The sequence below is a fragment of the Streptomyces hoynatensis genome, from assembly GCF_003626535.1.
GTDB classification, from domain to species: domain Bacteria; phylum Actinomycetota; class Actinomycetes; order Streptomycetales; family Streptomycetaceae; genus Streptomyces; species Streptomyces hoynatensis.
In genome coordinates, this window is sequence record NZ_RBAL01000002.1 from 112,129 (window position 1) to 226,164 (window position 114,036).

Genomic DNA, 114,036 nt, shown 5'->3' on the forward strand with positions numbered 1-114,036 from the left:
GGACGTGCGGGAACTGCTCGGCGAACTGCACCGCGGCGGGCAGACCATCGTGCTGGTCACGCACGACCTGGCGCTGGCCGAGTCCTGGGCGAGCCGCACGATCCACCTGGTCGACGGCCGCATCGCCGCCGACACCCCCGCGAGGGCCGCCCGGTGAGCCGCCTCGGCACCGGGGCGCTCGCCCGGGTGATCCGCGCCGGGGTGGGCAGGCGGCGGGTGCAGACCCTGGTGGTCGCCGTGGCCACGATGATGGCGGTGGCCGCCGCGGTGGTGGCCGGCTCGCTGATGGTGGCGGCGAGCGCACCCTTCGACCACGCCTTCGCCCACCAGCACGGCGCGCACCTGGCCGCGCAGTTCGACGCGTCCGCGGTGGGGGAGGCGGAGCTGCGGGACACCGGGGAACTGCCCGGCGTCACCGCGAGCGCCGGCCCCTTCCCCTCCGTGGCGCTGCAACCGGTTGGCGCCGACGGCCCGGCCCTCCCCACGCTGACCGTGGTCGGGCGGCCGGGGCCCGAGGCAGGCGTGGACGACCTGGACCTGCGTGCGGGACGCTGGCCCACGAAGCCGGGCGAGATCGTCCTCTCCACCTCGTTCGCCGGCCCGGCGACCCTGCTCGGCACCACCCTGCGGGCCTCGGACGAGCCCGGCAGCCAGACCCTGACGGTGGTCGGCCTCGCCGCCTCCTCGGGCCGGACCGCGGACGCCTGGGCGACCCCGGAACAGGTCAGGGCGCTGGGCTCCGCGGACAACCCGGTCACGCTGCAGATGCTCTACCGCTTCGCCGCCGCGGCGACGGACGGGCAGGTCGCCGCCGGCCGCGGCGAGATCGCCGAGGCCGTCCCCGAGGGCGCGTTGCTCGGCAGCCAGTCCTACCTGGACGCCAAGCGCGCCGCCGAGGGGAACGCCGCCCCGACGATCCCCTTCCTGATGGCCTTCGGGGCGCTCGGCATCGCGATGTCGGTGATCATCGTCGGCAGCGTGGTCAGCGGCGCGGTCGGCACCAACCTGCGGCGGATCGGCATTCTCAAGGCCCTGGGGTTCACCCCGGGCGAGGTCGTGCGGGCCTACGTGGCCCAGGCCCTGATCCCGGCGGCCTTCGGCGTCGCCCTCGGGGTCGGGCTCGGCAACCTGATGGCGGTGCCGCTGCTCGACGACACCGAGGAGGCGTACGGCGACACCTCGCTCTCCGTGGCCTGGTGGGTGGACCTGCTGGTGCCCGCGGCGGCACTGCTCGTGGTCGTGGCCGCCGCGCTCGTCCCCGCGCTGCGGGCCGGGCGGCTGCCCACGGTGGAGGCCATCGCGGTCGGCAGGGCGCCGCGTTCCGGGCGGGGCCGGTGGGCGCACCGGCTCGCCGGCCGGCTCCCGCTGCCGCGGGCGGTGACCTACGGCCTCGCGAGCCCCTTCGCGCACCCGGTGCGCGCGGTGGCGATGCTGCTCGCGGTGGCCTTCGGCACGGTCACGGCGACCTTCGCGGTGGGGCTCACCACCTCGCTGAACGAGGTGGGCCGGGCACAGGACCCCGAGGAGCGCGCCGCGGTCACCGTGCTCGCCGCCGCCCCGCCGGAGGCCCACGGCCCCCGGCCGCCCGCGGAGGCCACCGAAGGCGGCGGGGGCGGGCCGGGGGGCAGCGCCGGCGGGGCGGGGGGCAGCGCCGGCGGGGCCGGCGGGCCGGGAACGGCCGTGGAGCCGGCCCGGGTGCGCGCCGCCATCGAGTCCCAGCAGGGCACCGCCTCCTATTACGGCATGACCCAGGGCGAGGCCACCGTGGCGGGCTCCTCGGGCCGGGTCGAACTCGTCCTGTACGAGGGCGACTCCGAGTCCGGCGCCTACGCGATGATCTCCGGGCACTGGCCCGGCCAGGCCGGGGAGGCCGCGGTGCCCACCCGCTTCCTCGAACGCACCGGCACGCGCCTCGGCGACACGATCGAGGTGGGCTACGAGGGGCCCGAGGGCACGGAGACGCGAACGCTGCGGATCGTCGGCGAACTCTTCGACACCTCGAACGACGGCATGCGCGTCCACGCCGCCCTGGGCGCCTTCACCACGGCGCAGCCCGAGGTCTACCCCGTGGAACTCGACCCGGGCGTCTCGCCGAACGAGTACGCCGAGGCGCTCGCCGCGGTGCTCCGGCCGCTCGGCGGGGACGTGACGGTCAACGCCGACGAGGGACTTGAGGACACCATCCTCATCCTGGACGCGATGGCGGGCCTGCTCACCCTGATGCTGGTCTCCGTGGCGGGCCTCGGCGTGCTCAACTCGGTCGTCCTCGACACCCGCGAACGCGTGCACGACCTCGGCGTCTGCAAGGCGCTCGGCATGACCCCGCGGCAAACGGTGCTCCTCGTCCTCTCCTCGGTGGCCGTCATCGGCGTACTCGGCGGCTTGGCCGGAGTGCCCGCCGGCTTCGCCCTGCACCACTACGTGGTCCCGGTGATGGGGCACGCCGCGGGCACGAACCTGCCCGCGAGCGTCCTCGACGTGTACGGTGCCCTGCCGCTGACCTGTCTCGGGCTCGGCGGGGTCCTGATCGCGCTGCTCGGGGCCACGCTCCCCGCCGGCCGGGCGGCCCGAGCGCGCACCGGAACCGTACTCCGCACCGAATAGCCCCACCCGGGCCCCGGCCGGCCCGGGCCCCGCCCCCTCCCGGCCTGCCCGGCCCGGCCGGAACCGCCGGCCGCCGCGCCCGGGCGGCCTGCCCGTGGCCTCCGGACCGTGGCGCCCCGGGCCGGGCGCCACGGGTCGCCGGGGCGGCCGGGCGGGAGGGCGCGGGCGGCGGCTTTGCCGGGCGGCGGTTTCCGGTGGTGCGGTACTCTGTCAGCCATGCGTGCCGTACGCCTTCTGCTTACGCGGCCACGCTGACGAAGCGGCGAGAGCCGAGTCGGCGTGGCCATCCCCTCCTGCGCGAGGGGTTTTTTCATGGCGTGGCAGAGACGACCCGATGGAGTTGCAGACGATGAGCGAGTCACACAAGTACGACGCAGCCCTGGCCGCACGGATCGAGGCACGCTGGCAGGACTACTGGGACCGCAACGGCACCTATCAGGCCCCCAACCCCTCGGGCGACCTGGCTGACGACCCCGAGCAGGCCGCACGGCCCAAGCTGTTCGTCATGGACATGTTCCCCTATCCCTCGGGTGCGGGGCTGCACGTCGGGCACCCGCTGGGCTACATCGCGACCGACGTCTACTCCCGCTTCCAGCGCATGACCGGGCACAACGTCCTGCACACCCTCGGCTTCGACGCCTTCGGCCTGCCCGCCGAGCAGTACGCGGTGCAGACCGGCACGCATCCGCGCGTCTCCACCGAGGCCAACATGGAGGCGTATCGCGCCCAGCTGCGGCGGCTGGGCATGGGCTACGACCAGCGGCGCTCGTTCGCCACCATCGACCCCGAGTACTACCGCTGGACGCAGTGGATCTTCCTGCAGATCTTCAACTCCTGGTATGACCCCGAGGCCGGGCGGGCCCGCCCGATCGCGGAACTGGTCGCGCAGTTCGCCTCCGGCGAGCGCCCCACCCCCGACGGCCGCCCGTGGGCCGAGCTGAGCGAGGCCGAGCGGGCCGAGATCCTGGGCGAGTACCGGCTGGCCTACGCCTCCGACGCCCCCGTCAACTGGTGCCCCGGCCTCGGCACCGTCCTGGCCAACGAGGAGGTCACCGCGGACGGCCGCTCCGAGCGCGGCAACTTCCCGGTCTTCAAGTCCAAGCTGCGCCAGTGGAACATGCGGATCACCGCATACGCCGACCGCCTGATCGACGACCTGGACACCGTCGACTGGCCGGAGGCGATCAAGCTCCAGCAGCGCAACTGGATCGGCCGCTCCGAGGGGGCCCGCATCGACTTCGCCGTGGGCGAGGAGGACGCGAACGGCACCGTCACGGTCTTCACCACCCGGCAGGACACGCTGTTCGGCGCCACCTACCTGGTGCTGGCGCCCGAGCACCCGCTGGTCGAGTCGGTCACCCCGGACGTCTGGCCGGAGGGAACGCCGGGCGTCTGGACCGGTGGGCACGCCACGCCCGCCGAGGCCGTGTCCGCCTACCGCAAGCAGGCCGGGGCCAAGTCCGACGTGGAACGGCAGGCCGACGCCAGGGAGAAGACCGGCGTCTTCACCGGCGCCTTCGCCGTCAACCCGGTCAACGGCGAGCGCCTGCCCGTCTTCATCGCCGACTATGTGCTGGTCGGCTACGGCACCGGCGCGATCATGGCCGTCCCCGCCCACGACAGCCGCGACTTCGCCTTCGCGCGCGCCTTCGAGCTGCCGATGCGCTGCGTCGTCGAGCCGACCGACGGCCGCGGCACCGACCCGGCCACGTGGGAGGACGCGTTCAACTCCTACGACGCCCGCGTCGTCAACTCCTCCAACGACACGGTGAGCCTGGACGGCCTGAGCGTCACCGAGGCCAAGAAGCGGCTGAACGAATGGCTGGAGTCCGCCGGCCTCGGCTCGGGTACCGTCACCTACCGGCTGCGCGACTGGCTGTTCAGCCGCCAGCGCTACTGGGGCGAACCGTTCCCCATCGTCTATGACGAGGACGGCGTGGCGCACGCCCTGCCGGAGTCGATGCTGCCGCTGGAACTGCCCGACGTGGAGAACTACTCGCCGCGCACCTTCGACCCGAACGACGCCGACACCAGCCCCGAGACCCCCCTGTCCCGCAACGAGGCCTGGGTGAACGTCACCCTCGACCTGGGCGACGGGCGCGGCCCCCGCCCCTTCCGGCGCGAGACCAACACGATGCCCAACTGGGCCGGCTCCTGCTGGTACCACCTGCGCTACCTGGACCCGCGCAACGACCGGCGCCTGGTCGACCCCGAGGTCGAGCGGTACTGGATGGGCCCGCGGGAAGGCGCCTCCACCGGCGGCGTCGACCTGTACGTGGGCGGCGCCGAGCACGCGGTGCTGCACCTGCTGTACGCCAGGTTCTGGCAGAAGGTGCTGTTCGACCTGGGACACGTCTCCTCGGCCGAGCCGTACCACAAGCTGTTCAACCAGGGCATGGTCCAGGCGTACGTCTACCGCGACGAACGCGGCTTCCCCGTCCCCGCCGCCGAGGTGGAGGAGCGCGAGGGGACGTACTTCTACCAGGGCGCGCCGGTCAGCCGCGAGCTGGGCAAGATCGGCAAGTCCCTGAAGAACGTGATCTCGCCCGACGAGGTCTGCACCGACTACGGCGCGGACACGCTGCGCCTGTACGAGATGGCGATGGGCCCGCTGGACGTGTCGCGTCCATGGGAGACCCGCGCCGTCGTCGGCCAGTACCGGCTGCTGCAACGGCTGTGGCGCAACGTGCTGGACGAGGCCACCGGCGAGGTCACCGTCGTGGACGCCGAGCCGGACGACGAGACGCTGCGGATCATGCACAAGGCGATCGACGGCGTCCGGCAGGACATGGCGGGGCTGCGGTTCAACACCGCCATCGCCAAGATCACCGAGCTGAACAACCACGTCACCAAGGCCCGCCGCGTGCCGCGTCAGGTCGCCGAGACGCTGGTGCTGCTGATCGCCCCGCTGGCGCCGCACTTCGCCGAGGAGCTGTGGCACCGCCTCGGGCACCCACAGAGCGTGACCCTGGCCGACTTCCCCGCCGCGGACCCGGCCTACCTCGTGGACGAGACCGTCACCTGCGTCGTGCAGGTCAAGGGCAAGGTCAGGGCCAGGCTCGACGTGCCGCCCGGCATCTCGGAGGCCGATCTCCAGGCCCGGGCGCTGGAGGCGCCCGCGGTCGTGGCGGCGCTCGGCGGCGCGGAGGTCAGGAAGGTGATCGTGCGCGCCCCGAAGCTGGTGAACGTCGTCCCTGCCTGAACCCGGCCACGTGGGCCTACGCTGGAAGGCGGCAGCCGTTCCGGCGGGAGATTCACGGCGCCCTCGTGGCAGATAAGGGGTCGGGTCATGCAGGTCGCCCTCGTGGTGGTGGCGCTGACGTTCCTGGTGTTCCTGACGCTGGTGGTGAGCGGCGTCAGAGCCGTGCGCCGCGGCGTGCGCCGGGCGCGGCGTGACATCCGCCACGCCCTGTCCGAGGCCGCGCTCACCGCGCGGGCGGCTCAGCCAGGCGTGATCGGCGAGGGGGCGCGCATCCGCAAGGAGCTGCGCGCCTCCCTCGACAGCACCCGCGCCACCCTGCGGCAGCGCACCGCCCAGGACCCGGCGCTGACCGAGGCGCTCGGTCTCTTCGAGCAGCTGGAGACGCATGCCGGCGCCCTCGACGAGGAACTGGCCCGGCTGATGGACGGCGAGCCCGACCGCTCCCGGATCGCGGCGCGCCTGCCGGAACTGCGCGGGCGCGCGGACCGGATCAGGCGCTCGGCCGACTCGCTGCGCTTCGCCGCCCAGGACCGCGCCCGCCGCGACGACGCGGACACCCTGGAGGCGCTGCACCAGCAGATCGACCTGGAGGCCAGTGCGCTGCGCCACTGGACGCCGGTGGATCGGGAACGGCCTGCGGCACAAACCCCCGGCGTCGAGGGCGCCGAGGCGCCGGGCGAACGCGGCCGCCTTCCCGGAGGCCTGCGCAAGCGCCGCGCGCAGGGCGCGTGAGCCGACCCGTACCCACGCACGCCACCGGACAGGCCCGCGACGGGCAGCCAGGCAACGGACGACGGCTCGCCCGGGGCGCGCGGACGGCCCCGGACGCCCCCCGCCGCGCGCTCCGCTAGTCTCCGGTCTATGCCCCGCTCTGTCGCCATCGTCACGGATTCCACGGCCTACCTGCCGCCGGGAGCGGTCGAACGGCACGGGATCTCGGTCGTACCGCTGACCGTGGTGCTCGGCGGCCGGCCGTTCGAGGACGGCACCGAGGAGGCGGCGCGGCGGCTGACGCAGGCGCTCGGCCAGCGGCTCCCGGTCACCACCTCCCGCCCGAGCCCGGAGACCTTCGCGGCGGCCTACCGGGCGGCTGCCCGGGAGGGCGCGAGCGGCATCGTCTCGCTTCACCTCTCCTCCGAGATCTCGGGCACCTACGACGCCGCGGTGCTGGCGGCCAAACAGGCCCCGGTGCCGGTGCGCGTCGTGGACAGCGGCATGGTCGCGATGGCCCTCGGCTTCTGCGTGCTGGCCGCGGCCGAGGTGGCGGCGGCGGGCGGCACCCCGGACGAGGCCGTCGCGGGCGCGGTCAAGCGCGAACAGTCCACCCGCGCGTACTTCTACGTCGACACCCTCGAACACCTGCGGCGTGGCGGCCGGATCGGGGCGGCCCAGGCGCTCTTCGGCTCCGCGCTGGCCGTGAAGCCCCTGCTCGAACTCGCCGAGGGCAGGATCGAGCTGCGTGAGAAGGTGCGCACCGCGTCGCGCGCCATCGCCCGGCTCGAGGAACTCGCCGTCGAGCACGCGGGCGCCGGCCCGGTCGATGTGGCGGTGCACCACCTGGCGGCGGAGGACCGAGCCGGGCAGCTGGCCGACCGGCTGCGTCAACGACTGCCGGGACTGGCCGAGTTGCACGTCAGCGAGGTGGGCGCGGTGCTCGGCGCGCACACGGGCCCCGGCCTGCTGGGCGCGGTGGTCTCGCCCAAGTGACCGCCCGCGGGGCGCGTTTCGCGGTGGCCGCGGCGGGAGGGCCGCCGGGGGCGGCGGCGCCCACGGCACCCCGCCGGCCCGCGGCTCACAGGGTGACACGGTCCCTCAACTCGGTCAGTCGGCGGTCGCCGATGCCGGGAACCTGGCCGAGCTCGTCCACGGTGGTGAACCCGCCGTTCGCCGTGCGGTACTCGACGATGTGCCGGGCCAGGACGGGGCCGATGCCGGGCAGCGAGTCCAGTTGCTCGGGCGTGGCGGCGTTCAGGCTCACCTTGCCGGGAGCGGCGGTGGCCTGGGGCTGCCCACCGGGGGCGGTGGCGGCCGGCCGCCCGACGAGGACCTGCTCGCCGTCGGTCAGCACCCTGGCCCGGTTGAGCCCGTCGGTGTCGGCGCCGGGATCGCTGCCGCCCGCGGCCTCGATGGCGTCGGCCACCCGGGCTCCCGGCGGAAGGGTGTAGATCCCGGGCTCGGCCACGTCTCCCGCGACGTCGACCACGACCCTGGCCTGCCCCGCGGGGCCGACCGCCCCCGAGGGGCTGCCGGGCGCCCCATCGCCGGGCGTGGCCTGCGCGGTGGGGAGGGCGGAGGGCGCCGCGACGAGCGTCGGCTCGGCGCCGGCCGAGACGGTGCGGGGGCGTCCGGACCAGAAGTGGTGCACGCCGAGGGCGACCGCCACGACGAGCAGGACGCACAGGGCGGCGAGCGTTTTCGCCTCGACCCCGCATCGCGACCGCAGCCACAGGGGCAATCGCTCCGCCACCGCGAGCCGCAGGCGCCGCCCCAGCGGCAGGGGCTCCTGCCGGGGCGGGACCGCCGCGGCATCCGGCCCGGCGGCGGCTTCGGGCGCCGCGCCGTCCCCGGCGGCGGGGCCCGCCTCGTCCCGGGGCGCCCTCGCGGCGGGCTGCGGACTCGGCACGAGCACCAGGGAGGGACCGGCCGCCGCGGATTGCCTTGCCCTGCGCGCGCGTTCCACCACGCAGGGGGACGGCCCGGGCTTTCCTGAGGCGCCGGGCGCCGGGGCGGTGCCCGGCGCCGGTGCTGCCTCGGGAGGCGTGCCGCGCTGCGCCGCGCCCGGCCTGCGGGGAAGGACGCGCCACTCGGGGGAGGGGATCAACGGGCCAGTGGCCCATGGCATTTCGTTGGGAGCGGCCGGAGCCGGTGGGAAGAGGGAGGCCGCGCGTGCCCTCGTCGCCGCGCGGGTGTAAGCCACGCGGCCCCGTGAGGCCCGCCGTCCCGGTCCGCTGCATCCTGCTCCGCCGGGCCTCAGCCCGGCTCCTGGCCTGCGCACTCGCGTTTCCATGGCTCAAGACGGTAGAGGCAAATCACGCATCGTGACCAGCCGAGCACAAATCCTGTGGATAACTCGGGCGTTGTGGATAACTCTCTCACCCGATCGGGTAACTCACCTGCCCCGCCGATCGCTCGCGTCACACGCGACATCAACCGCACCAGCAAGGCCACACCACGCGCGTGCCGCGTGCCGGGCGTTGACGCGCCGCCGGAAGGCGCGAGGGGGCACCACCGCACCCGCCTGCCCGGCCCCACGCACTCCCGGCGGGGCGCGTGGGGCGCCTCAACGCCTCACCGGGTCGTCCGGTTCCCTGGGCTGCGCGAGCTACCCGATCGGGTGGGGGAGTTATCCACAACGCCCGAGTTGTCCACAGAATTTGCGTCCGACTCGTCACGGACGGTGACGGCTCGCTACGGTCTTGGGCCATGGAAACGCGAGTACGCAGGACGAGGGCCGGGCGGGCGCCCGAGGGCCAGGCGGCCGGGGCCGCCGGCAGGCACCCGGTCCACGCCGCCTCGGGCCGCCGGCTCGGAGCCGCGGCCCCGCAGCAGGAGAGTGCCCCGGCCGACCTGCGGCTGTTGCCCCCCGCGGCGGCGGCCTGGGCGGCGGCCGCAATGGCCCTGGGCGCGCCCGCTCGCGTCACGGCTGCCTGCGTGCTCGGTCTGCTTTTGGTGGCCGGCGTCCTGCCGGCCCTCGGCCGCCGTCCCGCGGCGGCGAGCCCGGCGGGCCCTCGCACGGCGCGGCGGCTGCCGGTGGCGGCTGCCATGACGCTGCTGTGCGCGGCGGCCGCGGCCACCCTCGCGGGACTGCACACGGCGTCCCTGCGCGCGGAGCCCTGGCCTCGGCTGGAAGGCGAGCGGGCCGAGTTCGAGGTCACCCTCACCGCGGACCCGGCGACTGCCGGGCACGAGACGACGCACGGCCCGAACGCGCCGCCACGCGTCCTCCTGCGCGCCACGGCCAGCCGCGTCACCGGCCCTTCCGCAGGAACGCAGGAGGTGCACGGGCCCGTCCTGCTCGTCGTCGAAGCCCAACGGCCGGAGGAATGGCTGCGGTTGCTGCCCTCCACCCAGCTGCGACTGCGGGCCGGGGTCCGGGCGCCGCTGCCGGGACGGGCGGCCGAGTTCGCGGCCGTGCTGCGGGTGCGGGAGGCGGGCAGCCCGCACGTGGTCTCGGGGCCGAACGCCGCGCACCGCCTCGCCGGTTCGCTGCGCGACGGGCTCCGCGAGGCCGCCTCCCACCTGCCGGGCTCCGCCCGTGGCCTGCTGCCCGCGCTCGTGATCGGCGACGGCTCCGGGCTCGGCCCCGAGCTGGCGGAGGCCGTCACCGTCACCGGGCTCACGCACCTGGTGGTCGTCAGTGGCGCCCAGCTCACCCTGGTGCTCGTGGTGCTGACCGGCGCCCAAAGCAGGGCCGGCACCGCCGAACGAGGCGGCCTCGCCGCCAGGTTCGGCCTTCCGTTGCGGGCCACCGCCGCCGTCGGCTGCGCACTCGTCGCGGCCTTCGTGCTGGTCTGCCGCCCCGATCCGAGCGTGCTGCGCGCGGCGGTGTGCGCCGGCATCGCCATGCTCGCGCTCGCCACGGGGCGCCGCCGCTCACTGCTGCCCGCGCTGGCCGCCGCGGTGCTGCTGCTGGTGCTCCACGACCCCACACTCGCCAGGTCGTTCGGGTTCCTGCTCTCCGTGCTCGCGACCGGCTCCCTGCTGACGCTCGCCCCCCGGTGGGGAGCCGCGCTGCGGCGCCGCGGCCTCCCGGGGCCGCCGGCCGAGGCCCTGGCCGCGGCGGCCGCGGCCCACGTGGTGTGCGCGCCGGTCGTCACGGTCTTCTCGGCGAGCACCAGCCTGGTGGCCGTCCCGTGCAACCTGCTGGCGGGGGCGGCGGTCGGGCCGGTCGTCGTGCTCGGCTGGGCGGCGCTGATCACCGCGCCGTTCGCGATGCCGGTGGCCATCGGCTTCGCCTGGCTGGCGAGTTGGCCCACGCGCTGGATCGCGGCCGTCGCCAGGGGCGGTGCCGCCCTCCCCGGCGCCGAACTGGGCTGGCCGGGTGGCTGGGCGGGCGGAGCGCTGCTCGCCGCGGTCACCGTGGCGGCGTGCGTGCTGCTGCGACGCGTCGCCCACCGGCCCTGGCCGGCGCTGTGTTGCGCGCTGCTGCTCGTGTGCGCCGTGTTGCGCCCCCTCCCGCTGCCGCGCCTCCTCACCGGCTGGCCGCCTCCCGGCTGGCGGCTCGTGGTCTGCGACGTGGGGCAGGGCGATGGCCTGGTACTGACCGCGGGAGGGCACAGCGCCCTGGTCGTCGACACCGGGCCCGATCCCGCGCTCATGGACCGGTGCCTGCGGGAACTCGGAGTCAGCCACATCCCGTTGCTGCTGCTCAGCCACTTCCACGCGGATCACGTCGGTGGGCTCTCGGGCGCCCTGCGCGGGCGGCGCGTCGACGCCATCGAATCCACCGGCGTGCGGGACCCGCCGGGGCAGGCGGAGTTCGTCGAACGGGTCGCCGCGGAGGCCGGCGTCCCCCTGGTGGCCGCGATACCGGGGGAGCGACGGCGGATCGGCGAGGAGCTGGACTGGGAGGTGCTGTGGCCCCCGGCCGGGGCCGCCGCCGCGGGGCTCGCGGCGAACGACGCGAGCGTCACCCTGCTGCTGCGCACCGGCGGCCTGACCGTCCTCCTCCCGGGCGATCTCGAACCGGCCGCCCAGCAAAGGCTGTTGGCCACGCGAGCCGACCTGTCCCGGGTGGACGTGCTGAAGGTTCCGCACCACGGTTCTGCGGCACAGGAGCCGAAACTGTTCGAGCGCCTCGCGCCGCGGCTGGCCCTCGTCAGCTGCGGCGAGGACAACGGCTACGGGCACCCGGCGCCGCGCACCCTGGCCGCCTTGGAGGAGGTGGGCGCCACCGTTCTCCGTACCGACACCGACGGCGCGCTCGCGGTCCGGGCGGGCCCCGAAGGCCCCAGAGCCACGGTGCGCGACCGCCCCGGGTAGGCACCGGCGATCGCGGTGGACCGGTGCCACGCGGCACGGCCCCAGGGCGCGGGGCGCCGGCCCCCAGAAGGTGCGGGAAGCAGCCTGTGCCTGTGCCTGTGCCTGTGCCGGGGCCGGGGCTGGGGCCGGGTTCGGGGTCTTGCCGGGCAGCGGGCCCGTCGGGCGATGGGCTCTTCCGAATCGGAAGGAGGGAAAGGGACATGTGAGAAGGCGAGACGAGGAGGGGAGCAGGGCGCGAGCCGCGGCTTCGGCGCCCTCCGGGGCTCAGGCATCCCCCGGGGAGACGCCGTTCTCCGCGGTCTCGGGTTCCTGCTCCAGCCAGCCGTCGTGGGACTCCGCGAGGGAGGCGAGCATGGCAGGGGCGCAGGCCGCCGCCGCCTCGCCTTCGAGAACCACCAGCCATTGGGCGTCCTCCGCGTCATCCTCTCCGGCCAGGGCCTCGCGCAGCGGGCGGGGTTCCTCGGGCAGGGCGAGGCGCTCGGCCAGCTCCGCGGCCACCTCTTCGGCGGCGTCCCGGTCCGGCAGCACCAGTACGTGTCGGGCGTCGGTCACCCGGCCATTCTCGCCGGTGGCCTGGCTGTCGGTGGCCCGTGGGATGCTGGGCGCATGGCTGCCAGATCAGCGCGGAACGACGATCCGCTCGCCCCGGTCACCCTCGCGGTGGGGCAGGAGGACCTGCTCCTGGACCGCGCCGTGCGGCAGGTCGTCGCGGCGGCCAAGGCGGCGGACCCGGACACCGACGTGCGGCAGTTGGAGGCGGTGGACGTGCAGGGCGGCACGCTGGCGGAGCTGACCAGCCCCTCGCTGTTCGCCGAGCGCAAGGTGGTCGTGGTCCGGCAGGCGCAGGATCTGTCGGCCGACGCCGTCAAGGACGTGAAGGCGTACGTCGGTGCGCCGGCCGAGGAGATCACGCTGGTCCTGCTGCACGCGGGCGGCGCCAAGGGCAAGGCGCTGCTGGAGGCCGCGCGCAAGGCCGGGGCCCGGGAGGTGGCCTGCGCGAAGGTGACCAAGCCGGCCGACCGGGTCGCGTTCGTGCGGGGCGAGTTCAGGGCCGCGGGGCGCAGCGCGACCCCGGCCGCCTGCCAGGCGCTGGTCGACGCGCTCGGCAGCGACCTGCGGGAGCTGGCCTCCGCCTGTGCCCAGCTGGCGGCCGACGTGGAGGGAACGATCGACGAGGCGGTCGTCGGGCGTTACTACACGGGCCGTGCGGAGGCGTCCAGCTTCACCGTCGCCGACCGGGCGGTGGAGGGGCGTACGGCGGAGGCGCTGGAAGCGCTGCGCTGGGCGCTCGCCACCGGCGTTGCGCCGGTGCTGGTCACCAGTGCGCTGGCGCAGGGGGTGCGCGCGATCGGCAAGCTGGCCTCCGCCCCGGCCGGGTTGCGCCCGGGGGATCTGGCCCGGGAGCTCGGCATGCCGCCGTGGAAGATCGACCGGGTGCGGCAGCAGATGCGCGGCTGGTCGTCCGACGGGGTGGCCGCGGCGTTGCGCGCGGTCGCGGACGCCGACGCGGCCGTGAAGGGGGGCGGGCTCGACCCGGGGTACGCCCTGGAGAAGGCGGTGGTCACCATCGCCGCCGCCGCCCGCTCCCGTTGAGCGGATTGCGGATTGCACAGAGGGTGCGGCGATGCGCGAGGAGTGAGGCGACTTGACCGGAAAGTGCCAGTTTTGACCCCTTTTGCCCCGTCGTCCGGTGAGGGGGCCCCAGGGCAGAGGAAAACCCCGCCGTCGGGGAAAGACGGCGGGGTGGGAAACCCCAGTGCACCGTGCTCGCGTGGCGAACGTCTGGGTCAGCACGGTGCCGTGCAGGCACCGGCCACGGCGCGAACCGCGCGGAACGGCGGAGAGAGGGGCCGCCGTTCACCGGCCGGTGACGGGCGCCGGGCCGGTTCAGTCCTGGCGCAGTGCGTTGACCTGGAGAGCCAGCGCGGACTTCTTGTTGGCCGCGTTGTTCTTGTGCAGGACGCCCTTGCTGACGGCCTTGTCCAGCTTGCGGGCGGCCACCCGGCGCGCGGCCTCGGCAGCCTCGTAGTCGCCGGCGGCCACGGCCTCGCGGGCCTTGCGGACGGCGGTCTTGACCTCGGACTTGACGGACTGGTTGCGCAGCCGCGCCTTCTCGTTGGTCTTGATCCGCTTGATCTGGGACTTGATGTTCGCCACGAATTGAGCCTTTGCAGGTTCGGTCTTCTTCGGTGTCGTCGTCCTCGCCTGGACCCGGACGGAGCCGTGGCCCGGCCGCGGTCGCCGAGGTACTGCGGGAGGATCACCGAGGTACTGCGGGGGCGCGCGGCGCGGCAAGCACAGAGGGCCAGACTACCAGCGGCGCCCACGGCCTCCGAATCCGGACCAGTGGCGCCCACGTGGGACCATGGGGACGACCCATCGAGACCAGCCACACCCGACAGGACCCCGCGTGCCCGCGATCCCTTCGAACGCGCCGGAGCCAAGCCGTACCGATCCGGCCCTGCTCCGCAACTTCTGCATCATCGCGCACATCGACCACGGCAAGTCGACGCTAGCCGACCGGATGCTCCAGCTGACCGGGGTGGTCGAGCAGCGCCAGATGCGTGCCCAGTATCTCGACCGGATGGACATCGAGCGGGAGCGGGGCATCACGATCAAATCCCAGGCGGTGCGGATGCCGTGGGCCGCCGACGGCGTCACCCACGTCCTGAACATGATCGACACCCCGGGCCACGTCGACTTCACCTACGAGGTCTCCCGCTCCCTCGCCGCGTGCGAGGGCTGCATCCTCCTCGTCGACGCCGCGCAGGGCATCGAGGCCCAGACCCTCGCCAACCTGTACCTGGCGATGGAGAACGACCTGACGATCATCCCCGTGCTCAACAAGATCGATCTGCCGGCCGCCCAGCCCGACAAGTTCGCCGCCGAGCTGGCCCGCCTCATCGGCTGTGAGCCCGAGGACGTCCTGCGCGTCTCGGCCAAGACCGGCGAGGGCGTTCCCGGCCTGCTCGACGAGGTGGTTCGCCAGGTCCCGGCCCCCGTCGGCGAGCCCGACAGCCCCGCCCGCGCCATGATCTTCGACTCGGTCTACGACGCCTACCGCGGCGTCGTCACCTACGTGAAGGTCGTCGACGGCCGGCTCGGCAGGCGCGAGCGCATCCAGATGATGTCCACCGGCGCCACCCACGAGCTGCTGGAGATCGGCGTCAACTCCCCGGAGATGACCCCGGCCGACGGCCTCGCGGTCGGCGAGGTCGGCTACCTGATCACCGGCGTGAAGGACGTCAGGCAGTCCAAGGTCGGCGACACGGTCACCCTGCAGCGCGGCGGCGCGAGCGAGCCGCTCGGCGGCTACAAGGACCCCAAGCCCATGGTGTTCTCGGGGCTCTACCCCATCGACGGCTCCGACTACCCGGCGCTGCGCGACGCCCTGGAGAAGCTGCAGCTCAACGACGCGGCGCTGGTCTACGAGCCGGAGACCTCCGCGGCCCTCGGCTTCGGCTTCCGCGTCGGCTTCCTCGGCCTGCTGCACCTGGAGGTGATCAGGGAGCGCCTGGAGCGGGAGTTCGGCCTCGACCTGATCGCCACCGCCCCCAACGTCGTCTACCAGGTGGGCATGGAGGACGGCGCGCGGCACACGGTGACCAACCCGAGCGAGTTCCCCGGCGGCAAGGTCGCCGAGGTCCGCGAGCCGGTGGTGCGCGCCACGCTGCTCGCGCCGAGCGAGTACATCGGCGCGATCATGGAGCTCTGCCAGAACCGCCGCGGCACCATGCAGGGCATGGACTACCTCTCCGAGGACCGCGTGGAGCTGCGGTACACGCTGCCGCTCGCGGAGATCGTCTTCGACTTCTTCGACGCGCTGAAGTCCAAGACCCGCGGCTACGCCTCGCTGGATTACGAGCCCGTGGGCGAGGTGGCCGCGGACCTGGTCAAGGTCGACATTCTGCTGCACGGCGACAAGGTGGACGCCTTCTCCGCGATCGTGCACAAGGACAAGGCGTACGCGTACGGCGTGAAGATGGCCGCGAAGCTGCGCGAGCTCATCCCCAGGCAGCAGTTCGAGGTGCCGATCCAGGCCGCCATCGGCTCGCGCGTCATCGCCCGCGAGACGGTGCGGGCGATGCGCAAGGACGTGCTCTCCAAGTGCTACGGAGGCGATATCTCCCGTAAGCGCAAGCTGCTTGAGAAGCAGAAGGAGGGGAAAAAGCGCATGAAGATGGTGGGGCGCGTGGAAGTTCCGCAGGAGGCGTTCATCGCCGCGCTGTCCTCCGACTCCGAAGGCGGCGAGGGGAAAAACAAGAAATAGAGCCCCTTACGCGCGGGCGCCGCGGCATCTAGTCTGATCGCCACCCGAAAAGTTACCGGCAAGTCACCCCCGTTGCAGCGCGGCACCCGGAGGAAGTCGTGACCGACAAGCAGCAGCACTCGCTCGACCAGCGCCCGCCCTCCTTGGCGCACCTGTTCCTCGACCGCGTCGCGGCCACCCCGGACCGGGAGGCGTTCCGCTACCCGGTGCCCTCCGCCGGGGAGGGTCCCGACGAGTGGCGTGGCTACACCTGGGCCGAGGCCGCGGAGCGGGTCTACGCGATCGCCGCGGGCCTCATGGACCTCGGGGTGCGGCCGGAGGAGCGGGTGGCGATCGCCTCCAGCACCCGCGTGGACTGGATACTGGCCGACCTCGGGATCATGTGCGCCGGCGCGGCCACGACCACGGTCTACGCGCAGACCAACGCCGACGAGACCGCCTACATCCTCTCCGACTCGGGCAGCCGGGTGCTGATCGCCGAGGACGCCGCCCAGCTGGCGAAGGTGCGCGAGCTGCGGGACCGGCTGCCCGCGCTCGCGCACGTGGTCGTCATCGAGGCCGCCGACGCGCTCCCCGCCGAGGGCGACCCCGAGGGCTGGGTGCTCTCGCTCGCCGCCCTCGCCGAGCGCGGCGCCGCCTACCTGGAGAAGAAGCCGGACTGCGTCAGGGAGACGGTCGCCGCGCTGCGGCCCGGGCAGCTGGCCACCCTCATCTACACCTCGGGCACCACCGGCCGCCCCAAGGGCGTGCGGCTGCGCCAGGACACCTGGTCGTACATGGGCCACGCCATCGAGGCCGTGAGCATGCTGGAGCCCGCCGACCTCCAGTACCTCTGGCTCCCGCTCGCGCACGTCTTCGGCAAGGTGCTGCTCTCCGCCCACATCAAGGTGGGGCACGTGATGGCGGTGGACGGCCGCGTGGACAAGATCGTCGAGAACATGCCGGTGGTGCGCCCCACGATCATGTGCGGCGTGCCGCGGATCTTCGAGCGGGTCTACAACGGGGCCGCCATGCGCGCCAAGGAGGGCGGCGCCCTCCGCTTCCGCATCTTCACCTGGGCGGCCGGGGTGGCCAGGGAGTACGCCCGCGCCGAGCAGGAGAGCTTCCGGCGCACCGGCACCCACGCCGTCCCGATGGGCCTGCGGGCCCGCCACGCCGTCGCCGACCGGCTCGTCTACGCGCGGCTCAGGGAGGCGTTCGGCGGCCGGATCAGGGCCTGCGTCTCCGGCTCCGCCGCGCTCACCCCAGAGATCGGCTACTTCTTCACCGGCGCCGGCATTCCCATCCTCGAGGGCTACGGCCTCACCGAGTCGGCGGCGGCCAGCTTCCTGAACCCGGGTCCCGCGCTGCGCACCGGCACGGTGGGCAAGGCGTTCCCCGGGCTTGAGGTACGCCTCGCGGAGGACGGCGAGGTCCTGCTGCGCGGCCCGGGGATCATGGACGGCTACCACGGGCTGCCCGAGCAGACGGCCGAGGTGCTCGACGGCGAGGGCTGGTTCCACACCGGGGACATCGGCGAACTCTCCGACGACGGCTTCCTGCGGATCACCGACCGCAAGAAGGACCTGTTCAAGACCTCGGGCGGCAAGTACGTGGCGCCGACCGAGATCGAGGGCAGGTTCAAGGCGGTCTGCCCCTACGTGGCGCAGATGCAGGTGATCGGCGCGGGCCGCAAGTACTGCTCGGCACTGATCGCGCTGGAGGAGGCGTCGATCATGAACTGGGCCCGGGAGAACGGCGTCCCTGGCGGCTACGCGGAGGTCGTCGCGCACCCGCGGACCCGGGAGCTGATCGAGGGCTACGTCCAGGAGCTGAACGCGGGGCTCCAGCGCTGGCAGACGCTGAAGAAGTTCCGGCTGCTGCCGCGCGAGCTGGACGTGGAGCACGGGGACATGACGCCGAGCCTGAAGCTGAAGCGGGGCAACGTGGAGGCGAAGTTCCACGAGCTGATCGACGACATGTACGCCGACGCGTAGTCGGCCGGCCGCCCAACCCCGGCCGGCTGCCGGCCCCGGCGGGTCGCCGCAGCCCGCCCGGTCGCCGAAGCCGGGCAGGCGGGGGCCCGTGCCGGCGCCCGCGGAGGTCCGTCCCCGCCGCCCCCTGCGCTCGGCCGCGCAGGGGGAAGAGGGGGGAAGGGAACGGGCGCCGGGGCGGCGCGGCTCAGTCGACCAGGTCGCGGGTGAGCGCGTCGGCGAGGAGCCTGCCGCGCAGCGTCAGCACCGCCCGGCCCCCCGCGAGGGCCGCGGCGTCGAGGAGGCCGTCGGCCGCCGCCCGGCGCGCCGCGGCCCGTCCCCGCTCGCGCAGCAGCCCGGTCTCGCATCCGTCGGCGAGCCGCAGCTCCAGCATGATCCGCTCCACCCGGCGGTCCTCCGCCGACAGCACCTCGCGCCCCGCGCCCGGGGAACGCCCGTGGGAGAGCGCCTGCGCGTACGCGCCCGGATGCTTCACGTTCCACCACCGCACGCCCCCCACGTGGCTGTGCGCCCCCGGACCCGCCCCCCACCAGTCCGCGCCCCGCCAGTACAGCTCGTTGTGCCGGCAGCGGTCCGCGGGCGAGGCCGCCCAGTTCGAGATCTCGTACCAGCCGAAGCCCGCGGCGGTCAGCTCCTCCTCCGCGATCAGGTAGCGGTCGGCGTTGACGTCCTCGTCGGTGTCCGGGATCTCCCCGCGCCGTACCCGCCGCGCCAGCCGCGTGCCCTCCTCGACGATCAGCGAGTAGGCCGAGACGTGGTCGGGGCCCGCGCCGATCGCCGCCGTCAGCGAGGCCCGCCAGTCCGCGTCGCTCTCGCCCGGCGTGCCGTAGATCAGGTCGAGGCTGACGTGCGCGAAACCGGCGGCGCGCGCCTCCGCCACGCAGGCCTCGGGGCGGCCGGGGGTGTGCCTGCGCTCCAGCACGGCCAGCACGTGGGCGCGGGCGCTCTGCATGCCGAAGGAGATCCGGGTGAAACCGGCCTCGCGGAGCGCGGCGAGGGAGGCCGGGCCGACCGACTCGGGATTCGCCTCCGTGGTGATCTCGGCGTCCTCGGCGAGGCCGAACTCCTTGCGGACCGCGTCGAGCATCCGCCCCAGGTCGGCGGGCGGCAGCAGGGTGGGCGTACCGCCGCCGAAGAACACGGTGCTCACCCGCCGCGGGTCGTCCCCGAGGACCTTGCGGGCCAGCCTGACCTCCTCGGCGACGGCCTCCGCGTAGTTCTCCCGCGAGGCGAGCGTGCCGCCGGAGCCGCGCAGCTCGCTCGCCGTGTACGTGTTGAAGTCGCAGTACCCGCAGCGGGTGGCGCAGTACGGGACGTGCAGGTAGAACGCGAGCGGCCGTGCTGCGGCGCCGGCCAGCGCGGCGGGTGGCAGCCCGCCGTCCGCGGGCACCGGCTCGCCGTCGGGGAGGGTCGAGGGCATGTCCCCATTGTCCCCGGCCCGCCGCGGAACGCCCCGGCCCGCCGCGGAACGCCCCGGCTCGCCGCGGAACGCCCCGGCCCCGCCGCCCTCAGCCCCCCGGCCCCGCGGGACCGCCCACCGTCACGTGGTCGATCAGGTGCTCCACCGGGCCGAGCAGGGCGGGTTCGAGGTCGCGGAAGTCACGCACCGAGGAGAGGATGCGCCGCCAGGCCGCGCCGGTGTTCTCCGGCCAGCCGAGGGCGCGGCACACGCCGGTCTTCCAGTCCTGTCCGCGCGGGACGGCCGGCCAGGCCGGGATGCCCACCGCCGCGGGCTTCACCGCCGCCCAGACGTCGACGAAGGGGTGACCGACCACCAGGACGTTCTCGCCGGTCACCGCCTCCGCGATCCGCGACTCCTTGGAGCCGGGCACCAGGTGGTCCACGAGCACCCCGAGCCGCGCCTCGGGCGTCGGGCCGAACTCCCGCACGATCTCCGGGAGGTCGTCGACTCCCGCCAGGTACTCCACGACCACGCCCTCGATCCGCAGGTCGTCGCCCCAGACCTTCTCCACCAGCTCGGCGTCGTGCCGCCCCTCCACGTAGATGCGCCCGGCGCGCGCGACCCGCGCCGGTGCGCCCGGCACGGCGAGCGAGCCGGAGGCCGTGCGCCGGGGCCCCGCGGCGGGCGGCGCCTTTCGCGGCCCGACGAGGGTGACCGGCTTTCCCTCGAGCAGGAAGCCGCGCGGCTCCATCGGGAAGACCCGGTGCGTCCCGAAGCGGTCCTCCAGGGTGACGGTCGGGCCGCCGGCCGTCTTCTCGCAGCGGATCACGGCGCCGCAGAAGCCGCTGGCCGCCTCCTCCACGACGAGGCCGGGCTCGGCTGCCACCTCGGGAACGGGCGTGCGCCGCTGCCAGGGCGGCGTCAGGTCGGGGTCGTACCTGCGGCTGCGCATGGGCGCATTATGTCCGGTGGCCGCGCCGCGGCGCCCCGGAGCCCGCGGCCCCAACCGGCCCTCGCCCGGCCCCCTTTCCGCACCGCAGCCCCGCACGAGCAGAGCCGCCGCCCGCGGCCCCACGCCCGCAGTCCCGTCCCCGCGGACCCGTACCGGCAGACCCAAGCCCGCGTTCCCGCCCCCGCGGACCCGCGCTCGCAGCCCCGCGCCCCCGCCGTCCCGGACCCGGCGGACTCGCGACCACGGACTGCGCGCCCGCACCCCCGTACCCGCGGCCCGTACCCCGCGTCGCGCGTCGCGCACGCCCCCCTTCCGCGCGGACGCGCGCTCCCATGCCCCGCCTCCCGCCGACAACGCGCTCCCGGGGGCGCGACAACGCGCTCCCGGGGCGCCGCGCCGCGCCACCGCGCGCCTACTGCCCACGCGGCCGCCCCCGCGCGTCGGCCGTCACGCGCCCACGTCCGCGCGCCCCTCAGCCCTCCGCTGCGCCCGGTGTGCCGAAGCGGGCGGCCAGGGTGCGGCGCTGCGCCTCGACGAACGCCGCGTCGACGACCGCCCCGTGGCCGGGGACGTACCTGGCCTCCGGCCCGCCGAGCGCAAGCAGCCGGCCGAGCGCGGCGGGCCAGCGCGCGGGTTCTGCGTCGGGGCCTGCCTGGGGCTCGCCCGACTCCTCCACGAGGTCCCCGCAGAACAGCACCGGGGGCGTGCCCGGCACCAGCACCGCCACGTCCCGGGGCGAGTGCGCGGGCCCCAGGTCGTGCAGGAGGACCTCCCCCACGCGCCCGGGCGCGGACCCGGTGCCGAGCCGGAGTTCGCCCGCGACCTCGCGCCACGGGCCGCCGCGCCCCAGGGCCCCGGCCGCCCGCCGCGCCTGCGCGGCGTCGAGCCCGTGGCGCACCGCATCCCCGGCGAGATCCCGCGCGAGGTCCGCCCCGGCCAGGCCCGATGGCCCGAAGCGCTCCGCGTCGGGGAAGGCCCCCGCGCCCAGGGCGTGGTCGAAGTGCGGGTGCGTGACGACGAGGCGGGTGACCGGCAGGCCGAGCAGGTGCGCGGCCTCGCGCCCGGCGCGCGCCCCGGCGGGCAGCGAGGGCCCCGCGTCCACCAGCAGCACCCCGTCCGCCAGGGCGACGGCGCCCACGGTCTCGTCCCAGCCGGGCAGCCGCGTACGCAGCACCCCGGGCCGCAGCTCTTCCCACTTCCGTTCCCATTCCGGCATGCCGCGACCCTAGCCACCGGGGAGCATCCCCCGGCCACACCGGACCGGGCCACTCCGGCCCCCGGGCCCCCGGCCCGGTCACTCCGGCTCTCCGTTCCACCCCGGCCACCAGTGCCACCCGCCGGGCGACCGGCGGCAGTCACCGACAGGCCCGGCAGTCACCGACAGACCCGGCAGCCACCGGCAGCCACCCACAGGCACCCACAGGCACCGAACACTCGCCGAACACTCGCCGAACGGTCACCGGACGGTCACCGAACGCGCGCCGGGTGGCGCGGGCGGACGCGGGCGGGCTGGTGCATCCACCAGTGCCGCAGACTGTGTGCTCGTTCGCGATTCCCTGGCCCTACTGCCCGGCCGTACACTGGAGCAGGGTTGGCACTCCCTGCCGAAGAGTGCCAGGACGGCAGCTGGACCGGTCGGCCGGACGGGAGGTGGAGTGCCGCATGCTGAGTGAACGCAGGCTTGAGGTGCTGCGGGCCATCGTCCAGGACTATGTGGGCACCGAGGAGCCGGTGGGTTCCAAGGCGCTCACGGAGCGGCACAATCTGCAGGTGTCCCCGGCCACGGTGCGCAACGACATGGCAGCGCTTGAGGACGAGGGGTACATCGCGCAGCCGCACACGAGCGCGGGCCGGGTGCCCACGGACAAGGGGTACCGGCTCTTCGTCGACCGGCTTGCCGGGGTGCGGCCCCTGTCGGCCGCCGAGCGCCGCGCGATCCAGAACTTCCTGGACGGCGCCGTCGACCTCGACGACGTCGTCGGCCGCACGGTCCGGCTGCTCGCGCAGCTGACCAGGCAGGTCGCGGTCGTGCAGTACCCCTCCCTCAGCCGCTCCACGGTGCGGCACGTGGAATTGCTCTCGCTGGCTCCCGCCCGGCTGATGCTGGTGCTCATCACCGACACCGGCCGCGTCGAGCAGCGGGTCGTCGACTGCCCGGCGCCGTTCGGCGAGACCTCGCTCGCCGACCTGCGGGCCCGGCTGAACAGCCGGATCGACGGCCAGCGGTTCCCCGAGGTGCCGCCGCTGGTGGCGGACCTGCCGGACTCCTTCGAGCCGGAGGAGCGGGGCACGGTCTCGACCGTGCTCTCCACGCTGCTGGAGACGCTGGTGGAGGAGACGGAGGAGCGGCTGCTGATCGGCGGCACCTCCAACCTGACCCGGTTCGCGCAGGATTTCCCGCTGACGATCCGCCCGGTGCTCGAGGCGCTGGAGGAGCAGGTGGTGCTCCTGAGGCTGCTGGGCGAGGCCACGGACACCGGGGTGACCGTCCGCATCGGACATGAGAATGTTCACGAGGGACTCACGTCCACGTCCGTCGTCTCGGTCGGCTACGGTTCGGGGGACGAGGCGGTCGCGAAGCTCGGCGTGGTCGGACCGACCCGCATGGACTACCCGGGAACGATGGGAGCGGTGCGCGCAGTGGCACGGTACGTCGGACAGATCCTCGCGGAGAACTGAGTGGCGACGGACTACTACGAGATCCTCGGCGTGCAGCGGGACGCCTCGCAGGAGGAGATCAAGAAGGCATTCCGCAGGCTGGCCCGGGAGCTGCACCCGGACGTCAACCCCGACCCGAAGACCCAGGAGCGGTTCAAGGAGATCAACACCGCCTACGAGGTGCTCTCCGATCCGCAGAAGAAGCAGATGTACGACCTCGGCGGCGACCCGATGGGGAGCTCGGCGGGGGCGGGCGGGGGCTTCGGCGCGGCCGGCTTCGGGAACTTCTCCGACATCATGGACGCCTTCTTCGGCACCGCCTCGCAGCGCGGCCCGAAGTCGCGCACCCGGCGCGGCCAGGACGCCATGATCCGCCTGGAGATCGACCTCAACGAGGCGACGTTCGGCACCACCAAGGAGATCCAGGTCGACACGGCCACCGTGTGCTCGACCTGCAACGGCGAGGGCGCGGCCCCCGGCACCTCGGCGCAGACCTGCGACATGTGCCGCGGGCGCGGCGAGGTCTCCCAGGTGACGCGGTCCTTCCTCGGCCAGGTGATGACCTCGCGGCCCTGCCCGCAGTGCCAGGGCTTCGGGACCGTGGTGCCCAACCCCTGCCCCGAGTGCGCGGGCGACGGCCGGGTCCGCACCCGGCGCACCCTGACGGTGAAGATCCCCGCCGGGGTGGACAACGGCACGCGCATCCAGCTCGCCGGAGAGGGCGAGGTCGGGCCCGGCGGCGGGCCGGCCGGCGACCTCTACGTGGAGATCAGGGAGAAGCCGCACGCCGTCTTCCAGCGCCGCGGCGACGACCTGCACTGCACGGTGACCATCCCGATGACGGCGGCGGCGCTCGGCACGAAGGTGCCGCTGGAGACGCTGGACGGCATCGAGGAGGTCGACATCAGGCCCGGCACGCAGTCCGGCCAGTCGATCCCGCTGCACTCCAGGGGCGTCACCCACCTGCGCAGTTCGGGCCGCGGCGACCTGGTGGTGCACGTGGAGGTGCAGACCCCGACCAAGCTGGAGCCCGAGCAGGAGGAGCTGCTGCGGCGGCTGGCGAAGCTGCGGGGCGAGGAGCGGCCGATGGGCCAGTTCCAGCCGGGGCAGCAGGGGCTGTTCTCCCGGCTGAAGGATGCCTTCAACGGCCGCTGACCGTCCGCGCCTTCCCACCGCCGAGCCCGCCGGGGCAGAGGGGCCTCTTCGCACATGAGCACCGCACCGGTCTTCCTCGCGGACCCCGGGAGCATCGCCGGGGCCGCGCCCGGCCGGACGCTGCGGCTCGAGGGCGCCGAGGGGCGGCACGCCGTGGCCGTGCGCCGGCTGCGCGTCGGCGAGGCCGTGGTGCTGAGCGACGGCGCGGGCCGCGGCGCGTTCGGCACGGTGACCGCCGTCGAGGGGCGCGACCGGCTCGACGTGCGGGTGGACGAGGTGCGCGGGGAACCGTCGCCGAGCCCCGCGCTGACCGTGATCCAGGCGCTGCCCAAGGGCGACCGCGGCGAGCTGGCCGTGGAGACCATGACCGAGACCGGGGTCGACACGATCGTGCCCTGGGCGGCCTCCCGCTGCGTCACCCAGTGGAAGGGGGAGCGCGGGCAGAAGGCGCTCGCCAAGTGGCGTGCGACGGCGCGCGAGGCGGCCAAGCAGTCGCGGAGGCTGCGGGTGCCGGAGGTGACGGACCAGGTCACCACCCGCCAGGCCGCGGCGCTGCTCGGGAGGGCGGCCTTCGCCGCGGTGCTCCACGAGGAGGGCGCGGCCCCGCTGGCGACCGCCGAACTCCCCGCCTCGGGCGAGGTGGTGCTCCTGGTCGGTCCCGAGGGCGGGGTCTCGCCCGAGGAACTCGCCGCCTTCGCCGCGGCCGGCGCGGGCGCGTACCGGCTGGGGCCCACCGTGCTGCGGACCTCCACGGCGGGCACCGTCGCCGCCGCCCTGCTCCTGGCCCGCTCGGGACGCTGGCGCTGAGGCCTCCCGCGGCAGGCGGTAGCATCCGGGGCGTGCCCGGGCGGCCCGCGGCACCGCGATCCGCCTGCCCCGAACGCCGGGGCGGGTAGCAGGGTCGGGTGGCGGCGGGTGTGCGCCCGCGCACGCCGGTACGCGCCGGCGCACACCGAGACAGACGGATGCACGGCCGACGCACAGCCGGCCAGGCCGAACGAGGAGGGCACGGGGGCAATGGCGGGCGAACCGCAGGCCGACTGCCTGTTCTGCAAGATCGTGGCGGGGGAGGTCCCGGCGACGATCGTCCGGGAGACGGAGACCACCGTCGCCTTCCGGGACATCAACCCGCAGGCGCCCACCCACGTGCTGGTGATTCCCCGGGCGCACTACCCGACGGCCGCCGCGCTGGCCGCGGGCGCCCCCGAGCTGGCCGCCGACCTGCTGCGCGAGGCGCACGAGGTGGCCGTGGGGGACAAGGTCGACGAGACGGGCTACCGCGTGGTCCTCAACACCGGGACGGGCGCCGGGCAGACCGTCTTCCACGTGCACGCGCACGTGCTCGGCGGCCGCGGCCTGCAGTGGCCGCCCGGCTAGGCGCGGACCCCGCGTGGTGAAGACCCCGCTTTCCGCCCGCGAGCTGGTGGTGCTCGGCACGGCCAGCCAGGTCCCGACCCGGCACCGCAACCACAACGGGTACGCGCTGCGCTGGGACACCGAGACCCTGCTCTTCGACCCGGGCGAGGGCACCCAGCGGCAGATGCTGTTCGCCGGGATCAGCGCCCACCAGCTGACCCGGGTGTGCGTCACGCACTTCCACGGGGACCACTCCCTCGGGCTGGCCGGGGTGATCCAGCGCATCAGCCTGGACCGGGTGCCCCACCCGGTGGTGTTCCACTACCCGGCCAGTGGCCAGGAGTTCTTCGACCGGCTGCGGCTGGCGACGTCCTACCGGCAGACCGCGCACCTTCAGCCGCGGCCGGTGCGCGACGAGGGCGAGCTGGACGCCTCCGTGCCCGAGGACGGGCCGGGTCAGGCGCCCGCCAGGGCGGGCTTCACGCTCAGCGCGCACCGGCTCTCGCACCCCGTGGAGTCCTTCGGCTACCGCCTGGTCGAGCCGGACGGCCGCCGGATGCTGCCGGAACGCCTCGCCGCCCACGGCATCGCCGGGCCCGAGGTGCGCCTGCTGCAACGAGAGGGCGAGCTGCGCGGCGTCCGCCTGGAGGAGGTCAGCGAGCCGAGGCGCGGGCAGCGGTTCGCGTTCGTCATGGACACGCGGCTGTGCCCCGGCGTGTACGCGCTGGCCGAGGGCTGCGACCTGCTGGTGATCGAGTCCACCTTTCTCGACCGGGACGCCGCGCTCGCCGAGGAGTACGGGCACCTGACCGCCGGGCAGGCGGGCGCGGTGGCCGCCGGGAGCGGGGTGCGGCATCTGGTGCTGACCCACTTCTCGCAGCGGTACGGGGATCCGGCCGAGTTCGCCGGGGAGGCCAGGGCGGCCGGATTCCAGGGGGAGTTGACGGTGGCCGAGGACCTGGCGCGGGTGCCGGTGCCGCGCCGGGCCTGACGCCGGGGTTCCCCGCCGCACCGGCGCGCCCGCACCGGCGCGCCCGGCCCGCACGCCCCCGGCGCGCACTGCCCCCGGCGCGTCCACCCGGGGTGCGCCCCGGCCGCCCGCGGCGCCGACGATCCGGCGTGCGCGCGGGCGTGGACTGCGCCCGGTGGGCGCCGGGGCGCTCAGGCGGGCGCGGGCAGGTCCGCCCGCTCCAGGATGCGGGCGGCGACCGCGGGGGAGTCCACCAGCGGATGCAGGCTCAGGGCGCGCAGGGCGGCGCGCCGCGAGCCGGTGACGGCGGCCTCGATGGTGGCCCGCTCCACCGCCTTCACCTGGAGCATCAGCCCCACCTCCGCCATCCCGGGCGAGATGCAGGGCACCGGCCGCGCGCCCTGGGCGTCCACCTCGCAGACCGTCTCCACGATGGCGTGCCCGGGCAGCGCGGGCACGGCGCCGCCGTTGCGGACGTTGAGGATCAGGCGCGCGCGCCGGTCGTTCGCGATCGCCCGCATCAGGTCGAGCGCCACCCGCTCGTAGCCGCCGCCCTCCAGGTCGCAACTGTCGCGTTCCCCGCCGCCCGAGGCGGCGCGCGCCTCGGCGCCGTAGGTCTCCTCGCGCTCCAGGCGCGTGCGCTCCCACAGGGCGAGCGCCTCGGCGGGCGCCCGGCGTGCGGCGCGCTCCGCCTCGGCGAAGAAGGCGCTCTGCTGCCGGTCGAGGAACTCGCCCCGCGTCAGCGCCGCCTCCCGCGTCGCCGCCAGCGTCTCCCGGCCGAAGTAGTAGTAGTGCAGGTACTCGTTGGGCAGGGCGCCGAGCGCGCGCAGCCAGGCGCCGCCGAAGAGCCGCCCCTCCTCGAAGGAGGCCAGCGCCGCGTCGTCGGCGAGCAGCCCGGGCAGCAGGTCGGTGCCCTGGTGGGTCAGCGAGAGCAGCCAGCCCAGGTGGTTGAGGCCCACGTAGCCGAAGCCGACCGCGGCCGGGTCGGCGCCCGCGGCCCGCGCCGCCCGCCGCACCAGGCCGACGGGCGAGTCGCAGATCCCGATCACCCGGTGCCCGAGCACCGCCGACATCGCCTCGGTCACCATGCCCGCCGGATTGGTGAAGTTGATCAGCCACGCCCCGGGCGCGACCGCCCGCGTCCGCTCGGCGATCCGCAGGGCCACCGGCACGGTGCGCAGCCCGTAGAGCACGCCGCCCGCGCCCACCGTCTCCTGGCCGAGGACCCCCTCGGCGAGCGGCACCCGCTCGTCCCGCACCCGGCCGGCCGTGCCGCCCACCCGCACCGCGCAGAACACGAAGTCGGCGCCGCGCAGCGCCTCGTCGAGCCCCTCGGCCACCCGCACCTCGGGCGCCCAGGGGACGTCCGCCCCGAGCGCGGTCAGCACCGAGGCCACGACCCGGGCCCGCGCCAGGTCGGTGTCGTAGAGCGTCACCCGCGTGCACCGCCCGGCCGCCCTGCCCTCCGCCTCCGGCGCCCGTTCTGTCAGTAGCGCCCGGTATACCAGGGGGACGCGGAATCCGCCCCCGCCGACGATCGTGAGCCTCATGGGCCGGAACGTACCGTAGAAGAGACCGCCACATGACCGGGAGCACCTGGTGACCGAGGAGCAGGACGGGCCGGCCGGCTTCCCCGCGCCGCCCGAGGAGCCGCGCGCGTTCGCCGCCTATGGAGGCCGGCGGCAGCCCGGCTGGGACCCGCACGCGCGCACGTCCTTCGACCCGCTGGCCGCGGTGCGCCGGGAGACCGACCCCAGCTGTGATGTGTACCTGACGGGCACGGTGTTCCTCGACATCGTCTTCACCGGCCTGGACGCCGCGCCGGTGCGCGGCACCGAGACCTGGGCCAGGGGCATGGGGTCCAGCCCCGGCGGCGTCGCCAACATGGCGACGGCGCTCGCCAGGCTCGGGCTGCGCACCTCGCTCGCGGCCGCCTTCGGCGACGACAAGTACGGCGAGTACTGCTGGGAGACCCTGGAGCGCGGCGAGGGCATCGACCTGACGCTCTCCCGCCTGGTCCCCGGCTGGCACTCGCCGGTGACGGTCTCGATGGCCTACGAGGGCGAGCGCACCATGGTCACCCACGGGCACGACGCCCCGCTGCCCGAGGGCCCGCCCGGGGGCGCGGAGCTGCCGCCGCCCGCGCGCTCCTGCGTCGCCTCGCTGCGCCCCGGCCAGCCGCAGGCGTGGATCAAGGACGCGGCCCGGGCGGGCAGCCTGGTCTTCGCGGACGTCGGCTGGGACGAGACCGGGGCCTGGGACCTGGCCGCGCTGCCCGATCTGGCCTTCTGCGAGGCCTTCCTGCCGAACGCCGCGGAGGCGGTGCGCTACACCCGCACGGACTCGCCGCAGGCCGCGGCCAGGGCGCTGACCGAGCTGGTGCCCCTGGCGGTGGTCACCATGGGCGCCGAGGGGGCGTACGCCGCCGACGGGCGCACGGGCGAGACCGCGGAGGTGCCCGCGATCGTGGTGCCGGCCCTCGACACCACGGGCGCGGGCGACGTCTTCACCGCGGGCTTCATCACCGGCACCCTCGCGGGCTGGCCGCTCGCGGACCGGCTGGCGCTTGCGGGTCTCACCGCCGCGCTCTCCGTGCAGGAGTTCGGCGGCTCGCTCTCCGCGCCCGGCTGGGGAGAGGTGGCCGCCTGGTGGCAGCGGGTCAGCGAGCCGGGCTCAGGACTGGACCGGGAGCGGCGGCGCTACGCCTTTCTCGACGGCCTGCTGCCCGGCCCGGCGCCCGGCTGGCCGCGCCGCAGGGCGGTGCCCACCCTGGGCTTCCGCGGCTGCTGACCCGGCCGCCTCCGGCTCCCCGAATCGCCCGCACGCCCTTCCGGGAAGGCCCCGGCCCGTCCCCGGAAAGCGGGCCCAACCGCCGTGCCACGCCGGCCCGTTCACGGCCGGGCCCGCACGGCGTGGGCGTCAGGGCTCGGGGCAGAAGGATGCCTCCCTGGCGGCCTTCCAGCCGTCCCCGCGTAGCTCGACGGTGATCGGCCCCGGGGCGGGCACCGGCTCCCCCGCCGCGCGCAAGGCCTCCGCGGCGGCGGCCCGGCCGCGGGGCGTGGGGCCGGTGGCGCGGAAGGCCTCCGCCGCGGTGCACACCAGCTGGCCCTGGGCGGTCTCGTCGAGCGGTCCGGTGCCGGCGGAGAAGGTGAGGACGACGCCGGAGAGGCCGGTGGTCACGGCGGGCGGGCCCGGCAGGCCGGACAGCCGGGTCGCGAGCCGGTCGCTCTCCTCCTCGTCGGGCCCGTCGAGGAGCAGGCCGAGGGCGGTGGACACGTCGGCGGGCCCCTCGGTGCGGCGGGGCGTGGCCACCAGCGAGTCGTCGTAGGGGGACACGAAGTAGAGCAGGGTGTCCGCGGGCAGGCCGGTGGCCGGCGGGCCGGTCTGGATGACGTCGGAGGGCGGCACGCCACAGGCCGCGAGCAGTGCCGCGGCCGGCAGGAGGCCCAGCGCGGCCGGCGGGCGCGGGCCGCCCGGCGTGCGGCCCGGGCGCCTCGGGCGGCGTGGGCCGCTCATGCGCGGCGCACCGGCAGCTCGACGCTGAAGGCGGTGCCGCCGCCCGGCCGGTTCGCGGCGCGGACCCGTCCCCCGTGCAGGTGGACGTTCTCCGCGGCAATGGCCAGCCCGAGGCCGCTGCTCTCGCTGCGGGCCCTGGTGGCGTCGGCCTTGTAGAAGCGCTCGAAGATGTGGGGCAGGGCGGCCTCGGGTATGCCCGGGCCCTCGTCGGTGACCTCGATGATCAGCCACGCTCCTTCCGTGGGGTCCTGCCTGGTGCCGAGCGAGAGCCGCACCGGCGGCGCGCCGTGCCGCAGCGCGTTCCCGACCAGGTTGGCGACGACGACGTCCAGGCGGCGCGGGTCGAGCCTGGCCCGCGCCGCGCCGGGCGGGGGCAGCCGGGTCTCCACCAGGTCGCCCCAGCCGCGGGCGGCGAGGGTGTGCCGGAGGGACTCGGCCACGTCGAACTCGTCCAGGGCGAGCACGGCGGCGCCCGCGTCGAAGCGGGACATCTCCATCAGGTCGTTCACCAGTCGGCTCAGCCGCGCGGTCTCCTCGCTGATCAGCCGCACCGCGTCCCCGGTCCTGCCGTCGAGCCGCGGCGCCTCCTCGTCGAGCACGTCGGTGACCGCCGCCATGGCGGCCAGCGGCGTGCGCAGCTCGTGCGAGACGTCGGCGGCGAAGCGGCGGGCCTGCGCCTCCAGCCGGCGCAGCTCCGCCACCGACTGTTCGAGCGCCGCCGCGGTGTCGTTGAACGAGCGTGACAGGTCGGCGAGTTCGTCGGAGCCGTGCACGGTGAGCCGCACGTCGAGGTGGCCCTCGGCCATCCTTCGGGTCGCCCCGCGCAGCGCGCGCACGGGCCGCAGCACCCCGCGGGCGGCGAGCAGCGCCAGCACGACGGCGCCGCCGAGCGCCGACAGCGTGGCGTGCTCCACGGCGGCGATGATGGCCGTGACGTACGCCTGCTCGGTGTCCTGCGCCACGACCAGGTAGCAGGCGAGCCCGGAGAGGACCGTCCCGCCCCTCCCGCTGCCGTAGACGACGGGGAGCCCGACGACCAGGTAGGGGCGGCCGCCGGCGTCGACCCGCTGGAAGACGGCGGCGGGCCGCTCGGCCACGGCCTCGCGCAGCTCCCGGCTGAGCCGGCCGAAGGTCTCCGCGGAGCCGGAGGCGGCCCGGAGCCCCTCGTAGGTGGCGAGCACCTGCCAGCCCTGCGACTGGTGCGCGCCGGCCACCGCGTCGACCAGGGACTGGAGTTCCCGTTGGGTCGGGGAGGCGCGGACGCCGCGCGTCAGCGCGTCGACGCTGTCGCGGAACTGCTTGATCACCACGTCCTGGCTCTGCTGCAGCACGCCGGTGCGGGCCTCGCGGAAGGCCAGCAGCCCGGTGCCCAGGGCGCTGACCGCGGCGACCAGGGCGAAGCCGACGACGAGGCGGACGCGCAGCCCGCGCAGGGCCCGCAGGGCGCGCCCCCACGGCCCGGTGCGGCCCGGGCGGGGGCCGGCGCGGCCGGCCGGCGCGGCCTGTGCGGGGCGGCTCACGGCGGCACCGGCCTCAGGCGGCGCGGAAGCAGTAGCCGAAGCCGCGCACGGTGTGGACGTACCGCGCGGCCTCGCCCAGCTTGCTGCGCAGCCGCTTCACGCACGCGTCCACCAGCCGGATGTCGCCGTGGTAGCTGTGCTCCCAGACGGCTTCGAGGAGTTGCTGGCGGCTGAGCACCTGCCCGGGCGAGGCGGAGAGCGTCAGCAGCAGGCGCAGTTCCGAGGGGGCGAGCGGGACCTGCCTGCCCTCGTGGGTGACGACGAGGCCGGTGCGGTCGATCGTCAGCGTGCCGTGCGTCTCCGGGCGCGGCCTGACGCCCTCGGCGGCGGAGGGGGCGAGGCGGCGCAGTACCGCGCGTATCCGCGCGTCGAGCACCCGGGCCCGCACCGGCTTGACCACGTAGTCGTCCGCGCCCGCCTCAAGACCGACCACGACGTCCACGTCGTCGCCGCGCGCGGTCACGATGATGATCGGCACCTGGTCGCGCTCCCGGATGTGGCGGCAGACGTCGAGGCCGGAGAGCCCGGGCAGCATCAGGTCGAGGACGACGACGTCGGGCCGGAAGGAGGGGAGCAGCGCGAGGCCCTCCTCGCCGGTGGCGGCCGGGGAGACCTCGTGCCCCTGGTGCCCCAGAGCCAGCTGTACGCCCTTGCGGACGGCAGGGTCGTCTTCGACGAGGAGGACTCGGGGCATGCGGCCAAGTATGCGCACGCCGTGTGCGGCGGTGGGCAGGGGAGGGGGCCGTGCGGGCATCCCGTTACAGAAGGATCACACAGGGCCGGGCGCGCGTCGGCGCCCACGGCGCAGGGTGCGCGGGCGGACACGCGGCGCGAGCGCGGGCGGGGCGGGGGCGCGCGGGGGCGTGCGCCGTTGTCTTCTCGTGACCTTACGAACCCGGATTGATCATCTCCGGCCCGCACGCTCGGCCCCATGCCCTCCGGGAAGAAGCGCAAGAACGCCCCGCCCGCCTCCGCCGCCCGCGGGCGGCGCGGCGGCTCCCGCCGTGCCGTGCCGAGCCGCCGCCGCGGGCGTCCCCGCCGCCGGCGGGGGACCGTGCTGGTCGTGGCCTGCCTGGCCTGCGTGGCCTGCCTGGCCGTCACGGCGTTCGTCCACCTGCGCGGCGGCGGGACGGACGCCGCCGAGGCGCGCCCCGAACCCTCGGCCGGCCCGGGCGGCTCCGCGGCGCCGGAGCCGGAGGACGGGCAACGGGACGCAGAAGGCGGCGGAGCGGGGGACGGAGCGGACGCCGGCGGCGGGGAGCCGGACGAGGCCCTGGAGGCCGGGGACGCCGCCTCCTCGGCGGCGGGTTCCGGATCAGGCGAGACCACGGGCGACCCCGGCCCGACCTCGGGCACCGGCGAGTTCGTCACGGCCGACGCCTCGGGGGAGGCGGTGGGCGGCGGCGCCACCGTCCGCCGCTACATGGTGCAGGTGGAGGTGGGCACCGGGGTGGACCCGGAGGAGGCGGCGGCGGAGATCGAGGGCATCCTGGCCGACCCCCGCGGCTGGACGGCGGACGGCGTGGACGCCTTCCAGCTGGTCTCCGAGGGCAGTTACGACTTCGAGATCAAGATCGCCACCCCCGACACCGTGGACCGCATCTGCGGGGCCGCGGGCCTGCACACCCACGGCGAGGTCAACTGCGACGTCGGCGATCAGGTCGTCGTCAACCTCAGGCGGTGGAACACCGGCTCCCCGCAGTTCCCTGGGCCGCTGCACGAGTACCGCGCGCTCATCGTCAACCACGAGGTCGGCCACCGCATCGGACACGGCCACGAGGGCTGCCCGGGGCCTGGACTGCCCGCCCCGGCGATGATGCAGCAGATCGACGGGCTCGACGGCTGCGTGGCCAACGCCTGGCCCTACGACGCGGACGGGAACTACCTCTCGGGCCCTTCCGTTCCCTGACCGCGCGGGCCGGGGGCCCAGCGCACCCGGCCCGTCGCAGTCCGTTATTTCTTGGGGCTCTGTCGGTTGCGCGGCGTACCCTGGGACCCCGGAGGTCAGGTACCACCGGCAGTGTCCAGTTCAGAGAGGGATGAGCAGGTCCGCACGCGACCGCCCATGACGCAAACACCGACTCACCAGCCAGCGGCTCCCGCGGCTGAGGCGACCGCCCGGTTCACCGTTCCGGCGAAGCACCCCATGGTCACGGTGCTGGGCTCTGGCGACGCGCTGCTGCGCGTCATCGAGCGGGCTTTCCCCGCCACCGACATCCACGTCCGGGGCAATGAGGTGAGCGCCACCGGCGACCCGTCCGAGGTCCGGCTCGTGCAGCGGCTCTTCGACGAGATGATGCTCGTGCTGCGCACCGGACAGCCGCTGAGCGAGGACGCGGTGGAGCGCTCCATCGCGATGCTGCGCGGCGGCCCGGGGGAGACGGAGGGCGCCAGCCCCGCCGAGGTGCTGACGCAGAACATCCTGTCCAACCGGGGCAAGACGATCCGGCCCAAGACGCTCAATCAGAAGCGTTACGTGGACGCGATCGACCGGCACACGATCGTCTTCGGCATCGGCCCCGCCGGCACGGGAAAGACCTACCTGGCCATGGCCAAGGCCGTGCAGGCCCTGCAGTCCAAGCAGGTCACCCGCATCATCCTGACCAGGCCGGCGGTCGAGGCGGGGGAGCGTCTCGGCTTCCTGCCCGGCACGCTCTACGAGAAGATCGACCCCTACCTGCGGCCGCTGTACGACGCGCTGCACGACATGCTCGACCCCGACTCGATCCCGCGGCTGCTGAGCGCGGGCACGATCGAGGTCGCGCCGCTGGCGTACATGCGCGGCCGGACGCTGAACGACGCGTTCATCATCCTGGACGAGGCGCAGAACACGAACCCCGAGCAGATGAAGATGTTCCTCACCCGCCTCGGGTTCGAGTCCAAGATCGTGATCACCGGCGACGTGACCCAGGTCGACCTGCCGGGCGGCACGAAGAGCGGCCTGCGGCAGGTGCAGGAGATCCTCGACGGCGTGGAGGACGTCCACTTCTCCCGGCTCACCAGCCAGGACGTGGTCCGGCACAAGCTGGTCGGCCGTATCGTCGACGCGTACGACCGGTACGACGACCGGACCCGAACCGCCCAGTAAACGGAAAGCAGCCGCCTGAGAACATGGCGATCGAGGTCAACAACGAGTCCGGCCTGGAGATCGACGAACGGGCCATCCTCGACATTGCCCGCTACACCCTGGCCAGGATGCGGATTCACCCGCTCTCGGAGCTGTCGGTGATCGCGGTGGACACCGCGGCCATGGAGCAGCTCCACCTCCAGTGGATGGATCTGCCGGGGCCCACCGACGTGATGTCCTTCCCGATGGACGAGCTGCGCCCGCCCACCAGGGACGAGGAGGAGCCGGCCCAGGGCCTCCTCGGGGACGTCGTCCTGTGCCCCGAGGTGGCCCGCAGCCAGGGTGCCGCGGCTCCCACCGGCCACTCCATGGACGAGGAGCTGCAGTTGCTCACCGTCCATGGCGTGCTCCACCTGCTGGGCTACGACCACGAGGAGCCCGTCGACAAGGCCGAGATGTTCGGCCTGCAGAAGGCCATCGTCGACGGCTGGCGCGCCGAGCAGGGCCTGTCCGGGCCCTCTCCGGCACCCACCACGACATGACCGGCACCCTGCTGACGGCCGTCGTCGCCCTGCTGGCGCTGGCCTGGCTGGCCTCCTGCGCGGAGGCCGGCCTCGCGGTCATCACCAGCTTCCGGGCCGAGGAGGCCCAGCGGTCCGGGCGCCGCGGCGCGGCCCGTCTCGCGGTGGTCGCCGCCGACCCGACGCGCTACCTCAACCTGGCCCTGCTGCTGCGGGTCGCCAGCGAGATGGCCGCGGCGGTGCTGGTCGCCTACGGCAGCCTGAAGTGGTTCGGCTCCGCCTGGCCGGGGCTGACCGTGGCCTTCGGGATCATGGTGCTGCTCTCCTTCGTGGCGGTCGGCGTCTCGCCGCGCACCATCGGCCGCCAGCACCCCCTGGCCACCACGACCCTGGCCGCCTACGTGCTGGTGCCGCTCGGCCGGGTCCTCGGCCCGCTCACCCAGTCGCTGATCCTGCTGGGCAACGCGCTGACCCCGGGCAAGGGCTTCCGCCGCGGCCCCTTCGCCTCGGAGGCCGAGCTGCGGGCCATGGTGGACCTCGCCGAGCGGGAGTCGCTGATCGAGGACGAGGAACGCCGCATGGTGCACTCCGTGTTCGAGCTCGGCGACACCCTGGTGCGCGAGGTGATGGTCCCGCGCACCGACCTGGTCTCCATCGACCGGCGCAAGACCCTCAGGCAGGGCCTGACCCTCGCGCTGCGCTCCGGCTTCTCGCGCATCCCGGTCACCGGCGAGAGCGACGACGACATCGTCGGCATCGCCTACCTGAAGGACCTGGCGAGGAAGGTGCACGTCAGCCGCGAGGCGGAGGGGGAGCTTGTCGAGACGGTGATGCGGCCGGCGACGTTCGTGCCCGACACCAAGAACGCCGGCGACCTGCTCCGGGAGATGCAGCGCGACCACATCCACGTCGCGATCGTCATCGACGAGTACGGGGGCACCGCGGGGCTGGTCACCATCGAGGACATCCTGGAGGAGATCGTCGGGGAGATCACCGACGAGTACGACACCGAACTGCCGCCCGTGGAGCGCCTCGACGAGGGCGCGCACCGGGTCACCGCGCGGCTCGACCTGGGCGCCCTCGGCGAGCTGTACGGGCTGCGCCTGGACGACGAGGACGTGGAGACGGTGGGCGGGCTGCTGGCCAAGGCCCTGGGCCGGGTGCCGATCGCGGGCGCAAGCGCCGTCGTCGACGTGAGCCGGGAGCAGGCGGACAACCGCCGCGCCGGCCCGCCGCTCGCCGGGCTGCGGCTGACCGCGGAGTCGGCGGCCGGGCGGCGCAACCGCATCGACCGGGTGCTGGTCGAGCCGGTCCAGGCCGAGGAGCCGGAGGCGGAGCCCGAGGGCTGAGCGGGCTCGCGCAGGGGGCGCCCGGGCCGCCGGGACCGGCCGCGGCTCACCCGAACGGCGGCACGACGCTGGCCGCCCCGGCGTCCGGGTGGCGCCATGGGAGTCATGTACGCGCATCTACGCATGGCCGCCGTCGGGGGGCTCGCGGTGCTGGGCTTCGCCGTGGCGCCGGGACTGCCGCTCTCCTCGGACACCCTGTCCGACCAGCAGCTGCGCGCCGCACTCCTCGACCCGGTCGACTTCCCCGAGGGCTGGGCCAGCGACAGCGAGCGCTCCGCGCGCCAGCGCGGCTTCGGCGTGCCGAAGCCCACCGAGGACTCCTGCGGGCAGCTGTTCGACAGCGAGGAGGACACCACGGCCAAGGCCGGGTTCGCCAGGACGCGCAGCGGTCCCTTCGTGACCACCGTGCTCGCCTCGCACGAGGACCCGGAGGAGGCGCGTGGGGAGTTCGCCCAGTTCCGCGCGCAGGCGCAGAAGTGCCGGACCATCCACACCAGGGAGGGACCGCGCGGCAGCGCGCGGCCGGTGGCCTACCAGGCGTCGGGCCTGGACGTGAAGAAGCTCGGCGAGGAGAGCACCGCGGTGCGCTTCGAGCGCCGGGGCGAGGCCGGGGCGCACACCGGCGAGGTGGTCGCCGAGGTGGTGATCGCGAGGGTCGGCGCGCACCTGGTGCGGGTCGCGCAGGCGGGGCGTGAGGACGGCGCCACCGAGGACGTGGAGTCGATCGCCGACCGCGCGGTGGACAAGCTGGAGCAGGTATGCGACGGCCACATGCCCACCCCGAGCCCCAATCAGCCCGGCACCACGGACCTGTGAGGCGGGGGCCGCGGGCGAGAGCGGCGGGCGCAGGAGTCCGCATCCCCTGAGGGCGGGCCCGCCCGCCGGCTCCCTCCTTGCCGCTTTGCTGAACGTTCGTTTAGTCTACTGGACATGCGTTCAGTCTCGGAGGACAGGACCGCGCGGGCGATCGTGCGTGACGAGGCGCTCCGGCTCTTCGCGGAGCGGGGGCCCGACGCCGTTTCCGTCCGGCGGATCGCCGCCGCGGCCGGCGTCTCCCCCGCCCTGGTGCTGCACCACTTCGGCTCCAAGGAGGGCCTGCGGGCCGCCGTCGACGCCCACGTCGTCGCCACCTTCGGGGCGCTGCTCGGCGAGCTGACCGGGGAGCAGGGCGGTGAGTTGGCCGACCCGGCGCACGGCGGGCTGCTCGCGGAGGCGATGATGCGGCACCTGCCGCCCGGCTCGCCGCTGGCCGGCTACCTGCGCCGGCTGCTCCTGTCGGAAGGCGAGGCCGCCCGCGCGCTGTTTCGCAGCCTCTTCGCACTCGCCAGGCAGGCCCTCGACGAACTGGCCGCGGCCGGGATGGCGGCCCGGGGGCGGGAGCCCGCCGTGCGCGCCGCGTTCCTGCTGGCCAACGACCTGGCCGTGTTCCTGCTGCGCGATCAGCTCGCCGGGGTCCTCGGCTTCGACCCGCTGTCGGCCGAGGGCATCGCCCGCTGGGGGCCCGAGATGCTCGCCGTGTACGCCGGCGGACTGACGGCCGAGGCCGGGCCGCCCGCGCCGCCCCCTCCCGGCCGCGCGCGGGACCACGGGCCGTCCCGGCCGGCCTCCGGGCCGGAAACGCGGGAGGAGCCTCCGGCGCCGGAAGGGCGCGGAGTACCGCAAGGGCCCGGTGAGGGCGCCGGTCCCGAGGACGAAGGGAGAGGTCCGTGACCGAGGACGGCCCGCACCAGGGGACCGCCGGGGGCGCGCCGCGGGGCGGCGCCGGCGGGGGGACCGGCGGTGCAGCCGGCGGGGCGCGCGGCGGCGCGCACGCGGGCGGCCAGGCCGCGCTGACGGCGCGCCTGCTGCACAAGGCGTACGGCCGCAGGCAGGTGCTGCGCGGCGCCGAACTCACCGTGTACCCCGGGCAGTTGGTCGCGGTGGTCGGGGAGAACGGCGCGGGGAAGTCGACGCTGCTCCGGGCGCTGGCGGGCACGCTCGCGGTGGACCGCGGCGAGGTCCGCGTGCGCGGGCGTCTGGGCTACTGCCCCCAGGAGCCGGTGCTCGACCCCGGCCTGACCGCCCTGCAGCACCTGAGGTACTTCGCCGCCGCCTACCGGCTGCCGAGCCCCGCGCCGGGGCGCGCGCTGGCGCGCGAACTTGACTACGAGCGGTACCTCGGCACGGCCGCCGGCGCGATGTCCGGGGGCACCAGGCAGAAGCTGAACCTCACCCTGGCGCTGCTGCACGACCCCGACGTGCTGCTGCTCGACGAGCCGTACCAGGGCTTCGACTGGGAGACCTACCTGCGCTTCTGGAAGCTGGTCGAGGAGCGGCGCCGACGCGGCAAGGCCGTCGTCGTCATCACCCATCTCGTCTTCGAGCAGGACCGCTTCGACGTCCTGGCGGAACTCTCCGGCGGAGTCCTGCGCCCGCGCCCCGTGGCCGCGCAGCACGTCCCCTCCGGGCACGCCGCCTCGCAGCACTCCGCCCCGCGCCACCCCGCCCCGGGCGACGCCGCCTCGGAGGACCAGGGGAGGCGCTCGTCGTGACGCTCGCCGCGCCCCGGGGCCGCCCCGCGCCCGGCCAGTTCGCCGCCGCCCTGCGCTTCTCCCTCCTCGGGCAGACCCGCAACCGGATGGCGACCCTGCTGCTCGTCCTGTTCGTGCCCCTGTGGTACCTGGTCATGGAGGAGATGGCGGGCCGCGAGCCGCTGGACTACCGGCTCTTCGCGACGGGGCGGGTCCTGACCGTCGACGGGGGCCGGCTGACCCTGCTGTCCGCGGGGCTCAACGCCCTCACCATGATCTGCGGCTTCGCCGTCTTCGACGCCGTCCGCAGGACCCTCGCCTTCGACCGGCGCCTGGTGCACGCCGGTTACCGGCAGAGCGTTCTCATCGGCGCCAAGACCCTCTCCGTCGCCGTGGTGACCTGCGCGGTCGCCTGCTACGCGGCCCTGGTGCTGCTGGCCTTCTGGCGGCCGGGCCCGGCCGGGTGGGCCGCGGTCCTGGCCGGCTTCGCCGTGATGGCCCTCACCTACGGGGCGCTCGGGCTGCTGCTCGGGGTGCTGGTGCGCAACGACCTGGAGGGCTTCTTCCTGGTCATCATGGGCGGCCTGATGGACACCTTCCTGCAGAACCCGCTGGGCAACCCGCTGGCCAACAAGCCGCTGCTGCGGTGGTTCCCCTCCTTCGGCCCCATGCAGTTCGCCACCGGCGGCGCCTTCGGCGGCACCGCGGCCTGGCGTTACCTCGCGCTCGGCCTCGCCTGGGCCGCCGGATTCGCCGCCTGCGGGCTGCTGATCTTCCGCTTCCGCACCCGCCGCCGCGCCCGCTGACCGCGCCCGCGCCCCCGGGCCGGGCCGCGCGCCCCCGGCCGCGCCCGGAGAGAGCCCCGGTCCGCGCCCGGGAAGCGGCCCGGCCTGCCTCCGCCCGCGCAACTCCCGGGCGAGGGGCGGGAGACAGGGGCGCGGCGCCGGGACCTGGGCCCGGGGGGTGCCGCCGTTGTGGGGCGCCGGGCCGGGCCCCGTAGGCTCGGGGCCATGAGCGAGCCGCTTGACCCAGAAGACCGCAAGATCCTCACCCTCGCGCGCAGCGCCAGGGCCCGCAACCGCACCCCGGAGGGCGCCGCGGTCCGGGACGAGACCGGCCGCACCTACGTGGCCACCACCGTGGCCCTGGACTCGCTGCGCCTGAGCGCGCTGCGCACCGCCGTGGCGATGGCCGTGGCGAGTGGGGCCACCTCCCTGGAGGCCGCGGCCGTGGTCACCGAGGCGGAGGCGCCGCCCGCGGAGGACCTGGCGGCCGTGCGCGACCTGGGCGGCGCGGGCACCCCCGTGCTGCTGGCTGGCCCCGACGGCCTGCCCCGTGCGACGATCCCCGCGTCATGAACAGCTCCCAGGACTCCACGGACCACCGCTCCGGCTTCGCCTGCTTCGTCGGGCGCCCCAACGCGGGCAAGTCGACGCTGACCAACGCCCTCGTCGGCACCAAGGTCGCCATCACCTCGGCGCGCCCGCAGACCACCAGGCACACCGTGCGCGGCATCGTGCACCGCCCCGACGCCCAGCTGATCCTGGTCGACACCCCGGGGCTGCACAAGCCGCGGACCCTGCTCGGCCAGCGGCTGAACGACGTGGTGCGCACCACCTGGGCGGAGGTGGACGCCATCGGCTTCTGCCTGCCCGCCGACGAGAAGACGGGGCCCGGCGACCGTTTCATCGCCAGGGAACTCGCCAGGATCAAGGGCACGCCCAAGATCGCGGTCGTCACCAAGACCGACCTGGTCGACAACGAGACCCTCGCCGAGCGGCTGATCGCCGTGGACCGGCTCGGCAAGGAGGTCGGCATCGAGTGGGCGGAGATCGTGCCGGTCTCGGCCGTGGCCGGGGAGCAGGTCGAACTGCTCGCCGACCTGCTGGTGCCGCTGCTGCCCGAGGGGCCGCAGCTCTACCCGGAGGGCGACCTCACCGACGAGCCGGAACAGGTCATGATCGCCGAGCTGATCCGGGAGGCGGCCCTCGAAGGCGTGCGGGACGAACTGCCGCACTCCATCGCCGTGGTCGTCGAGGAGATGCTGCCGCGCGAGGACCGCCCCGCGGACCGGCCGCTGCTCGACATCCACGCCAACCTGTTCATCGAACGCCCCAGCCAGAAGGGCATCGTCATCGGCCCGGGCGGCCGGCGCCTCAAGGAGGTGGGCACCACGGCCCGCCGGCACATCGAGGCGCTGCTCGGCACGCCCGTCTTCCTCGACCTGCACGTCAAGGTCGCCAAGGACTGGCAGCGCGACCCCAAGCAGCTGCGCCGCCTCGGCTTCTGAGGCAGCAGGGCCCCGGCTGACCGGGGCCCGGGGCGGCGCCGTTCGGCACGCTCCGGGACGCCCCGGCGCGTGCGGAACGGCCCCGGCGCGCCGGGGAAGTCCCCGCGCCCCCGGACGGCCGCGCCGCCCCGGTCAGCGCACGGCGTAGCCGGCCAGGGCGGGCTCAAGCAGGCCGAAGACCCGTTCCGCGCCGCGGGCCGCCGCCGCGCCGATCTCCCCGGCGTCGAGCCCCCGCAGGGTCAGGTCCATGACCTGGCGGAACAGGGTGCGGTGGGCGGCCGTCAGCAGGGCGGCCGCGGCCCTGGGCGCGAGGTCGTCCGGGTCCGCTCCGGCCTCGGCGGCCAGCACCTCGGCGAGGGCGTCCTCGCGCTGCTCGTGCAGCTCGCGCAGCCGGGCCGTCAGGGTGGGGCTCCCGGTGATCATCCGCACGAACTCCGGCCCGGAGAAGCCGAGTACGGGGTCGTGCCGCTCCACCGCGGCCAGGTACGCGCGGCGCAGGGCCGCCAGCGCGGATTCGCCCGCGCGCCGCTCGGCGACCGTGTGCGCCAGGCGCGCGGTGAACGCCTCGTGCTGGTCGAGGGCGAGGTCCTCCTTGCGCGGGAAGTAGTTCGTGACCGTCATCTTGGCGACCTGGGCGGCGCTCGCGATCTCGGCGATGGTCACCGCCTCGAAGCCGTCGCGCAGGAACAGCCGCGTCGCGGCGTCCGAGATCGCCTGGCGCGTCTGCCGCTTCTTGCGTTCACGCAGTCCCTCGGGCATGGGCCCATTCTGGCAGGGGCCCCACCCAAAAAACATCTTGACCTATAAATAGCCTCGACCTAAGTTTGTCTGCGTCCTTCCAAGTGAGACGAAAGGAGAGCGCATGAATCTGCGCGTCACGCCCCCCGTTCCCCACCGCCCCCCGGCCCGCCGCCCGGCGTGGCCCGCCCCCACCCCGCCCGGGCCCCGGCGGCCCGGGTCCCCCGTCCCCACCCCCCGGCGCATGCCGAGGAGGAAGGGCCGCTGAACCCGAGCACGACGACATGCGGCGGCCGCCGGCGGCGGACCGGCCGGGAAAGGCAGCGATGGACCTGCGCACCACCCGGGGCGGGCCCCGGCGCCTGATGAGCGTGCACGCCCACCCCGACGACGAGTCGAGCAAGGGCGCGGCCACCCTCGCCAAGTACGCCGCCGAGGGCGCCGAGGTGCTGGTGGTCACCTGCACCGGCGGCGAGCGGGGGGAGGTGCTCAACCCCGCCATGGACCGGCCCGAGGTCCGCGAGAACCTCGCCGCCGTCCGGCGCGCCGAGATGGCGGCGGCCCGCCGCATCCTGGGCGTCGGGCAGCGCTTCCTCGGCTTCGCCGACTCGGGGCTGCCCGCCCCCGGCGAGCCGCTGCCCCCCGGCTGCTTCGCGAACCGGCCGCCGGAGGAGGCCGCCCGGCGCCTGGTGACCCTCGTCCGCGAGTTCCGCCCGCACGTGCTCGTCACCTACGACGAGACCGGCGGCTACCCGCACCCCGACCACATCCGCACGCACGAGGTGACCCTCGCCGCCTTCGAGGCGGCGGGGGACCCCGGCCGGTACCCCGGCACGGGCGAGCCGTGGCAGCCGCTCAAGCTCTACTACCACGGGGCGCTGTCCAGGGCCTGGTTCCAGGCGATGCACGAGGGCATGACGGCGCGCGGCATCGACTCGGGCATGGAGGAGGTGCTGGCGGAGTTCCCCGCCGGGGCCCCCGCGCCCGCGTTCACCACCCGGGTGCCCTGCGCGGAGTACTTCCGGGTCCGGGACCTGGCGCTGCTCGCGCACGCCACGCAGATCGACCCGAACGCCGGGTTCATGCGCCACGACCGCGAGGTCGAGCGGGAGGTCTGGCCCACCGAGGACTATCGCCTCGCCCGCTCGCACGTCGAGGTCGACCTCCCCGAGGAGGACCTGTTCGCCGGCCTGCCCCCCGCCGGGTGAAGACCGGGCCGCGCGATCAGGCCCGGGCGGCGGCCGCGGCGGTGAGGAGGCGTTCCGTGTCGGTGGGCGGCAGCCGCAGCGCCTCCCCGACGGTGCGAAGCAGCGCGCGCTCCGCCGCCCGGTAGGGCCCGTCGGCCAGCGCGACCCGGGCGCCGAGCAGCAGCAGCCGCTCCCGGCCCGGGGACCGCAGGTGCCCGGTCAGCGCGCCGATCGTCTCGCGCAGCTCGTGGTCGAGCGCGGGCGGGCGGTGGCGGGAGAGCGCGGCCTGGAGCGTCAGCAGCCGCTCCTCGGTGCACTCGGGGAATCCCGCGGCCCGCACCGCCTCCACGGCGGCCCTGCGGGCGGCGTTCGGGTCCCCGCCGCCCGCCGCGAGCACCCCGAGGGCGACGGCGTGCACGGCGTCCCGCAGCAGCCCCGCCAGCCGCGTGGTGGTCGGCTCCTCCAGCACGGAAGGCGGGAGGTGGCGGCGGCAGCCGGAGCACTCGACGACGGGCTCGGCCGCACCGCGCGGCAGCACCGGCAGCCCCAGCACGGTCAGCCGTCTGCGGCCCGCCAGGCGCCGGTAGCAGCGGTCGCCGCCGCACTCGGCGCAGAAGAACTCGCCGTCGTCGATCACGTGCCAGGCCGTGCGGACACCCGCCATCCTGGCCACCCGGGAGCGCACCACGCCGTACCTCCGTTACCCGCTGGCAACTTCGCCGTGGGCGTGATGTTAACCACACGCGGGGACCGGCGTCAGTAGTGCATACGCACAAAAGCCAGGGCCGGGCCGTGGCGGCGAGGCCACGGCCCGGCCCGGGGAAGGCGGCGGGCCCGCCCGCGGGGCCCGGGGTCAGCGGGACGCGCGGTTGACCGCGGAGACCACGGCCTTCAGCGAGGCCCGCACGATGTTGGCGTCGATCCCCACGCCCCACAGCACCCGGTCCCCGATCGCGCACTCGATGTACGCCGCGGCCTGCGAGCCGGCGCCCTCGCTCATCGTGTGCTCGACGTAGTCCAGGAGCCGCACCCCCGGGTCCACCACGCCCGCCGTGACCAGCGCGTCGAAGAAGGCGGCGAGCGGCCCGTTGCCCGTGCCCCGCAGCGTGGTGTCCCGGCCGTCGACCACCACGTCCACGGTCAGCGCGTCCTGCCCGTCGCTCGTGGCCGAGGTCTGCGCCTCGCGCAGCGCCACCCGGCCCCAGCGGCCCTCGGCGCCGGGCGCCGGCAGGTACTCGTCGGAGAAGATCGCCCAGATCTCCCCGGGGCTGACCTCGCCGCCCTCGGTGTCCGTCTTCTCCTGGATGATGCGGGAGAACTCCACCTGCATCCGGCGCGGCAGCTCCAGCTTGTGGTCGTTCTTCAGGACGTAGGCCACGCCGCCCTTGCCCGACTGGGAGTTGACCCGGATCACGGCCTCGTAGGAACGCCCCACGTCCTTCGGGTCGATCGGCAGGTAGGGCACGTCCCACGGCTCGCCCGGCTCCCCGGTCATCGCCTCGAAGCCCTTCTTGATGGCGTCCTGATGCGAGCCGGAGAAGGCCGTGTAGACGAGGTCGCCCACGTACGGGTGGCGCGGGGGAACCTCCATCTGGTTGCAGTACTCCCAGGTGCGGCGGACCTCGTCGATCCGCGAGAAGTCGATCTCGGGGTCGACGCCCTGGGAGAAGAGGTTCATGCCCAGCGTCACCAGGTCGACGTTGCCGGTGCGCTCGCCCTGGCCGAACAGGCAGCCCTCCACCCGCTGGGCGCCCGCCATCACCGCCAGCTCGGCGGCGGCCACCGCCGTGCCGCGGTCGTTGTGCGGGTGCGCCGAGAGGCACACGTACGGGCGGTGGGACAGGTTCCGCGACATCCACTCGAAGCGGTCGGCGTAGGTGGAGGGCGTCGAACGCTCCACGGTGGCCGGCAGGTTGAGGATGATCTCCCGGCCGGGGCCAGGCTGCCAGACCTCCATCACGCCCTCGCAGACCTCAAGCGCGAAGTCGAGCTCGGTGTCGGTGAAGATCTCGGGGCTGTACTGGTAGCCGAAGACGGTCCGGTCGTCCAGCAGCTTCTCGGCGCACTTCAGCACCATCCGGGTGCCGTCCACGGCGATGGCCTTGACCTCCTCGCGCCCGCCCCGGAAGACGACGCGGCGGAAGGTGGGGGCGGTCGCGTTGTACAGGTGCACGGTGGCGTGGTGGGCGCCGACCAGGGATTCGACGGTCCGCTCGATCAGCTCCTCGCGGGCCTGGGTCAGCACCGAGATGGTGACGTCCTCGGGGATGGCGTCCTCTTCGATGATCGACCGCACGAAGTCGAAGTCGGTCTGCCCCGAGGAGGGGAAGCCCACCTCGATCTCCTTGTAGCCCATGCGCACCAGCAGGTCGAACATCGCGCGCTTGCGGGCCGGGGACATCGGGTCGATCAGGGCCTGGTTGCCGTCCCGCAGGTCGGTGGACAGCCAGCGGGGGGCCTTGGTGATGCGCTTGCCTGGCCAGGTGCGGTCGGGCAGGTCCACGGCCTCGAAGGGGCGGTACTTGTGGATCGGCATGCCCGAGGGGCGCTGGCGTACGGTCTCGGCGGTCAGGGGGGTGGGGCGGCTGGTGGCACTCATGGGCGCCGGTTCTCCTTGGGCGATCAGTGCGGCGTCCGGACTCCGGGGAACCCGGTGATTCCGGGACGGGGGCCGACGGCAGCACCGAACTCCGCGGGGAGGGGGTCGGCCGACTACAGACCCTCGCCGCGGCGGCTAAGGAGAAGCATCCCGTAACGCATTGCCCGGCCAGCCTACCCCGGCCCGGGTCAGGCGCCCCTTCCGTATCAGCATCCGAGACGCACGCCACACGCCCGCGCGCCCCCCGGTCCCGCCCCTGCACCCCGCCTCCCCGCCCGCCCTCGCTCCCCGCCCGGGCCCCGTACTCCCCGGGGAGTACCGGGCGGGCGGGGCCGCCGCCGGGAGTAGGGGCGAGTTCGCCCGGCGGGGCGACGCGCCGCGGCCCGCCCCCGGCGGAGGCTGTCGGCGGAGCGGCGTGCCGCCCGGGGAGGCCCCCGGGCGCGGGAACGCCACGGGGCACGCCCGGCGCGCGCGCCGCGGGGCGCGCCGCAGGACGGACGCCGAGGGACGGCGGGAGGGGCGCACGTGGAAGGGACCGCGAGGACCGTGACGACCGGGCGGAAGCCGGAGGGGAAGGCGGCGCCGGGAGCCGGCGGGCCCGGGCGGGGTGCGGGGGCGGTGTCCCATGATGGGCCGATGCCCCGGAAGACACCGCCGCCCGCCTCCCCCGAGCAGGCGAGGGACCGGCTGCTGCGGCGGGACGCCTCGCTCGCCGGCGGCGTCGCGGCCCTGTGCTCCCTGCTGGCCCTGACCGTGCACGGCCACGGCTCCTCGCCCGACCCGCTCGGCTGGCTGCTGCTGACCGGCGTGGTCGCCCCGCTGGCCTGGCGCCGCCGCATGCCGCTGGTCACGCTGCTGACCGGCCTCGCGTTCGCCTCCCTCTACCACGCGCTCGGCTACAACCACGCCGCGCCCTTCGCCGCCTCCGCGTTCGCCCTCTACACGGTCTCGGCCATCGGCCCGCGCCGCAGGACCCTGGGCGTCGCCGCCTCGGTGCTCCTGCTGATCGTCGCGGTCTGGTCGATCAGCGGTGCGGACGTGGGGCAGGAGACCCTGCGCACCTCCGGCTGGATTCTGGCCGTCATCGCGCTCGGCGAGACGGTCCGGCTGCACCACAGGTACCTGCTCGCGATGCGGGAGCGGGCCGAACGCGCCGAGCGCACGCGGGAGGAGGAGGCGGCGCGCCGGGTCGCGGAGGAGCGGCTGCGGATCGCCAGGGACCTGCACGACCTGCTGGCCCACAGCATCACGCTGATCGGCGTGCACGCCTCCGTGGCCGCCCACCTGCTGCACGCCGACCCCGGGCGGCTGGACCGGGCGGCGCTCACCGAGGCGCTCGACATCATCTCCGGCACCTGCCGGGACGCCCGCGCCGAACTCCGCACCACGCTCTGGGTGCTGCGCGGCGGCGAACGCGCCGGGGAACCTGCGGGCCGGCCGCTGCCCGGGCTGTCCGGCCTGCCCGACCTGGCGCGCGCCGCGCGGGCCGCGGGCGCCAGGGTGGAACTCGCGGTGCCCGAGGAGGAACCGCCGCTGCCGCCGGTGGCGGGGGCGGCGGCCTACCGGATCGTCCAGGAGGCGCTCACCAACGCGGTGCGGCACGGCGGCCCCGGCGTCGGCATCCGGGTCTCGGTCCGCCGGGACGACGGGGCGCTGCGGGTCGAGGTCACCGACGACGGCGGCCGGCGCGCGGCCGTCCCGGCGGGCGCGGGGCCCGCCCCGCACGGCGCCGGGGGCGCGGAGGGCGCCGTCGGCGGGGGCGGCACGGGCGGTGGCACGGGTGGCGGCGGCGCGTTCGGCGGCACGGGCGGGTTCGGCATCCCGGGCATGCGGGAGCGGGCCCGCAGCATGGGCGGCACCCTGGAGGCCGCGCCCCGCCGCGAGGGCCCCGGCTTCACGGTCACCGCGGTCCTCCCCGTTCCCGCCGTCTCCCCACCGGGGCCGCCGCCGCGGTGACCTCCCGCTCCGCGCCCTCACCGCCTTGCCCGGCCCGTCACCTCAGGTAGCGCCGCGCCACTGCCGCGAAGGCGGCCTTGGGCTCCCACGCCATGTCGGGGTAGGTGTGCCCCCGGCCGCTTTCGAGGAGTTTGACGATGCCGAGGCTCGCCCGGTCCAGGTCTTCCTCGGGATCGCCGTCCGGGCGGTACGGGTAGCCGGGCAGGGCGAACAGGAACACGAAGGCGCTGTCCACGCCCTCGGTCTCGAAGATCTCCAGCAGTTCGTCGAGGTAGGCGGCCTGCCCGGCCTCGTCGCGCTCGTAGGCACCGTTCAGCCGTACCGGGGCCTTGGTCTCCGGGTCGTGCTCGACCACCTCGAGCACCCGCCCACCGCGGTCTCCCGCGCCGCGGTAGGCCGCGGTGCCGAACCCCGTGAGGGCGAGCGGCTTCGGGCCGCGGGCCAGGGTGCGCACCGCCTCCCGGAACCGGTCGGCCACCTCGGCGGAGCGGATCAGCTCGTACGTCACCACGTCGAAGGGGGTCCAGTCGACCTGTTCGAACTGGATCGACGCGTAGGTGAGCGTGCCCTGGTAGCGCTCGCGGATCGTGGCCACGGCGTCGCGGAGGAACGCGTTGATGCGCACGCCGAGCGCGCCTATCGCCTCGGCCCGCCGCTCGGGTCGGCTCATCAGCTGCTCGACCCGCTCCTCGGGGCTCGCGCCGGGCAGGAACCCGCGGTTCATGACGCTCAGCTCGACCCCCGCGACGAACACGACGGCGGCCCCTCGCCGCCGGAGCCGTTCCGCGCGCTCGGCGCAGTCGCGGAAGAGGGTGAGGATCTCCTCGGGTTCCAGCTCCAGCGGATAGGGCGAGAACCAGACTTCCAGGCCGAGTTCGGCGGCGGCGCCGGCGGCCAGCTCCAGCCGGTCCGGGTCGCCGCCGATGATCTGGACCGCGTTGCAGTGCAGGTCGTCGCGGATGATGGCGAGTTCCCGCCGGACCACCGCGGGGTCGAACTGCTCGCGGGATGTCCGGCCGTGCACGACGAATCCGGTGTCGTAGGTCATTCCCCTGGCGCGCATGGTGCGGTCCTCCCTGTCGATTGCGGGCGGATCGAGGCTGACAGAAAATGTGCGTGCGCGCAACTTTGCTCTCACGTGGATTTGCCATCACGCAAGTTTGCGGGCGCGCAGCCCGGTGTGCGACGCTGGGATTGTGACGACACCACCCCCGGGGCTGCGGGAGCGGAAGAAGCGGGCCACGCGTGAGGCGCTGCGCGAGGCGGCCCTGCGCCTGGCCGTGGAGCGCGGACCCGATGGGGTGCGGGTCGAGGACATCGCCGAGGCGGCCGGGGTCTCCCCGCGCACCTACAACAACTACTTCGCCAGCCGCGAGCAGGCGATCGTCTCGGCCGTCACCGCGGACCGGGAGGCGCGGATCGCGGCGGCGCTCGCGGCCGGGCCCGCCGGGGCGCGCCTGGCCGACGCCGTCACCGAGGCGGTGGTCGGGCAGTACGCGAACACCGGCGAGCGCGAACAGAAGGCGCTGCTGCTCATCACCACCCGCGCCGCGCTGCGCGACGCGTACCTCGGCAGCACCGCCGGCATCGAGCCCCCGCTCGCCGAGGTGCTCGCCGCACGCCTGGGCGACGCAGGGGCGCACACGGCCCGTGTCCTCGCGGCGAGCGTGGCCGCGGCGGTGCGTATCGCGCTGGAGGGCTGGCTCCGGCCGGCCGGAGCGGCGGAGGCCGCCGGGGGACTGGTCGTGCCCTCCGGCTCACTGCCCGACCTGCTCCGCGCGGCGCTGGCCCCGCTCGCGCCCGCCTTCGACGCCGCGGAGCGGGGCACCAGGCCGTGACCTCGCGCCGGCCGGGGCGTTTCCCGGCGGCGCGGTGACGCCTTCCCGTTCCACCCGTCCCCGTTCCACCCGCCCGCGGCCTTACGGGGCCGGCCGGCCCTACCCTTGTGAGCCATGACCGCCACGCCCCCAGGGGACGCCGACGGAAGACGTCTCAGAGTCCTCCTCGCCGACGATCAGCGCCTGGTGCGGTCCGCCTTCGCGATGCTCGTGGAGTCCGCGCCCGACATGGCCGTCGTCGGGCAGGCCGGCACCGGACGCGAGGCCGTCGAACTGGCGCGATCCGCCCGCGCCGACCTCGTGGTGATGGACATCAGGATGCCGGACCTCGACGGCATCGAGGCCACGCGCCGCATCGCGGCGGACGAGGGCCTTTCCGGCGTGCGGGTGCTCGTGCTGACGACCTTCGACACCGACGAGCACGTGGTCGAGGCGCTGCGCGCGGGCGCCTCCGGCTTCCTGGTCAAGGACACCAGGCCCGCCGAACTGCTCGACGCCATCCGCACCGTGGCCGCCGGGGAGGCCCTGCTCTCGCCCGGGCCGACGGCCCGTCTCATCGCCCGCGCCCTGCGCGCGCCCCAGGCCCCGGCCGGCCTGGCGGCCCCGGCCGATCTCGGCGGGCTCTCCGAACGCGAGCGGCAGGTGCTCGCGCTGGTGGCGCGCGGGCTGAACAACACGGAGATCGCCGAGACGCTCGGGCTCTCGCCGCTCACCGCGAAGACGCACGTCAGCCGCATCATGGGCAAGCTCGGCGCCCGCGACCGCGCCCAACTGGTCATCGCCGCCTACGAGTCCGGGCTGGTCACCCCGGGCGGCGGATAGCCCGCCCGCGCCCCGCCCGGCCCGGCGGCGTCCGCCCGCCCCGCCGCACGGCCCCTGCCCCGGGCGGGCTGCACGCGCGTGAGCCGGGTCCAGCCGGTCCAGCCGCGCTGCTCCAGCAGCTCGATGAGCCGACGGGCCGGCGGCACGGTGTCGAACGCCAGGGCGTCCATGAGCGTGGCGAGCGGCGGCGCGATGTCGGCGTCGTCGACGTAGCGCTCGCCCTGCTCTTCGGCGATCCGCGAGAGGTAGTCCGCCAGCTTGTCGGCCAGTTCGACCAGCCGCGGGTCGTCGCCGGTCCGGTCGAGCGCCTGGCCCAGGGTGAGGTAGAAGTCGACGAGCCCCGAGCCGGCAAGCTGCTCCTGCTTGCGTGCCACCCACTCCCGGACTCTGCCGGGTGCCTGCGCGGCCAGCGCGACCCAGCCGTCGCGTTCGACCCGGATGATCCGTTCGTCGACCCCGAGTGCCCGGAGGCGGTCGAGAAACCCGGCCACCTCACGGGGCAGCGCCAGGTTGTCGCCGGCGGCGAGGCGGGCGATCCGCCTGCGGTGCCGCTGCCGTTCCCGGATCTCCGCCCGCAGCCGCGTGTCGATCTCGGCGACCGCCGCGGCGAACTCCGCCTCGTCGGCCCGGAGCAGTTCCCGCACCCGCGCCAGCGGGACTCCCGCCTCGGCGAGGGTCCTGATCTTGATCAACTCGATCACGGCGCCGGCGTCGTACCTCCGGTAGCCGGAGTGGTCCCGCTCCGGCTCGGGCAGCAGCCCCTTGGCGTGATAGTGCCGCACGGCGCGTACCGTCACTCCCGCGTACGAGGCGAGCTCGCCGATCGTCAGCATCGGACCAGTCTCCTTCGGGCCGCTCAGGAGGTCGGTTCGCGGGACGGGGGGTGTGCGTTCCGGATGATCCGGGCGATGTCCGCGGCGTGGGTGAAGGGCAGCCGGTGGTCGGCGTCGAGCCAGGAGGCGGAGATGCGCGGCCGGTCGCGGAGGAGCCGCTCGACGCCGGCCCGCCAGAGCCGGTTGTGCCGCGGTGCGCGCCCCTCGGTGCCGTCGCCGGCGATCGAGGTGGACATGATCATCGTGACCGGGCAGTCGATCTTCCGGTAGCGGTCGAGTATGCCGGAACGCACCACATCCATTTCGAGGTTCAGCGCGTGGATGTCCTGGGCGGTGAGTGCCACCCGGTGTGCGGCGCCCGCCGCCGGCCCGGCCCCGTGCCGGGCCGCCAGATCCTGCGCCATGGCGCGGAAGTCCGCCAGGTCGGCCTCGGTGATGAAGGGTTCGGGCAACGGGTTCGCCCCGTCGATGAGGACCAGCCCGGCGACGCTGCCGGGGCGCGCGGAGGCGTGGTGCACGACCAGGTCCGCGCCCAGCGAGTAGCCCACGAGCAGGGGCGCCGAGGGCAGGTCGAGCCCCGCCGGCACGGCGGCGAGATCGCTCAGGAAGGCGTCGAAGCCGTACCGGCCGGCGGCCGAGGCGAGGCCGTGTCCCCTGAGGTCGAAGGTCACCACGTCGTGGTCGCGCCGCAGCAGGCCCGTCAGCTCGTGCAGATCGGCCTGTGTCGAGTTCAGGCCCGGGCACAGGACCAGCGGGCGTCCCCTGCCGCCCCGGGACACCGGGAGGGTGACGCCGTCGTGGTGGATCGTGAAGTGCCGCATCGTCCCGCCGCCTTTCTCGTCCCGCTCGCCTTCCGTTTCCTCTTCCGTTTCCTCTTCCGTTTCCTCGCCGGCCGGTGTGCCGTTGCCCGTCCGGCGGGCGGGTCCCCCGGCCCGGGCGGTCGCCGTGTGGCCTTCGCCCGGGGTGCGCGGTCCGGCGGCCTGGGGCGCAGTGACTCTCGTCGTCATACCGGCCATGGTGCAGGGCTGCCCCTGGGGCAGGGTCAACCGCCGCGGCCACCTGATGGGCCCGCCCTCACCCGGGGCCCGTACCGCCCTTCCGCGCCGGCCGCGGCCGACCGTGCCGCGAACCTGCCGGGTACCGGTGGGACGGGCCGCCTCGCGCCCGCGTGCGCGCAACGGGCGGGCCGCTCCCGTGCGCGGGCGCCCGCGACCCGGCGCCCGCGCATGGGCGAGAATGGGCCGCATGAGCCTGTTCCGCGACGACGGCATCGTGCTGCGCACCCAGAAGCTGGGCGAGGCGGACCGGATCATCACGCTGCTGACCAGGGGAAACGGCCGGGTGCGCGCGGTGGCCAGGGGGGTGCGCAGGACGAAGTCGAAGTTCGGCGCGCGGCTGGAGCCCTTCACCCACGTCGACGTGCAGTTCTTCGCCAGGGGCAGCGCGCTGATCGGGCGCGGGCTGCCGCTGTGCACCCAGACCGAGATCCTCGCGCCCTACGGGCAGCACATCGTCGGCGACTACGCCCGCTACACGGCGGGCACCGCGATGCTGGAGACGGCGGAACGGTTCACCGACCACGAGGGCGAGCCGAACGTCCAGCAGTACCTCCTCCTGGTGGGCGGCCTTCGGACGCTGGCCGCCGGGGCGCACGCGCCGGGGCTCGTGCTCGACGCGTTCCTGCTGCGTTCGCTCGCGGTGGGCGGATACGCCCCCAGCTTCGCCGACTGCGCGCGGTGCGGGCTGCCCGGGCCCAACCGGTTCTTCTCGGTGTCCGCGGGCGGTTCGGTGTGCGGGGACTGCCGGGTGCCTGGCAGCGTGGTGCCCTCGCCCGAGGCGGTGCGGCTGCTCGGCGCCCTGCTGACCGGGGACTGGGAGACGGCGGACGCCGCCGAGCCGCGGCACGTGCGGGAGGGCAGCGGCCTCGTCTCGGCCTATCTGCACTGGCACCTGGAGCGGGGGCTGCGTTCCCTGCGGTTCGTCGAGAAGGGCTGAGCGGGGATACGCTCGGGCGGAGAGCCGTTCGACTACTGGAGTTCCCCTATGGCCCCCCGCGGAATGCTGGCTCCCAGGACCCGGCAGCGGCGCGAGTACCGCGCCCCCGAGCCCCATCCCTCCGGTGCCCGTCCGCCCAAGCTGCCGGGGGAGCTGATCCCGCGGCACGTGGCGATCGTCATGGACGGCAACGGCCGGTGGGCCAAGCAGCGGGGCCTGCCCCGCACCGAGGGCCACAAGGTCGGCGAGTCCGTGGTGCTCGACGTCGTCAAGGGCTGCCTGGAGATCGGCGTCAGGAACCTCTCGCTCTACGCCTTCTCGACGGAGAACTGGAAGCGTTCCCCCGACGAGGTCCGTTTCCTCATGGGCTTCAACCGCGACGTCATCGATCGCAGGACCGACGAGCTGCACGAGCTCGGCGTCCGCATCCGCTGGGCCGGGCGCGAGCCGCGGCTGTGGAAGTCGGTGATCCGCAAGCTCCAGGTCGCCGAGGAACGCACCAGGGACAACGACGCCATGACCCTCTACATGTGCGTCAACTACGGCGGCAGGGCGGAGATCGCCGATGCGGCGGCCCGGCTCGCGGCCGACGTGCGGGCGGGGCGGATAGCGCCGGAGAAGGTGAACGAGAAGACCCTCGGCCAGTACCTGTACTTCCCCGACATGCCGGACGTCGACCTGTTCCTGCGTCCCTCGGGGGAACAGCGCACCTCCAACTACCTGATCTGGCAGAGCGCCTACGCCGAGATGGTGTACCAGGACGTGCTGTGGCCCGACTTCGACCGGCGCAACCTGTGGGACGCCTGCGTCGAGTACGCCTCCCGCGACCGCCGCTTCGGCGGGGCCCTCCCCAACGAGGTGCCGCCGCAGGCCGGTTGAACGCTCCCCCGCCGCCGGTGGGGCGGCGGGGCCGCACGTCCGGCGGGGCCGAGCGCGAGGCCGGCGGGGCGGCGGGTCAGTGGGCGGAACGGGCCTGCCAGCGGCCGTGGTGCCGCTCCACCGCCACCGCGCGCCCGAAGCAGGCGGTCAGGTGGGCGCCGGTCAGCACCTCATCCACCGGGCCGCTCACCAGCATGCGCCCCTCCCGCAGCAGCAGCGCGTGGCTGATGGTGGGCGGCAGTTCCTCCAGGTGGTGGGTGACGGTGATCGTCGTCAGCCCGGGGCGGTTGACGGCCAGCCTGGCCAGCGCGTCCACCAGGTCCTCGCGGGAGGGCAGGTCGAGCGCGTTGAACGGCTCGTCGAGCAACAGCAGGCCCGGGTCGGGCATCAGCGCCCGCGCGATCAGCAGGCGCGCCCGCTGGCCGCCGGAGCAGAACTTGTAGGGACGGTCGGCGAAGTCCTTGCAGTCGAGCTCGGCCAGCAGCTCCCGCGCCCGCTCGCGGGTCGCCTCGTCGTACTTGCGCCACAGCGGCTGCACGGTGCCGGTGGCGCCGGTGAGCACGACGGCCTGCGCGGGCAGGTCCTCGGGGACGCGCTGCGAGGAGGACACGTGCCCGATCATGGCGCGCAACTCGCGGACGTCAACGCGGCCGAGCCGGTGGCCGAGGACCGTCGCGCTGCCCGAGGTGGGGTGCTGCACGGCGCCGACCAGCCGCAGCAGGGAGGTCTTGCCCGCGCCGTTCGCACCGAGCAGCGCCCAGTGCTCGCCGCCGCGCACCGACCAGTCCACCTCGTCGAGGATGACCTGCCCGGTGGTGTAGCGGCGCACGCTGACGCCTTCGAGCTCGACGACCAGGGGCCGTTCCATGGACACACCCTCCCACACCATTGCCTGCGCGCCGCTCCGCGCCCCTCCACGCTAACCCCCGTGGCGCACCGCCCGGATCGGCGTTTCGCCTCGTGAGACGGCCCTCCGGCACCGTGGCCGCACCCGGTCTCAGTCGCGGGCGGGGAACCCGGAGGCCACCGGGTCGCCGCGCCGGGGCGCCTCGCGCAGCGCCGCCTCGGGCAGCACCCGTTCGAGCAGCAGCATGCCCAGCGCGGCCAGGCAGTTCACCGCGCCGAGCACCGCCCAGGGCAGGGCTCGGTGCAGGCCGAACAGCGAGGTGAAGAAGGCGGGGGCCACGATGCCGGCGAGGGTGAAGGAGTACTGGAAGACCGCCAGGTAGCGGCCCCTGGCCGCGAGCGGGGAAAGCGCCGTCACCAGCGCCTGGGACACCGGCGCGTGCATCACCTCGGCCAGCGTGAAAAGCGCCGTCGCGCCGATGAGCGCGGGGATCACCACCCCCGGTGCGCCGGGGCGTAGCAGGGCCCACACCAGGCACCAGCCCGCCCACAGCACGGCGGCGGCCAGCAGGATGCGGCTGCGCCGGTAGGGTGCCAGCCGTTTGACCACCGGGGCGGCGAGCAGCGAGACGGCCACGGTGTTGCCGACCAGGACGGCCGGCGTCACCCAGGAGGGACCTTTCAGCCCGGTGAGCACGAAGGTGGGCAGCGCCAGGGCGAGCATCATGCTCGTCATCGCGAACACCGTGTTGAGCCCGGTCAGGGCGAGGAAGGCGCGGTCCGCGAGCATCGTGCCGTACCCGGCGGACCGCCCGCCGTCCTCGCGCCTGGACCTGGGCGCCCGGACCCACAGCGCGATCGCGGCGCCCGCGGCGGCGAAGCAGCCGGTGGCCGCCCAGGCGACGGCCCGGTAGGCGGCGTCCGACTCCCCCGCGGCGACCAGCCCCGTCGCCAGGCCGCCGACGCCGAGGCCCGCCGTGCGCGCCATGTTGGCCAGGGCGAACCAGGAGTCGGTGCTCATGGCGGAGGCGCTGCCGTCGGCGTAGTCGGCCACCGCCGTGAAGATCGCCGACCAGAAGATCCGCACCCCGAAGGCCACCAGGCTGACGGAGAGGAACACCCCCACCGGGCCGTGCACCGTGCCGTAGCCGAAGTAGCCCGCGGCCTGCAGGCCCTGGGCGGCCACGACCAGGGGCAGCGCGCCGATCCGGTCGGCGAGCGCGCCGGTCACCAGCGGGAGCGGCAGGGTGAGGGCGGTGGCGACGCTCATCAGCACGCCGAGGCTGCTCAGGGAGACGTCGGTGAGCCGGACGAAGAAGATCAGGGAGAGCGGCATGAACAGGCCGTTGCCTATCGCGTCCACGACCAGCGCGCCGATCAGCACGCCACCGCCGCGGGCCGCAGGGCGGTCGGCCATCTCGGTCCCCTTCGCGCGCTTCTCTTCGCGAACCCGGTGCGGGCCGTCGCGGTGCCGCGTGCCTCCTGCGGCGAAGTGCCGAGCCTAGGGCAGGGCACCGGCCGGGGTCATCCGGATTTCACGGCCGCGCCCCGGAACTCGCGCCCGCGGCGCCCGCCTCCCGGGGGCGCCGGCGGGATGGGGGGGCAGGCGGGATGGAGGACTTGGGCGGGATGGGGGCTCAGGCGGGACGGGGGGCGCCGCCGCCGGAGGGCGCGCCGGTGGCCTCCGCGGCGGCCGTGAAGTCCGCCGCGGTGGGGGAGGGCACCGGCAGCGGGTGCGCGGCCGCGGGGGTGAGGGCGTCGAAGGCCAGGTGGAGGTAGCGGCGCCACAGGCCGGGGCTGACGCCGGCGAGCGGGGCGGCGGCCTGGACGGCGCCGCCGAGCAGCAGCACCACGTCCTGCCCCGAGACGTCCTCGCGGATCGCCCCGGCCGCCCGCGCCCTGGCCGCGAGCGCCTCGGCCGCCCCGATCAGCCGGGCCATGGCGGCGCGCACCTCGGGGTCGGCGCGCGAGGCGGAGGCCACGGCCTGGCAGAACGAGCGGTCGTCCGCCTGCAGTTCGGCGCCCGCCGTCATGAACTCGCGCAGGGCGCGCCAGGGGTCGGGGGCCTCGAGCAGGGCCGTGCCCGTGTCGGCGAGTTGCTCGAGCTGATCGCTGAAGATCGCCGCCATCAGGCGTTCCTTGGTCGGGAAGTGCCGGAACACCGTGCCCTTTCCTATGCCGGCCCGGTGCGCGATCTGGGCGACCGAGACCTCCAGGCCGTGCGCCGCGAACTCCGCCGAGGCGGCGTCGATCAGCAGGCGCCGGTTGCGCGCGGCGTCGGCTCGCAACTTCGTCATGCTCTTCACCCTAGCAAGCGGACCGGGCGGTCAGGTTCCTGTGATACGGTGAGGAAGGTGACCGGGTGGTCCGGTTGTGCAGGATTGGTGTGGCCGACGGCGCTGGTGCCGGCGGGGCCGGTCCTGCGGTCGAGGCGGTGCCGGCGGGCTGCCGGGGAATGGGGAGGGGCGCGATGAGCGTGGGACAGGTGACGGAGCGGGAGACAATGCGGGCGCTGGTCGCCGGCGGGTACGGCCCGCCCGGGGAGCTGGCGGTGGCGGAGCTGCCGGTGCCGGTCCCGGGGCCGGGGCAGGTGCTGGTGCGGGTGGCCGCGGCGGCGCTCAACCCGGCGGATCTACGGCTGCTCGGCGGGGCCTTCCGCGAGGCCGTGCCGCTCGCCTTCCCGCACGTGCCCGGCAGCGACTTCGCGGGCGAGGTCGTGGCCGTGGGGCCGGGAGGCGGCCGATTCGCGGTCGGCGCGCGGGTGTTCGGGCACGGGCTGCCGCGGGCGGCCGGGGCGATGGCGGAGCAGGCCGCCTCCCCGCCCTCCTTCACCACCGGGGCGATGGCGGAGTTCGCCCTCTTCGAGTCCGGCACCCCGGGCCTCGCGCCGGTGCCTGAGGGGCTCTCGCCCGAGCGGGCCGCGACCCTGCCGATCCCGGGGCTCACCGCCCTGGCCCTGCTGCGGGAGGGCCGCTTCTCGCCGGGCGAGACGGTGCTCGTGCTCGGAGCGGCCGGAGGCGTGGGCGGTGCCCTGGTGCCGCTGCTCGCCGCGGCGGGGGCACGGGTGATCGGCACCGCGATCCCCGCCGACGCGGAGTATGTGCGGGGGCTCGGCGCCGCCGAGGTGCTCGACTATCGGTCCGTCGATCCGGCCGAGGAGGCGCTGCGCCGGGTCGCCGGCGGCGTGGATGCCCTGGTGAATCTGGCCCTGCCCGGCCCCGCGCTGACAGCCGCCGCCCGCGCGGTCAGGCCCGGTGGCCGGGTGCTGAACGCCGCCTTCCCCAGCCAGGACCCCGGGGAGTTCGCCAGGGCGTGGCCGCGGCTCACCGGGCGGACGGTGCTGATGTCCGCCCGGGAGGGAGCGCTGGCCGAGCTCGCGGAGAAGGCGCGGACGGGGGTGCTGCCGGACACGATCTCGCGGCGGTACGGGCTGGCGGAGGCGCCCCGGGCGTACGCGGACCTCGCCGGGCGCCATGTGCGGGGGAAGCTGGTGGTCGTCATGTGACGCCGACGAGGCGGACGGCGCGCCGGTCCCCTGGGGTGCGGGTTCCCGGCGGGTGCCGGTCCCTGGGTGGGGCGGGGAGCGGGCAGGGGGCGTGCGAGGGAAGGGGCGCGCGGGAGCAGGGGAGGGCTCAGTCCCGGTGGCGGGCGCAGTCGCCGCAGGTGCCGAAGATCTCCACGGTGTGCCCGACGTCGACGAAGCCGTGCTCCCGGGCCACCGCATCGGCCCACTTCTCCACCGCGGGGCCCTCGACCTCAAGCGCCTTGCCGCAGGCCCGGCACACGAGGTGGTGGTGATGGTCGTCGGTGCTGCACCGCCGGTAGACGGCCTCGCCGTCGCTGGTGCGCAGCACGTCCACCTCTCCGGCGTCGGCGAGCGACTGGAGGGTGCGGTAGACCGTCGTCAGCCCGACCGAGTCGCCCCGGTGCTTGAGCATGTCGTGCAGCTCCTGCGCGCTGCGGAACTCGTCGACCTCGGCGAGTGCCGCGGCGACCGCCGCCCGCTGACGCGTCGAACGGCCGCGCACCGGTGGTCCTGCCGTCGTCATCAGCTCCTCCTTGCGTCGGTCCTGCAACGCGGTCCCTGCCCCCGCCAGGGTAGTCGCTTTCCCCGCCCTCACGGGCCCGGCGTGAGGGCCGGCTCGGCGGGCTCGGCGGCCCCGGCCTCCCGCGGCAGGGCCCGCCGGGCGCGCCCCCGCGCCAGCGGCAGCGCGAGCAACGAGACCACGGCGAACAGGCCGAGCGCGATCAGCACGATGGTGGCGCCGGGCGGGACATCCGCGTAGTAGGAGGTGATCGTTCCCGACAGGGACACCAGCACGCCCAGGGCCGCCGCGAGCCCGAGGGTCACGGCGAAGCCGCGCGTCACCTGCTGCGCGGTGACCACGGGGATCACCATCAGGGCGCTGACCAGCAGCAGCCCCACGACCCGCATCGCCACGGTGACGGTGGCGGCGGCCGTGACGGCCAGCAGCAGGTTGAGCACCCGCACCGGCAGGCCGGTCACCCGGGCGAACTCCTCGTCCTGGCAGACCGCGAAGAGCTGGCGGCGCAGGCCCAGGCACACCAGCAGCACGAAGACCGAGAGCCACACGATGGCCGTGATGTCCTCGGGAGACACAGTCGTGATCGAACCCCACAGGTAGGAGGTGAGGTTGGCGGTGGAGCCGCCGGGGGCGACGTTGATGATCAGCACGCCGCCCGCCATGCCGCCGTAGAAGAGCATCGCCAGGGCGATGTCGCCGCGGGCCCGGCCCGAGGAGCGCAGCAGCTCCATCGCGACCGCGCCCAGGGCCGAGACGGCGACCGCGGTCCACACCGGGCTGGTGTTCATCAGGAAGCCCAGCGCCACTCCGGTCAGCGCCACATGACCGATGCCGTCGCCCATCAGCGCCTGACGGCGCTGCACCAGGTAGGTGCCGACGGCCGGGGCGGCCAGGCCGATGAGCAGCGCGGCGAGCAACGCCCGCTGCATGAACGGGTAGTCGAGGAGGTCCAGGAAGTCGAACATCACAGGATTCCCGTCTGGAGCTCGGCCTCGGCCGAGGGTTCCGACTCGTCGGCCGGATGGCAGGGGTGGCTCTCGGGCAGCCCCGCCGGGCAGCCCTCGGCCGCCGCGCCCGCGTCGCCCTTCGCCGCCCGGCCGGGCTGGTCGATGGTGCGCTCCACCCTGCCGTGGGCCAGTACCACCGCGCGGTCGATCAGCGGTTCCAGCGGGCCGAGTTCGTGCAGGACGAGGAGCACGGCGGTGCCCTCGCGCAGCAGCGCGCGCAGCGTGCCGGCGAGGACCCGCTGGCTGGCCAGGTCCACGCCGGCCAGCGGCTCGTCCATGATCAGCAGCTCGGGCTCCGTCGCGAGGGCGCGGGCGATCAGCACCCGCTGGTGCTGGCCGCCGGAGAGGGCGTTGACCGAGTCGCCGGCCCGTTCCGCCATGCCGACCAGGCCGAGCGCCCGGTCCACGGCGGCCCGGTCGGCCCGGCCGAGCGGGCGCAGCCCGCGGCGGGCCAGGCGCCCGGCCGAGACCACCTCGCGGACCGTGGCGGGCACCCCGCCGGCGGCCGTGGAGCGCTGCGGCACGTAGCCGACGCGCCGCCAGTCGCGGAAGCGCCGCACGGGGGTGCCGAACAGGGTGCGTTCGCCGCCGGTGGCCGGCACCTGGCCGATGGCGGTGCGCACGGCCGTCGACTTGCCCGAGCCGTTGGCGCCCAGCAGGGCGACGGCCTCGCCTGGGGCCACGGTCAGGTCGATGCCGCGCAGCACCGGGCGGCCGCCCAGTTCGGCGGTCACCTCGGTCAGCGCTATGACGGGCTCCATCTGGCCTTCTCCGTTCCTGATCGCTCCAGGCCGGGACTCGATCATGCCGTGGCGGCGGCCGGGGGCCGCCGCCGGGTGTGCTCAGGACGCCGTTGCGCCGAGCGCCTGCCGCAAGGCGGCGAGGTTGGCCCGCATCACCTCGAAGTAGTCAGCACCCGCGGACTCGTCGGTGATTCCCTCCAGCGGGTCGAGCACCGCGGTCTCCAGGCCCAGGTCGCCGGCGAGGGTGCGGGCGGTCTCGTCGCTGACCAGCGTCTCGAAGAACACGGTCCGCACGCCCTCGGCCTCCGCGATGTCCTGGAGGTCGCGCATCCTGGCCGCGCTCGGCTCCGACTCGGGGTCGAGGCCGGTGATGGCCTCCTCGCGCAGCCCGTAGCGTTCGGCGAGGTAGCCGAAGGCGGCGTGCGTGGTGATGAAGGTGCGCTCCGGCGCATCCGCCAGCCCCTGGGTGAACTCGCCGTTCAGGTCGTCGAGTTCGGACAGCAGGCGTTCGGTGTTGCGCTGGTAGTCGGCGGCGTGGCCGGGGTCGGCGTCGGCCAGTTCCTCGCCCACGCCCTGGGCGACCTCGCCGAAGCGGACCGGGTCGAGCCAGATGTGCGGGTCCTCGCCGCCCTCGCCTCCCTCCTCGCCGTCCTCGTGCGCGTGGCCGCCGTCGGTGTGCGCCCCGCGGGTGCCGTCCACCTCGTTGCCGTGGGTCTCCAGGGTGGTGAAGGAGGTGGCCTCGGCGATGTGGTCCACGCCGGACTGGGCGACGGCCTCGTCGACGGCGGGCTGGAGGCCCTGGAGGTAGACGATGACGTCGGCCTCGGTGAGCCGGGCGGTCTGCTGGGGGCTGAGGTCGAGGTCGTGCGGCTCGGTGCCGGGCTCGGTCAGCGTGGAGACCGAGACGTGGTCGCCGCCGATCCGCTCGGCGAGGAACTCCATCGGGTAGAAGGAGGCGATCACCCGCAGCCGTCCGTCCGCGGACTCCTCCCGGTCGTCCTGGCCGCAGGCCGACACGCTCAGCAGGCCGAGGGCCGTCGCTCCGGCGGCGAGGGCGGTGGCGGTTATTCGGGCGCGTATTCGAGAGCGTGAGCGTCGTCTTGCGGTCATGACAGCCATTTTCAAGTTAATTGGAAACCATTGTCAAATGCGGGCGGCGGATGTGACCGGCGTCTCCCCGCGCCCGGTCCCCAACCCGGCGTCCCCTCGCGCCCCCGTCCCGCGCCCCCGTCCCCGCGTCCCGCCCGGCGTGCCTCCCGTCTCGTGTGCCCGGGTTCTCCCGGCTCGGCCCCCCCAGGGGACCCGTGGGTCCCGCCGCGCCGCGGATTCCCGCTTACCGATTTGCTGCGGCCCCCTCGGGCGCCGGTAACCTGAGGCAACTCCAACGTCGTCCTTCGTCCGAAGAGAGCACCGTGGCCGCCGACAAGATCGACACCATCGTCAGCCTCAGCAAGCGCCGTGGCTTCGTCTATCCCAGCAGCGAGATCTACGGCGGGCAGCGCGCCGCCTGGGACTACGGACCGCTGGGCGTCGAACTGAAGGAGAACGTGAAGCGGCAGTGGTGGCGTTCGGTCGTCACCGCCCGCGACGACGTGGTCGGCATCGACTCCTCGGTGATCCTGGCCACCGAGGTGTGGGAGGCGTCGGGTCACGTGGCGACGTTCACCGACCCGCTCACCGAGTGCACCTCCTGCCACAAGCGGTTCCGGGCCGACCACCTGGAGGAGGCGTACGAGGAGAAGCACGGGCACGCGCCCGCGCACGGCCTGGCCGACATCAACTGCCCCAACTGCGGGAACAAGGGCGCCTTCACGGAGCCGAAGCAGTTCTCGGGACTGCTCGCCACGCACCTCGGCCCCACCCAGGACTCCGGCTCCATCGCCTACCTGCGCCCGGAGACCGCCCAGGGCATCTTCACCAACTTCGCCGCCGTCCAGCAGACCTCGCGCCGCAAGCCGCCGTTCGGCATCGCGCAGATGGGCAAGTCCTTCCGCAACGAGATCACGCCGGGCAACTTCATCTTCCGCACCCGCGAGTTCGAGCAGATGGAGATGGAGTTCTTCGTCAAGCCGGGCGAGGACGAGCACTGGCACGGCTACTGGATGGAGCAGCGCTGGAACTGGTACCGCGACCTCGGCCTCTCCGAGGAGAACATGCGCTGGTACGAGCACCCCAAGGAGAAGCTGTCCCACTACTCCAAGCGCACGGTGGACATCGAGTACCGGTTCAACTTCATGGGCTCGGAGTTCGGCGAGCTGGAGGGCGTCGCCAACCGCACCGACTACGACCTCACCCAGCACTCCAAGGCCTCGGGCCAGGACCTCAGCTACTTCGACCAGGAGGCGGGCGAGCGCTGGACCCCGTACGTCATCGAGCCCGCGGCGGGCGTCGGGCGCACGATGCTGGCGTTCATGCTGGACGCCTACCGTGAGGACGAGGCCCCCAACGCCAAGGGGAAGATGGAGAAGCGCGTGGTCCTCGCGCTCGACCCGCGGCTGGCGCCGGTCAAGGTCGCCGTGCTGCCGCTCTCGCGCAACCCGCAGCTCTCGCCCAAGGCCAAGGACCTGGCGACGGCGCTGCGCAGGCACTGGAACATCGAGTTCGACGACGCCGGCGCCATCGGGCGCCGCTACCGGCGGCAGGACGAGATCGGCACGCCGTTCTGCGTGACCGTCGACTTCGACACGCTGGACGACAACGCGGTGACCGTGCGGGAGCGGGACACCATGCGGCAGGAGCGGGTGTCCCTGGACCAGGTCGAGTCCTACCTCGCGGCGCGGCTCGTCGGCTGCTGAGCCCGCCGGGCGGCCTCACCGGCCCGGGCCCTCACGGGGCCCGGGCCACCCGGGGTCCGGGCCCCGGGCCCGGGCCCGTCAGGGCTTCGGACGCGGCAGGAACAGGCCGAGGGCGCCCGTCGCCAGGACGGCGAGGATCTGCGTCAGCAGCGCCGTGACCAGGGCGTCGTCCATCCCGGAGGCGGAGGCCACGGACAGGAAGAGCGCCCCCTGCAGGGCCACGCCCAGCGCGGCGGCGGACTGCTGGGTCGTGGACATCACCCCGCCGCCCACCCCGGCCTCGGCCGCGGGCACCTCGGCCAGCACGAACCGCATCAGCGCCGGCAGTTGCAGGCCCTGCCCGAAGCCGGCGACGGAGAGCCCGGGGCACAGCACGAGGAAGCCGAGGTCGGGCCAGCCGCGGGCCACGGCCAGCGCCAGCAGCGCCAGTCCCAGCGCCTGGAGCCCGGCGCCCCAGGTCACCACCCGCGTGCCGTGGCGCGCGATGAGCCGCGGGCCGGCCAGGGAGGCGGCGAAGAACCACACGGCGTAGGGGGTCAGGGTGAGGCCCGCCCGCACCGGGCCGTAGTGGAGGCCGTCCTGGAAGGTGACGGCGAGCACGAACATGAACCCGCCGAACCCGCCGACGCACAGCGCGAGCGCGGGCAGGCCGCGCGCCATCCCGGGCAGCCGGAGCAGCCCGAGCGGCACCAGCGGCACCGCCTCGCCCCCGCGCCCGCGGCGCCGTTCCACGACCAGGAACCACGCCCCGAGCAGCGGAAACGCGGCCAGTGAGAGCCAGGTCCAGGTCGGCCAGCCGACGGCCCTGCCCTCGGTCAGCGGCAGCAGCAGCGCGCTCAGCGAGGCGGCGAGCAGGACCGTGCCCGCGGCGTCCACCGAGGCCGGGCGCTCCGACCTGGTGCCGGGCACCGTGGTGGCCACCAGCGGCAGGGCCACGAGGACGACGGGCACGTTGAGGAGAAACACCGCGCGCCAGCCCGAGCCCGCGAGGTCGGCGGCCACCAGCAGGCCGCCGAGGATCTGGCCGGCCACCATGGACAGGCCGGCCGCCGCGCCGTAGAGGCTCATGGCCCTGGCCCGGCGCGCCCCCTGGGTCGTGGCCTGGAGGGTGGCCAGGCACTGGGGGAGCAGCAGGGCCGCCGACGCGCCCTGCCCGATCCTCGCGGCGACCAGGGACCAGGCACCGGGGGCGAGGCCGCAGGCGAGCGAGGTCAGGCCGAAGGCCGCGAGGCCGGCCGTCATCAGCCGCCGGCGGCCGGCCAGGTCGCCGAGCCGCCCGCCGAGCACGAGCAGCACCGCGTAGGCGACGCCGTAGCCGGCCACGATCAGTTCGAGCAGGGCGGGACCGGCGTCCAGGTCCCGGTCGATGCTCGGCAGGGCGACGTTGACGATGAAGAAGTCGAGGAGCGGCAGCACCGCGCAGAGCAGCACCGTGAACAGCCCGGCGGGGCCGAGCGCGGCCGGGGGCGCGCCGCCGCTCGCGCCGCCGGGGCCCGCGTGGGGCGTGGGGACGGTGGGGGACGGGGCCCGCCCGGGGGCGGCAGGGGAGGTGGATGCGGTCACGCCTCGACGGTGCGCCCGGCCGTAGCCTGGTACCAGAGTGTCTTTATCCCGGTAGAGCCACTACCCGATAATCGTCTGGAGCGAGGAGGTCTCGATGGCGGGCACGGAGGAAGGCGTCCTGCACGCGGCACCGGCCGCCGCACCGGCCACGGGGCAGGAAACGGCACCGGCCACGGGACGGAAAACGGCACCGGCCCCCACACGGGGCACGGAACCGGCCGCCGCACCGGCCGGTGAACCCGCCGCCGCACCGGCCGTCGCGGGGGCGGGCGAGGCCGTGGACGGGGCGCGCGTCCGGCGCCGCGAGCTGGGCGCCTTCCTGCGCAGCCGCAGGGAGCGGCTCGCGCCGGAGCAGGTCGGCCTCGCGCGCGGGGGGCGCCGCCGCACCCCCGGGCTGCGCCGCGAGGAGGTCGCCCACCTGGCCGCGGTCGGCGTCACCTGGTACACGTGGCTGGAGCAGGCCAGGGACATCCAGGTCTCGGCGGGCGTCCTCGACGCCATCGCCCGCGCCCTGCTGCTCGACCAGAACGAGCGGGCGCACCTGTTCACCCTCGCCGGCACGGCCGATCCCTCGCCCGCCGCCGAGCGCTGCCTGCTGAACCCCGCGCTGCGGGAGATGCTCAGGAACCTGGAGCCGCTTCCCGCCTGCGTCCAGAACAGCAGGTACGACCTCCTCGCCTACAACCGCACCTACGGCCGCCTGCTGCGCGACCTGGACGAGCTGCCCGCCGAGAGCCACAACTGCATGTGGCTGGCCTTCACCGACCCCGAGTGGCAGCGCGCCCTGGTGGACCGCGAGGAGACGGTCAGGGTGATGACCGCCAACTTCCGCGCCTCCATGGCCGAGCACCTCGCGGAACCCGCGTGGAAGCACCAGCTGAAGCGGCTGCAGGAGTCCGCCGAGTTCCGCCGGCTGTGGGAGCGGCACGAGGTGATCCGGCCCCAGGGCGGCCGGACCAAGCGCTTCCGCAACCCCCTCGTCGGCCTGCTGCACCTGGACGTGGTGCAGCTGTGGCTGGGCCCGCGGATCGGCGCCAGGCTGCTGTCGTACGTGCCGGCGGACGAGGAGTCAAGGGCGCGTCTCCAGCAGCTGCACGCGCTGGTGAGCGACCGGCCCTGAGGGGGCCGCCGGGGAGCGGAACGCCCCCGGTACGGGGCGGGGGACAATGGCAGGCATGACGCAGCAGCTCTCCTACGGACCGCACACGGTCGACCCGCCGGTGGTGCTCGCCCCGATGGCCGGGATCACCAACGCGCCCTTCCGCACGCTGTGCCGGGAGTTCGCGGGCGGGCGCGGGTTGTTCGTCAGCGAGATGATCACCACGAGGGCGCTGGTCGAGCGCAACGCCAAGACGATGCGCCTGATCCGGTTCGCCGCCGCGGAGAAGCCGCGTTCCATCCAGCTGTACGGGGTGGACCCGCAGACCGTGGGCCGGGCCGTGCGCATGATCGCCGACGAGGACCTTGCGGACCACATCGACCTCAACTTCGGCTGCCCCGTTCCCAAGGTCACCCGGCGCGGCGGCGGTTCCGCCCTGCCGTACAAGCGCCCGCTGCTGCGGGCGATCCTGCGGGCCGCGGTGGCGGGCGCGGGCGGCCTGCCGGTGACCGTGAAGATGCGCAAGGGCATCGACGAGGACCACCTCACCTACCTCGACGCGGGCCGCATCGCCGTCGAGGAGGGCGTGACGGCGATCGCCCTGCACGGGCGCACCGCGGCGCAGCACTACGGCGGGGAGGCCGACTGGGAGGCGATCGCCAGGCTGAAGGAGGCGGTTCCCGAGATCCCGGTGCTGGGCAACGGCGACATCTGGTCGGCCGGGGACGCCCTGCGGATGATGCGCGCCACCGGCTGCGACGGCGTGGTGGTGGGCCGCGGCTGCCTGGGGCGGCCGTGGCTGTTCGCCGATCTGGTGGCGGCGTTCGACGGCCGGGGCCCCGGCGGGTACGCCCGGCCCACGCTGCGGGAGGTCGCCGAGGTCATGCTGCGGCACGCCCGGCTGCTGGGGGAGTGGCTGGAGGACGAGTCCCGCGGCGTGATCGACTTCCGCAAGCACGTGGCCTGGTACACGAAGGGCTTCTCGGTGGGCTCCGAGCTGCGGCGGCGGCTGGCGGTGGCCTCCTCGCTGGCCGAGCTGGCCGCGCTGCTTGAGGAGCTGGACCTGAGCCAGGAGTGGCCCGTGGGGGCGGAGGGGCCGCGGGGGCGGACCTCGGGGAAGAACCGGGTGGCCCTGCCCGACGGCTGGCTGGACGACCCCTACGACGAGGCCGTCCTGGACGCGGCGGAGGAGTGCGCGATCTCCGGAGGCTGAGCCCTGCGGCCCGCCCCTCCGGCCGGCCCCTGTCCCGCCTGGCCCGCCGGCCCCGCGCGGCCCGGCCGCCTTCCCGCTCGTGGCGAGCCGGAAGGCGGCCGGGAAGCCGGCGGCAGCGGGAGGGCGTTCAGCCGAGGGCCGTCTCCAGGGCCAGGGGCGCGGCGGCGGACCAGGCCTGCGGGGAGCAGGCGTGGGGGTAGGGGATCGGCCGGGGGTGATCGGCGCGCCCGTAGCCGGCGATCACCTCGGGAATCCGGTAGTCGCTCGCCGCCGCCAGGTCGACCAGGCCCCGCGCCACGGTCCGCGCCTCCTCCCGCATGCCGTACCGCGCCAGGCCGAGCGCGGCGATCGCGCTGTCGTGCGGCCACACGCTGCCCCGGTGGTAGGAGAGCGGGTGGTAGGCGCCCTGGCCCGCGGCCAGGGTGCGGATGCCCCAGCCGGTGAAGAAGCCGGGCCCGACCAGCCTGCGCCCCACCGCCCGGGCCCGTTCCGCGTCCAGGATCCCCGTCCACAGCAGGTGCCCCGCGTCCGAGCCCAGCGCGTCCACCCGGGCTCCTGACTCGTCGAGCGCGAGGGCGGGGAAGTCCTCCTCCGGCAGCCAGAAGTCGGAAAGGAACCGCTCCCGCAGCCCGTCCGCCGCCTCCGTCAGGCGGGCGGCGTACGCCGGGTCGTCCCACACGGTGCGGGCCAGGTGCGCGGTGCGGCACAGCGCCTCGTACGCGTAGCCCTGGGCCGCCGCCGCCCTGATCACGCCCTTGGCCGGGGTCCCGTCGGCGAAGCAGATCGCGCCGGGGGAGTCCTTCCAGCTCTGGTTGGCGAGGCCGCCCCGGTCGGCGTGGTAGAGCAGGTAGCCGTGCCCGGCCAGGCCGCCGTCGCGGAACATCCACTCCACGGCCGCCCTGGCGTGGCCCTCCAGCCGGGCGGCCAGCTTCTCGTCGCCGGTGCTCGTCACGTAGGCGCCGAGGAGCGAAAGGAACAGCGGCGTGCTGTCGACCGCCCCGAAGTAGCGGTCGTAGGGCACCTGCCCGAAGTACGCCAGCTCCCCGTGCCGCACCTCGTGCACGATCTTCCCCGGCTGCGCTATCCGCGACTCGTCCACGGCCGTGGCCTGGGTGGCGGCCAGGGCGAGCAGGGTGGCGGAGGCGAGCCCGGGCCGCACGGGCAGCGCGAACCGGGAGGTGATCAGGGCGTGCCTGCCCAGCAGCGTCAGGAACCACGGCACCCCGGCGGCCGGCACCCGCAGCTCCTCGCCCTCGGGCCCGGCGGCCGCCACCTGCAGCAGGGCCAGGTCCGCGAGCCCCTGCGCGCGGGCCCGCGCCAGCCGGGGCCAGGCCCCCTCCGCCGCTTCCGGCTGCGCCGGGTCGCTCCCCGCCACCTCCGGCGCCGCCGCGGGCGTGCCCCGGCGCGCGGTCGCGGCGCGCTCAGGCGTCTCCTCCGCGCCCGGGCGTGCCTCGGCCGTGGCCGCCCCGTGCGGGTAGGCCGTCACGTGCAGGGCGAGTTCCGCCGAGCCGTGCGGGGGCAGCCTCACGCGCCAGCACAGCCGCCTGGCGCCGCTGCCCGTGTGCTCCACCGCGTCCGGGGCCGGCTCGGCGCGCACCACGGTGCGGGCGTACCAGTCCCGCCTGCGGTAGCCGAACTCCACGCCGTCGGGCAGCACGGTCCTGGTGCGCACCGCCTGCGGCTTCTCGTACCAGCGGTGGTCGCCGCGCAGCTCGAACTGGTCGGCGAAGTCGGCGTCCACGGTGAGCGCCACGAGGGCGCTGGCGGTCTCGCCCTGGTTGCTGCTCAGCCGCAGCCGTTCCACGAGAGCGCCCGCCGTCACGGTCTGTTCCCTGAAGACCGTGAGGGCGGGCGTGTCGGCGCGGCCGGCTGGGGGCGTGAGCACCGCCCCCGCGGTGGATCTCGCCCCGGCGGACGGGGCGGCCGGCACCAGCACGGTGGGCGTGCCGCCGTCGACCGTCAGCTGCCAGCGGCTGAGGTGGCGGGCGTCGCGCACGAACAGGCCCTCGGGCCGGCCGCGCTCTGTGGACAGGTCCCCCGAGACGTCTCCCGACGCCCCCACCGCCGCGAAGGTACCGTCCCTGACCAGGAGACACTGCTGCGTCGCGGTCACGGGCCCCCACCTTTCTTTCTCTTCTGTTTTGCGGTCGTCACGTGCGCTCGTTGCGTGCTGTCGTGTCCGTGCGGACGTTCCCGCGCGGTGCCTCCCGGCCTGCCGTGGTGCGGGGGCCGTGCCGGTGGCGCCGTCGTGCGGGTCGTGCGGGTCGTGCCGTGGTACGGGTCGTGCGTGGGTGGTGCCGGTCGTGCCGTCGTACGGGTCGTCGTGCGGTGGTGCGGGTCGTGCGGTGGTGCCGGGGCGGCCGGGTCAGCGGGAGGCGACGCCCGCGGTGGGCGACCCGGCGTGCCCGGCGCGGTCCTTGGCCAGCGACAGGTCCAGGGTGAGGGCCGCGGTCCAGCTGAAGTCCCGGGTGCCGCGCGCCTTCCCGCTGAAGGGGTCGACGTACTCGGCGAAGTCCGAGGCCACCGCGGCCCGCAGCATCTCGGCCCGCAGCGCGTCCGCCGTCAGGTCCGCCCCGTGCAGGCGCATGCCGCGCTCGAGCAGCCAGTTCACGTTGAACCAGGCGGGGCCGCGCCAGTAGCGGGCCGGGTCGAAGCCGCTGCCGGTGAGGTCGTAGCTCGGCACCAGCCTGGCCGGGCCGCCGAGGCCGAAGTGCGGCCCGCGGGCGGTGCGCAGCAGGGCGGCGGCGACCTCCTCGGGCAGCCCGGGCAGCACCAGGGGGAGCAGCCCGGCGGCGCTGCGCTGCGGCAGCCGCTCGTCCGCCAGCACGTCGCGGCAGAGGAAGAGGCCCTCCTCCTCGCTCCACAGCCGGGAGACCAGGGCCCAGGTCAGCGACTCGGCGCGGACCAGGTGCTCGGCCGGGTCGGCGGCCTCGTCGCCGAGGGCCGCGGCGATGTCGGCCAGCGCGTACTCGGAGGCGATCAGCAGCGCGTTGAACGCCGGGTCCTCCACGGCGAAGGGGTGGGTGCCGGGCCGGTCCTCGTACCCGCGGTCCCGGTAGGACCCGGCGAGCCGCACGTAGCGGCCGTAGTCCAGGTCGGTGGGCCGGTCGGCGCGGCAGCCGTGGTCGAGGTCGGCCCGGTGGAAGGAGCCGGAGGCGGCCGGGGAGATCCGGGCGAGCGGCGGGTCCCAGCAGGGGCTGTTGTCCATGCCCGACTCCCAGGGGTGGACGATGGCCGCCAGGCCGTGCCCGCCCAGGTCGCGCGGCCCGGTGAGGTACCGCTGCCAGGCCACCAGCCGCGGGTAGAGGCGGCGCAGGAAGCCGCGCCTGGCCGAGGCGGCCGGGTCGGCCTGGTGCACCAGCCAGGCGGCGAGCGCGTGGACGGGCGGCTGCACCACGCCCGAGGTCTCCACCGAGGCGGGGGCGCCCGCCTTGTCGCCCGCGGCCGAGGAGCGCCAGAAGTCGGGGCTGGGGAAGTACGCCCCCAGCGGGATCTCCGGGTTGAAGACGATGTGCGGGACGCGGCCGTCGGCCCACTGCGCGGCGAAGAGGGTCTCCAGCTCCCGCTGGGCGCGGGCCGGCGAGACGTGCCGCAGGCCGATCGCGATGAACCCCGAGTCCCAGCTCCACTGGTGCGGGTAGAGGGCGCGCGAGGGCACTGTCGACGAACCGGTCCAGTTGCCGGAGAGGACACGGCAGGCGCCGTCGTACGCGAGGGAGGGGAGACTTCGGGGCTGAACAGCGCTTTCCACGTGAGCTCCGCTGGGCGAGTGGCGCATTGATGTCTTCCGGCGAGGCCGCTTGTTTTGTCGAAGGTTCCGTTGGGTTACGTCTACTTAACAAGCAAAAGTACCGCTGTAAGATCTACTTCACAAGGTCGAGGGGGAGGTATACGGCCCGGGGAAGGCAGTCGGTCATGAACCAGGCGAGCGCGGGTCACCTGCTGGGGCTGATCCGCAGCGGACAGGCCGCCACGCGCGGCGAGCTCCAGCGCGTCACCGGGCTCTCCCGTTCCACCGTCGGAAGCCGGCTCGACCAGCTCTTTCGGGCCGGCTGGATCCGGGAGGTGGCCGGGCCGCCGCCGGAGGCGCCGACCGGCGGGCGGCCCGCGGTCAGGCTGGAGTTCGACGCCTCGCACGCGGTGGTGCTGTGCGCGGATCTGGAGACCAGGCACGCGCGGGCCGCCGTGCTCGCGCTCGACGGCACCCTGCTCGCCGAGCACAGCGGCGCGCTGCTGATCAACCAGGGGCCGCGGGCGGCGATCGACCGGCTCACCCGCTGGTTCGCCGAGTTGCTGGAGAAGGCGGGCGCGAGCCCGGACGCGGTCTGCGGGGTCGGCCTCTCCGTGCCGGGTCCGGTGGACGCGGCCGCGGCGCGGGTGGTGCAGCCGCCGATGATGCCGGGCTGGGACGGCTACCCGGTGCGCGAGGAGATGCAGCGCGCCCTCGCCGCCTCGGTGGGGGGCCGCGGCCCGGTGCCGGTGCTGGTGGAGAACGACGCGAACCTCATGGCGTACGCCGAGCAGCGCCACGCCTACCGGGACTGCTCGGCCTTCCTGCTGATCAAGGTGTCCACCGGCATCGGGGCCGGGGTGGTGGTGGACGGGGAGATGTACCGGGGCTTCGACGGGGGCGCCGGTGACATAGGGCACATCAGGCTGAGCGAGCACCCGCACGCGCTGTGCCGCTGCGGGTCCTACGGCTGCCTGGCCGCCGTGGCCAGCGGCCGGGCCCTGGCCGAGCAGCTGACGGCGGCGGGCATCCCGACCGCCTCGGGATCGGGGGTGCGCGACCAGCTGTCCGTGGGCCAGCCGGACGCGGTGCGGCTGGCCAGGGAGGCGGGCCGGCTGGTCGGCGGCGTGCTGGCCACGGTGGTCACGCTGCTCAACCCGGGGGTGCTGATGATCGCGGGCGACCTGGCGGGGCCGCCCTTCCTCACCGGGGTGCGGGAGGTGCTGTACCAGCGGGCGATGCCGCGGGCCACGGCCTACCTGCAGGTGGTCACCTCCCGGCTGGGCGACCACGCGGGGCTGACCGGGGCGGCGGCGATGGTCGTGGAGTCCCTGTACGCGCCCGACCAGGCGGATCTGCGGCTGGCCGCGATGGCGGGGGAGCGGAGGCCGGACGTGATACCCGCCACGAATGAATAAACGAATGCTCAGATGAGCGCTGAGCGGGGTAGTCTCCCCTCATCGGGCCGCCGGGCTTCCCGATTTCCCTGCTGAACCCTCACCCAGGGAAAACACCGGTGGCCGGGGGAACGCGGGGCGGGGCCTGTGCGGAGGCGCCGCCCCCGCACCCCACACGGCCGGCCGGCCCTCTCCCGCACCCCGCGCGCCCACCACACCGCGCGCCCCCCACGCCGCAGCCCGCGCCGCGGGGCCTCAGTCGTACTGCCACTCCCGCTGCGAGTACTCCAGCACCGCCGGGTCCATCAGCGTGCTCGGGCGGACGTCGAGGCCGCGCCGGTCCACCGGGAAGACGGTCGCCGCCTGGAGCACCGCGTCGTCGAGGAAACGCAGCGGGGGAGCGTCCGGCGCCAGCCGCAGCGCCGGGGCCTGTTCGCCGAGGTCGGCGAGCAGGAACCCCCAGTCGCCGAAGCTCGGCACGTCCACCTGGTAGGGAGTGGTGGCGAAGCCCGCCTCGCGCATGCTCGCGTCGATCGACCAGTAGGTGCGCGGCGCGAAGTAGGGGGAGCCGGCCTGCACCACCACCCGGGCGCCCGGGGCCAGGACGTTTTCGAGCATCGTGTAGAACTCGACCGAGTACAGCTTCGCCGTCGCCGTGCTGTCCGGATCGGGGAAGTCGACGAGGACCGCGTCGTAGAGGTCCCGCGCGTCCCGGAGCCAGGTGAAGGCGTCCACGTTGCGCACGGTCACCCGGGGGTCCCGCAGGGAGTCGTCGTTCAGCTCGGTCAACGGGCCGTAGTCGGCGGCCAGTTCGGTCATCGCCTGATCGAGCTCGACGAGCGTGACCTGGGTCACGTCCGGGTAGCGCAGCACCTCGCGCAGGGCCAGGCCGTCGCCCCCGCCCAGGATCAGCACCCGCCCGCGCGGGCCCGCCAGCGCCGGGTGGACCAGCGCCTCGTGGTAGCGGTACTCGTCGACCGAGGAGAACTGCAGGTCGCCGTTGAGGAAGAGCCGCAGGTCGGAGCCGGAGCCGAAGCCCAGGGAGCGGGTCAGCACGATCTCCTGGTAGGGGGTGCGCTCGGCGTGCACGATGGGGTCGCGGTACAGGCGCTGCCGCGCGGTCACCTCGATGTCGTCGGCCAGCACGTAGGCGCCGCTCAGCAGGGTGAGCACCGCCGCCATCCCGGCCAGCAGCCCGGCCTGCACGAAGCGCCTGGTCTGCCGCCGGAAGATCCACAGCACGGCGGCCACCCCGGCCACCGCGTTCACCACGCCGACCACCAGCACGCCCTTGAGCTGCCCGAACGTCGGCAGCAGCACCAGCGGGAAGCAGAGCCCGCCGACCAGCGCCCCCAGGTAGTCCACGGCGAACATGTCGGCGACGGCGCCGCCCACCTCCTGGCGCCTGATCCGCTGGAGCATCGTCATCAGCAGCGGGATCTCGGCCCCGATCAGCAGCCCGACCACGAAGGCCACCACCGTCATCGCCGGGGTGTAGACCCCCACCCAGGCGAACACCACGTACAGCAGCAGCACCGAGAAGCCGCCGATCAGCGCGAGCAGGCCCTCGATCACCGCGAAGGCGCCGACCGCGCGCCGCTGCAGCGGCTTGGCCGCCAGCGAGCCCACGCCCATCGCGAAGACCATGACGGACAGCACGACCGAGGTCTGGAAGACGGTGTCGCCGATCAGATAGCTGCCCAGCGCCACCAGGGCCAGCTCGTAGGCCAGGCCGCAGGCGGCGCAGAGGAAGACGGTGAGCAGCAGCAGGAACCTGGCGAGGCGGGGACGGCCGGTCACGAGAGGGCGGCGCCGACCATCAGCGCCGTGCCGACGTACGTGGCGCCCTGCACCCAGGCGGCCGGGTGCGGCTTGCCGTCGCGGTCCTCCAGGACCATGGCGCCCATCTTCCCCGGGGTGATGGCGGCGACCACGGCGAAGACCCCGGTCATCACGACCACCCCGGCCAGGCCGTAGAGCCCGGTGCTCAGCAGGCCGTAGCCCAGGCCCTCCTCCGACTCGCTGGCCCCGATCGCCGCCTGGACCACCACGCCCACGCCGAGCATCTGCCCGCCGAGCAGCACGGCCGCGCCCTTGTTGCGCTCGCGCCACACCACCCGCGCCAGGTTGCCCGGGGTCACCAGGTCCAGGGCCACGAAGGCCACCGCCATGACGGCGAAGCCCACCAGGCCGTAGAGCAGGGCCTGCCCCGCGGACTCGAAGATGTCGCCCACCTTGCTGTTCATGCTGTCGGTTCCCCCTCGGGATCGCGCTGGTCGCTGGTTTCTCCGGCCCGGTGCCGCGGCGTTCTCACTTGCCGCTGCCGGGTCCGCCGCCGCGGAAGTCGCCGCCGCTGCGGTGCTGGGACTGCGGCCACCTGTTGCCCACGCGCGAGCTGTAGCGCGTCATCCCCGAGTTGTAGTCGTCGATGTCGATCCGGCTGCCGCGGGTCCCGTCGGCCTGCACCGCCACGATGTCGTCGTCGTACCGCAGCAGGACCAGGTCCCCGTCGACGATGCGGTCCTTGGCCGGGGTGTTGCCCTCTATCTCGTCGGCGACCGTGACCGGCGGGTCCGCCGGGTCGAGATAGACGTCGTGCGACTGGTACCGGTAGTGCTCGCCGATCCAGCCGCGGGGCGCCTGGTGGCCGTCGCCGCCGCAGCCGGAGAGCAGCAGCACGGAGGCGAGCACGGCGGCGGGCAGCGCGCCGCGCGCGCCCCTTCGAGGGCGCCGCAGGGGGCGCCGCTGGGGGCGCCGCTGGGTCGGGTCGGTGGTGCTCACGGTGCCTCCAGCCGGGTGCGGGTGGTGACGAGTTGACCGGCCTGCGGGTACGCGTGCCAGGTGCTCCAGGCGATGCCCCCGGCCGCCGGGCGCCAGGCGAGCAGGGCGGTGAGGGCGTCGGGCGAGCCGGGGAAGACCCCGCACAGCGCGCCGGATCGGCCCGCCAGGTCGCGCCGCAACGCGCCGGTGAGGCCGGTCAGTTCCCCGGCGGCGCAGCGGCGCACGCGGGAGGTGAAGCGGTACCGCCAGCCGGCGATCTCCCGGGTGACGGCGCGGGGCGGCCCGCTGCCCCCGCCGGGCAGGCAGGCGAGCGTCTCCCGCACCGGCCCGGCGAAGACCTGGTGCGAGGCGCCCAGCAGCCGCAACTCCACCCGGACGCCGTCGACTTCGGCCTCCGCGACGGCGAGGGCCTCCTTCTCCGGCAGGCCGAGCGCGAACGAGAGCTGCTCGGCGCAGGTGTCCAGGTAGGGGACGGCCAGGCGTATGCCGCTCACGCGTCCCCGCCCGGGTAGATCGTCAGCGTGCCGGTGGGCACCCGCTCGCCGAGCGAGACCTCCCAGGTGCCGCGGCCCTGCCCGCCGAGGAAGCGCTCGAAGGACAGGGCGCGCCCGCCGGGGCCCTCGAAGTCGGCGTACTCGACGCGGCCTTCGGCGCCGAGCCCCGTGGTGCCCTCGGAACGGTAGGCGGCGGTGCCGTGCTCGGTGCGGTGGTAGGTGACGCCCTCCACGGTGAGGGAGCGCTGGTTCGGCAGCAGCTCCTCGCCGCGGTACTCGCTCCACAGGAAGACCTCCAGGTCGGGGTCCTCCTCGACCGAGAGCCACCTGCGGCCGGACTCGGTGCCGTCCATGGCGTCCACGAAGTGCTCGGACCAGGAGAAGCCGCCCTCGGTCAGCCGCAGCGAGCCGCGCACGAACAGCCGCTCGCCCAGGTACTCCACCATGTCGCCCGCCTTCAGCAGCCGCGGGTCCCCGGCGGTGTCCTGGCCCGGGTCGAAGGGATCGCGCGGGGTGCGCGGGGCGGCCGGGGCCGGGCGCCGCAGCCGGCGCAGCAGCAGGACGAGAACGACGGCCAGCGCCACGAGGCCGACGAGGACCAAGGCGATGATCATGGCTGAATTCCCCCGGTTTCACGTGCTCTTGCCGGCGCAGTGTATGTCATGCTCGCGATGCGCCGGGGCCCGCCTCCACCTTCCGGACGCGGCCGGTCGCGCGGGGGCGGCCGGACCCGGGCGGGGCCCTGGCCGGCGCCGTTGCGGTCGCGGTCCCGCCGCCGGTCCCGGCGCCGTATCGCCCGCGGGCCTCGTCAGGGCCCTGGTGGCGGGCCCGTCGGGGGCTGGGGTCCGGGGAAGGGGCCGGGGAACGCGCCGGGTCGGCCGCCGGGGTAGTAGGGGCCCGCGGGCGCCGGGTTGGGCGGCCAGGCCGCGGGCGGCGGCACGGGGCCCTGGTGGTACTTCGTCAGCTGGCGGGCGGTGAGCGCGCGGACGTACAGCAGGGCCAGGAGGGCGGCCACGACGCCGAGCAGCGCGCTGACCAGCTCGATGGACAGGGCGACTTCCAGGCGGTCGAGATCGTCGTAGCCGTCCACCTCGGTGGACAGTTCGTCCGTGCCGCTCAGGCCCGCGCCCTGGGTCAGCGAGAAGCACAGCCACAGCACCCACCAGCCGGTCACCAGGCCGAGACCGGGGTGCCGGCCCCAGGGGGTGCTGGCCCGCCAGATGTCGTTGGCGATCCGCTTGGGGAACCAGAGGTTGACGACGGGCGTGAACCAGCCGCCGATCGACCAGCCGCGGCTCATCCGGTGGCCCGCCGGGGCGAAGACCTCCGCGTTGACCCGGGTCCTGTGGAACCAGACGAGGAAGACGACCCCGGTGGCGATCAGCACCAGCAGGCGCAGCAGGTAGGCGCCGAGGAACCGGTCGTCGGCGTCCTCGGCCTCCTCGTAGGTGACGTTCCAGCCGCCGGCCTGGAGGTCGTGGACCACGTCCAGCTCGCCGACGGTCGCCGCGAAGGACAGCAGCAGCACGGCCATGTTCACCGCGCACAGCACGACCAGGGCCGTGGACAGGGCCTGGGGGCTGGAGAAGAACGCCGGCGGGGCGGGCGGGCCGGGGTAGGGGCCGGGGTAGGCCGGGCCGGGGTAGGGGCCCGGGTGGGGCGGAGCCCCCTGGCCGGGGAACGGCGGCGGCGCGGCGGCCGCGGGGGGTGCCGGGGCGGCGGGCGCCGGGCCGGGCGCGGGCGGGGCGACATGGGGCAGCCCCGGCTGGGTCTGGGCCTGGGCCTGCGCCTGGGCACAGGGCAGGCACCTGCCGTCGGGAAGCGCGGCGGGTCTTTGCCGGCACTGCCGGCACGGCGACGCGTTCATCGTTCCCCCTCGGCCCGCGGCCCCCCACGGCCGCCTCGGCGATCGGTTTCCGACGATAACAGCGCGCGGTCGCCCCCACACCCCCCTGCGCGGGGCGCTCAGGGCCTGGCCGGGGCCGCCTCCCGGCCGGCCGGCCTGGCGGCGCGGGGCGGGGCGGCCGGGGAGCGGGGCAGCCACTGGACGAGCGCCGCGACCGCGAGCGCCACCCAGACGAGGTACAGCAGGGAGTGCCGGAAGCCGTCGGGGCCGCCGCCGTAGAAGACGATGCCGATGATGCCCACCCCCAGGGCGCCCCCGGCCTGCTGGGTGGTGGTGAGCAGCCCGGCGGCGGCGCCCGCGTGCCGGGGCGCGACCCGGGAGAGCACGGTGGCCATGATCGGGGCGAAGGCCAGGCCCATGCCGAGCCCGTCGATCAGCAGCCCGGGCGCCAGCCAGCGCACCGGCGCCTCGCCGGAGACGGCGGCGAGCAGCACCGCGAGGCCCGCGGCCCGCAGCAGGGCGCCGAGCGCGATGCCCTGGCGGCCGAGCCTGGCCACCAGCCTGGCCGCGCCGAGGGAGCCCACCAGGTAGCCGGCGCCAAGCGGCAGGAAGGCGAGCCCGGCCCCGAGCGCGTCCAGGCCGCGGGCCTGCTGCACGTAGAGGGCGAACACCAGGAAGTAGGGGGCCAGGCTGAGGCTGAGGGCGAGCTGGGTCAGCAGGCCGGCGGCGAAGGCGCGTTCCCGGAACAGGCTCAGGTCGATCAGCGGGGACTCGTGCCGCCGCCTGCCGTAGCCGAGGAGGAGCAGCGCGGCCAGCGCGAAGCACAGCCAGGTCCACAGCGGCCAGCCCCGCTCGCGGCCCTCGATCAGCGGGAGCAGCGCCGCGACCAGGGCGAGGGTGACCAGCGCGGCGCCGCCGGCGTCCAGCCGCGCCCCGCCCTCGACGCGGCTCTCGGGCACGTAACGCCTGGCGACCGCGAGCACGGTGAGGCCGATGGGCACGTTGATGAGGAAGCACAGCCGCCAGCCGAGCCCGAAGAGGTCGGCCTGGATCAGCAGGCCGCCGATCAGCTGGCCGAAGACGGAGGCGAGGCCCATCGTCGTGGCGTAGGCGCTGATGGCCCTGACCTGGGCGCGGCCGGTGTAGGTGGTGCGCAGGATGGCCAGGATCTGCGGGGCGAGCAGGGCGGCGGCCGCCCCCTGGCCGACCCGGGCGGCGATCAGGGTGCCGGCGTCGGGCGCCAGCCCGCAGGCGGCCGAGGCCAGGGTGAAGAGGCCGAGGCCCAGCATGAAGAGCCGGCGGCGGCCGTAGAGGTCGCCGAGGCGCCCGCCGAGGATCAGCCCCGAGCCGTAGGCCAGGCCGTATCCGGCGACCACCCACTCGATGGCGGCGGCGCTCGCGTGCAGGTCGCGCTCGGTGGTCGGGATGGCGACGTTGACGATGAAGAAGTCGAGGATCGTGACGAACACGCCGGTCAGCACGGTCGGCAGGGTGCCGGTGCGGGGCATGGGCGCTCCAGGGACGAGACGGCGGGGGACAGGCGGCCGGGGGCGGCGGGGGAGGGGCGAGAGGGCCCGCGCCCCCGGACATAGAACGATCGGTATACGACCGTGAGGTCATTAGATAGAACAGTCGATCTACTGTCAAGCGCGTGCCACAATCGGTGCATGACGACGACGAGGCCGGGCCCGCGCGAGCGGCTGCTCACCGCGGCCCGCGAGCTCACCTACACCGAGGGCGTGCACGTCGGCGTGGACGCGATCCTGAAGCGGGCGGATGTCGCGCGCCGTTCGCTCTACCAGCACTTCGGCGGCAAGGACGGGCTCCTCGCGGAGATGCTGCGCGTCTACCACGTCGAGGACAGGTACCGCCGGGTCATGGACGCGGCAGGCACCGAGCCGCGGGCGCGGCTGCTCGCCGTCTTCGACGAGCTGGAGCGGGTGACCACCAGGGAGGGCTTCCACGGCTGCCGGTACACCGCGGCGGAGCTGGGGCTGAGCGACCCCGGGCACCCGGCGCACGCGGAGGTGCGCGCCTACAAGGTCGGCCTGGCCGAGCTGTTCCGCGAGGAGCTGGCCAGGAACGGGCACCCCGACCCGGCGCTGGGCGCGAACCAGCTGGCCGTGCTGGTGGACGGGGTGCTCGCGCACGCGGTGACCCGCCCGGAGGCGCACCCCGCCCTGGCGGCCCGCCCGCTGGCCGAGCTGATCCTCGACGCCCGCTGAGCCAGGGCCGCCGGGGGCCCGGGCGCGGTCAGGGCCAGCGGGCGCCGGTGAGCCGCTCCGAGAGCTGCCACAGCCGGGCCGCGGTCGCGTCGTCGCGGGTCCAGGGCGCGCGCCAGGCGCCGCCCGGGCCGCCGCGCACCGTGCGGGTCACCGCGCTCGGGCCGGTGAAGGAGCCGGGGGCGATCCGCGGGGCCGTCGCCGCGTACAGGGCGGGCGCGGCGCCGAGTTCGGGCGGCGCGGCCACCAGCCGCGCCAGCACCCTGGCGGCCGGCCGGACCGGCCAGGCCCGCCGCGCTTCCGGCCCGCCCTCCGCGTACCCCGGGTGCACCGCGGCGGCCACCAGGCCCCGGGCCCGCGTCCGGCGCGCCAGCTCGTGCGTGAACAGCAGGTTGGCCGTCTTGGAACGCCCGAAGGCCACCCACCGCCGGTAGCCGTGCTCGAAGTGCGGATCGCGCAGGTCCACGTTCCCCAGCAGGTGGGCGAGGCTGGCCACGGTCACCACCCGGGCGCCCGGGCGCAGCAGCAGCCACGGGCCCAGCAGGCAGGTGAGCGCGAAGTGCCCCAGGTGGTTGACGCCGAACTGGGTCTCGAAGCCGTCGGCCGTCCTGCCGTAGGGCACGGCCGTCTGGCCGGCGTTGTTGACGAGCAGGTCGAGCGGGCGGTCCGGCCACTCGGCGGCGAAGGCCCGCACCGAGGACAGGTCGGCCAGGTCGACCGGCCGCAACTCGGCCCTGGCCTCGGGCACCTCCTCCAGCAGCCGCTCCAGCGCGGCCTGGCCGCGCGGCCTGCTCCGGCAGGCCAGCACGACGTGCGCCCCCCGCCGGGCGAGCTCGCGCGCGATGACGTAGCCGAGCCCGCCGTTGGCGCCCGTCACCACCGCGGTGCGGCCCCTGAGGTCGGGGATGTCCCGAAAGGTCCAGCCCATGACCCCAGGGTAGGCCGCGCCGCGGTGGCTGACGAGGGTGGTTACTCCCCGGTCACCTGCACGGTTGCCGGGCAGTCGAGCCGCCGGTCGAAGCCGAGTTGGCGCTCGGGGCCCGTCAGCGTGACCGGCAGGGCGTGCCTGATGTCGCCGCTTGAGGCGGCGAGCCGCAGCTCCACCTCGCCCGGCTCCACGACCCGCCGCCCGGCCTCCAGGGTGTAGCCCGCCAGATCGGCGTGGAAGCCGAAGCTCACCTCGGCGCTCTCGCCCGGCTGGAGCGGCACCCTGGCGTAACCGATCAGCCGGTTCACCGGCCGCGTGACGCGCGCGACGGGGTCGTGCAGGTAGAGCTGCACCACCTCGGTGCCCTCCCGCGCGCCGGTGTTGGCCACCGTGACCCGCACCGTGGTGAAGCCGTCGGTGTCCACGCTGTCCTTGTCGACCGCCGCCCCGCTCCAGGCGAACTCCGTGTAGGACAGGCCGTGCCCGAACGGGTAGAGCGGCGTCGGGTCGAGCGAACTGGCGTTGCCGTGCTGGCCGAGCGGCGGCGCGAGGTAGGACCACGGCTGGCCGCCCGCGTGCCGCGGCACGCCGACCGGCAGCCGCCCGGAGGGGTTGACCCGCCCGGAGACGACCCCCGCCACCGCGCCCGCGCCCTCCTCGCCGGGGAAGAACGCCTGCACGCAGGCGGCGAGCCGGCCCGCCCAGCGGCCGAGCGCGTAGGGCCTTCCGGTCAGCAGCAGCAGCACCACCGGCAGCCCGGTGGCCAGCGCCTCGTCGATCAACGCGCCCTGGTCGTCGGGCAGTTCGAGGTCGGCGACGTCGCAGCCCTCGCCCGAGGTGCCGCGCCCGAACAGGCCGGAGCGGTCGCCGGCCACCACGACGCACACCTCCGGGCCCGTCCCCTCGCCGGCGAAGGCGGCCACGGCCTGGGCCGCGGTGGCGCCGTGCCTGAGGTCGGCCCCCGGCAGCTCGGCGCGCAGCGCCTCGAGCAGCGTCGGCAACTCCACGCCCGCCGGCAGGTCCGGGTAGCGCACGCCCACGTGCCGGGGGAAGGTGTAGCAGCCCAGCAGCGGGGCCAGGTCGTCGGCCAGCGGGCCGGCCACCGCGATCCGCGCCGTGGGCGCCAGCGGCAGCCCGCCGTCGTTGGCCAGCAGCACCACCGACTCCTCGGCGAGTTGCCTGGCGACCTCCCGCATGTGCGGCGGGTCGAGGTCGACGCGGTCCGCGCCGTCGGCGAGGGCGGGCGGCTCCGGGGACCAGTCGGGGTCGAGCAACCCGAGCGCGGCCTTCTGGGTCAGCACCCGCAGCACCGACCTGTCCACCAGCTCCTCGGGCACCTCGCCGGAGCGCACCGCCTTCAGCAGCGGCTCGCCGTAGGCGCGGCGCGCGGGCAGCTCCACGTCCACCCCGGCCGCCAGGGCCAGGGCGGCGGCCTCGGCGGGGGAGCCGGCCACGCCGTGGGTGAGTTCCAGGAAGGAGACGGCGAAGTAGTCGGAGACCACGGTGCCCGTGAAGCCCCACTCCTCGCGCAGCAGCCGGGTGAGCAGCCAGGGGTCGCCGCTGGCGGGCCGCCCGTCGAGGTCGTGGTAGGCGGACATCACCGAGCGGGCCCCGCCCTCGCGCAGCGCCATCTCGAAGGGGGGCAGCACGAGATCGGCGAGCTCGCGCGGGCCGATGGACACCGGCGCGTGGTTGCGGCCCCCGCGCGAGGCGGCGTGCCCGGCGAAGTGCTTGAGGGTGGAGACGATCCCGGCCGACTCCAGGCCGCGCACGTAGCCGGTGCCTATGGTCGACACCAGGTACGGGTCCTCGCCGATGGACTCCTCGGTGCGGCCCCAGCGCGGGTCGCGCACCACGTCGAGCACCGGCGACAGGCCCTGATGGATGCCGACCGCGCGCATCGACTCGCCGATCAGCCGGGCGGCCCGCTCGACCAGGGCGGGGTCGAAGGAGGCGCCCCAGGCGAGCGGGGTGGGGAAGATCGTCGCCTGCCAGGCGGTGAAGCCGGTCAGGCACTCCTCGTGGACCAGGGCCGGAATGCCGAAGCGGTTGCTCGCGGCGATGCGGCGCTGGTCCTCGCTCAGCTGCCTGGCCTTGTCGGCGGGGGCGACGGGGGCGGTGCCGAAGGGCCGGGTCAGCTGCCCCACGCCGTAGGGCAGCACCTCCTGCGGATCGGGCGTCGTGGCGTCGATCTCGGCCTGCATGGGGGCGACGTCGCCCTCCTCGGCCGGTGCCGCCTCGGGGGCGGGCCAGATGCCGATCAGCTGGGCGAGCTTCTCCTCCAGGGTCAGCCGGGAGAGCAGATCGGCGGCGCGGGTCTCGGCGGGGAGGGCAGCGTCCTGCCAGGGATGGTGCATGAGGCTCCTTGTCTGAGCGGCCTGCGAGGTCACCGGCCGCCTACGCCCATCAGGCCGTTGATCAGCTGGCGGCGGGCGAACAGATAGGCGGTGAAGATCGGCAACATCGACAGCACCACGGCGGCGAGAAGCGAGGGGATGTCCACGCGGAACTCGCCGACGAAGTCGTAGAGGCCGAGGGTGAGCACCCGGTTCTCGGGCGACTGGGTGAGGATGAGCGGGAAGAGGAAGCCGTTCCAGGCGGTCAGGGCGGAGAACACCGCGACCGTGGAGATTCCCGCCCGCGACATCGGGACCGCGAGCTGGAGCAGCATCCGGGCCGGGCTCGCGCCGTCGAGAGCCATCGACTCGTAGAGCTCCTCCTCGATGTCGCGCATCGTGCCCACCAGGATCAGCACGCTCACCGGGAGGGAGAACGCGGCCGTGGGCAGGATGATCGCGAGCAGCGTGTCGTAGAGCTGGAGCTTGGTGATGATCCAGAACACGGGGATGATCACGGCCTGGGCCGGGATGGCGAGGCCGAGCAGGAACGCCTGGAAGATGCCCCGGGAGAGCCGGGAGCGGGTGCGGACCACGGAGTAGGCGACCATCACCGAGAGCACCACCGCGATGGCGGCGCAGGCGACGGTGACGATCACCGTGTTGAGCAGGTACCGCGGGAAGTCGCCCTCCAGGACGTTCTGGTAGCTGTCCAGGTTCGGGTCGGACGGCAGCGAGATCGGGCCCTTGTCCAGGTAGTCCGCGCGGCTTTGGACCGTCGAGGCGACGAGGATGTAGAGCGGGACGACCACGATCACCAGCCACAGGAACGCACCGGCCCCCGCGGCGTAGTTGACGCGGTGCCAGCTGAACCGGCCGCGGCGCCTGGGCGCCTTCGGGGCGGCGTGCCCGTGGCCTGACGTGGCGAGCGTGGGCCGCCCGGCCTGGTCGGTGGTGGTCTGGGTCACATCCCCTCCCGGGTGCTGCGCATCCTGCTGAATCCGGTCAGCCGGACCATCAGCAGGGAGACGGCCGTCGCGACCACGACCAGGGCCACGGCCACGGCGCTCGCGTAGCCGAGGTTGAAGGAGTCGAAGCCCTCCTTGTACATGAGGTAGGGCACGATCGTGGTGGCGTCGCCCGGGCCGCCCCTGGTGATGATGAGGACGGTGTCGAAGTAGGTCAGCGCGCCGACCACCATCAGCACCGAGGAGGTGACGATGGTGTTGCGCAGCTGCGGCAGGGTGATCGTGAAGAACTGGCGCACCGTGCCGGCCCCGTCGATGGAGGCGGCGTCGTAGAAGGAACGTGGGATCTGCCGCGCCCCGCCCTGGTAGATCAGGGTGTGGAAGGGCACCCACTGCCAGGCGCTGACGAACACGATCACCCACAGCGCCCCGCTCTCGCTGCCGAGCGGATCGGCGTTGTCCAGGTTGAACCAGTCGGAGATCTGGGCCATGAGGCCGAGGTTCGAGTCGAAGATCGTCTTCCACAGCAGCCCGAGCGCCACCGAGGAGGCGAGCAGGGGCAGGAAGAAGATCGCGGAGAGAACGGCCCGGTTGCGCTGCTTGCCCGCGGCCCACACCCCGAGCAGCAGCGCGAGCGGGGTCTGCACCGCCCAGCTGAGCACGGTCAGCAGGACGCTGAGCCAGATGGCGTCGCGCATCCGCTGGTCGTCCCACAGCTTGGACCAGTTCTCCCCGCCGACCCAGTGCGGGTTGGCCAGTCCGTCCCAGTCGGTGAACGACAGGTAGAAGACCATCACCAGCGGGACACCGGCGAAGAAGACGAAGTACAGCACGCCCGGAATCGCCCAGGCGATGCCTGGGCGACCCGTGCGCGGTGAGGCGGAGGAAGCTGCCTTCACTGCGTGACCGTCCTAACCCTCGTTTTGCAGGGTGTCGACGAACTCCTCAGGGCTGAGCTGTCCGGCGAACAGTTTCGAGATGGCGTCGAGCGTCGGGGTCGCGCGCGCGGTCACCAGCGCCTGGTCCCAGGAGAGGGTGAAGCTGGGGGCCTGGTCGGCCAGGTCGTAGGCGAAGTGCGCGAACTCCGGCGCGGGGGACTGGTCGAGCAGGTCGGTGGCGTTCGAGGTGACCGGCACGTCGCCGTTCGCGGCCAGGGCCTCGGCGTACTCCTGGGAGGCGCTCACCTTCAGGAACTCGATGGCGGCGTCCAGCTTGTCGCCGGTGACCTGCGAGTTGATCGACCAGTAGTTGGTCGGGTTGCCCACCACGTCCGTGGGGTCGCCCGCGCCGTCGGGGAAGGCCGGGAAGGTGGTCCAGGCCAGGTCGTTCTGGGCGAAGTCGGGCTGGTTGGTGTTCTGGTTGGCGAACTCCCAGCTGCCCATCAGGTGCATGGCCGCGTTGCCCTGGGCGAAGAAGGTCGAGACCCCGTCGTCGGTCTGGGACAGCGACTGGAAGTTGCCGAAGGCGTCCTTGTCGACGAGGTCCTTGATCTCCTGGGCCGCCCGCAGGACGGCCGGGTCGCCCCAGGCGCTGGAGTCGCCGTTGCGGATGCGGTCGAAGACCTCGGGGCCGCCGATGCGGTCGAGGAGGTACTCCAGCCACATCTGCTCGGTCCAGGAGTCGAGGCCGCCGAGCGCGATCGGCGTGATGTCCTCCGCCAGCAGGGTGTCGACGGCGTTCTCGAAGTCGTCCCAGGTCTCGGGCGCGGAGAGGCCGGCCTCTTCGAAGATGGTCTTGTTGTAGAAGAGGATCACCGGCTGCACGCCGCGCATCGGGATGCCGTAGTAGTGCCCGTCGACGGCGCCCGCGTCCAGGATGCTGGGGATGAAGGCGTCCTTCAGCTCCGGGTCGCTCTGCACGGTGTCGGTGAGGTCCACCAGCAGGTCGTCGTCGACGAAGTCGCTGATGCTGCCGCCGCCCCAGTTGAAGAAGATGTCGGGGGCGTTCGAACTGCCCATGGCGGTCCGCATGCGGTCCTGGTAGTTCGCGCCCGGGATCTGGACGAGGTCGACATCGATGTCGGAGGACTCGTTGAACTGCTCGACGAAGTCCTCCTGGATCGTCGTGGAGCCGTCCTGGTAGACCCACACCTCCAGGGTGTCCTTGCCGCCGCCGGGCCCGCTGCTGCCGCATCCCGCGAGGGTGGAAGCGGCCAGCAACGAGGCTGCCACCGCCACCAGGGGGGTACGTATTCTTCGCCGGCGTCCCAGCGGGATCAGGCTTCGCATCGTCGCACACCTTCCGGAAATTCGCCGAAAATTATCGGACCAGGTGCCGAAGCAAGTTACGGGCCTATGGCGTCCGCGTCAACGGGGTGGAGGGCAACAAGTCGATTAACACGCCGCACGCGGGGTACTTTCATGGGTCGGCGTGAAGGCCGCTCCCGCCCGCAACCTGCCTGGAGGCATGGCCCATTGGGACATCGCCTGGGCCGGGTCCCGGCCCCGGCGCGGGACCCCGGCGGCGGGGCCGGGGCGAGGGGCGCCGCCGCCGATTCCCCTTCCGGAAACCCTTGGAACAAGCCCGCGGCCCACCCCCGGAACGCCGGGGAGTGGGCCGCGGAAGGCCGGGCGATGTGCGAAAGCAACGGGCCGGACGCGGGGGTCTCCGGCCGCTCCCCGCGGGCCGCCCGACCCCGCGGCCCGGGGCGGGGCGGCGGTCAGCGTGCCGGGGCGGCGGTGGAGGCGCGGACCACCAGCTCGGTGGCCAGCTCCACCCGGGGGGAGTCGATCTCCTCGCCACGGGCCTGCCGCAGCACCGTGCGGGCCGCGACCTTCCCCATCTCGGCCAGCGGCTGGCGCACCGTGGTCAGCGGCGGCGCCGACCACCGCATCTCCGGCAGGTCGTCGAACCCGACCACGCTGATGTCCTGCGGCACCCGCAGCCCGCGTTGCCGCAGCGCCTCGATCGCGCCCATGGCCATCTGGTCGCTGGCGGCGAACACGGCGGTCGGCGGGTCGGTGAGCCGCATCAGCTGGCGGCAGCCGTGGAAGCCCGACTCGTGGTAGAAGTCGCCCGGCACCTCCAGCTCCTCGTCCAGGGGCAGCCCCGCCGACTCCAGCGCCGCCCGGTAGCCGTCGAGCCTGGCCCGGCTGCACAGCAGCCGCGGCGGCCCGGCGATGAAGCCGATCCTGCGGTGCCCCAGCTGGATCAGGTGCTCGGTGGCGGCCAGGCCGCCGGCCCAGTTGGTGGCGCCCACGGTGGGCGCCGAGAGCGCGGGCGCGCCCGCCGGGTCGACCACGACGATCGGCACGCCGAGCCGGTGCAGCTCATTGTGCAGCAGCGGTTCGAGCACCGAGGTCACCAGGATCACGCCGTCGGAGGCGCGGGCCCGCAGGTTGGTCATCCACTGCCGCGCGGCCCCGGCCCGGTCGTGGATCGCGGAGACCACCGTGCCGATCCCCGAGCTGTGCGCGACCTCCTCGACCCCGCGGATGATCTCCACCGCCCAGGGGCTGTCCAGGTCGTTGAAGACGAGGTCGAGGAGGGCCGCCCGGTCGCCCGGCGCGTGGGTGCGCCGCCGGTAGCCGTACTGCCGCAGCAGCTCCTCGACCTTGGCCCGGGTCTCGGGGGCCACGTCCGAGCGCCCGTTGACCACCCGGGACACGGTGGGGACCGAGACCCCGGCCTCTCTTGCGATGGCCGTGATGGTCACCTTGCGTTCCGCTGCCATGGCACCTCTTCTGCCGCGTTCTGTTCGCATCCGGGGACCGGAAGTTTTTCAACATTATTCCGGAAGGCTTGACGCTGCCCAGGGCGGCCCATACAACGGACGCGTCAGCCTGCGGGGGCATGACAAAAGAGAGAGGTACTTGGGATGCGACCCCTGGTGCGAAGAGCCCGGAGAGCCGCAGTCGTGTTCGCGGCCGGAGCGGCCCTGCTCGCGGGCTCCGCGGCGTACGGCGCGCAGGCCCTGGAGCGGCCGGCGGCGGAGCAGCCTGGCCTGCTCGCGTCGACACTGCGGGACGCCGCGGAGGCCAACGGAAAGTGGATGGGCGTGGCCGTCGCGGACGGCAAGCTCGGCAACTCCACGTACACCGGCATCGCGGGCGGCCAGTTCAGCAGCGTGACGCCCGAGAACGTCATGAAGTGGGACACCATCGAGCCGTCCCGCAACTCCTTCAACTTCGCGGGCGGCGACCGGCTCGTGGACTTCGCGCAGGCCCACGACCAGCAGGTCTACGGGCACACGCTGGTCTGGCACAACCAGCTCCCGAACTGGGTGAGCAACGGAGGCTTCAGCGCGTCTGAACTCACCTCGGTCATGAACAACCACATTACCAACGTGGTGAGTCACTTCGCCGGGGACGTGAAGTACTGGGACGTCGTCAACGAGGTGTTCAACGAGGACGGGACGCTGCGCCCCTCCGTCTTCTCCAGCACGCTCGGCCAGAGCTTCATCGCCACCGCGTTCCGCACGGCCCACGCGGCCGACCCGAACGCCAAGCTCTGCATCAACGACTACAACACCGAGACCGCCAACGCGAAGAGCAACGCCCTCTACAGCCTGGTCTCCTCGCTGCTGAGCCAGGGCGTGCCGATCGACTGCGTCGGCTTCCAGTCGCACCTGATCCTCGACCAGGTCAACGGCTCGGCGATCCAGAGCAACATGCAGCGGTTCGCCGACCTCGGGCTCGAAGTCAACGTCACCGAACTCGACATCCGGATGAACACCCCCTCCGACAGCACCAGGCTCCAGCGGCAGGCCACGCAGTACGCGAGCGTCGTCGACGCCTGCCTCGCCGTGTCCGCCTGCGGCGGCATCACGGTCTGGGGGGTGTCGGACGCCGACTCCTGGGTGCCCAACACCTTCCCCGGCGAGGGCGCGGCGCTGCTGTACGACGAGAGCTACCAGCCCAAGCCCGCCTACAACGGGGTGCTGACGGCCTTCGGCGGGGAGCCGGGCGACGGCGGCGACCCCGGCGACCCGGGCGATCCCGGAGACTCCGGCTGCGTGGGCACCTACACGGTCACCAGCCACTGGAACGCCGGCTCCGTGGTCGAGGTCAGGGTGCAGACCAGCCAGGCGCTCAGCGGCTGGACGGTCACCTTCAGCCTGCCCTCCGGGGAGACGGTCGTCGGCGGCTGGAACGCGCAACTGTCGCAGAGCGGCACCACCGTGACGGCCGGGAACGCCTCGTACAACGGCACGGTCGCGGCCGGTGGCACGCTCAGCTTCGGCTTCCAGACCAGCGGCGGAGCCGTCTACAGCGCGCCGCAGCTGAGCCTCAACGGCAGCGCCTGCTCCGGGTCCTGACCCCCGGCCCGGCGACCCGCCCGGGCGCCGGGCCGCCGCGCCCGGCGACGTCCCCCCGTCCTGTCCGCCCGCTGTGACACCCCCACCCGCCTCTCCCGGGCCCGGCGCGCCGCGCGCCGGGCCCGGCCGGCGTCCGGGGCCGGGGCGCGGGCCGGACTCAGGGGCCGGGACCGGCGGCCGGGCGGCGGCCGGGCGGCGGCCGGACGTCGGTGGTGGCTCGGGGGCCCGGCTCGGGGGTCCCGGCTCGGGGTCAGGGTGCCGCGCCGAGGCCCGCCTCGGCGGCCAGCCGGGTCACCGCGTGCGTGAAGAACTCCTCGCGCGCCTGCACCACGCCGTTGTACTGGCCGAACACCTCGAAGGCGACGAGGCCGACCAGCTCGGCCCAGGCCGCCGTCACCGCGGCCATGGCGGGGGCGGGCAGGCCGGGCGCGTTCTGGGCGGCGAGCGCCTCGGCCTCCGCGCGCACCGGCTCGGGCAGCGGCCCGAAGCCGCTCGCGCCGAGCAGCCCGTCGTGGTGCGCGTCGAGCGCCACCGCGAGCAGGGCCCGCGGCACGCGGGTGCCCGGCACGCCGGTGAGCTGCGGCGGAGCGGCGTAGCCGGGCACCGGGGTGCCGTGGATGAGCCCGAACTCGTGCGGATGGGCCAGCGCCCAGGAGCGCACCGCCCGGCACACCTCGCGCCATCTGACGGCCGGCTCGGTGCGCGGCGCCCGCGCCGCGGCCCGCTCGGCCGCCTCGCCGAGCGCGTCGTAGGCGTCCACGATGAGCGCCGTCAGCAGCTCGTCGCGGCTGGGGAAGTACCGGTAGAGGGCCGAGGAGACCATGCCGAGCTCCCGGGCCACGGCGCGCAGCGACAGCCTGCTCGCGCCCTCCTCGGCGAGCCGCCTGCGGGCCTCGTCCTTGATGGCCGCGGTGATCTCGCGCCTGGCCCGTTCCCGCGCTCCCTGGATCGCTGTCATGCGGACCAGTGTGGCATGTGCCGGAGCGCCGCACATCAAAGAGAGCGCTGCTCTTGCTTTTCTCGTGCGAAGCTGTCAGCATCGTTCTCAAGCGAGAGCACCGCTCACGAAATGGAGCCCCAGTCATGAACGAGCGCCCCTACGTCCGCAAGCCCGGCTGGCTCACCCGGCAGGTCCTCAACCGGCTGGTCGCCTTCTCCACCCGGCGCGGCCTGAGCCTCATGGGCTCGCGGGTGCTCGCCGTCCGCGGCCGCAAGAGCGGCGAGTGGCGGCACACCCCGGTCAACCCGCTGACCCTCGACGGCCACACCTACCTCGTCGCCGCCCGCGGGCACGTGCAGTGGACCCACAACATGCGCGCCGCGGGCGGCGGGGAGCTGCGCCTGGGCAAGCGGGTGGACGCCTTCACCGCCGAGGAGGTCCCCGACGCCGAGAAGCCCGCCCTGCTGCGGGCCTACCTCAAGCGCTGGAAGGCCGAGGTGGGCGCCTTCTTCGACGGGGTCGGCCACGACTCGCCCGAGGAGGAGCTGCGCCGCATCGCGCCCGACCACCCCGTCTTCCGCATCACCCCGGCGTGAGGCCCCGCACCGATCCGTGCACCGATCCGTGCACCGATCTCCGCACCGATCCCCGCACCGATCCGCAGGGGGCGGCGGCGGGCCCGCGCGCCGGGAAACGTCCCGCAAGGCGCCGCCTCCGGGGGCCGGCGACCGGGGTGGCGGGTGCCGCGCCGGGCGGCCCGTCTAGGGTCGGTGCCATGTCTGCCGTTCGCGAGCCCGCTGCCGCATCCGCCCTCAGCCTGCGCCCCGCCACCCGCGCCGACCTGCCGGCGGTGCTCGCCCTGCTCGCCGACGAGGAGCGGGTGGTCGACCCGGCGACCGTCGCGGTCACCGAGGCGTACGAGCGCGCCTTCGCGGCGATCGACGCGGACCCGCGCAACGAGATGCTGGTCCTGGTCGAGGCCGCCGACGGCCGGGGGGACGGCGGGACGGTGGTGGGCTGCCTGCAGGCGACGTACATCCCGGGACTCGGCAAGGGGGGCGCCGAGCGGGCCCTGATCGAGGCCGTGCGCATCCGGGCCGACCGGCGAGGCGGCGGGCTCGGCCGGACCATGATGGAACGCGCGATCGCGCGGGCACGCGCGCGGGGCTGCGCGCTGGTCCAGCTGACGAGCAACAAGCGGCGCACCGACGCCCACCGCTTCTACGAGAAGCTGGGCTTCGCGCGCAGCCACGACGGATTCAAGCTCGGGCTCTAGGCTTCGCCGTTCGGATCTCCGAGGGGCCGCGCCGCCGGCCGTCGCGCGGCGGGCGCGGCGGCGCACCGGGAGCGGCGCGCGGTGAGCGGGCGGGGACCGCCTAGTGCGGGATCGAGTCGATCAACTCGCGGGCGCCCTGCCGCAGGAGCGCGACGGCGACCGAGGTGCCCAGCGTCGCCGGGTCCAGCGGGCCCGCCCACTCGTGCGCGTCGAGCACCTGCTTGCCGTCGGGGCTGAACACCCGCCCCCACAGGCTGAGACGCCCGTCGCGCTCCGCCTTGGCGTACCCCGCGATGGGGCTGTTGCAGTGGCCCTGCAGCACGTGCAGGAACATCCGCTCCGCCTCCATCTCCCGAAAGGTCCCGGGGTCGGAGAGCCCGGAGACGAGGTCGATGACCTCCGTGTCGTCCTCGCGGCACTGCAGTCCGAGCACCCCGGCGCCGATCGGCGGGCACATCTCGTCCACGCCGAACACCTGGCTGATCCGCGCCTGTTCCCCGACCCGGTGCAGGCCGGAGACGGCGAGCAGCAGGGCGTCGGCCTCCCCGGCGGCCAGCTTCTCCAGGCGGCGGTTGGCGTTGCCCCGCATCGGGACGCAGGCCAGCTCCGGGCGGGTGGCGGCGAGCTGGGCGATGCGCCGCACCGAGGAGGTGCCGATCCTGGTGCCGGGCGGCAGCTCGCCCAGCGTGCGGCCCGCCGGGTCCACCAGGGCGTCGCGGATGTCGTCCCGCCTCAGGTACGCGGCGAACACCGTCCCGGCCGGCAGCGGGCGGTCGGCGGGCACGTCCTTCATGCAGTGCACGGCGAGGTCGGCCTTTCCGGCCAGCAGCGCCGCGTCCACCTCCTTGGTGAACGCCCCCTTCCCGCCCAGCTTGCCCAGGTCGCCCATCCACCGGTCCCCGGAGGTGGTCACCGGAACGACCTCGGTGCGGACGCCGGGCGCCAGCGCGGCCAGCTCCGTGCGTACCCGCTCCACCTGCGCCAGCGCCATCGGTGAGGAACGGGAGACGATCCTGATCAGCTCGACTGCCATGCGGTCACGATAGCCCCCGTCGAATGTGTCTTGATTAAGGGCCACTTGGCCGGGCCCTCTTGCCGTCCCGAACACGCGAGTGGATACGTTGCCCGCATGACTGTGGCAGCCAACTCCGCTCTGCTGACCCGCATCGAGAACGACCAGGCGCTGTCTCGGTACTTCGAGTGGCCCTGCGACTTCGACGTCACCCGCCGCGAACCCGTGGAGGTCCTGCACCTGTCCTCGGGCGCCCCGCTGGTGCCGGTCGCCGGCTGCGGAACCGGCGGGACGTACTTCTTGTGCGGGGAGCCGGCGGCCGGGGCCACGGGCGGCGCCGCGGACGACGAACGCCCGGTGATCTACACCGACTCCGAGGGGCACAGCGGACTCATCGCGCACAGCCTGCGCGAGGCGCTCGAACTGATCGCGGGCATCCCCTACTGGAAGGACTGCCTGCACCTCAGCCGCGCCGAACAGGCCCGTCCCGAGGCGGATCTGCTGGAAGAGCTGGAGAGCGACTTCCTGGACGCCGTGCCCGAGTTCGACCCCGAGCAGCAGCGCGCCGCCGTCCGCGCGCTCGGCATCGAACTCCCCGAACGCACCGTCCTGTTGCGCCGCCTGCGCGAGGCCCTGGCCCGCACCCTGCCCGACTACGTGGTGCACAACGCGGAGGGCTGGCCCTACGACAGCCTCTGACCGCCCGGCGCGCGCGGGGGCGTGAGGCGCGCCCGGCCGTGCGGGCCGGGCCCGCCGACGGGCCGGGGAGCGCCGAACCGCCGGGCGGGCCCGAGCGTGCCCGGGCGGGGCTCAGCCGGCCGCGGCGGAACTCGGCGCCGAGGACTCGGCCCCCTTGGCGCGGCGGTCCGCACGGCTGAGCGCGTTGGCCTCGCGCAGCCGCTCCTCCAACTCCGAGCGCTTGTCCGGATTCCTCTGCTGGGCGTTCTCGTCCTGATTCGTCACGGCGCGCACTCCGAACTCGTCGGACGGGCAAGCGGCGCTGCCGCCCGGCGATGTTGCGTCGATGACATCGTGAGCCGCCTTTCCTCACATGGTGTGGTGAAGTCCACTCACAGCGTGACGGTTGACGCCTCAAGTACCCACCGGTTTCGGGCCACAACCGCCCCGACCCCCGGGAGGGCCCGACGGGCCCCGGCCCCGCCCGGGCGCGCGGCTGCCAGCGGTCTCTCGACCCGGCCCCGGCCGTTCACGTGTGGCGAACTTTGGCGAACAATGCCTCCGCGGTGTTGACATGCCGTGGATCGATGGTGCGCATCGCGAGTAATCGATGGTGCGCATCGCGAGTAATCGCGCACCTCCCTGGGCACCCGGGGGCGGGCCGCTCGACGAGCGGCCCCGGGAACTGTCGGCGATCCTGAGGGTGGGCGCCCCTGCCGGTGCCGAAGGATCAGTGGAGAGGGTGTGACCGGTGATCGACCAGGCGGGCGACCACAGCAGCGACCTCGGCCGCCGGGTCGCCCTGCGGCGCAGGGAACTCGGCCTGAGCCGCGCGACCGTGGCCGACCGGGCCGGCGTGGCCGAGGAGTACCTGCGCTACCTGGAGGAGCACGCGGCCTCGCCCACCATCGGCTCGCTGACCCGTGTCGCGCAGGCCCTGGACACCACCATCGCCGATCTCACCGGCACCCGGGGCGCCGTCACCCCGGGCGGCACCGCGGGCCCCGGCGCCCGGTCCACCGTGCGGCAGGCCGGCGAGCTGGTCGACCTGGACCCCGAGGAGTGCCGGCGGCTCGTCGCCCACCACGCCGTGGGCCGGGCGGCCGTCGCCACCCCCGAGGGGCCGGCGATCATCCCCGTCAACTACCGCCTGGTCGGCTCGGAGATCGTCTTCCGGACCGCGCCGGACGCCGAGCCTCCCTACGCGGAGGAGGTCGCCTTCGAGGTGGACCACATCGACGAGGCCCAGGGCGCCGGCTGGAGCGTCCAGATCATCGGCCGCGCCTCACGGGTGACCGAGCCCCGCGAGATCGAGGCGCTCGCCGGGCGCATCGGCGACGTGCCCTGGACGAAGGGCGGCCGCGAGCACTGGGTCCGCCTGCGCCCCACGCGCATGTCGGGGCACCGCATCCACCTCACCCCCTTCAAGGACTAGTCATGGTCTCCTTCCCCGAACTGTGGGCCTGCCGCGGCGTCGTCTTCGACACCGACGGAGTGATCACCGACTCGGCCACGGTGCACGCCGCCGCCTGGAAGGAGGCGTTCGACCAGGTGCCGGGCGTGGACCCCGAGTTCGACCAGGAGGAGGACTACCGGCGCTACGTGGACGGCAAGTCGCGGCTGGACGGGGCATCGGACTTCCTGAAGGCCAGGGACGTCCGGCTGCCGGTCGGCGACCCGGACGACGCGCCGGGAACGGACACGGTGTGCGCGGTGGCGGCCCTCAAGGAGCACGCCTTCGTGCGGCTGCTCGGCGAGAGCGGCGTGGACGCCTGGCCGGGCACGCTGCGGCTGCTGCTGGCGCTGCACGAGGCCAAGGTGCGCTGTGCGGCCATCTCCTCCTCTCGGCACGCGCGCGACCTGCTGGCGCGCGCGGGCGTGCGATCGATGTTGCAGACGGTGGTGGACGGGAACGACATCGCCCGCCTGGGGCTGCCGGGGAAGCCGGACCCCGCCGTGTTCCTGGAGGCGGCGCGGCGGCTGTGCATCCCCGCCGGCTCCGCGGCCGTCGTCGAGGACGCGCTGGCCGGGGTGGAGGCCGGGAAGCGGGGCGGCTTCTCGCTGGTGGTCGGGGTGGATCGGCAGCGCGGACCGCGCAGCGCCGAGGACCTGCGCGCCCACGGGGCGGACCTGGTGGTGGGCGATCTCGGCGAGCTGCTTGCCACGCGGAGGTAGCCCTCCATGGGCGAATGGATCTGGGAGTACGAGGGCTACGACCCGCGCGCCGAGCGGCTGCGCGAGGCGCTGTGCACGCTGGGCAACGGCTACTTCGCGACCCGGGGCGCGGCGCCCGAGACCCCGGCGGGCCCGGCGCACTACCCGGGGACCTACGCGGCCGGCGTGTACAACCGGCTCACCTCCTCTCTCGCTGGACGCCTCCTCACCCACGAAGACCTCGTCAACCTGCCGAACTGGTTGCCTCTCCGCTTCCGCATTCACCCGGACGAGGGACCCGCCGACGGCGAGTGGTTCACTCCGGACGCCCTGGTCCCCGAGGAGCCCGCGGCCGGAGGGCCGCCCGGCCCCGGGGAAACGCCCGCCTCCGGAGGGCCGCCGGGGTCCCGCCCCCCGGGGCCCGCGTCCCCCGGGGCCCCCGCCCTCCCCGACGCGGCCCCCACGGCCCAGCCCACCGGCTCCCGGCCGCAGGCCGCCGGTGCCCCCGCCGGCCCCGGGACCGGCCGGCTGCTGGACTACCGGCAGGCCCTCGACCTGCGGCAGGGCACCCTGACCCGCCGCCTGCGCTTCCGCGACCGGCACGGCCGCCACCTGACGGTGGAGCAGTCCCGGCTGGTGCACATGGGCGATCCGCACCTGGCCGCGCTCCGGACGACGTTCGTTGCCGAGGACTGGTCGGGCACCGTCGAGGTCGAGTCGGCCCTCGACGGCACGGTCGTCAACGAGGGTGTCGCCCGCTACCGCGACCTCGCGCACCGGCACCTGACCCGCATGACCACCGGCACCGCGCGCCCCGACGGCGACCTCCCGCGGCCGGGGCGCCCTGGCGTCCTCCCGGCGATCCTGTGGCTCCGCTGCCGTACCAGCGCCTCCGACATCCGCGTCGTGCTGGCCGCCCGGCTGCGCGCCGTGCCCGACCCCGGGCGCACCCGCACCAGGCTCGCCCCGCACCGCGCCGCCCAGCGGCTCAGCCTGCCCGTGGCCCCCGGCGGCAAGGCCGTGGTGGAGAAGACGGTCGCCCTGCACACCTCCCGCGACAAGGCGGTCAGCAGCCCGCTCGGCGCGGCCGTGGACCGGGTGCGGCGGGCCGGCGACTTCGCCGCGCTGCTCGCCTCCCACGCCGTGGCCTGGGAGCGGCTGTGGCGGCAGGCGGAACTCGACGTGCCGGGGGAGGCGGGCCGCATCCTGCGGCTGCACCTCTTCCACCTGCTGCAGACCCTCGCGCCCGCGCACACCGCGGAACTCGACGTCGGCGTCCCGGCGCGCGGCCTGCACGGCGAGGCCTACCGCGGCCACGTCTTCTGGGACGAGCTCTTCGTCCTGCCCTACCTGAACCTGCACTTCCCCGGCCTGTCGAAGGCGCTGCTCACCTACCGGTACCGGCGGCTGCCGCGGGCCTGCCGGCTGGCCGCGGAGGGCGGCGCCGAGGGGGCGATGTACCCCTGGCAGAGCGGCAGCGACGGCCGGGAGGAGACGCCGGTCACCCATCTCAACCCCCGCTCGGGGCGCTGGCTCCCGGACAACTCCCGCCTCCAGCACCACGTCGGCTCGGCGGTGGCGTACAACGTCTGGCGGTACTGGGAGGCCACTGGGGACACCGAGTTCGTCCACACGAGGGGGGCCGAGATGCTGCTCCAGATCGCCAGGTTCTGGGCGCATTCCGCGCGGTGGGACCCGGAGCTTGAGCGCTACCGCATCCGCGGCGTCGTCGGCCCCGACGAGTACCACGAGGGCTACCCGGAGGCCGCCGAGCCGGGGCTCGACGACAACGCCTACACGAACGTCACCGCGGCCTGGGTGCTGGCCAGGGCCCTGGACCTGACCAGGACGCTGCCCCACTCGCGCCGCCGCGCCCTCGGCGAGCGGATCGGGCTCGACGACGCGGAACTCGGCCGCTGGGACGAGGTGTCGCGGCGGCTGTTTGTGCCGTTCCACCAGGGCGTGGTCAGCCAGTTCGCGGGCTACGGCGAGCTCCGGGAGCTGGACTGGGAGGGCTACCGGCGGCGCTACGGCAACATCAGGCGCCTCGACCGGCTCCTGGAGGCGGAGGGCGACACCGTCAACCGCTACCAGGCGTCCAAGCAGGCCGACGTGCTGATGCTCGGCTACCTGTTCCCGCCGCGCGAGCTGGCCGCGCTCTTCGCCCGGCTCGGCTACCGGCTCGACGACGAGCTGTGGCGGCGCACCGTCGACTACTACCTGGCGCGCACCAGCCACGGATCGACCCTCAGCGGCGTCGTGCACGCCTGGGTGCTCGCGCGGGCGCGGCACGCCGGCGCATGGTCGCTGCTGGAGGAGGCGCTGGCCGGGGACGTGGCCGACGTCCAGGGCGGGACCACCGCCGAGGGCATCCACCTGGGGGCCATGGCGGGCACGGTGGACCTGGTGCAGCGCGGCCTGCTCGGCCTGGAGACCCGGGAGGGCGCGCTGTGCCTGGACCCGGCGCCCCTGCCCGAGCTGTCGGAGTTCGCCTTCTCCGTGCGCTGCCGCGGGGTGGAGGTGCGGCTGCACCTGACCCCGGGCCGGCTGCGGGTCGCCGTTCCGCGGTGGGAGTCCGCGCCCGTGCGTGTGGTGCTCTCGGGCAGGGCCGTCGAGGTCCCCCCGGGCGAGGAACGGCTGCTGCCCCTGAACGCCGCGCCCGCCCCCTGAACGCCCCATCCGCTCCTGAGCGCTCCATCCGCCCCCTGAACGCCGCGCCCGCCCCCCTGCGCGCCCCACGCCGCCGCGCCGGAACGCCGATCGAGCCCGCCCGCGCCGGAACGCCGATCGAGCCCGCTCGCACCGGAAACGCCGGCCGCCCGTCCGGTCGGGAGACGGCCTGCCCTGGTTCCCGTGCGGCCGCCGGGGGCCGCGCTAGTCGTAGGGGATGATCATGACCGGCGCGGGGGAGTGGTGCAGCACCGACTGGGCCACCGGGCCGATCCGCAGGCCGAGCGCGGGCCTGGCCACCCGGCGCCCGATGATCAGCAGTCCGGCCTCGGAGGCGGCGGCGAGCAGCTCCTCGGCGGCGTTGCCGAACCGCAGGTGTTCCACGACCCGCACCCGGGGGAACTGCGGCCGCCAGGGCGCGAGTGCCTCGCTCAGCGCCCGCCCGACCCGGTCCTCCTCCTCGTTGAAGCCCTGCTGCCTGAGCAGGTCCGCCGCGTCGCGCCCGAAGACCGAGGGCAGGCTGTAGACCCCCACCGCCCGCACCGCGGCGCCCCGCGCGGAGGCCATCGTGAAGGCGGGACCGAGCAGCGCGTCGGCCGAGGGCCCCAGGTCCTTGAGGCCGACGACGATCTCCCCGCCCGCCTCCGGCTCCCCTGAGGTGTCCTCGCAGACCACGACCACGGGCCTGGCGGTGTGGGCGGTCACCGGCAGCGAGACGGAGCCGAGCAGGAAGCCGACGAACGCCGTGTGGCCGCGCGAGCCGAGCACGAGCAACTCCGCCTCGTCGCCCCGTTCGATCAGCCGGGCGACGGGCGAGCCGGAGACGACCTCGCTGGTCACCTCGAGGCCCGGATGCCGCGCCGCCACGTCCGCGGCGATCTCCCCGAGCAGCCGTTCGGCCTCCGCGCGGTCCGGCGGCGGCGCCATGAAGGTCGGCTCGTCGAGCCAGACGTGCACCAGGTGCAGCGGCAGCCGCCGCCGCACCGCCTCCCGGGCCGCCCATTCGCCTGCGGTCCTGCTGCCGGTGCTGTTGTCCACGCCGACGGTGATGGGGCGAATCATGGGCCAGTTCCTCGATGGGCGACGGTGGCGGGGCGTTCCCTCCCATGTTCCCGCTCTTGTCGACTTGTCGCCTTGTCGGGCATCGGCCTGGTCCACGCAGACATCGGCCGGGGCCGCGCCCGCGCCCGGGGGCACTCCGCGCCCGGGGCGGGCCCGGCGGCCCGGCCGGGTCACAGCTCGGACTCGCCCCACAGGGTGACGGCCGCCTCGTCCCCGACGGACAGCCTGCCCGGCCGGAGCACGGCGGCCTTCGTGCCGAACACGACGCCGCCCCCCTTGGCCCGCCGGTAGGCGGCCAGGGTGCGCAGCGGCTCCGGGCCCGTCTTGAGGCCGGTCTCCTGTTCCACCGTGGTGACCACGCAGCGGCCGGCCAGCTTGGCGTAGCCGAGTTCCGCCTCGCCGATCCGGAGGCGGTGCGCGCGGTCCTCGGTGTGCGGCTCGTCCCAGCCGTCGATCACGACGTTGGGGCGGAAGCGGCTCATGGGCAGCGGCCGCGCGCCGCGTTCGGCCAGCTTCCGGTTGAGCAGGTCGAGCGTGGCGCGCGAGAGGACGTGCACGGCGCTGCTGTCGGCGTAGCCGGAGGTGCCAGGCGTCCTGCCGTCGGTCACCCGGTCGTGCTCCGGCGGCACGCGCACCAGCCGGCTGGGCGCGCCGAGCACCTGCGAGAACCACTCGGCCGCCGCCTCGCCCTGGTCGATGCCCAGGTAGGGGGTCGAGAACAGCACCACGGGCCGCCGGGGGCCCGAGGCGTCCACGGGGAGTGTGAGGGGCTCGATCCCGGGGGCGCGCAGCGTGAGCCGTTCCCCTTCGGCGTCCACGGCGGGGCGGATCAGGGCCAGCCGGGGGTCCCGGCGCTGGGTGCGGGCCACGCCCTGCTCGGTGACGGCCATGAAGCTGCGGTCGTGGGCCAGGCCGGCGGGGGTCAGCCGCGCCTCGGGCACCGAGGTGCCGGCGCAGCCCTTGACGGGGTAGTACGTCAGCTCGACGACGGTAGCCAATGGCCGTCCTCTCTCTTGGGATCTGCGGGGAGCGGAGTGTTCAGGAGGTGACGAGGGCCAGGGTGAAGGCGTCGTAGCCCTTCTCGCCGACGGTCTGGAGGGTGGTGGCGGTCAGCCTGGGGTGCGCGGAGACCAGTTCGGTGAAGCGGCGAACGCCCAGGACGCCGGGGTCCTCGCTGCCGGGGTCGGCGACGGCCCCGCCGCGGGCGACGTTGTCGGCGACGATGACGCTGCCGGGCCGGGTCAGCCGGAGGGACAGGTCCAGGTACTCGGGGTTCGCACGCTTGTCGGCGTCGATGAAGACCAGGTCGAAGGGGCCCGCACCCTCGGCGGCGAGCGAGGAGAGGGTGTCCAGGGCCTTGCCGACGCGGAGGTCCACGAGGTGGCCGAGCCCGGCGCGGGCGAGGTTCGCGGCGGCGACGGTGGCGTGCCGCTGCTCCGCCTCCAGCGTGGTCAGCCGCCCGCCCTCGCCGAGGGCGCGGGCGAGCCAGATCGTGCTGTAGCCGCCGAGGGTGCCGATTTCCAGGATCGTGCGGGCGCCCTGGATGCGGGCGAGCAGGTGCAGCAGCTTGCCCTGGTTCGGCGCCACCTGGTGGGGCGGCAGCCCGGCCGCCTCGCTTTCCGTGGCGGCCGCGCGCAGGGGGGCGTCCTCCTCGACGAGCAGGCCGTTGAAGTAGTCGTCGACGGCGGTCCAGGTCTGCGCCCAGTCCTGTGGCGCGGTCTGCGGTACGGTCTGCGGCACGGTGGGTTCCCTTTCGATACTCACTAAGTTCCAAATGGAAACAAACTTACTATGGCTCCGAGGCGGCATGTCAACGGATTTGCCGGTTCGGTCAGCCGGTTCGGTCAGCCGGGCCGGCCCAGTCGGTTCGGGGAGTGCGGCGATGAGTCCACGGCGGGAGGCCGACGACGCCTGCGGCATCGCGCAGGCGGCGGCGGTGGTGGGTGAGTGGTGGAGCCTGCTGGTGCTGCGGGAGATCGCGCGCGGGCACGTGCGGTTCGACCGGCTCGCGCAGGAGCTGGGCGTCTCCCGGAAGATCCTCGCCGATCGGCTGCGCACCCTGACCGCGCACCGCGTGCTGGAGCGCCGCCGCTACCAGGAGCATCCGCCGCGCTACGAGTACCTGCTGACCGAGCAGGGCCGCGGGCTGCTCCCGGTCCTGGTCGCGCTCCAGGACTGGGCCGACCGCTGGCTGCTCGGCGACGGCACGCTCACCGGCCTCGCCTCCGACGACGGGGCCGAGGCCCGCCGGGTCGCGGCCCTGCGGGGCGAGCGCGTTCCCGCCGGGCTGCGCCTGCCGGGCACCGACGGCCGCCCGCACGATCCCGTCGCCACCGGCGCCCGGGCGACCGTCGTCTTCACCTATCCCGCGACCGGCGTTCCCGGGGCGGCCCCGGAGAACCCGGTGGCGCAGATTCCGGGCGGCGCCGGCTGCACCCTGGAGAACCGCCAGTTCCGCGCCGCCTGGCCGCGGTTCGTGGACGCCGGGATCGCCGTCCACGGCCTGAGCACCCAGTCGCCCCAGGAGCAGGCCGCCTTCGCGCGGGCCGAGGAGCTGCCGTTCCCGCTGCTGTCCGACGCCCAGCTCCAGTTCACGGCCGCCCTGCGGCTGCCCACCTTCCGGGCCGGGCAGAGCCTGCGCACCAAGCGGCTGATCCTGGTCATCGGGCCGCAACGCGTCGTGCGGCACGCGCTGTTCCCCCTCAACGACATTCCCGCCGCCGTGGACCAGGCCCTCGACCTGGCCCGCGCGGCCTCGGGGGAGGTCTGACCGGGGCCGGCACCGGGGCGCGTGCCGGGGCCGCCCGGTGGGGCGGCGCCGGGGGCGGCTCCGGTCAGGACAGCAGCAGCGGCATGTCCCAGTCCCCGCACGTCGTGCCGTCCGCGTAGGCCCGCAGGGCGAGCGCCGTGCCGCCCGCGCCCTGGAGGAAGCCGGGCATGTCGCTGCCCTGGGGCGTCGCCGTCAGCGTGGAGCGGAACCCGAACCGGTAGGCGGGGTCGAACTGGGCCAGGGTCCGCGCCGCCAGCTCCTCCCGCACGGCCGGAAGCCGTGGGTCCGCGACGTGTTCGCCCAGCCGCAGGAACAGGTGCAGCAGCCCGCCCCAGCCGTGGCAGAGCCCCGGGTCGTCGCAGTGCCAGGCGGCCACCGGCGTCGTCAGCAGCGGCAGCAGCGAACGGTGCGCCAGCTCGTGCCAGTCGGGGCGTCCCAGGGCCAGGGCGGCCAGCTGCACCGCGCGGGACATGCCGGGGACGCCGTAGCACCAGGAGGGCCGCAGGTGCGGGCGCATGCGGGCGGGCCCGGCGGCCCACTGGCCGAGGGTGACGGCGTGCGGCCAGCGCACCGCGCCGCTCTCGTCGTTCTCCTCCGCGTGGGCCCAGCGCCGCAGCAGCGCCATCAGGCTCTCGATCGCCTCGCGCTGCCCCTCGACGGCCACGCCCTCGCGCCAGGCCAGGGAGAGCAGCGCGAGGGGGCCGGCGACGCCGTGGGAGAGGCCGAAGTTGAGGTGGCCGTCCGGCATCTCCGCCTCCTGCCCCCTCTTGGGCGCGGCCATCGACCACCAGCGGGGCACCCGGTTCCCGCCGGGGTGGTCGACCGCGCCGCGGCTCAGCGCGACGAGACGGCCGAGGACCAGCCGCAGCTCCTCCTCGCAACTCTCCACCCGGGCCAGGAGGTAGCGCCCGAGGCCGGCCAGGCCGCGCACCGCCTCGAACGCGCCGTTGGAGGCCAGCGGCGCATCGGTGAGCGGCGGCAGCGCGACGCGCGCCACCTGCCGCTGATGCGCGTCCAGCCGCTCCAACGCGCCCCGGTAGCCGCCGGTGGCCCGGTGCGCGACGAGGAGCGCGAAGGCCGCCGCCCCCGGGCCGAGGAAGGAGCCGCCCAGCTCGTCGGGGCGCCCCCGGAGCGCGGCGAGGGCCTCGGCGAGGTAGCGGTGCGCCTCCCGCGGCCGGCCGCAGCCGCTGAAGACCACCGCCATGCCGGGGTGACCGCAGGCCAGCGACAGCGGCGTCCACAGCGGCTCCTCCGCGCCGATCGAGGAACTCGCCGCGGGGATGCGGCTGTCCGCCGCCGTCGCGGCGGGGTCGGCGCAGCGGGCGAGCACCTCCTCGGCCAGGGCGCGCGCCGCCGCGGCGTGGCGGGGCCCGGACGAAGGCCCGGGCGAAGGCGCGGACGAAGGAGACGCCGCGGGAGGCGGCGCGGCGGGAGGGGACGCCGCCGGAGGGGAAACGTCCGGACCTGGCCCGGCGGCGCCGGGGCGCGCGGGCGCGGGGCCGGGCTCCGGGCGCGCGGGCTCAGCGCCGGGCTCGGGGCGCGTGGGCTCGGGGAGCGGGGCGGGGGAGCGCGCGGCGTGCGGGGGCGCGGAGTCGGGGCGCGCGGGGCGGGACCTGGGCATCTCAGACCTCCTGTGCGCTGCGGGCGGCGGCGGCCTGCCGGCCCAGACGGTCGCGGGCGAAGCCGCCGAGAACGGCGTAGCCGCGGCCCTCGTGGGCGCGGTCGATGCCGAGCAGCCGGTTGTGCTGCATGTGCAGCAGCGCGAGGATCGACCGCGCCCCGGCCGGGTCGGGGCGGCCCCCCGGCAGCAGGAGCCCGCCGTACGCGGCGCCCGGGGCGCGGGCCCACAGCCGGGCGAGCGGGGCGCAGGAGAACCGGTCGGCGAAGACGGCGGCCGCCCGGCCCGGCACGAGGAGGTCCCGCACGAGGGCGCGGTGCCGCCGGTACGGCTCGCCTCCCTGCGGGAAGCTCCTGGTCACCCAGCCGCACCAGTCCCAGCCGCCGAGCGACTCCAGCAGCACCGCGTGGTTGAGGGCGGCAAGCACCTCCGTGGGCAGGTCGAGCGCGCCGCGGGCGCGCAGGCCGAGCTGGGTGAGGGCGGACTGGCTGTCGGCGCAGAACAGCTCCTCGGCGAGGGCGATGGCCCCGGGCCCGCCGTAGCGGTCGACCTCGGGCGCGTAGGTGTCGAGCACGAGGTGGCGCAGCACCCCGAGGTCGATCAACTGCCGTACCTGCGCCGTCAGTTGCGGCAGTACGGTGCCGCGGAGCGCCTCCGGCTCGCCGTGCAGCCGCAGCCGCAGGTGGGGGTCGGGATCGCGGTAGCGGATGAAGAACCAGCGGTCCAGCTGCGGGGCCAGGGGCCGCAGCAGCGCGGGAAGGTGGTCGCGCAGCAGCTCGTCCAGGGTGTCCTCGGCGGCGTACAGCTTCGCGAACAGCCAGTCCTCCCCCGGCAGCCGGTAGGCGCGGGCCGGGGTGACCGAGGGCCGCGCCGGTACGGGCGGGGCCGAGGGGGCGGGCGCCGCGGCGGGGACCCGCGGGGCGGGCGGGACCCGGCGGGCGCGGCGCCGCAGCGGGATCACCACCTCGGTGCTGTGGCCCCCCGCCCAGCCCAGCGCCCGCCCGTCCGCCGCCAGGTCCTCGAACAGCAGCGGCTTGCTGCGCCGCACCTCCTGGCGCAGCAGCTCGCGGTGCCAGGCATCGGCCAGGTCGAGGCCGTAGGTGCGGTCCCAGTGGACGACGAGCAGCCGGTCGGGCACCCGGTACCGGCCGCGCCAGTCCCCGAGCGCCCCCTCCCACGCGGCGGGGTCCCGGGCGGCCCGGCGCAGCGCGCCGGTCGCCACCCAGCGCATGGGCTGCACGACCACCCGGCCGAACGTGAGGCGCGGCAGGAGCGGGAGGCTCTCCAGGCCGTGCCACTCCCAGCCGGTCCAGGCCCGGGAACGCCCGAAGACGCAGTCGACGAGGAACCTGGCCACCTCGGGGGCCTCGCGGTGCAGGGCGACCATGTGCGGCACGACGGGCAGCACCCGGCGGCCGCTGTCCGGGTCGGTGAGGTGCAGCCCCGACGCGTCGGCGCCGACCAGCAGCCGGCGCCAGTCGAGGTGACCGGGGGCGGCCGGGTCCGCGTAGGTGCCCAGGGGCAGCTGGTGGGGCAGCAGCGCCGGGACCTGCGTCATGTTCATGGCCCGCGGGGTGTGCGGGCGGAAGGCGACCTGGGCGGCGAGGGTGTCCCGGTCGGCGAGGCCGCCGGCCAGCCGGGCCAGTTCGGCGCCGATGCCGAGCTGGTCGGCGAAGCGGCCCGCGGTGGCGCCGGCCACCCAGGAGCCCAGGTGCCGCGAGGCCAGCAGGCGGAAGTCGCCGCGGTCCACGGCGGCGGGGCTCTCGGCCAGCAGTTGCAGGCACAGTTCGAGCGACCGCGGCGGCTCGGCGGGCACCTCCCCGGGCGACGGGGCGAGCCGGTCGATCAGCGCGGGGGTGAGGCGCAGTTCGCGCTCCTCGCCGAGCAGCGCCTCCTGCACCAGCTCGGCCGTCAGCGCCCGGCGTTCCCTGGCCTCCTCGTCGGCGCCGAGCACCGTGGGGCGCGCGGGCCCCTCGGGGGAGCGGTCGGCGTAGCTCGCGGGGAAGCCGAGGCCGCGGTGCGGGTCGGTCAACTCGGCCAGCGGGACGGCCGCTTCCGTCCCGTACCGTTCGAGGAAACGCGTGTGGTACTCGCGCATGTGGGTGGCGACGACCCACTCCTGGGAGAGGTCCCACATCGCGCAGGCGTAGCGCCTGGCCTCCTCCGCGACCGCGGGCGCCAGCCGCACCTCGGCGTCCATCCGCAGGTCGACCTGCACCGGGGGCTGCTCCGGCCGCCCCTTCGGCTCGACCGTGCGCAGCAGCGCGCGCCAGGCCGCCAGGCCCTGTCCCGGCGGCGCGGAGGCGTAGGTCTCCATCGCCGCGCGCACCGCCCGCAGGTGCGCCGCCGCCCCCGGCAGCGGCTCGACGGCGGCCTCGACGTGGTCGAGCAGCGCGGCGTCGATGCGCGGCGCCGCGAGGGAGGTGAGCAGGAAACCGTGCCTGATCAGCTCTGCCAGCAGGGCGTCGGCGCGCTCCTCGGCCAGCGTGGGAAAGGCGGCGGCGGCCTGCTTCAGCAGCCAGGCGTACGGCACCGGGCGCTCCGCCTCGGCCGCGGCCCAGGAGGTCAGCGCGTTCCGCCGGACCGAGACCTCGCCCTTGGGACCCGGCAGGACCAGGCGCAGGCCCCGGGTACGGCACAGGTTGTTCCACACCACGCTCACCCGCCGGCGTACCTCGGGGGACTCCAGCCAGCCGCGCACCCGCTCCGCCAGCCAGGCGGCGTCCAGCCGCACGGACTTGGGGCCGGGGCCGCGGACGGCGACCGCGGTGCGCGGGGCGATCCGCGCGGTGGCGACCCCGGCGAACAGGCCGAACGGCGTCGGCCGCGCCTGTCTGCGCAGGGCGTAGCGGCTGACGGAACGGGCGATGCCGGCCAGGCGTTTGGCGCTCAGCTCCTCCCCGGCCGCCAGGCGGTCGAGGTGGGCCGAGAGGCTGCCGGAGGCCAGCTCGATCGCCTCGTGCAGCAGCGGATCGGCCAGGGCGCGCCTGATGTCGTCGATTCCGGGGCCGCCGTGGCCGTCCGCCGAGGGCGGCCGGGGCACGGCCGCCATCCTGACGTGCAGCGGACCCGCCAGGTCGTAGGTGTCGTCCCGCACGCGCTCTGGCCCTCCTCGGTTTCTGCGCCGCCGTGCACGGAGCGGGGCAGGGCACCAGGCCCTGCCCCGCGCGGTCGCCGGTCAGCAGCAACACACCGGGCAGCGCGACTGGACGCCGTAGGTGCTGGGCGAGGTCGAACCCTCGGTGACCCGGGCGTTGGCGTCGCCTGCGGGCGTGGCGCCGAAGACCGCGTCCGGGCTGATCCCGGCCACCTGGACGTCGAGGTCCAGGTCCGCTGGGTCGAGCGTGGCGCCGGTGTCGTCGAGCAGGACGGATGTGCTCATGATGCGTCTCCCTGGATGCCGGACGGATTCTTCGGGCGCGCGGGCGAGGGGGGTTGGGGTGGCGCGCCTGACGTACCGTCACGACACCGTGCCCCGGCGGCGGATGCGCACGGGCGTTCCCCCGGCCACCGCCCTGGACAGTGAACCCACCCATGCTCAGGGGGTCGGTGTGGACACGTCAAGATGGGTGCAAGCCGGGCGAGTGGGGAACGCCGGGCGCGCCGGCCGCGGAACGCCCGCCGCCGCGATGCCCGGCGGGCCGCCGGCCCGCGCACGGAGCCGTGGCCGGGGGCGCAGACAGCTGTCGGGGACCGGGGCCGTGAGTTCCGACGGCCGTCTGATGAGGCCGGGGCGCGTGGCGTGAGACCTTGCTAGGGCACTGCCCGGCGGCCGTACCCACCGAAGGACGGGCCATGCGCCACCCCCCACCCCCACCAGGAGCGCGCCGCGGGGCACCCGCCCCGCCACCCGGCGGCCGGCGGGGGAGGCGCCGCGGCCTCCGTCCGCCGCGGCGCACCGGGGCCGCGATCCGCGGCCGGCCTCCCGCCGGCCGCCCCGCGCGGCCCCGGCCACCCGCGCCGCCCGATCGCGCCCCGCGGACCTCCGCAGGACGCGAGCCCCCTCTTCACCCCCCACAGTTCGAAAAAACTCGAGAGAACCCGAGAGAACCCGAGAGAACCCGAGAGAACTCGAAAGCCTCGAGAGAAACTTGAGAGAAAGGGGCACACGACGTGTTCAGGAAGCTCAGGGCGACCACGGCCGCCCTCGCGGCGGCGTTGCTGCTCGTCGCCGGCGCGGCCACCGCCGCCTCCGCCGACGGGCCGCAGACGCGAGGGGACCGCCCCTTCGCCAGCTGCCCCAACGGCTACGTCGGCCTCACCTACGACGACGGACCCAACCCCTCCTCCACCTACGCCCTGCTCAACGCGCTCCAGGCGGGCGGCGCGCGGGCGACGTTCTTCATCTGGGGCCAGCACGCCCAGCAGTACCCCGACCTGCTGCGGGCCGAGGTCTCCGCGGGCATGTGGATCGGCAACCACACCTGGAGCCACCCGCACCTGACCCAGATCGGCGAGCCGAACGCCTACAACGAGATCGCCCAGACCCAGAACGTCATCCAGCAGATCACCGGGCAGACCCCCACGCTCTTCCGCCCGCCCTACGGCGAGACCAGCGCCCAGGTGCGCAGCGACGCGCAGCGACTCGGCCTGACCGCCGAGGTGCTGTGGAACGTCGACTCCCAGGACTGGAACGGCGCCAGCACCGCGCAGATCGTCCAGGCGGCGTCCAGGATGCAGAACGGCAGCATCATCCTCATGCACGACGGCGGCTACCAGACCACGGTCGCGGCGGTGCCGCAGATCCTCAGCGGACTCGCCTCCCGCGGCCTGTGCCCCGGCAGGATCGTCAGCGGCGCCAACATGCAGCCCGTGGTGACGGCCCCCTGACCTGCGCCCCCCAAGGCGCCCACCGGCCCCGGGGCACCACCCGGGCCGGGGCGCCGGCGGGAGGTGCCACGGGAAGAGCGGCGCGGGCCGGGGCCCCTCCCCGGCCCGCGTCCGGCCCGGAGGCCCGGGCGGGCCGCGCGGGCGGGCGAGCCGCGCTGGCGGGCCGGGCGGGCCGCGGCGGCCGGGCGGGCGGCCGGATTCAGTCGAGGTAGCCGCGGAGTTGTTCGGCGTAGGCGTGGTCGCGCAGCTTGCCCAGGGTCTTGTGCTCGATCTGCCGGATGCGCTCGCGGGTGACGCCGAAGAGGCGGCCGATCTCCTCCAGGGTCCTGGGGCGGCCGTCGACGAGGCCGTAACGCAGCTCGACCACGCGCCGTTCGCGGTCGCCGAGGGTGGAGAGCACGGCCTCCAACTGCTCGCGCAGCAGCAGGAAGGCGGCCGACTCGGCGGGGGAGGGCACGTCGGCGTCCTCGATGAGGTCGCCGAGGTTCACGTCGTCCTCCTCGCCGATCGGGGCCTGCAGGGAGACCGGGTCCTGGGCCAGGCGCAGGATCTCGCTCACCCGGGCCGGGGTGAGGTCGAGGAGGGTGGCGACCTCCTCGGACGAGGGCTCGTAGCCGCGCTCCTGGAGCACGCGGCGCTGCACCCGGATGACGCGGTTGATCAGCTCGACGACGTGCACCGGCACCCGGATGGTGCGGGCCTGGTCGGCGATGGCGCGGGACATCGCCTGTCTGATCCACCAGGTCGCGTACGTCGAGAACTTGAAGCCGCGCGTGTAGTCGAACTTCTCGACCGCCCTGATGAGGCCGAGGTTGCCCTCCTGCACCAGGTCGAGCATGGTCAGGCCGCGCCCGATGTACCGCTTGGCGACGGAGACGACCAGCCGCAGGTTGGCCTCGATCAGCTGCCGCTTGGCCAGCCGCCCGAGCACCACGAGGCGGTCCAGGTCCAAGGCCAGGTGCTCGTCGAGGCCGGGGTCGGTGAGCAGGCGCTCCTCCGCGAAGAGCCCCGCCTCGATCCGGCGGGCGAGTTCCACCTCGTCGGCGGCCGTCAGCAGCTGGATGCGGCCGATCTCCCGCAGGTACTGCCGGAAGAGGTCACCGGAGCCGCCACCGCCGTCCTGCCTCGGGATCGCCTCGGGCTCGGGGCCGGGAAGCTCGGGCTCGGGCGGCGCCTGGGTGGTGAGCGTCTGGGTCTGCACGGGGGCGACCTCCGTTGATCGCGGCGGCGGTGAGCGGTCGGCGTGGGGGTGGGCGGCGGGGAGGCGGGGCGGCGCCGGGAGGTCCGGCGCCTGGGGCCCGCCCGTCCCGGTGGCGCGGGGGAGCGAGCGGGCCGTGCGGTGCGCGTGCGGTGTGCGTGCGGTGCGCCTGCGGTCGGGGCGGTGCGGGCCGGCCGGGAGCCGCAGAACAGCCGCGGGAGAGCTGCCGAAGGGGCGTCGTGGGGGCGTCGAGGGGGGCGTCGAGGCTGTCGAAGGTTTGCGAAGCGCTGTCGAAGGAGTGTCGAAATGCGGTTGCGGGCCTGTCGAACGGCGGGTGGCGCGTCGCCGATTTCCGTGGAAAACCGGTCAAGTCGGGCGGATAAGGGGCGGGTTGAGGCGAACGGCGGGTGGGAGGGGAGGAGCGGCTCGCTCCCAGTGTGCGCCAGGGCACACTCCCGCCACGAGGGGCGTGCGAGGACTTTCGCTCTGAGTAGTTACCCCGCGGGAACGATCCGCTATCGTGCCGTGTGCACCGTTGACGGAGCGTCAGAGGGCGGCGACTCCGCGCTCCCTGAGGGCGGTGCGGTACTGCTCCAGCGTCCACAGCTCCTGGCGGACCGCGGCGGCCTCCGCGTTGCCCGCCTGGGCCTCGGCCCGCCTGGCGGCGGATTCGAGATCGCCGATCCGCCGGTCCACGGCCGCGAGCCTGACCTGCACCAGCCGCTTGCCGGCGTACACGTCGGTCTCGGCGCGGCGGCGGCGCGGCATGTTCAGCGGCTCGACGGCCAGCTCCGTGATCAGGGTGCGGACGGTGTCGTCGGGGGCGGCCTCGCGCACCCGGTCGAGGAACTCCTCGTCCGCCGAGGAGACGCCGCCCGCCTCCCTGACGGCCTGGCGCACCACCGCGTAGGGCGGGGCGGTGAACTCGTCCTCGCCGTAGGCGTCGAAGGCGGGCGCGACCAGCTGCGGGAACTGGAGGGCGAGCTTCAGCAGCTCGCGCTCCTCCAGGTAGGCGGGGCTGCGCAGGTTCAGCGGGGGGCCGCCGCGGCGTGGCGGCGGGGCCTGGGGCGCGGCAGGCGCGACCTGGCCGCCCGCCGCGCGCTCCCGGCGCTCGGCGGGGGCGGGGGCGCCCGGCGCGGCACCCCCGCTCCGGCGCTCGCGGCCCCAGCGCGCGATCTGCCCGATGCGCCGCACCACGAACCGCTCGTCCTGGATGCCGAGCAGGCCGGCCAGCCGCACCGCGTACTCGTGCCGGATGGCCCCGTCCTTGATCTGCGCCACGATGGGCGCCGCGAACTCCAGCGCGGAGGAACGCCCCTCCGCCGTGTCCAGGTTGTGCCGGCTGACGACGGACCTGATCGCGAACTCGAAGAGCGGCGTGCGGGACTCGATCAGCTTCCGCACCGCCTCGTCGCCCTGGTCGAGCCGCAGCTCGCAGGGGTCCATGCCGCCGGGCGAGATCGCGATGAAGGTGCGGGCGGCGAACTTCTGGTCGTCCTCGAAGGCCCGCAGCGCCGCCTTCTGCCCGGCCGCGTCCCCGTCGAAGGTGAACACCACCTCGCCCGCGCTGTGCGAGGTGGAGCTGTCCATCAGCAGGCGCCGCAGGATCTTGACGTGCTCCTCGCCGAACGCCGTGCCGCAGGTCGCGATCGCGGTGGTGACCCCGGCCAGGTGGCAGGCCATGACGTCGGTGTACCCCTCCACGACCACCGCCTGGTTGGCGTTGGCGATGTCCCGCTTGGCCAGGTCGATCCCGTACAGCACCTGGGACTTGCGGTAGATCGGGGTCTCCGGCGTGTTCAGGTACTTCGGGCCGGTGTCGTCCTCGCGGAGCCGGCGGGCGCCGAAGCCGACGACCTCGCCCGTGATGTCCCTGATCGGCCAGATCAGCCGCCCGCGGAAGCGGTCGATGGGGCCGCGCCGCCCGTCCTGCGCGATGCCGGACTGGAGCAACTCGCGGTCGGTGAAGCCGCGGCCGCGCAGGAAGCGCACCAGGTGGTCCCAGCCGGCCGGGGCGTAGCCGACGCCGAAGCGCTCGGCGGCGGCCGCGTCGAAGCCCCGCTCCGCGAGGAAGCGGCGCCCCGTGGCGGCCTCCTCCGTGTGCAACTGCTCGGCGTAGAACCCGGCCGCCGCCTTGTGGGCCTCCAGCAGGCGGGTCCGCTCGCCCTGCTGCCGCCCGGGGCTGTACCCGCCGCGCTCGTACCGCAGCGTGATGCCGGCCTGGGCGGCCAGCCGCTCGACGGCCTCGGAGAAGGAGAGGTGCTCGATCTTCATCACGAAGCTGAGGGTGTCCCCGCCCTCCTGGCAGCCGAAGCAGTGGTAGAGGCCCTTGCTCGGACTCACCTGGAACGAGGGGGACTTCTCGTCGTGGAAGGGGCACAGGCCCTTCAGATTCCCCCCGCCGGCGGGGCGCAGCTGCAGGTACTCGGACACGACGGAGTCGATCGGGACCGCGTCCCTGACCGCCCGCACGTCCTCGTCGTTGATCCTGCCCGCCACACCGGAAGTCTACGACCGGCCGCCGACAGCGCTCCGGCCTGCCGGGCGGCGGACGGCGGCCCGGGGCCGTAGCGTAAGGGGGACCGGCGGCGCCCCGGTGCCGTCGCACCCCGCGGCGCGCCCCCGCGTGGGGCGGGCCGCTGCGCCCGCATGAAGAACCGGAGGAGTTCCCCGTGCCCAAGCCGCCGCTGCCGCCCGAGGCCGTCGACCTGCTGCGCCGCCCCAACCCCTGCGTGATCGCCACGCTCCGCTCCGACGGAACGCCCGTCTCCACCGCCACCTGGTACCTGTGGGAGGAGGGCCGGGTGCTGGTCAACATGGACGAGGGGCGCCGCCGCCTGGACCACCTGCGCAACGACCCGCGGGTGACGCTCACCGTTCTCGACGGCCAGGACTGGTACACGCACGTCAGCCTCATCGGGCGGGTCGCGGAGATCCGCAGCGACGAGGACCTCGCCGACATCGACCGGCTCTCCCGGCACTACACGGGCAAGCCCTATCCCGAGCGGCGGCGCGGGCGGGTCAGCGCGTGGCTGGAGATCGAGCGCTGGCACGCCTGGGGCGCGCTGCGCGACTCGGGGCAGGCCGCGAGCTGAGCCCGAAGGCCCCCGGCGGGCCGGGCCCCGCCCTCCCCGCGGGCCGGCCGCGCCCGGGCCTTTCCGCCCGGACCTGCCCCCGGGCCGGCCCCGGTTCAGCCCTGGATCTCGCGGGAGAAGACGAGGTGCGGGCCGACGCCCTCGATGACGAACTCCTCGCCGACCACGGAGAAGCCCTGGCTCTTGTAGAAGCCGGTGGCCTCGGTGCGGCCGTTGCACCACAGCAGCCGCGCGCCGCGGGCGGCGGACTCCCGGGTGGCGGCGGCGAGCACCGCGGCGCCGTAGCCCCGGCCGCGGACCTCGGGGGCGCTGGCCATCCCGCGGAAGCGGAAGGCGGCGGCGGACAGCGGGTGCGGGGCGGGGAAGGGGTCGGGGAAGACGGTGATGCAGCCGAGCACCGCAGGCTCCTCGCCCTCGTACGCGGCCAGGTGGAAGGTGTGCGGGCCGCCGTCCTCGGCGAACTCGGCGGACTCGCGCGGCAGTCCCGGGCGCAGCACCGCCCAGCGCAGCTCGTATATCTCGGACAGGGGGACGACGGCGGTTCTGATCGGCATGCCGCCAGCCTAAGCGCCCCCGCGCCGGGCCCCGGCGCGGCCCGGGGCCCGGCGCGGCCCGGAGTCCGGGGCGGCCCGGAGTCCGGGGCGGCCCGGCGCCCCGCCCAGCCGCGGCCTTCGGGGGCCCGGCCGCTCACTCGACGCGCAGCACCTGCGAGACCGGGCGGCGGGGGGTGGCGGGGACGGGCGGGCCGTAGCCGACGCGGAGGACGACGTGCACCTGGCCCATCGAGGAGAGCGGGTCGCGGACCGTCCAGCGCAGATCCGACCAGTCCAGGGCCTCGGAGCTGAGGGCGGTGGACAGGTGGTGCCCCGTGGCCACCAGCAGGACCCGCTCCATCGCCTGGCCCGCCCGCAGCCAGTCCGCCGGCCGGTCCTCCCGGGTGCCGAGCAGCGCGAGCTGCGGCAGCTCCTCGAACTCCCCGCCGCCGTGCGGCCTGGCAGGCACCGGCCGGCCGGCGAAGTCGCGGGCGGAGGCGCCGCCCGGTGCGTCCTCGCTCCAGCGGTGCAGCTCCGCCGTCCGGCCCGGGTCCGCCAGGTCGCGGCCCTCGGCGTCGCGGATCAGGTCGAGCACCGTCTGCACGTGCCAGCCCGAGGGGAAGTGCAGCTGGGCGCCCTCCGCTTCCGCGGCCTCCCGCAGCGTGGCGCGCACCGGGTCGGGCACCCGCTCGTCGTCGAACGGGAGGCGGCTGGTGCGGCGCCGGTGGATCGCCGGGTGGAGCCCGGCCAGGCCCGCGCCGGGGTCGGCGGGGCCCGCCGGGCGC

Annotated in this window: 99 protein-coding genes (2 of these 99 cut by a window edge); 47 read left to right on the plus strand and 52 right to left on the minus strand. The window is 74.9% G+C overall.

The features are described 5' to 3' along the window. The 5 genes from D7294_RS03950 to D7294_RS03970 form a co-directional block, all read left to right on the plus strand. Positions 1–157, plus strand: the 3' portion of a protein-coding gene (locus D7294_RS03950; protein ID WP_120675532.1) for an ABC transporter ATP-binding protein. 536 nt of this gene lie to the left of the window's left edge; the window shows 157 of its 693 coding nt (coding positions 537–693); its start codon lies beyond the left edge, outside the window; the stop codon is at positions 155–157. After that, entirely contained in the window at positions 154–2,604 is a 2,451-nt protein-coding gene (locus D7294_RS03955; RefSeq protein ID WP_241562082.1) for an ABC transporter permease, read from the plus strand. Before D7294_RS03950 ends, D7294_RS03955 begins: the two co-directional genes overlap by 4 nt. A 349-nt stretch (positions 2,605–2,953) precedes the next feature. After that, positions 2,954–5,806: a leucine--tRNA ligase gene (gene leuS, locus D7294_RS03960; RefSeq protein WP_174248261.1), complete on the plus strand. Its 2,853-nt coding sequence runs from the start codon at positions 2,954–2,956 to the stop codon at positions 5,804–5,806. Positions 5,807–5,893: 87 nt separating this feature from the next. Beyond that, on the plus strand, positions 5,894–6,538 hold the full coding sequence (locus D7294_RS03965) for a hypothetical protein (RefSeq protein WP_194117726.1): 645 nt from the start codon (positions 5,894–5,896) through the stop codon (positions 6,536–6,538). 129 nt (positions 6,539–6,667) lie between these two features. Next, positions 6,668–7,513 carry a DegV family protein gene (locus tag D7294_RS03970; protein WP_120675536.1) on the plus strand — a complete coding sequence of 282 codons (846 nt, stop codon included), beginning with the start codon at positions 6,668–6,670 and terminating at the stop codon, positions 7,511–7,513. An 85-nt stretch (positions 7,514–7,598) separates the two neighbouring features. Here D7294_RS03970 and D7294_RS03975 read toward each other — a convergent pair whose 3' ends face one another. Next, complete coding sequence (locus D7294_RS03975; protein WP_241562083.1) at positions 7,599–8,429, minus strand: ComEA family DNA-binding protein; 831 nt, start codon at positions 8,427–8,429, stop codon at positions 7,599–7,601. An 800-nt stretch (positions 8,430–9,229) separates the two neighbouring features. Between D7294_RS03975 and D7294_RS03980 the strand changes: the two genes are divergently transcribed. Further along, positions 9,230–11,788, plus strand: coding sequence for a ComEC/Rec2 family competence protein (locus tag D7294_RS03980; protein WP_120675540.1), 2,559 nt, complete (start codon positions 9,230–9,232; stop codon positions 11,786–11,788). A 264-nt stretch (positions 11,789–12,052) separates the two neighbouring features. On the opposite strand, the gene D7294_RS03985 is transcribed toward D7294_RS03980, so the two are convergent. Continuing rightward, on the minus strand, positions 12,053–12,340 hold the full coding sequence (locus D7294_RS03985) for a hypothetical protein (RefSeq protein WP_120675543.1): 288 nt from the start codon (positions 12,338–12,340) through the stop codon (positions 12,053–12,055). A 54-nt stretch (positions 12,341–12,394) separates the two neighbouring features. On the opposite strand from D7294_RS03985, the gene holA reads away from it, so the two are divergent. Beyond that, complete coding sequence (holA, locus tag D7294_RS03990) at positions 12,395–13,381, plus strand: DNA polymerase III subunit delta (protein WP_120675545.1); 987 nt, start codon at positions 12,395–12,397, stop codon at positions 13,379–13,381. A gap of 294 nt (positions 13,382–13,675) precedes the next feature. Here holA and rpsT read toward each other — a convergent pair whose 3' ends face one another. Further along, positions 13,676–13,945, minus strand: coding sequence for a 30S ribosomal protein S20 (gene rpsT / locus D7294_RS03995; RefSeq protein ID WP_120675547.1), 270 nt, complete (start codon positions 13,943–13,945; stop codon positions 13,676–13,678). Positions 13,946–14,198: 253 nt separating this feature from the next. Between rpsT and lepA the strand changes: the two genes are divergently transcribed. After that, positions 14,199–16,058, plus strand: a complete 1,860-nt coding sequence (gene lepA, locus D7294_RS04000) for a translation elongation factor 4 (RefSeq protein ID WP_120675549.1) — start codon at positions 14,199–14,201, stop codon at positions 16,056–16,058. 98 nt (positions 16,059–16,156) lie between these two features. Next, positions 16,157–18,034, plus strand: coding sequence for an AMP-dependent synthetase/ligase (locus D7294_RS04005; protein WP_120675551.1), 1,878 nt, complete (start codon positions 16,157–16,159; stop codon positions 18,032–18,034). A gap of 184 nt (positions 18,035–18,218) precedes the next feature. On the opposite strand, the gene hemW is transcribed toward D7294_RS04005, so the two are convergent. The 3 genes from hemW to D7294_RS04020 form a co-directional block, all read right to left on the minus strand. Further along, positions 18,219–19,451, minus strand: a complete 1,233-nt coding sequence (gene hemW / locus D7294_RS04010; protein ID WP_120675553.1) for a radical SAM family heme chaperone HemW — start codon at positions 19,449–19,451, stop codon at positions 18,219–18,221. Between the two features lie 88 nt (positions 19,452–19,539). Next, positions 19,540–20,385: a DUF3097 domain-containing protein gene (locus D7294_RS04015; protein ID WP_120675555.1), complete on the minus strand. Its 846-nt coding sequence runs from the start codon at positions 20,383–20,385 to the stop codon at positions 19,540–19,542. A gap of 472 nt (positions 20,386–20,857) precedes the next feature. Beyond that, the gene (locus D7294_RS04020; protein WP_120675557.1) at positions 20,858–21,601 is read right to left on the minus strand and encodes an MBL fold metallo-hydrolase; all 744 of its coding nucleotides are present in this window, start codon (positions 21,599–21,601) and stop codon (positions 20,858–20,860) included. A gap of 446 nt (positions 21,602–22,047) precedes the next feature. Here D7294_RS04020 and hrcA point away from each other — a divergent pair, with 446 nt between their 5' ends. The 5 genes from hrcA to D7294_RS04045 all read left to right on the plus strand — a co-directional run bounded on the left by hrcA (position 22,048) and on the right by D7294_RS04045 (position 26,545). After that, complete coding sequence (gene hrcA / locus D7294_RS04025) at positions 22,048–23,064, plus strand: heat-inducible transcriptional repressor HrcA (protein ID WP_120675559.1); 1,017 nt, start codon at positions 22,048–22,050, stop codon at positions 23,062–23,064. Then, positions 23,065–24,198, plus strand: coding sequence for a molecular chaperone DnaJ (gene dnaJ / locus D7294_RS04030; RefSeq protein WP_120675561.1), 1,134 nt, complete (start codon positions 23,065–23,067; stop codon positions 24,196–24,198). 54 nt (positions 24,199–24,252) lie between these two features. Further along, on the plus strand, positions 24,253–25,005 hold the full coding sequence (locus D7294_RS04035; protein WP_120675563.1) for a 16S rRNA (uracil(1498)-N(3))-methyltransferase: 753 nt from the start codon (positions 24,253–24,255) through the stop codon (positions 25,003–25,005). A 210-nt stretch (positions 25,006–25,215) separates the two neighbouring features. After that, on the plus strand, positions 25,216–25,575 hold the full coding sequence (locus tag D7294_RS04040) for a histidine triad nucleotide-binding protein (RefSeq protein WP_120675565.1): 360 nt from the start codon (positions 25,216–25,218) through the stop codon (positions 25,573–25,575). A gap of 13 nt (positions 25,576–25,588) precedes the next feature. After that, positions 25,589–26,545, plus strand: coding sequence for a ribonuclease Z (locus D7294_RS04045; RefSeq protein ID WP_241562084.1), 957 nt, complete (start codon positions 25,589–25,591; stop codon positions 26,543–26,545). Between the two features lie 170 nt (positions 26,546–26,715). On the opposite strand, the gene D7294_RS04050 is transcribed toward D7294_RS04045, so the two are convergent. Next, positions 26,716–28,074 (minus strand): family 4 glycosyl hydrolase, encoded by a 1,359-nt coding sequence (locus D7294_RS04050; RefSeq protein ID WP_120675567.1) that lies wholly within the window; start codon positions 28,072–28,074, stop codon positions 26,716–26,718. A 49-nt stretch (positions 28,075–28,123) separates the two neighbouring features. On the opposite strand from D7294_RS04050, the gene D7294_RS04055 reads away from it, so the two are divergent. Beyond that, complete coding sequence (locus tag D7294_RS04055) at positions 28,124–29,314, plus strand: carbohydrate kinase family protein (protein ID WP_120675569.1); 1,191 nt, start codon at positions 28,124–28,126, stop codon at positions 29,312–29,314. A gap of 129 nt (positions 29,315–29,443) precedes the next feature. On the opposite strand, the gene D7294_RS04060 is transcribed toward D7294_RS04055, so the two are convergent. The 3 genes from D7294_RS04060 to D7294_RS04070 are packed head-to-tail and all read right to left on the minus strand — an operon-like array spanning position 29,444 to position 32,254. Further along, positions 29,444–30,040, minus strand: a complete 597-nt coding sequence (locus tag D7294_RS04060; RefSeq protein WP_120675571.1) for a hypothetical protein — start codon at positions 30,038–30,040, stop codon at positions 29,444–29,446. Continuing rightward, on the minus strand, positions 30,037–31,560 hold the full coding sequence (locus tag D7294_RS04065; protein ID WP_120675573.1) for a sensor histidine kinase: 1,524 nt from the start codon (positions 31,558–31,560) through the stop codon (positions 30,037–30,039). The genes D7294_RS04060 and D7294_RS04065 overlap by 4 nt, the downstream gene beginning before the upstream one ends. A gap of 13 nt (positions 31,561–31,573) precedes the next feature. After that, positions 31,574–32,254, minus strand: coding sequence for a response regulator transcription factor (locus D7294_RS04070; protein ID WP_120675575.1), 681 nt, complete (start codon positions 32,252–32,254; stop codon positions 31,574–31,576). Between the two features lie 237 nt (positions 32,255–32,491). Here D7294_RS04070 and D7294_RS04075 point away from each other — a divergent pair, with 237 nt between their 5' ends. The 10 genes from D7294_RS04075 (at position 32,492) to era (ending at position 41,297) form a co-directional block, all read left to right on the plus strand. Further along, entirely contained in the window at positions 32,492–33,469 is a 978-nt protein-coding gene (locus D7294_RS04075; RefSeq protein WP_120675578.1) for a DUF3152 domain-containing protein, read from the plus strand. Positions 33,470–33,625: 156 nt separating this feature from the next. After that, a complete protein-coding gene (locus D7294_RS04080) occupies positions 33,626–34,648 on the plus strand; it encodes a PhoH family protein (protein ID WP_120675580.1) in 1,023 nt (340 codons plus the stop codon). Between the two features lie 23 nt (positions 34,649–34,671). Next, on the plus strand, positions 34,672–35,169 hold the full coding sequence (ybeY, locus tag D7294_RS04085; RefSeq protein ID WP_120675582.1) for an rRNA maturation RNase YbeY: 498 nt from the start codon (positions 34,672–34,674) through the stop codon (positions 35,167–35,169). Further along, positions 35,166–36,497: a hemolysin family protein gene (locus tag D7294_RS04090; protein ID WP_120675584.1), complete on the plus strand. Its 1,332-nt coding sequence runs from the start codon at positions 35,166–35,168 to the stop codon at positions 36,495–36,497. Before ybeY ends, D7294_RS04090 begins: the two co-directional genes overlap by 4 nt. 96 nt (positions 36,498–36,593) lie before the next feature. Beyond that, complete coding sequence (locus D7294_RS04095) at positions 36,594–37,313, plus strand: hypothetical protein (protein ID WP_147450771.1); 720 nt, start codon at positions 36,594–36,596, stop codon at positions 37,311–37,313. A 114-nt stretch (positions 37,314–37,427) separates the two neighbouring features. Continuing rightward, a complete protein-coding gene (locus D7294_RS04100) occupies positions 37,428–38,207 on the plus strand; it encodes a TetR/AcrR family transcriptional regulator (protein ID WP_120675588.1) in 780 nt (259 codons plus the stop codon). A gap of 119 nt (positions 38,208–38,326) precedes the next feature. Further along, a complete protein-coding gene (locus D7294_RS04105) occupies positions 38,327–39,028 on the plus strand; it encodes an ABC transporter ATP-binding protein (protein ID WP_120676183.1) in 702 nt (233 codons plus the stop codon). Further along, positions 39,025–39,813 carry an ABC transporter permease subunit gene (locus D7294_RS04110; RefSeq protein WP_241562085.1) on the plus strand — a complete coding sequence of 263 codons (789 nt, stop codon included), beginning with the start codon at positions 39,025–39,027 and terminating at the stop codon, positions 39,811–39,813. The genes D7294_RS04105 and D7294_RS04110 overlap by 4 nt, the downstream gene beginning before the upstream one ends. Before the next feature lie 204 nt (positions 39,814–40,017). Continuing rightward, a complete protein-coding gene (locus D7294_RS04115) occupies positions 40,018–40,365 on the plus strand; it encodes a cytidine deaminase (RefSeq protein WP_120675590.1) in 348 nt (115 codons plus the stop codon). Beyond that, a complete protein-coding gene (era, locus tag D7294_RS04120) occupies positions 40,362–41,297 on the plus strand; it encodes a GTPase Era (RefSeq protein ID WP_120675592.1) in 936 nt (311 codons plus the stop codon). The genes D7294_RS04115 and era overlap by 4 nt, the downstream gene beginning before the upstream one ends. Positions 41,298–41,429: 132 nt before the next feature. Here era and D7294_RS04125 read toward each other — a convergent pair whose 3' ends face one another. Continuing rightward, complete coding sequence (locus D7294_RS04125) at positions 41,430–42,056, minus strand: TetR/AcrR family transcriptional regulator (RefSeq protein WP_120675594.1); 627 nt, start codon at positions 42,054–42,056, stop codon at positions 41,430–41,432. 305 nt (positions 42,057–42,361) lie between these two features. Here D7294_RS04125 and mca point away from each other — a divergent pair, with 305 nt between their 5' ends. Beyond that, on the plus strand, positions 42,362–43,243 hold the full coding sequence (mca, locus tag D7294_RS04130; protein ID WP_120675596.1) for a mycothiol conjugate amidase Mca: 882 nt from the start codon (positions 42,362–42,364) through the stop codon (positions 43,241–43,243). Positions 43,244–43,259: 16 nt separating this feature from the next. On the opposite strand, the gene D7294_RS04135 is transcribed toward mca, so the two are convergent. Further along, complete coding sequence (locus D7294_RS04135) at positions 43,260–43,886, minus strand: TerB family tellurite resistance protein (RefSeq protein ID WP_120676187.1); 627 nt, start codon at positions 43,884–43,886, stop codon at positions 43,260–43,262. A 189-nt stretch (positions 43,887–44,075) separates the two neighbouring features. After that, on the minus strand, positions 44,076–45,821 hold the full coding sequence (leuA, locus tag D7294_RS04140) for a 2-isopropylmalate synthase (protein WP_120675598.1): 1,746 nt from the start codon (positions 45,819–45,821) through the stop codon (positions 44,076–44,078). Between the two features lie 636 nt (positions 45,822–46,457). Between leuA and D7294_RS04145 the strand changes: the two genes are divergently transcribed. Next, positions 46,458–47,777: a sensor histidine kinase gene (locus tag D7294_RS04145; protein WP_120675600.1), complete on the plus strand. Its 1,320-nt coding sequence runs from the start codon at positions 46,458–46,460 to the stop codon at positions 47,775–47,777. Positions 47,778–47,814: 37 nt separating this feature from the next. Here the strand turns inward: D7294_RS04145 and D7294_RS04150 are convergent, their stop codons facing one another. Beyond that, on the minus strand, positions 47,815–48,825 hold the full coding sequence (locus tag D7294_RS04150) for a hypothetical protein (protein WP_120675602.1): 1,011 nt from the start codon (positions 48,823–48,825) through the stop codon (positions 47,815–47,817). A 148-nt stretch (positions 48,826–48,973) separates the two neighbouring features. Between D7294_RS04150 and D7294_RS04155 the strand changes: the two genes are divergently transcribed. Both D7294_RS04155 and D7294_RS04160 read left to right on the plus strand, forming a co-directional pair. Further along, on the plus strand, positions 48,974–49,615 hold the full coding sequence (locus tag D7294_RS04155; RefSeq protein ID WP_206619459.1) for a TetR/AcrR family transcriptional regulator: 642 nt from the start codon (positions 48,974–48,976) through the stop codon (positions 49,613–49,615). Between the two features lie 114 nt (positions 49,616–49,729). Next, positions 49,730–50,437, plus strand: coding sequence for a response regulator (locus D7294_RS04160; protein WP_120675604.1), 708 nt, complete (start codon positions 49,730–49,732; stop codon positions 50,435–50,437). Here D7294_RS04160 and D7294_RS04165 read toward each other — a convergent pair. Continuing rightward, positions 50,401–51,270, minus strand: a complete 870-nt coding sequence (locus D7294_RS04165) for a MerR family transcriptional regulator (RefSeq protein WP_120675606.1) — start codon at positions 51,268–51,270, stop codon at positions 50,401–50,403. The two genes, D7294_RS04160 and D7294_RS04165, sit on opposite strands and share 37 nt — an antisense overlap. Positions 51,271–51,293: 23 nt before the next feature. Beyond that, entirely contained in the window at positions 51,294–52,091 is a 798-nt protein-coding gene (locus tag D7294_RS04170; protein WP_120675608.1) for an alpha/beta fold hydrolase, read from the minus strand. A gap of 424 nt (positions 52,092–52,515) precedes the next feature. Here D7294_RS04170 and recO point away from each other — a divergent pair, with 424 nt between their 5' ends. Continuing rightward, the gene (gene recO, locus D7294_RS04175; protein WP_194117727.1) at positions 52,516–53,265 is read left to right on the plus strand and encodes a DNA repair protein RecO; all 750 of its coding nucleotides are present in this window, start codon (positions 52,516–52,518) and stop codon (positions 53,263–53,265) included. A 48-nt stretch (positions 53,266–53,313) separates the two neighbouring features. Beyond that, positions 53,314–54,144: an isoprenyl transferase gene (locus D7294_RS04180; protein WP_120675612.1), complete on the plus strand. Its 831-nt coding sequence runs from the start codon at positions 53,314–53,316 to the stop codon at positions 54,142–54,144. Between the two features lie 76 nt (positions 54,145–54,220). On the opposite strand, the gene D7294_RS04185 is transcribed toward D7294_RS04180, so the two are convergent. From D7294_RS04185 to D7294_RS04195, 3 genes are all read right to left on the minus strand, one after another. Beyond that, positions 54,221–55,012 carry an ABC transporter ATP-binding protein gene (locus tag D7294_RS04185; protein WP_241562087.1) on the minus strand — a complete coding sequence of 264 codons (792 nt, stop codon included), beginning with the start codon at positions 55,010–55,012 and terminating at the stop codon, positions 54,221–54,223. Between the two features lie 129 nt (positions 55,013–55,141). Further along, on the minus strand, positions 55,142–56,407 hold the full coding sequence (locus D7294_RS04190; protein WP_120675616.1) for an MFS transporter: 1,266 nt from the start codon (positions 56,405–56,407) through the stop codon (positions 55,142–55,144). Between the two features lie 220 nt (positions 56,408–56,627). Next, positions 56,628–57,287: a TetR/AcrR family transcriptional regulator gene (locus D7294_RS04195; RefSeq protein WP_120676191.1), complete on the minus strand. Its 660-nt coding sequence runs from the start codon at positions 57,285–57,287 to the stop codon at positions 56,628–56,630. Positions 57,288–57,460: 173 nt separating this feature from the next. Between D7294_RS04195 and D7294_RS04200 the strand changes: the two genes are divergently transcribed. Next, complete coding sequence (locus D7294_RS04200) at positions 57,461–58,495, plus strand: NADP-dependent oxidoreductase (protein ID WP_241562088.1); 1,035 nt, start codon at positions 57,461–57,463, stop codon at positions 58,493–58,495. A 127-nt stretch (positions 58,496–58,622) separates the two neighbouring features. Here D7294_RS04200 and D7294_RS04205 read toward each other — a convergent pair whose 3' ends face one another. The 4 genes from D7294_RS04205 to D7294_RS04220 all read right to left on the minus strand — a co-directional run bounded on the left by D7294_RS04205 (position 58,623) and on the right by D7294_RS04220 (position 61,905). Then, positions 58,623–59,039 (minus strand): Fur family transcriptional regulator, encoded by a 417-nt coding sequence (locus tag D7294_RS04205; RefSeq protein ID WP_120675620.1) that lies wholly within the window; start codon positions 59,037–59,039, stop codon positions 58,623–58,625. A 68-nt stretch (positions 59,040–59,107) separates the two neighbouring features. After that, positions 59,108–60,001, minus strand: coding sequence for a metal ABC transporter permease (locus D7294_RS04210; RefSeq protein WP_120675622.1), 894 nt, complete (start codon positions 59,999–60,001; stop codon positions 59,108–59,110). Beyond that, the gene (locus tag D7294_RS04215) at positions 60,001–60,804 is read right to left on the minus strand and encodes a metal ABC transporter ATP-binding protein (RefSeq protein WP_241562089.1); all 804 of its coding nucleotides are present in this window, start codon (positions 60,802–60,804) and stop codon (positions 60,001–60,003) included. Before D7294_RS04215 ends, D7294_RS04210 begins: the two co-directional genes overlap by 1 nt. 81 nt (positions 60,805–60,885) lie before the next feature. After that, positions 60,886–61,905, minus strand: coding sequence for a metal ABC transporter substrate-binding protein (locus D7294_RS04220; protein WP_174248263.1), 1,020 nt, complete (start codon positions 61,903–61,905; stop codon positions 60,886–60,888). A gap of 293 nt (positions 61,906–62,198) precedes the next feature. On the opposite strand from D7294_RS04220, the gene D7294_RS04225 reads away from it, so the two are divergent. Further along, positions 62,199–63,581: a glycine--tRNA ligase gene (locus D7294_RS04225; RefSeq protein ID WP_120675628.1), complete on the plus strand. Its 1,383-nt coding sequence runs from the start codon at positions 62,199–62,201 to the stop codon at positions 63,579–63,581. Positions 63,582–63,659: 78 nt separating this feature from the next. Here D7294_RS04225 and D7294_RS04230 read toward each other — a convergent pair whose 3' ends face one another. Beyond that, positions 63,660–65,144, minus strand: a complete 1,485-nt coding sequence (locus tag D7294_RS04230) for an MFS transporter (protein WP_120675631.1) — start codon at positions 65,142–65,144, stop codon at positions 63,660–63,662. Positions 65,145–65,421: 277 nt separating this feature from the next. On the opposite strand from D7294_RS04230, the gene D7294_RS04235 reads away from it, so the two are divergent. Continuing rightward, a complete protein-coding gene (locus D7294_RS04235; protein ID WP_241562090.1) occupies positions 65,422–66,264 on the plus strand; it encodes a helix-turn-helix transcriptional regulator in 843 nt (280 codons plus the stop codon). 46 nt (positions 66,265–66,310) lie between these two features. Next, entirely contained in the window at positions 66,311–67,456 is a 1,146-nt protein-coding gene (gene dusB, locus D7294_RS04240) for a tRNA dihydrouridine synthase DusB (RefSeq protein ID WP_422070652.1), read from the plus strand. Positions 67,457–67,583: 127 nt separating this feature from the next. Here dusB and D7294_RS04245 read toward each other — a convergent pair whose 3' ends face one another. Continuing rightward, positions 67,584–69,569: an amylo-alpha-1,6-glucosidase gene (locus D7294_RS04245; RefSeq protein ID WP_120675637.1), complete on the minus strand. Its 1,986-nt coding sequence runs from the start codon at positions 69,567–69,569 to the stop codon at positions 67,584–67,586. A gap of 252 nt (positions 69,570–69,821) precedes the next feature. Further along, entirely contained in the window at positions 69,822–71,234 is a 1,413-nt protein-coding gene (locus D7294_RS04250; protein ID WP_120675639.1) for an MGH1-like glycoside hydrolase domain-containing protein, read from the minus strand. Between the two features lie 137 nt (positions 71,235–71,371). On the opposite strand from D7294_RS04250, the gene D7294_RS04255 reads away from it, so the two are divergent. Further along, the gene (locus D7294_RS04255) at positions 71,372–72,604 is read left to right on the plus strand and encodes an ROK family protein (protein ID WP_120675641.1); all 1,233 of its coding nucleotides are present in this window, start codon (positions 71,372–71,374) and stop codon (positions 72,602–72,604) included. Between the two features lie 234 nt (positions 72,605–72,838). Here the strand turns inward: D7294_RS04255 and D7294_RS04260 are convergent, their stop codons facing one another. From D7294_RS04260 to D7294_RS04290, 7 genes are all read right to left on the minus strand, one after another. Continuing rightward, positions 72,839–74,383 carry a polyamine aminopropyltransferase gene (locus D7294_RS04260; protein ID WP_120675643.1) on the minus strand — a complete coding sequence of 515 codons (1,545 nt, stop codon included), beginning with the start codon at positions 74,381–74,383 and terminating at the stop codon, positions 72,839–72,841. Continuing rightward, positions 74,380–74,829 (minus strand): DUF350 domain-containing protein, encoded by a 450-nt coding sequence (locus tag D7294_RS04265; RefSeq protein WP_241562091.1) that lies wholly within the window; start codon positions 74,827–74,829, stop codon positions 74,380–74,382. The genes D7294_RS04260 and D7294_RS04265 overlap by 4 nt, the downstream gene beginning before the upstream one ends. A gap of 64 nt (positions 74,830–74,893) precedes the next feature. Then, complete coding sequence (locus D7294_RS04270; RefSeq protein ID WP_158674562.1) at positions 74,894–75,364, minus strand: DUF4247 domain-containing protein; 471 nt, start codon at positions 75,362–75,364, stop codon at positions 74,894–74,896. Further along, a complete protein-coding gene (locus D7294_RS04275; protein WP_120675647.1) occupies positions 75,361–75,858 on the minus strand; it encodes a DUF2617 family protein in 498 nt (165 codons plus the stop codon). Before D7294_RS04275 ends, D7294_RS04270 begins: the two co-directional genes overlap by 4 nt. Then, positions 75,855–76,472, minus strand: a complete 618-nt coding sequence (locus D7294_RS04280; RefSeq protein ID WP_120675649.1) for a DUF4178 domain-containing protein — start codon at positions 76,470–76,472, stop codon at positions 75,855–75,857. Before D7294_RS04280 ends, D7294_RS04275 begins: the two co-directional genes overlap by 4 nt. 194 nt (positions 76,473–76,666) lie before the next feature. Beyond that, positions 76,667–77,725: a DUF4328 domain-containing protein gene (locus tag D7294_RS04285; RefSeq protein ID WP_120675651.1), complete on the minus strand. Its 1,059-nt coding sequence runs from the start codon at positions 77,723–77,725 to the stop codon at positions 76,667–76,669. A 98-nt stretch (positions 77,726–77,823) separates the two neighbouring features. Then, positions 77,824–79,212, minus strand: coding sequence for an MFS transporter (locus tag D7294_RS04290; RefSeq protein WP_120675653.1), 1,389 nt, complete (start codon positions 79,210–79,212; stop codon positions 77,824–77,826). 159 nt (positions 79,213–79,371) lie between these two features. Between D7294_RS04290 and D7294_RS04295 the strand changes: the two genes are divergently transcribed. Then, entirely contained in the window at positions 79,372–79,929 is a 558-nt protein-coding gene (locus D7294_RS04295) for a TetR/AcrR family transcriptional regulator (protein ID WP_120675655.1), read from the plus strand. A 28-nt stretch (positions 79,930–79,957) separates the two neighbouring features. Here D7294_RS04295 and D7294_RS04300 read toward each other — a convergent pair whose 3' ends face one another. From D7294_RS04300 to D7294_RS04325, 6 genes are all read right to left on the minus strand, one after another. Next, the gene (locus D7294_RS04300; protein WP_120675657.1) at positions 79,958–80,854 is read right to left on the minus strand and encodes an oxidoreductase; all 897 of its coding nucleotides are present in this window, start codon (positions 80,852–80,854) and stop codon (positions 79,958–79,960) included. A gap of 41 nt (positions 80,855–80,895) precedes the next feature. Then, positions 80,896–83,211 (minus strand): beta-xylosidase/alpha-l-arabinosidase, encoded by a 2,316-nt coding sequence (locus D7294_RS04305; RefSeq protein ID WP_120675659.1) that lies wholly within the window; start codon positions 83,209–83,211, stop codon positions 80,896–80,898. A gap of 29 nt (positions 83,212–83,240) precedes the next feature. Beyond that, entirely contained in the window at positions 83,241–84,158 is a 918-nt protein-coding gene (locus D7294_RS04310) for a carbohydrate ABC transporter permease (RefSeq protein ID WP_120675661.1), read from the minus strand. Continuing rightward, positions 84,155–85,057 carry a carbohydrate ABC transporter permease gene (locus D7294_RS04315; protein WP_241562092.1) on the minus strand — a complete coding sequence of 301 codons (903 nt, stop codon included), beginning with the start codon at positions 85,055–85,057 and terminating at the stop codon, positions 84,155–84,157. The genes D7294_RS04310 and D7294_RS04315 overlap by 4 nt, the downstream gene beginning before the upstream one ends. Positions 85,058–85,069: 12 nt before the next feature. Further along, positions 85,070–86,317 carry an extracellular solute-binding protein gene (locus D7294_RS04320; RefSeq protein ID WP_120675663.1) on the minus strand — a complete coding sequence of 416 codons (1,248 nt, stop codon included), beginning with the start codon at positions 86,315–86,317 and terminating at the stop codon, positions 85,070–85,072. A 500-nt stretch (positions 86,318–86,817) separates the two neighbouring features. Continuing rightward, the gene (locus D7294_RS04325; RefSeq protein ID WP_174248265.1) at positions 86,818–87,831 is read right to left on the minus strand and encodes a LacI family DNA-binding transcriptional regulator; all 1,014 of its coding nucleotides are present in this window, start codon (positions 87,829–87,831) and stop codon (positions 86,818–86,820) included. A gap of 183 nt (positions 87,832–88,014) precedes the next feature. Between D7294_RS04325 and D7294_RS04330 the strand changes: the two genes are divergently transcribed. After that, a complete protein-coding gene (locus tag D7294_RS04330; RefSeq protein WP_241562093.1) occupies positions 88,015–89,415 on the plus strand; it encodes a glycoside hydrolase family 10 protein in 1,401 nt (466 codons plus the stop codon). Between the two features lie 250 nt (positions 89,416–89,665). Here D7294_RS04330 and D7294_RS04335 read toward each other — a convergent pair whose 3' ends face one another. Beyond that, on the minus strand, positions 89,666–90,373 hold the full coding sequence (locus tag D7294_RS04335; RefSeq protein ID WP_120675667.1) for a TetR/AcrR family transcriptional regulator: 708 nt from the start codon (positions 90,371–90,373) through the stop codon (positions 89,666–89,668). 125 nt (positions 90,374–90,498) lie between these two features. Here D7294_RS04335 and D7294_RS04340 point away from each other — a divergent pair, with 125 nt between their 5' ends. Both D7294_RS04340 and D7294_RS04345 read left to right on the plus strand, forming a co-directional pair. After that, positions 90,499–90,951: a nitroreductase family deazaflavin-dependent oxidoreductase gene (locus D7294_RS04340; RefSeq protein WP_120675669.1), complete on the plus strand. Its 453-nt coding sequence runs from the start codon at positions 90,499–90,501 to the stop codon at positions 90,949–90,951. 179 nt (positions 90,952–91,130) lie between these two features. Then, positions 91,131–91,631 carry a GNAT family N-acetyltransferase gene (locus D7294_RS04345; protein ID WP_120675671.1) on the plus strand — a complete coding sequence of 167 codons (501 nt, stop codon included), beginning with the start codon at positions 91,131–91,133 and terminating at the stop codon, positions 91,629–91,631. Between the two features lie 100 nt (positions 91,632–91,731). Here D7294_RS04345 and hemC read toward each other — a convergent pair whose 3' ends face one another. After that, on the minus strand, positions 91,732–92,664 hold the full coding sequence (hemC, locus tag D7294_RS04350) for a hydroxymethylbilane synthase (RefSeq protein WP_120675673.1): 933 nt from the start codon (positions 92,662–92,664) through the stop codon (positions 91,732–91,734). Positions 92,665–92,760: 96 nt separating this feature from the next. Between hemC and D7294_RS04355 the strand changes: the two genes are divergently transcribed. Beyond that, a complete protein-coding gene (locus D7294_RS04355; RefSeq protein ID WP_147450772.1) occupies positions 92,761–93,342 on the plus strand; it encodes a hypothetical protein in 582 nt (193 codons plus the stop codon). Positions 93,343–93,453: 111 nt separating this feature from the next. On the opposite strand, the gene D7294_RS31800 is transcribed toward D7294_RS04355, so the two are convergent. Then, positions 93,454–93,606: a hypothetical protein gene (locus tag D7294_RS31800; protein ID WP_158674564.1), complete on the minus strand. Its 153-nt coding sequence runs from the start codon at positions 93,604–93,606 to the stop codon at positions 93,454–93,456. A gap of 466 nt (positions 93,607–94,072) precedes the next feature. On the opposite strand from D7294_RS31800, the gene D7294_RS04360 reads away from it, so the two are divergent. Genes D7294_RS04360 through D7294_RS04370 form a run of 3 tightly spaced genes read left to right on the plus strand, consistent with a single transcriptional unit; the run spans position 94,073 to position 98,145 of the window. Continuing rightward, on the plus strand, positions 94,073–94,756 hold the full coding sequence (locus tag D7294_RS04360; protein ID WP_120675677.1) for a helix-turn-helix domain-containing protein: 684 nt from the start codon (positions 94,073–94,075) through the stop codon (positions 94,754–94,756). A gap of 2 nt (positions 94,757–94,758) precedes the next feature. After that, positions 94,759–95,496 carry an HAD family hydrolase gene (locus D7294_RS04365; protein ID WP_120675679.1) on the plus strand — a complete coding sequence of 246 codons (738 nt, stop codon included), beginning with the start codon at positions 94,759–94,761 and terminating at the stop codon, positions 95,494–95,496. 6 nt (positions 95,497–95,502) lie between these two features. Beyond that, entirely contained in the window at positions 95,503–98,145 is a 2,643-nt protein-coding gene (locus tag D7294_RS04370) for a glycoside hydrolase family 65 protein (protein WP_241562094.1), read from the plus strand. Between the two features lie 204 nt (positions 98,146–98,349). Here the strand turns inward: D7294_RS04370 and D7294_RS04375 are convergent, their stop codons facing one another. The 3 genes from D7294_RS04375 to D7294_RS04385 form a co-directional block, all read right to left on the minus strand. Then, a complete protein-coding gene (locus D7294_RS04375; RefSeq protein WP_120675681.1) occupies positions 98,350–99,207 on the minus strand; it encodes a universal stress protein in 858 nt (285 codons plus the stop codon). Positions 99,208–99,377: 170 nt separating this feature from the next. Next, positions 99,378–100,205 carry an MOSC domain-containing protein gene (locus tag D7294_RS04380; RefSeq protein WP_120675683.1) on the minus strand — a complete coding sequence of 276 codons (828 nt, stop codon included), beginning with the start codon at positions 100,203–100,205 and terminating at the stop codon, positions 99,378–99,380. 40 nt (positions 100,206–100,245) lie between these two features. Beyond that, positions 100,246–100,947, minus strand: coding sequence for an O-methyltransferase (locus D7294_RS04385; protein WP_241562095.1), 702 nt, complete (start codon positions 100,945–100,947; stop codon positions 100,246–100,248). A 142-nt stretch (positions 100,948–101,089) separates the two neighbouring features. Between D7294_RS04385 and D7294_RS04390 the strand changes: the two genes are divergently transcribed. Next, positions 101,090–101,977 (plus strand): winged helix-turn-helix transcriptional regulator, encoded by an 888-nt coding sequence (locus tag D7294_RS04390; RefSeq protein WP_120675687.1) that lies wholly within the window; start codon positions 101,090–101,092, stop codon positions 101,975–101,977. Positions 101,978–102,041: 64 nt separating this feature from the next. On the opposite strand, the gene D7294_RS04395 is transcribed toward D7294_RS04390, so the two are convergent. The 3 genes from D7294_RS04395 to D7294_RS04405 form a co-directional block, all read right to left on the minus strand. Next, the gene (locus tag D7294_RS04395) at positions 102,042–103,307 is read right to left on the minus strand and encodes a lanthionine synthetase C family protein (protein ID WP_241562096.1); all 1,266 of its coding nucleotides are present in this window, start codon (positions 103,305–103,307) and stop codon (positions 102,042–102,044) included. 292 nt (positions 103,308–103,599) lie between these two features. Further along, positions 103,600–106,692, minus strand: coding sequence for a lantibiotic dehydratase (locus D7294_RS04400; protein WP_120675689.1), 3,093 nt, complete (start codon positions 106,690–106,692; stop codon positions 103,600–103,602). Positions 106,693–106,773: 81 nt separating this feature from the next. After that, positions 106,774–106,977 (minus strand): hypothetical protein, encoded by a 204-nt coding sequence (locus D7294_RS04405; protein ID WP_120675691.1) that lies wholly within the window; start codon positions 106,975–106,977, stop codon positions 106,774–106,776. A 731-nt stretch (positions 106,978–107,708) separates the two neighbouring features. Between D7294_RS04405 and D7294_RS04410 the strand changes: the two genes are divergently transcribed. After that, a complete protein-coding gene (locus D7294_RS04410) occupies positions 107,709–108,425 on the plus strand; it encodes a polysaccharide deacetylase family protein (RefSeq protein ID WP_206619460.1) in 717 nt (238 codons plus the stop codon). A gap of 199 nt (positions 108,426–108,624) precedes the next feature. Here the strand turns inward: D7294_RS04410 and D7294_RS04420 are convergent, their stop codons facing one another. Both D7294_RS04420 and dnaG read right to left on the minus strand, forming a co-directional pair. Continuing rightward, positions 108,625–109,830: a sigma-70 family RNA polymerase sigma factor gene (locus D7294_RS04420; protein ID WP_422070658.1), complete on the minus strand. Its 1,206-nt coding sequence runs from the start codon at positions 109,828–109,830 to the stop codon at positions 108,625–108,627. A gap of 339 nt (positions 109,831–110,169) precedes the next feature. Next, complete coding sequence (gene dnaG, locus D7294_RS04425) at positions 110,170–112,122, minus strand: DNA primase (RefSeq protein ID WP_120675693.1); 1,953 nt, start codon at positions 112,120–112,122, stop codon at positions 110,170–110,172. 173 nt (positions 112,123–112,295) lie between these two features. Here dnaG and D7294_RS04430 point away from each other — a divergent pair, with 173 nt between their 5' ends. Next, positions 112,296–112,718: a PPOX class F420-dependent oxidoreductase gene (locus tag D7294_RS04430; protein ID WP_120675695.1), complete on the plus strand. Its 423-nt coding sequence runs from the start codon at positions 112,296–112,298 to the stop codon at positions 112,716–112,718. 95 nt (positions 112,719–112,813) lie between these two features. On the opposite strand, the gene D7294_RS04435 is transcribed toward D7294_RS04430, so the two are convergent. Together D7294_RS04435 and D7294_RS04440 are read right to left on the minus strand one after the other, a co-directional pair. Next, a complete protein-coding gene (locus tag D7294_RS04435; RefSeq protein WP_120675697.1) occupies positions 112,814–113,272 on the minus strand; it encodes a GNAT family N-acetyltransferase in 459 nt (152 codons plus the stop codon). A 133-nt stretch (positions 113,273–113,405) separates the two neighbouring features. Beyond that, positions 113,406–114,036: the 3' portion of an Acg family FMN-binding oxidoreductase gene (locus D7294_RS04440; RefSeq protein WP_241562098.1), read on the minus strand. 308 nt of this gene lie beyond the right edge of the window; 631 of the gene's 939 nt are visible here — the last part of the coding sequence; its start codon lies beyond the right edge, outside the window — the gene reads right to left on this strand; the stop codon is at positions 113,406–113,408.

Coding starts and splice junctions, on each gene's coding strand:
- D7294_RS04285 (WP_120675651.1), bottom strand. CDS start 77,725: ATGAACGCGTCGCCGTGCCGGCAGTGCCGGCAAAGACCCGCCGCGCTT.
- D7294_RS04390 (WP_120675687.1), top strand. CDS start 101,090: ATGAGTCCACGGCGGGAGGCCGACGACGCCTGCGGCATCGCGCAGGCG.
- D7294_RS04210 (WP_120675622.1), bottom strand. CDS start 60,001: ATGTTCGACTTCCTGGACCTCCTCGACTACCCGTTCATGCAGCGGGCG.
- recO (WP_194117727.1), top strand. CDS start 52,516: ATGAGCCTGTTCCGCGACGACGGCATCGTGCTGCGCACCCAGAAGCTG.
- D7294_RS04215 (WP_241562089.1), bottom strand. CDS start 60,804: ATGGAGCCCGTCATAGCGCTGACCGAGGTGACCGCCGAACTGGGCGGC.
- leuA (WP_120675598.1), bottom strand. CDS start 45,821: ATGAGTGCCACCAGCCGCCCCACCCCCCTGACCGCCGAGACCGTACGC.
- D7294_RS04080 (WP_120675580.1), top strand. CDS start 33,626: ATGACGCAAACACCGACTCACCAGCCAGCGGCTCCCGCGGCTGAGGCG.
- D7294_RS04305 (WP_120675659.1), bottom strand. CDS start 83,211: ATGCACCATCCCTGGCAGGACGCTGCCCTCCCCGCCGAGACCCGCGCC.
- hrcA (WP_120675559.1), top strand. CDS start 22,048: ATGCTGAGTGAACGCAGGCTTGAGGTGCTGCGGGCCATCGTCCAGGAC.
- D7294_RS04265 (WP_241562091.1), bottom strand. CDS start 74,829: ATGAACAGCAAGGTGGGCGACATCTTCGAGTCCGCGGGGCAGGCCCTG.
- D7294_RS04375 (WP_120675681.1), bottom strand. CDS start 99,207: ATGATTCGCCCCATCACCGTCGGCGTGGACAACAGCACCGGCAGCAGG.
- D7294_RS04190 (WP_120675616.1), bottom strand. CDS start 56,407: ATGGCCGACCGCCCTGCGGCCCGCGGCGGTGGCGTGCTGATCGGCGCG.
- D7294_RS03980 (WP_120675540.1), top strand. CDS start 9,230: ATGGAAACGCGAGTACGCAGGACGAGGGCCGGGCGGGCGCCCGAGGGC.
- D7294_RS04150 (WP_120675602.1), bottom strand. CDS start 48,825: ATGACCTACGACACCGGATTCGTCGTGCACGGCCGGACATCCCGCGAG.
- D7294_RS04070 (WP_120675575.1), bottom strand. CDS start 32,254: ATGCCCCGAGTCCTCCTCGTCGAAGACGACCCTGCCGTCCGCAAGGGC.
- D7294_RS04115 (WP_120675590.1), top strand. CDS start 40,018: ATGAGCGAGCCGCTTGACCCAGAAGACCGCAAGATCCTCACCCTCGCG.
- D7294_RS04300 (WP_120675657.1), bottom strand. CDS start 80,854: ATGGGCTGGACCTTTCGGGACATCCCCGACCTCAGGGGCCGCACCGCG.
- D7294_RS04250 (WP_120675639.1), bottom strand. CDS start 71,234: ATGCGCCACTCGCCCAGCGGAGCTCACGTGGAAAGCGCTGTTCAGCCC.
- D7294_RS04015 (WP_120675555.1), bottom strand. CDS start 20,385: ATGCGCAGCCGCAGGTACGACCCCGACCTGACGCCGCCCTGGCAGCGG.
- D7294_RS03965 (WP_194117726.1), top strand. CDS start 5,894: ATGCAGGTCGCCCTCGTGGTGGTGGCGCTGACGTTCCTGGTGTTCCTG.
- D7294_RS04295 (WP_120675655.1), top strand. CDS start 79,372: ATGACGACGACGAGGCCGGGCCCGCGCGAGCGGCTGCTCACCGCGGCC.
- D7294_RS04435 (WP_120675697.1), bottom strand. CDS start 113,272: ATGCCGATCAGAACCGCCGTCGTCCCCCTGTCCGAGATATACGAGCTG.
- D7294_RS04365 (WP_120675679.1), top strand. CDS start 94,759: ATGGTCTCCTTCCCCGAACTGTGGGCCTGCCGCGGCGTCGTCTTCGAC.
- D7294_RS04170 (WP_120675608.1), bottom strand. CDS start 52,091: ATGCGGCACTTCACGATCCACCACGACGGCGTCACCCTCCCGGTGTCC.
- D7294_RS04165 (WP_120675606.1), bottom strand. CDS start 51,270: ATGCTGACGATCGGCGAGCTCGCCTCGTACGCGGGAGTGACGGTACGC.
- dusB (WP_422070652.1), top strand. CDS start 66,311: ATGGCAGGCATGACGCAGCAGCTCTCCTACGGACCGCACACGGTCGAC.
- D7294_RS04220 (WP_174248263.1), bottom strand. CDS start 61,905: ATGGCTGTCATGACCGCAAGACGACGCTCACGCTCTCGAATACGCGCC.
- D7294_RS04290 (WP_120675653.1), bottom strand. CDS start 79,212: ATGCCCCGCACCGGCACCCTGCCGACCGTGCTGACCGGCGTGTTCGTC.
- D7294_RS04125 (WP_120675594.1), bottom strand. CDS start 42,056: ATGCCCGAGGGACTGCGTGAACGCAAGAAGCGGCAGACGCGCCAGGCG.
- hemW (WP_120675553.1), bottom strand. CDS start 19,451: ATGCCCTCGACCCTCCCCGACGGCGAGCCGGTGCCCGCGGACGGCGGG.
- D7294_RS04095 (WP_147450771.1), top strand. CDS start 36,594: ATGGGAGTCATGTACGCGCATCTACGCATGGCCGCCGTCGGGGGGCTC.
- D7294_RS04145 (WP_120675600.1), top strand. CDS start 46,458: ATGCCCCGGAAGACACCGCCGCCCGCCTCCCCCGAGCAGGCGAGGGAC.
- hemC (WP_120675673.1), bottom strand. CDS start 92,664: ATGGCAGTCGAGCTGATCAGGATCGTCTCCCGTTCCTCACCGATGGCG.
- D7294_RS04370 (WP_241562094.1), top strand. CDS start 95,503: ATGGGCGAATGGATCTGGGAGTACGAGGGCTACGACCCGCGCGCCGAG.
- D7294_RS03970 (WP_120675536.1), top strand. CDS start 6,668: ATGCCCCGCTCTGTCGCCATCGTCACGGATTCCACGGCCTACCTGCCG.
- D7294_RS04325 (WP_174248265.1), bottom strand. CDS start 87,831: ATGGCAGCGGAACGCAAGGTGACCATCACGGCCATCGCAAGAGAGGCC.
- D7294_RS04135 (WP_120676187.1), bottom strand. CDS start 43,886: ATGGCGGGTGTCCGCACGGCCTGGCACGTGATCGACGACGGCGAGTTC.
- D7294_RS04100 (WP_120675588.1), top strand. CDS start 37,428: ATGCGTTCAGTCTCGGAGGACAGGACCGCGCGGGCGATCGTGCGTGAC.
- D7294_RS04340 (WP_120675669.1), top strand. CDS start 90,499: ATGAACGAGCGCCCCTACGTCCGCAAGCCCGGCTGGCTCACCCGGCAG.
- D7294_RS04050 (WP_120675567.1), bottom strand. CDS start 28,074: ATGAGGCTCACGATCGTCGGCGGGGGCGGATTCCGCGTCCCCCTGGTA.
- D7294_RS04355 (WP_147450772.1), top strand. CDS start 92,761: ATGACTGTGGCAGCCAACTCCGCTCTGCTGACCCGCATCGAGAACGAC.
- mca (WP_120675596.1), top strand. CDS start 42,362: ATGGACCTGCGCACCACCCGGGGCGGGCCCCGGCGCCTGATGAGCGTG.
- D7294_RS04060 (WP_120675571.1), bottom strand. CDS start 30,040: ATGAGCGGCCCACGCCGCCCGAGGCGCCCGGGCCGCACGCCGGGCGGC.
- D7294_RS04345 (WP_120675671.1), top strand. CDS start 91,131: ATGTCTGCCGTTCGCGAGCCCGCTGCCGCATCCGCCCTCAGCCTGCGC.
- era (WP_120675592.1), top strand. CDS start 40,362: ATGAACAGCTCCCAGGACTCCACGGACCACCGCTCCGGCTTCGCCTGC.
- ybeY (WP_120675582.1), top strand. CDS start 34,672: ATGGCGATCGAGGTCAACAACGAGTCCGGCCTGGAGATCGACGAACGG.
- D7294_RS04020 (WP_120675557.1), bottom strand. CDS start 21,601: ATGCCGGAATGGGAACGGAAGTGGGAAGAGCTGCGGCCCGGGGTGCTG.
- D7294_RS04205 (WP_120675620.1), bottom strand. CDS start 59,039: ATGACGACGGCAGGACCACCGGTGCGCGGCCGTTCGACGCGTCAGCGG.
- D7294_RS04280 (WP_120675649.1), bottom strand. CDS start 76,472: ATGATCATCGCCTTGGTCCTCGTCGGCCTCGTGGCGCTGGCCGTCGTT.
- D7294_RS04195 (WP_120676191.1), bottom strand. CDS start 57,287: ATGACGAAGTTGCGAGCCGACGCCGCGCGCAACCGGCGCCTGCTGATC.
- holA (WP_120675545.1), top strand. CDS start 12,395: ATGGCTGCCAGATCAGCGCGGAACGACGATCCGCTCGCCCCGGTCACC.
- D7294_RS04255 (WP_120675641.1), top strand. CDS start 71,372: ATGAACCAGGCGAGCGCGGGTCACCTGCTGGGGCTGATCCGCAGCGGA.
- D7294_RS04090 (WP_120675584.1), top strand. CDS start 35,166: ATGACCGGCACCCTGCTGACGGCCGTCGTCGCCCTGCTGGCGCTGGCC.
- D7294_RS04180 (WP_120675612.1), top strand. CDS start 53,314: ATGGCCCCCCGCGGAATGCTGGCTCCCAGGACCCGGCAGCGGCGCGAG.
- D7294_RS04185 (WP_241562087.1), bottom strand. CDS start 55,012: ATGGAACGGCCCCTGGTCGTCGAGCTCGAAGGCGTCAGCGTGCGCCGC.
- D7294_RS04335 (WP_120675667.1), bottom strand. CDS start 90,373: ATGACAGCGATCCAGGGAGCGCGGGAACGGGCCAGGCGCGAGATCACC.
- D7294_RS04075 (WP_120675578.1), top strand. CDS start 32,492: ATGCCCTCCGGGAAGAAGCGCAAGAACGCCCCGCCCGCCTCCGCCGCC.
- D7294_RS04160 (WP_120675604.1), top strand. CDS start 49,730: ATGACCGCCACGCCCCCAGGGGACGCCGACGGAAGACGTCTCAGAGTC.
- D7294_RS04035 (WP_120675563.1), top strand. CDS start 24,253: ATGAGCACCGCACCGGTCTTCCTCGCGGACCCCGGGAGCATCGCCGGG.
- D7294_RS04405 (WP_120675691.1), bottom strand. CDS start 106,977: ATGAGCACATCCGTCCTGCTCGACGACACCGGCGCCACGCTCGACCCA.
- leuS (WP_174248261.1), top strand. CDS start 2,954: ATGAGCGAGTCACACAAGTACGACGCAGCCCTGGCCGCACGGATCGAG.
- D7294_RS04200 (WP_241562088.1), top strand. CDS start 57,461: ATGAGCGTGGGACAGGTGACGGAGCGGGAGACAATGCGGGCGCTGGTC.
- D7294_RS04040 (WP_120675565.1), top strand. CDS start 25,216: ATGGCGGGCGAACCGCAGGCCGACTGCCTGTTCTGCAAGATCGTGGCG.